Raw genomic sequence first — 83,554 nt, 5'->3', positions numbered from 1 at the left:
CCATCTGGGCAGTATCGACAACGTCTCCGTCGTCGATGGCGCGCACTATACGGACCACCTTTTGAGCTGTAAACCCCTGATCTTGAAAATATTGAAAAAAATTCGCCGACGGCTTTTGCAGGATGGTTCTGAAGCCTCTAAAGGACTTTTCGGAGCCTGTCTTAGCCTGAAATTTCCCGTTTCAATACGCGTATGCCAAACTAACCCTCATATAGACAAGGTGAAATTTATCTAATGGCCGATTGGCAGTCCCTCGATCCCGAGGCCGCTCGTGAAGCGGAAAAATATGAAAACCCTATCCCTAGCCGCGAACTGATCCTTCAGCACCTTGCTGATCGGGGTTCGCCTGCTAACCGCGAACAGTTGGTCGAAGAGTTTGGTCTGACCACAGAAGACCAGATCGAAGCCCTGCGTCGCCGTCTGCGCGCCATGGAGCGCGATGCCCAGCTGATCTACACCCGTCGCGGCACATATGCACCGGTGGACAAGCTCGACCTGATTCTTGGCCGCATCAGCGGTCACCGTGACGGTTTCGGCTTCCTGGTTCCCGATGACGGCAGCGACGACCTGTTCATGAGCCCGGCGCAGATGCGCCTGGTGTTCGATGGCGACCGTGCACTGGCCCGGGTTTCCGGTCTGGATCGTCGCGGTCGCCGCGAAGGCATGATCGTCGAAGTAGTGTCCCGTGCCCACGAGAGCATCGTCGGCCGTTATTTCGAAGAAGGCGGAATCGGTTTTGTGGTGGCGGACAACCCGAAGATCCAGCAGGAAGTGCTGGTGACCCCGGGTCGCAATGCCGGCGCCAAGATCGGCCAGTTCGTCGAGGTGAAGATCACCCACTGGCCGACTCCGCGCTTCCAGCCGCAAGGCGACGTGGTCGAGGTCGTGGGCAACTACATGGCCCCGGGCATGGAAATCGATGTTGCCTTGCGCACCTACGATATTCCTCACGTCTGGCCCGAGGCGGTGCTGAAGGAAGCCGGCAAGCTCAAGCCGGAAGTCGAAGAGAAGGACAAAGAGAAGCGCATCGACCTGCGTGATCTGCCGTTCGTCACCATCGACGGCGAAGATGCTCGCGACTTCGACGATGCGGTCTATTGCGAAGCCAAGCCCGGCAAGTTGCGCCTGTTCGGCGGTGGCTGGAAGCTGTACGTGGCGATCGCCGACGTTTCCAGTTACGTGAAGATCGGTTCGGCGCTGGATAACGAGGCTCAGGTGCGCGGCAACTCGGTGTATTTCCCCGAGCGCGTGGTACCGATGCTGCCGGAACAGCTGTCCAACGGTCTGTGCTCGCTGAACCCGAAAGTCGATCGTCTGGCCATGGTGTGCGAGATGACCATCTCCAAATCCGGCGAGATGACCGACTATCAGTTCTATGAGGCGGTGATCCACTCCAAGGCGCGCCTGACCTACAACAAGGTCAGCACTATCCTCGAACAGCCGAAAACCAGCGAGGCTAAGCAGCTGCGTGGCGAATACGCCGATGTCGTGCCGCACCTCAAGCAGCTTTATGCGCTGTACAAGGTTCTGCTCGGTGCCCGTCATACCCGTGGCGCCATCGACTTCGAGACCCAGGAAACCCGGATCATCTTCGGTTCCGAGCGCAAGATCGCCGAAATTCGTCCGACTACCCGTAACGATGCGCACAAGCTGATCGAGGAGTGCATGCTGGCGGCCAACGTGGCCACCGCCGAATTCCTCAAGAAGCACGAAATCCCCGCGCTCTATCGCGTTCACGACGGCCCGCCGCCAGAGCGCCTGGAAAAACTGCGCGCCTTCCTCGGCGAACTCGGCCTGTCCCTGCATAAAGGCAAGGACGGCCCGACGCCGAAGGACTACCAGGCCTTGCTGGAAAGCATCAAGGATCGTCCGGACTTCCATCTGATCCAGACCGTGATGCTGCGCTCCTTGAGCCAGGCGGTGTACAGCGCTGACAATCAGGGCCACTTCGGCCTGAACTACGAAGCCTATACCCACTTCACCTCGCCGATTCGCCGTTACCCGGACCTGCTGACGCACCGGGCGATTCGCAGTGTCATCCACTCCAAACAGAACACGCCTCACGTGCGTCGTGCCGGTGCGATGAGCATTCCGAAGGCGCGCATCTATCCCTACGACGAGGCGATTCTCGAGCAGCTTGGCGAGCAGTGCTCGATGAGCGAGCGGCGTGCCGACGAAGCGACTCGCGACGTGGTGAACTGGCTCAAGTGCGAATACATGAAAGATCGCGTGGGCGAGGCGTTCCCGGGCGTGATCACTGCGGTGACCGGTTTTGGCCTGTTCGTCGAACTGACCGATATCTATGTCGAAGGACTGGTGCATGTCACGGCGCTGCCGGGCGACTACTACCACTTCGATCCTGTGCATCACCGCCTCGCCGGTGAGCGCACCGGCCGCAGCTTCCGCCTGGGTGACAGCGTGGAAGTGCGGGTCATGCGCGTCGATCTGGACGAGCGCAAGATCGACTTCGAGATGGCGGAAAAAACCATCAGTGCGCCGATCGGTCGCAAAAAACGTGGCGCTGTCGATGTGCCTCCGGCCAAAACGGCTGCCGAGCCCGCCCCAGCCAAGGCCGGGCGTCGTGGTCCGGCCAAGGAGAAGCCGGTCGAGGCCTACCGCTCCAGCGATGCGGCGGCGAAAAACGCCGAAGTGCGCAAGAGCCGTGAAATGAAGCAGGCGCTGCTGGCCGAAGCCAAGAGCGGCGGTAAAGCGGCGTCTGGGGGAAAGTCCGGCAAGCCGGCGTCCAGCAAGCCGAGCAAACATCGTAAAGGTCCGCCGAAAGCGGGCGCAGGTCCTGCGGCGAAAAGCGGCGGGGCGCGTAAACCCAAGGCCAAGTCATGAGTCAGTTGGAAAAGATCTACGGCGTGCACGCTGTAGAAGCATTGCTGCGTCACCACCCCAAGCGCGTCAAGCAGATCTGGCTGGCCGAAGGCCGTAGCGATCCGCGTGTACAGGTGCTGGTGGACCTGGCCGGGCAGAATCGCGTGGCGGTCGGTCAGGCCGAGCGTCGCGAAATGGATGCCTGGGTCGAAGGCGTTCACCAGGGCGTCGTGGCTGAAGTGAGTCCAAGCCAGGTCTGGGGCGAAGCGATGCTCGATGAGTTGCTCGACCGTACCGAGGGCGCGCCGCTGCTTCTCGTGCTGGACGGCGTGACCGACCCGCATAACCTTGGCGCCTGCCTGCGCACTGCCGATGCGGCCGGTGCACTGGCGGTGCTGGTGCCGAAAGACAAATCGGCGACCCTGACCCCGACCGTACGTAAAGTGGCGTGCGGCGCCGCGGAAGTGATTCCGCTGGTGGCCGTGACCAACCTCGCGCGCACCTTGGAAAAGCTCCAGCAGCGCGGCCTGTGGGTCGTCGGCACGGCTGGCGAAGCCGAGCAGGAACTGTATGACCAGGACCTGACCGGGCCGACCATCCTGATCATGGGCGCCGAAGGCAAGGGTATGCGTCGCCTCACCCGCGAGCATTGCGATTTCCTGGTGCGCCTGCCGATGGCCGGTAGCGTCAGCAGTCTCAACGTTTCGGTGGCTACCGGCGTGTGCCTGTTCGAAGCCACGCGCCAGCGTGCGGCCAAAGCCAAGAGTGCAGCCAAGAAGGCCTGAGTTTCCTCCCCCTATGCAGGCGCGAGCTTGCTCGCGATAGCGGCCCGATCGAGGTGCCGCAGTCGTGAGCAGGCCTGTCTGGCAGGTTTGGCGCGCCCTGGCGCCCAGTTGTTCAAATAATCACCAATTGCCTTGCGCCGCTGTTCCCCCTTCTCTACAATTGCGCCCCTTGCCGTTGCGGCAGGCGCATATGTGCCTATCTCTGAGGCAAGACACACAAGTGTCATTCACTCCTTGTCTGACCGCTTTTGAGCGGCAGGCTACAACCCGTAAGGAGCATTCATGCGTCATTACGAAATCATCTTTCTGGTCCACCCTGACCAGAGCGAGCAAGTCGGCGGCATGGTTGAGCGTTACACCAAGCTGATCGAAGAAGACGGCGGCAAAATCCACCGTCTGGAAGACTGGGGCCGTCGTCAACTGGCCTACGCAATCAACAATGTTCACAAGGCTCACTACGTGATGCTGAACGTTGAGTGCACCGGTAAAGCCCTGGCTGAGCTGGAAGACAACTTCCGTTACAACGATGCTGTGATCCGTAACCTGGTCATCCGTCGCGAAGAAGCCATCACTGGCCAATCCGAGATGCTCAAGGCTGAAGAGAACCGCAGTGAGCGCCGTGAGCGTCGTGACCGTCCTGAGCATTCTGACAGCGCCGATGGCGATGACAGCGATAACAGCGACGCCAGCGATAACGCTGACGAGTAATCCACGGACCTTTTGAGGAGCCAATTACATGGCACGTTTCTTCCGTCGTCGTAAATTCTGCCGCTTCACCGCTGAAGACGTGAAAGAGATCGATTACAAAGATCTCAACACTCTGAAAGCCTACGTATCCGAGACCGGCAAAATCGTTCCAAGCCGTATCACCGGTACCAAAGCTCGTTATCAGCGTCAGCTGGCCACCGCTATCAAGCGCGCCCGCTTCCTGGCCCTGCTGGCCTACACCGACAGCCACGGCCGCTGAGACCGGGCAGTCGACAAGTAGTAAGGGATTGAATGCATGCGCGCCTTAGCTGAGTTCATCATGCGCGGCCGTATGCAGGCCACTCTGGTAGTGGCCGGATGTGCGGCATTGCCGTTGTTGTATTGGTTGGGTGCTGCTGCGGGAAGCCTGGTGCTCCTGCGGCGCGGTTTGAGCGACGCCCTTGGTGTCCTCGCCCTGGGATTGCTGCCGGCATTGTTCTGGTGGCTGTATTCCGACGATCCACGCGCACTCATGGTGTTGCTCGGGTCTTCGGGCCTTGCGTTGGTTTTGCGCGCAAGCGAATCCTGGAACCGTGTGCTGCTGGTCAGCATAGCGCTGGGCCTGGTGTTTGCTGGAGTGCTGGGTGTGGCTTACCGCCCCCAGATCGAGATGCTCTCGCAGGAGTTGGTAAAAATCCTGCCGTTGGCCCTCGGTGATCTCTACCAGCAGCTGTCGGTTGAAGAGCGGGCTCGTCTCGCCTCACTGATCGCACCGGTCCTGACCGGCCTGATTGCGGCTTTGTTGCAGGTCGTCAGTGTGCTGAGCCTGATTGTCGGGCGCTACTGGCAGGCGTTGTTGTACAACCCGGGTGGTTTTGGGCGCGAGTTTCGCGCTATCAAGCTCCCGCTGGGACTGGCGATGTTGCTGCTGGCCTGCATGCTGCTGGGACCGAACCTCGGTCCACAGATGGCGATGCTGACGCCGTTGTGCAGCGTACCGCTGGTGTTCGCCGGGCTGGCCCTGATTCACGGGCTGGTGGCGCAAGGGCGACTGGCCAGGTTCTGGCTGGTGGGGTTGTACGTAACGCTGTTGCTGTTTATGCAGCTGATCTATCCGTTGCTCGTGGTGTTGGCCATAGTCGACAGCCTGATTGATTTTCGCGGTCGTTCGGCGCCGAAAGACACCGATAACGGTCCTGCGAACGGTGAAGGTTAAAAGTTAAGAGGTTATTACCAAATGGAACTGATCCTGCTGGAAAAAATCGCCAACCTGGGCAACCTGGGCGATAAGGTAAACGTTAAGGCTGGTTACGGCCGTAACTACCTGCTGCCTTTCGGCAAAGCCACCGCTGCTACCGCTGCCAACCTGGCTGCGTTCGAAGCGCGTCGTGCCGAGCTGGAAAAACTGGCTGCAGAGAAAAAGGCTTCTGCCGAAACTCGCGCTGCCCAACTGGCTGAGCTGGAAGTGACTATCACTGCCACCGCTGGTGACGAAGGCAAGCTGTTCGGTTCGATCGGCACCCACGACATCGCTGATGCACTGACCGCCTCCGGCGTTGAAGTTGCAAAAAGCGAAGTTCGTCTGCCGAACGGCACCATCCGCAACGTAGGTGAATTCGACGTAGCCGTGCACCTGCACGCTGAAGTTGAAGCCACCGTACGCGTTGTCGTGGTAGCAGCTTAAGCAGTACTTGTCGGCTGGCACCCTCGGGAGCTAGCCGGTAACATCGGGCACGATCCTGTTTACAGGTCGTGCCCTTTGTCTTTCTGTACCCTCAGTTTTTCAAACCCCTGCTTTTCCTAAAAAACCAAGTGGCCATGAACGATATCTCCGCTCCCGAGCAATACGATCTGCAAACCGCTGCCCTGAAGGTGCCGCCACATTCCATCGAGGCCGAACAGGCCGTGCTCGGTGGTCTGATGCTGGACAACAACGCCTGGGAGCGGGTGCTCGATCAAGTCTCCGACGGCGATTTCTATCGACATGACCACCGCCTGATCTTCCGCGCGATCGCCAAGCTGGCCGATCAGAACATGCCGATCGACGTCGTGACCCTGTCCGAGCAGCTGGACAAGGAAGGCCAGACGTCCCAGGTCGGTGGCCTGGGTTACCTGGGCGAACTGGCGAAGAACACGCCGTCGGTGGCCAACATCAAGGCCTATGCGCAGATCGTTCGCCAGCGCGCCACCCTGCGCCAGCTGATCGGCATCAGCACCGAGATCGCCGACAGCGCCTTCAACCCCGAAGGCCGCACCGCCGAAGAGATTCTCGACGAAGCCGAACGGCAGATCTTCCAGATCGCCGAAGCGCGTCCGAAGACCGGCGGTCCGGTGGGCGTCAACGAGTTGCTGACCAAGGCCATCGACCGCATCGACACCCTGTTCAACACCGACAACGCCATCACCGGCCTGTCCACCGGCTACACCGACCTCGATGAGAAGACCAGCGGCCTGCAGCCCGCCGACCTGATCATCGTCGCCGGTCGTCCGTCCATGGGTAAGACTACCTTTGCCATGAACCTGGTGGAAAACGCCGTACTGCGCAGCGACAAGGCAGTGCTGGTGTACTCCCTCGAGATGCCAGGCGAATCGCTGATCATGCGTATGCTGTCGTCCCTCGGCCGTATCGACCAGACCAAGGTGCGTTCCGGCCAGCTGGAAGACGACGACTGGCCGCGCCTGACCTCGGCGGTCAACCTGCTCAACGACCGCAAGCTGTTCATCGACGACACCGCCGGTATCAGCCCTTCGGAAATGCGCGCGCGGACCCGCCGCCTGGTGCGTGAGCACGGCGACATCGCCCTGATCATGATCGACTACCTGCAACTGATGCAGATCCCGGGTTCCAGCGGCGACAACCGGACCAACGAGATTTCCGAGATCTCCCGTTCCCTCAAGGCCCTGGCCAAGGAATTCAACTGCCCGGTAGTGGCCCTGTCCCAGCTCAACCGCTCCCTCGAGCAGCGCCCGAACAAGCGCCCGGTGAACTCCGACTTGCGGGAATCCGGAGCGATCGAGCAGGACGCCGACGTCATCATGTTCGTGTACCGGGACGAGGTGTATCACCCCGAGACCGAGCACAAGGGCATTGCCGAGATCATTATCGGCAAGCAGCGGAACGGCCCCATCGGCTTTATCCGCCTGGCGTTCATCGGCAAGTACACCCGCTTCGAGAACCTCGCGCCGGGCAGCTACAACTTCGACGACGACGAATAAACAGCCGTAGCCGCTGCCGCAGGCTGCGACAAGGGCCGCAGTACCTTCGTTCGATGGGTGAGCGTTGCGTCTGCCGCGCAGCCGATCGCAGTCTGCGACAGCGGCCACAGGCCACCGATTTCCGACCATAGTCGTCGGAATTGGTTATTTTTTGTGCTATATTCCGCGCCCGCGAATTTCTCTGTAAATAAACGCGCCCTCATCTACACCTATACCGGTCATCGACATGCAAGCAGCCAAGCCGTTATTTGACTATCCCAAGTACTGGGCCGAATGTTTCGGACCGGCGCCGTTCCTGCCGATGAGCAGGGCGGAAATGGATCAGCTCGGCTGGGATTCCTGCGACATCATCATCGTCACCGGTGATGCCTACGTCGATCACCCGTCGTTCGGCATGGCGATCATCGGCCGGCTGCTGGAGTCCCAGGGCTTCCGCGTCGGGATCATCGCCCAGCCGAACTGGCAGTCCAAAGACGACTTCATGAAGCTCGGCGAGCCGAACCTGTTCTTCGGCGTCGCGGCCGGCAACATGGACTCGATGATCAACCGCTACACCGCGGACAAGAAAATCCGCTCCGACGACGCCTACACCCCGGGTGGCCTGGCGGGCAAGCGTCCGGACCGCGCCAGCCTGGTCTACAGCCAGCGCTGCAAGGAAGCCTACAAGCACGTGCCGATCGTCCTGGGCGGCATCGAAGCCTCCCTGCGCCGCATCGCCCACTACGACTACTGGCAGGACCGGGTGCGCAACTCGATCCTGATCGACGCCAGCGCCGACATCCTGCTCTACGGCAATGCCGAGCGGGCGATTGTCGAAGTCGCCCAGCGCCTGTCCTACGGGCACAAGATCGAAGACATCACCGACGTGCGCGGCACCGCGTTCATTCGCCGTGACACGCCGCAGGGTTGGTACGAAGTCGACTCCACGCGTATCGACCGTCCGGGCAAGATCGACAAGATCATCAACCCCTACGTCAACACCCAGGACACCCAAGCCTGCGCCATCGAGCAGGAAAAGGGGCCGGTTGAAGATCCCCAGGAAGCCAAGGTCGTGCAGATCCTGGCCAGCCCGAAGATGACCCGGGACAAGACCGTGATCCGCCTGCCGTCCATGGAAAAGGTGCGTAACGATCCGGTGCTCTACGCCCACGCCAACCGCGTGCTGCACCTGGAAACCAACCCGGGCAACGCCCGTGCGCTGGTGCAGAAACATGGCGAGATCGACGTCTGGTTCAACCCGCCACCCATCCCGATGACCACCGAAGAGATGGACTACGTGTTCGGCATGCCCTATCAGCGCATCCCGCACCCGGCGTACGGCAAGGAGAAGATCCCGGCCTACGACATGATCCGTTTCTCGGTGAACATCATGCGTGGCTGCTTCGGTGGTTGCACCTTCTGCTCGATCACCGAGCACGAAGGGCGGATCATCCAGAACCGTTCCGAAGAGTCGATCATTCGCGAGATCGAAGAGATTCGCGACAAGGTTCCCGGTTTTACCGGGGTCATTTCCGACCTCGGCGGCCCGACCGCGAACATGTACCGCATCGCCTGCAAGAGCCCGGAAATCGAATCCGCGTGCCGCAAGCCGTCCTGCGTGTTCCCTGGCATCTGCCCGAACCTGAACACCGACCACTCGTCGCTGATCCAGCTGTATCGCAGCGCCCGCGCCTTGCCGGGGGTGAAGAAGATCCTGATCGCTTCCGGCCTGCGCTACGACCTCGCGGTCGAGTCGCCGGAGTACGTCAAGGAACTGGTGACCCACCACGTCGGTGGCTACCTGAAGATCGCCCCGGAACACACCGAGGAAGGCCCGCTCAACCAGATGATGAAGCCGGGCATCGGTAGCTACGACCGGTTCAAGCGGATGTTCGAGAAGTACTCCAAGGAAGCGGGCAAGGAGCAGTACCTGATTCCGTACTTCATCGCCGCGCACCCGGGCACCACCGACGAAGACATGATGAACCTGGCCCTGTGGCTCAAGGGCAACGGTTTCCGCGCCGACCAGGTGCAGGCGTTCTACCCGTCGCCGATGGCCACCGCCACCGCGATGTACCACTCGGGCAAGAACCCGCTGCGCAAGGTCACCTACAAGAGTGACGGGGTGACCATCGTCAAGAGCGAGGAGCAGCGCCGCCTGCACAAGGCGTTCCTGCGTTACCACGACCCGAAAGGCTGGCCGATGCTGCGTGAAGCGCTGACCCGCATGGGCCGCGCCGACCTGATCGGGCCGGGCAAGAACCAGTTGATTCCTTTGCATCAGCCGTCGACCGACAGCTACCAGAGCGCCCGTCGCAAGAACTCGACGCCGGCTGGCAGCCACAAAGTGGCCAAGGAAACCACCAGGATCCTCACCCAGCACACCGGCCTGCCTCCACGCGGCAGCGACGGTAGCAACCCGTGGGACAAGCGCGAACAGGCCAAGGCCGCCGCGATGGCCCGCAACAAGCAGGCCGCCAAGGAGCGCACGGATGCGGCCAAGGGCAAAGGCAAGAAGCCGACCCGCAAACCGGTCGTGCCCCGCTAAGGCCACTGCTGTACGGACCCAACGCCACAGACACAACGCCAACCCCAGGGTTGGCGTTGTGCATTTCGGCGTTCGGGTTTGTTAAGGTGCGCCCCCAGGATGGGCATCAACTCAAGGAAGAGCCGCGTGTTACGTCGCCGGAAAACCCCGCAACAACGGCAGGTCGAAGACCGGCTGCTACGCCTCAAGACCGCCGAATGGCTCGCCTGGCAGCCCTATGTGCGGCGTTTCGGGATGATTCATATCGCGGTGATGATGACGACGGTCTTCAGCATCTCGCTGACCGCCGCGCAGGTGCCCCATCTGTATTTCCCCCGTGACTTCCAGGTCGCCAACTACGCCGCGATGGCCATGCTGGGCGCAGGCCTGCTGATGAGCCTGTGTTTCATGCTGGTGATCCGCGGCTACCCGCGTGGCGCCTGGGCCTTGTTCGGCGCGCTGGTGTTCTGCCTGGCATGCGCGCTGCTGGTCCTGCTGGACTCCCGCCAGCGACTGTTCCCGGCCTTTGTCCTGTGCATTCCCCTGGCCGGGCTGTACCTGATGAGCACCCGGCGCTACCAGCGCGGGCTCAAGGTGCTGCAAGTGGCGGCGCGCAAACGCCGGCGCCTGCAGCGACTGGAAGCCGGCCTGAAGCGGGTGCGCTGACCGCCGGTTACATCCTGTCGCCACATTTATGTGCAACCCTGCGCACGCCGAAGCACGCACCGCTCGCTTTTGGTGCTGTACTGCCCACAGCCGTTGGGGAAAGCCCCGGGACTGGTGCTCTGGCATAAGTCTTGCGCGCTTTCGTGTACGTTCAGGCCCGCAGGAGGCACGCCGTGTCGATCCATGTCGCATTGCACCATGTCACGCATTACCGCTACGACCGCGCGGTCGAACTCGGCCCACAGATCGTTCGCCTGCGTCCGGCGGCCCATAGCCGCACGCGGATTCTCTCCTATGCGCTGAAGGTTCAGCCCGAGCAGCACTTCATCAACTGGCAGCAGGACCCCCAGGGCAACTACCTGGCGCGCCTGGTCTTCCCGGAGAAGACCGACGAGCTGCGGATCGAAGTCGATCTGCTGGCGGAGATGGCGGTGTTCAATCCGTTCGATTTCTTCCTTGAGCCCTACGCCGAGAAAATCCCCTTCGCCTATGCCGCCGACGAGCAGCGCGAGCTGGCGCCTTACCTGGAAACCCTGCCGCTGACGCCGAAGTTCAAGGCCTACCTTGAGGGCATCGACCGCACGCCGATGCCGGCGGTGGATTTCCTGGTGGCCCTGAACCAGCGCCTGAGCGAAGACATCGGCTACCTGATCCGCATGGAGCCCGGCGTGCAGACGCCGGAGCAGACCCTGGACAAGGCTTCCGGCTCCTGCCGCGACTCCGCCTGGCTGCTGGTGCAACTGCTGCGCAACCTGGGGCTGGCCGCGCGCTTTGTTTCCGGCTACCTGATCCAGCTGACCGCCGACGTCAAATCCCTCGACGGCCCGTCCGGCACCGATGTCGACTTCACCGACCTGCACGCCTGGTGCGAGGTGTACTTGCCCGGCGCCGGCTGGATCGGCCTGGACGCCACTTCCGGGCTGTTTGCCGGGGAAGGGCATATCCCGTTGGCCTGCAGCCCCGATCCGTCCTCGGCGGCGCCGATCAGCGGCCTGGTAGAGCCTTGTGAATGCGAGTTCGGCCACGAGATGTCGGTGGAGCGGGTCTGGGAAGCGCCGCGGGTCACCAAGCCCTACACCGAGGAGCAATGGCTGGCGATCCAGGCCCTGGGCCGGCAGATCGATGCCGACCTGCTGGCAGGCGACGTGCGCCTGACCATGGGCGGCGAGCCGACCTTCGTCTCGATTGACGACCCGGATGGCGCCGAATGGAACACCGCGGCTCTCGGGCCGAACAAGCGCCGGTTGTCCGCCGAGCTGTTCCAGCGCCTGCGCAACCACTACGCGCCCAAGGGCCTGGTGCACTTTGGCCAGGGCAAGTGGTACCCGGGCGAGCAATTGCCGCGCTGGTCGCTGAACTGCTACTGGCGCCGCGACGGCGTGCCGATCTGGCACAACGCCGCGCTGATTGCCGACGAGCATGAAGACTATGGCGCCGACAGCGAGCTGGCCGGGCGTTTCCTCGCCAGTGTCGCCGAACGCTTGAAGCTGCCCGCGCGCTTTGTATTCCCGGCTTATGAAGACAACTTCTACTACCTGTGGCGCGAAGGCACCTTGCCGCAGAACGTCAGCGCCGAGGATTCGCGGCTGGCGGACGAGCTGGAGCGGGCGCGCCTGCGCAAGGTGTTCAGCCAGGGCCTGGACAAGGTCATCGGCCAGGTCCTGCCGCTGGCCCGTACCGCCAGGGGCGACCAGTGGCAGAGCGGCCGCTGGTACCTGCGCAATACCCACTGCCGGTTGATCCCGGGGGATTCGCCCCTGGGTTATCGCCTGCCGCTGGCGTCCCAGCCCTGGGTGACGGCGGCGGAGTACCCCTATGTGCACCCCACCGATCCGAACCAGGAGCTGCCCGAGCTTCCGGACAGCGCGCAGCTGCGTGAACACGGCGAAGCGGCCGAGGCCGATGAGCGGGTGCCGCAGATCGACCAGTCCGCCGACTGGCTGACCCGCACCGCGTTCTGCGCCGAGGCGCGGGGCGGGCGCTTGTACCTGTTCATGCCACCCCTGGAGCGCCTGGAGGATTATCTGGAGTTGGTCAGCGCCATCGAGGCCACCGCCGAGGAGCTGCATTGCCCGGTGCTGCTGGAGGGCTACGAGCCGCCGAGCGATCCGCGCCTGAGCAACTTCCGCGTCACCCCCGATCCGGGCGTGATCGAGGTCAACGTGCAGCCGTCCGCCAGTTGGGACGAGCTGGTGGAGCGCACCGAATTCCTCTACGAGGAAGCCCGGCAGACTCGCCTGACCACCGAGAAATTCATGATCGACGGGCGCCATACTGGCACCGGCGGCGGCAACCACTTGGTATTGGGTGGCGCGACGCCGGCGGATTCGCCGTTCCTGCGCCGGCCGGACCTGTTGCGCAGCCTGATCAGCTACTGGCACAACCACCCGTCGTTGTCCTATCTGTTCTCCGGGCTGTTCATCGGCCCCACCTCCCAGGCGCCGCGGGTCGACGAGGCGCGCAACGATGCGTTGTACGAGCTGGAAATCGCCTTCGCGCAGATGCCCGAACCGAGCGAGGAGTGCCCACCCTGGCTGGTCGACCGGCTGCTGCGCAACTTGCTGATCGATGTCACCGGCAACACCCATCGCGCCGAGTTCTGCATCGACAAGCTGTACTCGCCGGATGGCGCTACAGGGCGCTTGGGTCTGCTGGAACTGCGCGCCTTTGAAATGCCGCCCCATGCGCGCATGAGCCTGGCCCAGCAATTGTTGCTGCGGGCCTTGGTGGCGCGCTTCTGGCGCGAGCCCTACGCACCGGCCAAGCTGGCGCGCTGGGGCACCGAACTGCACGACCGCTTCCTGTTGCCGCACTTCATCGAGCAGGACTTCGCCGATGTCATTGTCGAGCTCAACGCCGCCGGCTACCCGCTGCGCGCCGAGTGGTTCGCCGCGCACCTGGAGTTCCGTTTCCCCAAGGTTGGCGATTATGCGGTCGGCGGTGTCGAACTGGAGCTGCGCCAGGCCCTGGAGCCTTGGCACGTGTTGGGGGAGGAGGGCTCCGCTGGCGGCACGGTGCGTTATGTCGACTCGTCGCTGGAGCGCTTGCAGGTCAAGCTCACCGGGCTGGCGCCGCAGCGCTACCTGTTGACCTGCAACGGTGTTGCGGTACCGCTGCAGCCTACCGGGCGAGTCGGGGAGTTCGTCGCCGGCGTGCGCTATCGGGCCTGGCAGCCGTTCAACTGCCTGCAGCCGACCATCCCGGTGCACGCACCGCTGGTGTTCGACCTGCTCGACACCTGGATGCAGCGTTCCCTGGGCGGTTGCCAATACCATGTGGCCCACCCGGGCGGGCGCAACTACGACAGCCTGCCGGTGAATGCCAACGAGGCCGAGAGCCGACGCATGGCGCGCTTCTTCCGACTGGGGCATAGCCCCGGCACCTTGTCTGTGCCGAGCCTGAGGATCAACGACGAGTTGCCGATGACACTCGATTTGCGACGTTTCTAAAGCAGACGCGACGCCCGGATGTTTCGCATATCCGGGCGTCATGTGTCTGCGTTAATCTGACTTACCTTGCCGTCTGCCGAGCTTTCCATGCCTGACCTGCTTGACCACTACCCGCTGACGGCGGGTACCTACCACGAACTGCTCGACGCCAGCGGCGCGGTGCGCCCGCACTGGCGCCGGCTGTTCGACCAGTTGCAGCGCAGCACACCGGCGCAGTTGATGCAGCGCCAGGCGCTGCTGACCCGGCAGATCCAGGAAAACGGCGTCACCTACAACGTCTATGCCGACCCCAAGGGCGCCGACCGGCCGTGGGAACTGGACCTGTTGCCCCATGTGATCGCCGCCGATGAATGGCAGCAGCTGTCCGCCGGGATCGCGCAGCGGGCGCGTTTGCTCAATGCGGTACTGGCCGATCTGTACGGCCCCCAGCGGCTGATCAGCGAGGGCCTGCTGCCGGCCGAGCTGGTCTTCGGCCATAACAACTTTCTCTGGCCGTGCCAGGGCATCCAGCCGCCGGAAGGCGCCTTCCTGCACCTGTACGCGGTCGACCTGGCGCGCACCCCGGACGGGCGCTGGTGGGTCACCGCCGACCGCACCCAGGCACCGTCCGGTGCCGGCTACGCCCTGGAAAACCGCATGATCGTGTCCCGGGCCTTTCCGGACCTGTACCGCGATCTGCAGGTGCAGCACCTGGCCGGGTTCTTCCGCACCCTGCAGGAAACCCTGGCCCGCCAGGCGCCCCGGGACGACGAAGCGCCACTGATCGTGCTGCTGACCCCGGGACGTTTCAACGAGAGCTATTTCGAACACCTGTACCTGGCGCGCCAGCTCGGTTATCCGCTGGTGGAAGGCGGCGACCTGACGGTGCGCGACGCCACGGTCTACCTCAAGACCCTGAGCGGCCTGCGGCGGGTGCACGCGATCATGCGCCGGCTCGACGACGACTTCTGCGACCCGCTGGAACTGCGCACCGACTCGGCCCTCGGCGTGCCGGGGCTGCTGGAGGCGGTGCGGCAGGGGCGGGTGCTGGTGGCCAATGCCCTGGGCAGCGGCGTGCTGGAGTCGCCAGGCCTGCTGGGTTTCCTGCCGAAGATCAGCGAGCACTTGTTCGGCGAAAAACTGATTCTGCCGTCTGTCGCCACCTGGTGGTGCGGCGAGGCACCGGTGCTGGCCCAGGCCCTGGAGAAACTCCCGGAACTGCTGATCAAGCCGGCGTTCCCGTCCCAGAGCTTTGCTCCATTGTTCGGTCGCGACCTCTGCGAGAAAGAGCGCCAGGCCCTGGCCGAGCGCATGCGGGCGCGGCCTTATGCCTATGTCGCCCAGGAACTGGCGCAGCTGTCCCAGGCGCCGGTCTGGCAGGCCGAGGACGGCCAGCTGCAACCGCGTGCCATCGGCATGCGGGTGTATGCCGTGGCCAGCCGCGATGGTTACCGGGTACTGCCGGGCGGCTTGACCCGGGTGGCCGCCGAGGCCGATGCCGAGGTGGTATCGATGCAGCGCGGCGGCGCCAGCAAGGACACCTGGGTGCTGGGCGAACGTGCGCCCAGCGGCGAACAGTGGAAAGGCCAGCGGACCATCGGCGTGCATGAGCTGGTGCGGCGCGATCCGTATCTGCCGTCGCGGGTGGTGGAAAACCTGTTCTGGTTCGGCCGTTACTGCGAGCGTTGCGATGGCAGTGCGCGGCTGTTGCGGATCATGCTGGCGCGCTATGTCGACGGCGATGACCCGCAAGCCTTGCAGGCGGCGGTCGAGCTCGGCGAAAGCCTGATGCTGCTGCCGGACGAAGGCGAACTGCCCGAGCGTTTGTTGGCGGCCCTGCAGGGGGACGACTGGTCCTTCAGCCTGCGCTCCAACCTGCAGCGCCTGCAGTGGGCGGCGTCCCAGGTGCGCGGCAAGCTTTCGCGGGAAAACTGGCAGGCGCTGGTGGAATTGCAGCGCGAAGCCCTGGCACTGGAAGCCCGCGAGCCGGACTTCGGCGAGCTGCTGGACTTCCTCAATCGCCTGGTGATGTCCCTGGCGGCGCTGTCGGGCTTCGCCCTGGACGACATGACCCGTGACGAAGGCTGGCGCTTTTTGATGATTGGCCGGCGCATCGAGCGCCTGCAGTTTCTCAGCAGCAGCCTGGCGGCCTTCCTGCGTAGCGCCACCGCGTTCGACCAGGCCGGGCTGGAGTGGCTGCTGGAACTGGGCAACAGCAGCATCACCTACCGTTCCCGCTACTTGGCGGTGGCGCAGTTGATTCCGGTGCTCGACCTGTTGCTGCTCGACGAACAGAACCCTCATGCGGTGCTGTTCCAGCTGAAGCTGGTGACCCGGACCCTCAATCGCTTGAACGACGAGTTCGGCGTACCGCGCGAGGCCGGTTTGCCCAAGCTGGTGGGGCGTCTGGGGCGCTTCGACCTGGGCTGCCTGGAAAACCCGCTGTTCGGCGAGGCCAGCGTGCGGGCGGCGCTTGAAGGCCTGGCCGACCTGTTGCAGGAAATCGCCGATGCCAGCGGGCAGGTCTCCGACCGCCTGGCGCTGCGGCATTTCGCCCATGTCGACGATGTCAGCCAACGAACGGTATCCGTCTGATGAGCGCTCATTACCAGATCTTCCACGATACCCATTACCACTACGACAGCCCGGTTTCCCTGGCCCAGCAGCTGGCGCACCTGTGGCCGCGAGCCTGCGCCTGGCAGCATTGCAGCCAGCAGGAACTGCTGATCAGCCCCGACCCCACCACCCGTCGCGACGAGCTGGATGTGTTCGGCAACCCACTGACCCGGCTGGCGTTCGAGCGGCCCCATGACGAGCTGCTGGTCAATGCGCAGCTGACGGTGGAGGTGCTGGCCAGGCCCACGCTGGATTTCACCCGTTCATTGCCCTGGGACGCCACCCGCAGTGCGCTGACCTACAGCAGCCGGCCGTTGTCCGCGGCCTTGATGGAGGCGTGCCGTTACCGCTTCGAGTCGCCTTATGTGCACTTGAAGAAAAGCTTCGTCGAGTTCTCCGAAAGCTGTTTCCCCGCCGGGCGTCCGTTGTTACTGGGGGTGCAAGCGTTGATGGAAAAGATCTTCAACGAGTTCACCTTCGATGCCGAAGCCACCCAGGTGGCGACGCCGCTGGTGGAAGTGCTGGAGCGGCGGCGCGGGGTCTGCCAGGACTTCGCCCACCTGATGCTGGCGTGTTTGCGTTCCCGTGGCTTGGCGGCGCGTTATGTCAGCGGCTACCTGCTGACCCAGCCGCCACCGGGGCAGCCACGCCTGATCGGCGCGGACGCTTCCCATGCCTGGGTCTCGGTGTTCTGCCCGGTGCTCGGCTGGGTGGATTTCGACCCGACCAACAACGTGCAGCCGGCGCTGGAGCACATCACCCTGGCCTGGGGCCGGGATTTTTCCGATGTCTCGCCGTTGCGCGGGGTGATTCTCGGCGGCGGCAGCCACGACCCGGAAGTGCGGGTGACGGTGATGCCGCTGAATGAACGGATCTCTCTGTAGCCGCTGCCGCAGGCTGCGCTCGGGCGCGTAGCGGCCGTGCTTTTGCGGCCACAGGAAGGTTCTTCGAACCTTATCGCAGCCTTCGGCAGCGGCTACAGGCTTTACAGGAGTTACTTATGTTCCCGGTATCGATCAAGGGCGTGCTGCAATCCCCCGAGGGGCTGGTGGTGCTGATGCTCAACGAGCGTGACGAGTGGGAGCTGCCCGGCGGGCGGATCGAGCTGGGGGAGACGGCGCCGCAATGCCTGGCGCGGGAGATCGAGGAGGAGCTGGACGTGCGGGTGGCGGTGGGCGAGCCGCTGGATTCGTACCTGTTCGAAGTCATCCCTGGCAAGCAGGTCTTTATCTCGACCTATCGCTGCCGGCTCGTGGGCGGTTTTGTACCAACCGTCAGCCACGAGCACAAGGAAATCGGCCTGTTCGCGCCGGACCGGCTACCGGCCAACTTGCCACAGGGTTATCGCGATTCGATTGTCAAAGCGTTGGGTATCCGAGGGTCGGCAACGGATGGCCGACCCCAGATCCCGAGGGCCTGATAGAGGTATCGGGCCTGGCGGGTCTCAGGCCTTGGGAGCCTGATCGTCTACTGCATCGGCGTCGTCGACGGCCACGTCGTCTTCTGTATCCGGGCTTGGTGCGCCGGCTTCTTCAGCGGCCGCTTTCTTGCGTTGCAGCTTTTCCTCTTTCTTCTGCTCCTTTGCCAGGTCTCGCTGACGTTTGGCGAAGGAGTAATTGGGTTTAGCCATGGGCGATCCTCTGGGGTCGAAGGTGAGGTTTGAGCGGCGCGTATTCTGCCCTGTATCGGAGCCCGGCGGTTAATCGGGTTTCTGCTCGGCCCATTTGGGGACTACCGTGGGTTGCCAGGCTTCCAGGGCTTGCAGCAGTTTGCGCGGCGATTCGCTCACTTGCAGCATGTCACGGTGCGGGGCGCGAACGAAGCCTTCGCCGACGATGTGATCGAGAAAACCCGTGAGCTTCTCGTAGAAGCCATTCACTTCCAGCAACCCCAGGGGCTTGGCGTGGTAACCCAACTGCCCCCAGGTCCAGACTTCGAACAATTCTTCCAGGGTACCCAGGCCGCCAGGCAGCGCGATAAAAGCGTCGCTCAACTCGGCCATGCGTGCCTTGCGGGCGTGCATGCCGTCGACCACCTCCAGGCGCGTCAGGCCCGGATGGCCGATTTCCTTGTCCTTGAGGCTCTGGGGAATGATGCCGATGACTTCGCCGCCAGCCGCCAGGGCCGCGTCGGCGACTATGCCCATCAGGCCGACGGCGCCACCGCCATAGACCAGGGTCAGCTTGCGCTCGGCCAGCTGGCGCCCGAGGGCTTCGGCGGCCTCGCGGTAGGCCGGGTTGGTGCCAGTGCTGGCACCGCAGAACACGCATACAGACGCTAAAGACATGCCTTACTCCATGGTCGGTGAGGGCCACAGAGTAATGGCTGGCCGGCCGCGCTCCAAGGGTCAATCCTCGCCGCGGGGGCTTTCATAGGTGCCGCTGGCGCCACAGGCATAGGCGGCGAGCAGGCTGCGGAACAGACTGTTGAGGTGCATGGCAGACACTCCGATAGTGATGTGCGCCGAGCATAGGTCCACGGCCGATGGCTGGCTGTTTGATTTTCTCGATCAGGCCGATAGCGCAAAGTTGTATACAATTTCTTGATGTAAATCATAGGAACTTGTGAAAAATTCAGGCAGTCTTCACCTTCATGGATTCAGATGGATTTTGTTAACCCTGCCTTGGAGATTCACCATGTTTGCCAAACTCGTTGCGGTATCCCTGCTGACACTGGCCAGCAGCCAGCTGATGGCCGCCGAATGTAAGGTCGATGTCGACTCCACCGACCAGATGTCCTTCAACACGAAGGAAATCACCATCGACAAGAGCTGCAAGACCTTCACCGTGAACCTGACCCACTCCGGCAGCCTGCCGAAGAACGTCATGGGCCATAACTGGGTATTGAGCAAAAGCGCGGACATGGCCGGTATCGCTACCGACGGCATGGCCGCCGGCATCGACAAGAACTACCTGAAAGAAGGCGACAGCCGCGTCATCGCCCACACCAAGATGATCGGCTCCGGCGAAAAAGACTCGGTGACCTTCGACGTGTCGAAGCTGACCGCTGGCGAAAGCTACGAGTTCTTCTGCTCGTTCCCGGGCCACAACTCGATGATGAAAGGCGCTGTGGTGCTGAAGTGATCGGTTGATTCCGTGTGATGAAAAAGCGCCCTGCGGGGCGCTTTTTTGTGGGCGGGCGGTTGCAGGCAAGCCTGACTCCCACACGCTTGTGTAGGAGCGAAGCTTGCTCGCGATAACGCCAGCCCGGCCAACACATAACAAAAAGCCCACCGAGGATTTCCCGCGGCGGGCTTTTGCGTCACCTCGTCACCTCAAGGCGCGAATGGCATCACGCGTTTGTGATGGGTCTTGTTGTAGGTGTTGCAGATGATCTTGAACGCCTCCTCGCGCACCGGCTGGCCATGGAGGAAGGCGTCGATCTCGGCGTAGGTCACGCCGTGGGACGCTTCGTCCGGCTTGCCGGGAGACAGGTCTTCCAGGTCGGCGGTAGGGATCTTTTCCACCAGCGACTCCGGCGCGCCGAAATGCCGGGCAATGGCCCGCACCTGATTCTTCACCAGCCCGCTCAGCGGGGCCAGGTCGCAGGCGCCGTCACCGAACTTGGTGAAGAAACCCATCACCGCTTCGGCGGCGTGGTCGGTGCCGATCACCAGGCCGTGGGCAGCGCCGGCGATGGTGTACTGCGCGACCATGCGCATGCGTGCCTTGGTGTTGCCAAGGACGAAGTCCCGGGTTACCGCCTGATGGCCTTCGAAGGCCGCCACTTCATTGGCCAGGGACTTGACCGCCGGCCCGATGTTCACGGTGTGGCGCTCGTCGGGTTCGATGAAGTCCACCGAGGCCTGGGCATCGTGCTCGTCGAACTGCACGTCGTACGGCAGGCGCACGGCGATGAAACGATAGCCCTGGTCGCCACTGCTGGCGCGCAGTTCGCGCATCGCCCGCTGGGCCAGCAGGCCCGCGGTCAGGGAGTCGACGCCACCGCTGATGCCCAGCACCAGGGCCTTGAGCCCGGAATTGAGCAGGCATTGCTGGATGAACGCGACCCGCCGGGCGACTTCTGCCTCGAGATCGGCCTGGTCCTTGAAAGGGGGTTGGACCTTGAGCTGTTCAGCAATCTCACGCTGTACGGCTTGCATGATTCACTCCTTGCTTGATGTGCCAGAAAGGGCGGCAGGTACTTGGAAAACGTGGCGCAAATAAGCGACGAAGTTGGGATCCTTGCAATGGGTCTTGCCCGCTTCGTCGGAGATCTTGGCGACGGGCTGGCCATTGCAGGCGGCCATTTTAAGCACGATGCTCATCGGCTCGACACCGGGAATATCGCACGTCAGGTTGGTGCCGATACCGAAGCTGACATTGATCCGACCGCGCAACGCACGAAAAATCTCCAGGGACTTGGGCAGCGTCAGGCTGTCGGAGAACACCAGGGTCTTGCTCATGGGCTCGATGCCCAGTTTCAGGTAATGGGCGATGGCTTTTTCCGCCCAGGCGATCGGGTCGCCCGAGTCGTGGCGCAAACCGTCGAACAGCTTGGCGAAGTACAGATCGAAATCGTTGAGGAAGGCGTCGGTGGTGATGCAGTCGGTCAGGGCGATCCCCAGCAGGCCGCGATACTCGCGGACCCAGCAGTCGAGGGCGGCGATCTGGCTGTCGATCAGCCGCGGCCCCAGTTGCTGGTGGGCCATGATCCATTCGTGGGCCATGGTGCCCAGGGGTTTCATGTCCAGCTCGCGGGACAGGTGCACGTTGCTGGTGCCGACGAAACGCCCGGGGAAGTCGTGCTTGAGCACGTTCACCACTTCTTCCTGGACCCGGTACGAGAAGCGCCGGCGGGTGCCGAAGTCGGCCACCTGCAGGTGCGACAGTTCATCGGCGCTGGCGTTGGCGCTCAGCCAGTCGAACTTGCGATACAGCTGTTCGCGCGCCTGTTCCAGGACGACTTCGCGGTAGCGATAGCGGTTACGCACCTCGCTGACGATCGCCAGCATCGGTACTTCGAACAGGATCACATGTAGCCAGGGCCCGCGCAGGCGGATGAACAGCTCGCCGTTCTCGATACCGGTATGCACATACCGCAGGTTGAAGCGAAACAGCCCGAGAAAACGCAGGAAGTCCGGTTTCAGGAAGCTGATGCGCTCGAGAAAACTCAACTGGTCGGCGCTCAGGCTCAGGTCGGCCAGGCGCTCGAACTGATAGCGGATTTCCGCCAGATAGGGGCGCAGGTCCTCGCTGTTGCGGCAGCGGAATTCCCATTCGACTTCCACATTGGGGTAGTTGTGCAGCACCGCCTGCATCATGGTCAGTTTGTAGAAGTCGGTGTCGAGCAGGTTCTGCACGATGCGATCGGCAAACACACTCTCGCTCATAACGGGAATCTCCATGCTGGCCGCGATCAAGGGCGCGGCTTTCCAGCTTGTTCAATGAAGGCAGTAGTGGCGCATATCCGCCGTGGGTTTTGCCAGTGTTTTTTGCTTGGGGACGATGTCGAGGCTGATGGCCCCATCGCGAGCAAGCTCGCTCCTACAGATTCTGCGCTGCTCTTGTAGGAGCGAGCTTGCTCGCGATGGCGTCCATTCGTCTGGCCTCTATCCCGGATCAGGCCGGCGTCGGGCTGTCGATCTGTTCCAGCATCCAGCGTACGAAGTCCCGTACCTTGGGCACTTCGGCCGCATGTTCGGGGTAGGCCAGGTAATAGGCATCGTGGCTGGGCATGGCGTAGTCCCATGCCAGCACCAGCTTGCCCTCGGCCAGTTCTTCTTCCACCAGGAACCGCGGCAGCAGAGCCACGCCGCAGCCGACCTGGGCGGCCCGGATGCACATGTAGAAGGTTTCGAAGCGCGGGCCGTGATAGCTGTGCTCGGTGTGGTAACCCTGGCTGTCGAACCAGTCATGCCAGGCCTGCGGCCGCGAGGCCAGTTGCAGCAGCACCAGCTCGGCCAGCTGCGTCGGGTCGGTGAACGGCTTGTCCGGCAGGCTGCCGGGGGCGCAGACCGCCACCAGCTCTTCGCCGAACAGCTTCAGGCACTCGGTGCCGGGGCGCGAACCCTGGCCGAAGTAGAACGCCATGTCGCTGCGGCCCTGCAGCAGGTCGTCGGCTTCCTGCTCGTTGCACAGGTCCAGGTGGATCTGCGGGTGGCGCAGGCGCCAGCCCTTGAGGCGCGGCACCAGCCAGCGCGCGCCGAAGGTCGATGGGGTGGACACCCGCAGGACTTCGGTTTCGCCACCGTAGGAGCGCAGGTAGTGGGTCGACATCTCGATCTGCGAGAGGATCTTGCGCACTTCCACCAAGTACAGGTCGCCGGCCGGAGTCAGTTGCAGGCGCCGGCGTACCCGGCGAAACAGCAGGTGTTGCAGGAGCTCTTCCAGCTGCGCGACCTGCTTGCTGACCGCGCTCTGGGTCAGGTTCAGCTCCTCGGCGGCGCGGGTGAAGCTCAGGTGCCGGGTGACGGCCTCGAAACACTGCAGGGCGGTGATCGAGGGCAGGTAGCGTTTGTTCAGCATCGAGGGTTCCTTGTTCTTGTCCCGGCTGCGCAGCATGAATAAACGGAATGATATCTCGCCTAATCGTCGTTTGTTGGCAAGTCTCGGGCCGGCTACAACTACAGTCCTGAATGGCTGTGTCAACGGCTACGACTTTTTGCTTTCCATTTGTAAGGAGTGACCCATGGTTGCCGCATTGCTTGATCGTCTTGGTGTGAACCCGGCCCTGTATCAGTCGGGCAAGCAGCCCGTGCATTCGCCGATCGACGGCAGCCACATCGCCTCGGTGAACTGGCAGGGCGCGGCCGAGGTGGAGCAGCAGGTCAGTCGCGCGGAGCATGCGTTCGAGTTGTGGCGCAAGGTGCCTGCACCGCGTCGCGGCGAGCTGGTGCGCCAGTTCGGCGAAGTGCTGCGCGAATACAAGGCCGACCTCGGTGAGCTGGTGTCCTGGGAAGCCGGCAAGATCACCCAGGAAGGCCTGGGCGAAGTGCAGGAAATGATCGACATCTGCGACTTCGCGGTCGGCCTGTCACGCCAGCTGTACGGCCTGACGATCGCCTCCGAGCGCCCGGGCCACCACATGCGCGAAACCTGGCACCCGCTGGGCATCGTCGGGGTGATCAGCGCGTTCAACTTCCCGGTCGCGGTCTGGGCCTGGAACACCACCCTGGCGCTGGTCTGCGGCAACCCGGTGATCTGGAAACCCTCGGAAAAGACCCCGTTGACCGCCCTGGCCTGCCAGGCGCTGTTCGAGCGCGTGCTGAAGAACTTCAGCGATGCCCCCGAGTACCTGAGCCAGGTGATCATCGGCGGGCGCGACGCCGGCGAAGCGCTGGTGGACGACCCGCGCGTGGCCCTGATCAGCGCCACCGGCAGCACCCGCATGGGCCGCGAAGTGGCGCCGAAAGTCGCCGCGCGTTTCGCCCGCAGCATCCTCGAGCTGGGCGGCAACAACGCGATGATCCTGGGGCCGAGCGCCGATCTGGACATGGCCGTGCGCGCCATCCTGTTCAGCGCCGTCGGTACCGCTGGCCAGCGCTGCACGACGTTGCGCCGGCTGATTGCCCATGAATCGGTGAAGGATGAAATCGTCACCCGCCTCAAGGCCGCCTATTCCAAGGTGCGCATCGGCCATCCGCTACAAGGCAACCTGGTCGGTCCGCTGATCGACAAGCACAGCTTTGACAACATGCAGGATGCGCTGGAGCAGGCCCTGAGCGAGGGAGGCCGGGTGTTCGGCGGCAAGCGCCAGCTGGAAGACCAGTTCCCCAACGCCTATTACGTGTCGCCGGCGATTGTCGAAATGCCGGAGCAGAGCGACGTGGTGTGCAGCGAGACCTTCGCACCGATTCTCTACGTGGTGGGCTACAGCGATTTCGCCGAAGCGCTGCGCCTGAACAACGCCGTGCCGCAAGGCCTGTCGTCCTGCATCTTCACCACCGATGTGCGTGAGGCCGAGCAGTTCATGTCGGCGGTGGGCAGCGACTGCGGCATCGCCAACGTCAACATCGGCCCGAGCGGAGCGGAGATCGGCGGCGCCTTCGGTGGCGAGAAAGAAACCGGCGGCGGCCGCGAATCCGGCTCCGATGCCTGGCGCGCCTATATGCGCCGGCAGACCAACACCGTGAATTACTCGCTGGAGTTGCCATTGGCGCAGGGTATTACCTTCGATTGATCGACCCGATCGCGCCCGCCTGCCGGGCGCTGTAGCCGCTGCCGAAGGAGCTTGGTTCCCGATCTCCTGTCGGGCCTATGGCGGTCTTCAGGTCGCCGCGACCGTGCCGGTCGATCGCAGCCTGCGGCAGCGGCTACAGGGGAGGTGCTGGTTCATGGTCTGTGGTTCGTTGATTTCGGAGTCTGGCAATGCCGTTACGCGAAGAATGCCTGTGGGAAAAACTGACGCCGCAAAGGCCTGACAATACCGCGCTCAAGGGCGAGGTCAGGGTGGATGTCTGCGTGATCGGCGCGGGTTTTACCGGCCTGTCGGCCGCCGTGCACCTGCTGGAGCAGGGCAAGAGGGTTTGTGTACTGGAAGCCCATCGCACCGGTCACGGTGGTTCGGGGCGCAACGTGGGGCTGGTGAATGCCGGGATGTGGATCCCGCCGGACGAGATCGAGGCCGGTTTCGGCGAGGCGGTCGGCAGCCAGCTCAACCGCATGCTGGGGGCGGCGCCGGCCCTGGTGTTCAGCCTGATCGACAAATACCGCATCGATTGCCAGCTGCGCCGCGAAGGCACCCTGCACATGGCGCACAACGCCCGGGGCGAAGCCGACCTGCGCAGCCGGGAAACCCAGTGGAAGCGCCGGGGCGCGCCGGTCGAGCTGTTGACCGGCGCGGCCTGTGAAACCGCCACCGGCACCAGGAAGATCGCCGCAGCCTTGCTCGATCGCCGGGCCGGTACGGTCAATCCGATGGCCTATGTCAGTGGCCTGGCCAAGGCCGCGGTCGACCTGGGTGGCCAACTGTTCGACCATTCGCCGGTGACCCGTCTCGAACGCCAGGGCCAGCGCTGGTCGGTGCAGACCGCCCAGGGCTCGGTGCTGGCCGAGCAGGTGGTGATTGCCTCCAATGCCTACACCGAGGGCGACTGGACCGAATTGCGGCGCAATTTTTTCCCCGGTTACTACTATCAGGTCGCCTCCAGGCCGCTGACCGAGGAAGCTGCGCAGCGGATCCTGCCGGGTGGCCAGGGTTCCTGGGATACCCGCCAGGTGCTCAGCAGCATTCGCCGGGACGCCGACGGCCGCCTGCTGCTGGGCAGCCTGGGCAATGGCAACCAGAAGCCGGCCTGGTTTCTCAAGGCCTGGGCCGACCGGGTACAACAGCACTATTTCCCTTACCTGAAAACGGTGGAGTGGGAGTGCACCTGGACCGGTTGCATCGCCTTTACCCCCGATCACCTGATGCGTCTGTTCGAGCCGGCGCCCGGTCTGGTGGCGGTCACCGGCTACAACGGCCGGGGCGTGACCACCGGCACCGTGGTCGGCAAGGCGTTCGCCGATTACCTGTGTAACGGAAATCCTCAGGCCTTGCCGATTCCCTTCGCCCCCATGCAGCCCCTGGCCGGCGTGGGCTTGCGCAGTTGCCTGTACGAGGCCGGGTTCTCCCTGTATCACGCGGGCCAGTGCCTGCGGATCGTTATCTGACGGAGGAAATATGTTGCCGGGTGCGGCGCTTTTCGGCGCAGCGACTAGCCTGTAGTGGTGCGGGGCGTAGCAGTCCTGCACCAGTAGTGTGCAGTTCGGTTACGCAGGCTGTTACAGGCTGGTTGCACGTTGATTTGCGCCGCGGTTGCAATGATGGCGCAGTCGGGTTGCGCCTGATGTTTTGTAAGGTTTCACCTTCCGCGGTTTAGACGGTTGCACGCCCAATAAAAAAGGGCTCGAAACAGTCGAAATAACAATAAAAGAGCGACTTTTTTCAGAATAAAAAACCAATGGCACGGCCCTTGCTCTGAGCATTCGGTGAAGTCGCAGTGCCAACTAAAAAAACCTTGGAGCACCACCTCATGTCCCAGACGTTTTACAAGAAAGGCTTTCTGGCCCTCGCAGTGGCAGCTGCGTTGGGTGTTTCTGCGTTTGCTCAGGCCGACCTCAAGATCGGCGTAGCGGGTCCCATGACAGGCGCCAACGCGGCATTTGGCGAGCAGTACATGAAGGGTGCACAGGCAGCGGCTGACGAGATCAACGCCAAGGGCGGCGTCAACGGCGAGAAGATCGTCCTGGTCAAAGGCGACGACGCCTGTGAACCGAAACAGGCCGTGGCCGTGGCCAACCGCCTGGTGGACCAGGACAAGGTGGCCGGTGTGGTCGGTCACTTCTGCTCGTCGTCGACCATTCCGGCTTCTGAGGTTTACAGCGATGCGGGCGTGATCGCCATCACCCCGGGCTCCACCAACCCACAGGTCACCGAGCGCGGCCTCTCCGCCATGTTCCGCATGTGCGGGCGTGACGACCAGCAGGGCATCGTCGCCGGCGACTACATCGTCGACGTGCTCAAGGGCAAGAAAGTCGTGGTCCTGCACGACAAGGACACCTACGGCCAGGGCCTGGCGGATGCCACCAAGGCCCAGTTGAGCAAGCGCGGCGTGACGCCTGTGCTGTACGAAGGCCTGACCCGCGGCGAGAAAGACTTCAGCGCCGTGGTCACCAAGATCCGCGCCGCCGGTGCCGATGTCGTCTACTTCGGCGGCCTGCACCCGGAAGCCGGTCCGCTGGTACGCCAGATGCGCGAGCAGGGCCTCAAAGACGTCAAGTTCATGTCCGACGACGGTATCGTCACCGACGAACTGGTGACCACCGCTGGCGGTCCGCAATACGTCGATGGAGTGTACATGACCTTCGGCGCCGACCCGCGCCTGCTGCCGGACAGCAAGACCGTGGTCGACGCTTTCCGCAAGGCCGGCACCGAGCCTGAAGGCTACACCCTGTACGCCTACGCGTCGGTCCAGGCACTGGCTGCCGGCTTCGGCGGGGCCAAGTCCAACAAGGGCGAGGACGCCGCCAAGTGGCTCAAGGCCAACCCGGTGAAAACCGTGATGGGCGAGAAGACCTGGGATGCCAAGGGCGACCTGAAAGTCTCCGACTACGTGGTTTACCAGTGGGACAAGGACGGCAAATACCACCAGCTGGAAAAACAGAAGTGACATGAGCGTCTGGGCAGGCCGGCCCTTCCTCCAGGGGAGGGCGCAGGCCTGCTGCATGCGTGTCCGTGCAGTACCTGTCTTTTCTCGTAGAGCTGCACAACTGTCGTGTTGCGCGGGTGGTTGAACCCCAGGCCGTCGTATCCGCTGTGTGCAGTCTCTCAAATGCGTGAGATTGCGTTATGGATGGTATTTTCCTGCAGCAACTGATCAATGGACTGACCCTCGGGTCCGTCTATGGTCTGATCGCCATCGGCTACACAATGGTCTATGGCATCATCGGCATGATCAACTTCTCCCACGGCGAGGTTTACATGATTTCCGCTTACCTCGCGGCAATCAGTCTGGCTCTGCTGGCCTACTTCGGCATCGAATCCTTCCCGCTACTCATTCTCGGTACCCTGGTCTTCACCGTCGTCGTGACGGGGATCTATGGCTGGGTCATCGAGCGCGTCGCCTACAAACCCCTGCGTAACTCCACCCGCCTGGCGCCGCTGATCAGCGCCATCGGTATCTCGCTGATCCTGCAGAACTACGCGCAGATCAGCCAGGGCGCCAAGCAACAAGGTGTACCGACGCTGCTGGCCGGCGCCTGGAAGGTCGATATCGGCACCGGTTTCGTCCAGCTCACCTACACCAAGATCTTCATCCTGGTGGCGGCATTCGCCGGCATGGCCGTGCTCACCTACATCATCAAGTACACCAAGCTCGGCCGCATGTGCCGCGCCACCCAGCAAGACCGCAAGATGGCCTCGATCCTCGGGATCAACACCGACCGGGTGATTTCCTACGTGTTCATCATCGGCGCCGCCATGGCGGCGCTGGCGGGCGTACTGATCACCATGAACTACGGCACGTTCGACTTCTATGCCGGCTTCATCATCGGCATCAAGGCGTTCACCGCGGCGGTACTCGGCGGCATCGGCTCGCTGCCGGGCGCGATGCTCGGCGGGATCATCCTCGGGATCTCCGAGTCGCTGTTCTCCGGTCTGATCAACTCCGACTACAAAGACGTGTTCAGTTTCTCGCTGCTGGTGCTGATTCTGATCTTCCGTCCCCAAGGCCTGCTGGGTCGCCCACTCGTGGCGAAGGTATAAGTATGTCTGCTGCCAATAAACCGATTGATATCAAAAAGAGCCTCATCGACGCCGTACTGGCCGGGCTGATCTCGCTGATCGTGTTCGGTCCTATCGTGGGCGTGGTACTCGAGGGCTACAGCTTCAACCTGCAACCGGCCCGCGTCGGCTGGCTGGTGGCGATCGTGATGGTCGGCCGTTTCGCCTTGAGCCTGTTCTTGCAGACGCCCAAGGGGTTGAAGATCCTCCAGGGTTTCGAAAGCACCGGTTCCGGTGTGCATGTGCGGGCGCCGGACTACAAGTCGCGGCTGCGCTGGATCATCCCGGCGCTGATCGTGATCGCCATCGTCTTCCCGTTCTTCGCCAACAAGTACCTGCTGACCGTGGTCATCCTCGGCCTGATCTACGTGCTGCTCGGCCTCGGGCTGAACATCGTGGTCGGCCTGGCCGGGCTGCTCGACCTGGGGTACGTGGCGTTCTACGCCATCGGTGCCTACGGCCTGGCGCTGGGTTATCAGTACCTCGGCCTGGGCTTCTGGACCGTGCTGCCCCTGGCGGCCCTCGCCGCGGCGCTGGCGGGATGCATACTCGGCTTCCCGGTGTTGCGCATGCACGGTGACTACCTGGCCATCGTGACCCTGGGCTTTGGCGAGATCATCCGCCTGATCCTCAACAACTGGCTGTCCTTCACCGGCGGCCCGAACGGCATGCCAGTGCCGTCGCCGACCATCTTCGGCCTGGAGTTCGGACGGCGGGCGAAGGATGGCGGGGTGCCGTTCCATGAGTTCTTCGGCCTGGAATACAACCCCAACCTGAAGTTCCTGTTCATCTACATCGTGCTGTTCATCGTGGTGCTGCTGGTGCTCTACATCAAGCACCGCCTGACCCGCATGCCGGTCGGACGGGCCTGGGAAGCCTTGCGCGAAGACGAGATCGCCTGCCGCGCCATGGGCCTGAACCATGTGCTGGTGAAACTCTCGGCCTTCACCATCGGTGCTTCCACCGCCGGCTTGGCCGGGGTGTTCTTCGCCAGCTACCAGGGCTTCGTCAACCCCTCGTCCTTCACCTTCTTCGAGTCGGCGCTGATCCTGGCCATCGTGGTCCTGGGCGGCATGGGGTCGACCGTGGGCGTGGTGATCGCGGCGTTCGTGCTCACCGTGGCGCCGGAGCTGCTGCGCAGCTTCTCCGAGTACCGGGTGCTGCTGTTTGGCATTCTCATGGTGTTAATGATGATCTGGCGGCCGCGAGGCCTGATTCGTATCAGCCGTACCGGGGTGACCCCGCGTAAAGGTGCCTTGGTCGAGAGGAGCGTGCCATGAGCGATGAAGTCATTCTCAAGGTAGAGAACCTGATGATGCACTTCGGTGGCATCAAGGCCCTGAGCGACGTCAGCCTGGAGGTCAAGCGCAACTCCATCTTCGCCCTGATCGGCCCCAACGGCGCCGGCAAGACCACGGTGTTCAACTGCCTGACCGGTTTCTACAAGGCCACGGGCGGGCACATCGCCCTCAATACCCGGGGCAAGCCGACCAACGTCATCAAGCTGCTGGGCGAGCCGTTCCGGGTGACCGACTTCGTGTCGCCCAAGCGCTTTGCCAGCCGGCTGTTCTACAAGATGTTCGGCGGTACCCACCTGGTGAACCGGGCGGGCCTGGCGCGGACCTTCCAGAACATTCGCCTGTTCAGGGAAATGTCGGTGCTGGAGAACCTGCTGGTGGCCCAGCACATGTGGGTCAACCGCAACCTGGTGGCCGGCATCCTCAATACCAAGGGTTACCAGAAGGCTGAAAGCGACGCCCTGGACCACGCCTTCTACTGGCTGGAGGTGGTGGACCTGGTGGACTGCGCCAACCGCCTGGCCGGCGAGTTGTCCTACGGCCAGCAACGCCGCCTGGAAATCGCCCGCGCCATGTGCACCCGGCCGCAGATCATCTGCCTCGACGAACCGGCCGCCGGCCTCAACCCCCAGGAAACCGAAGCGCTCAGCGCGATGATCCGGCTGCTGCGCGACGAGCACGACCTGACCGTGGTGCTGATCGAACATGACATGGGCATGGTGATGAGTATTTCCGACCATATCGTGGTGCTCGACCACGGCAACGTGATCGCCGAGGGCGGGCCCGAAGCGATCCGCAACGACCCGAAAGTGATTGCCGCCTACCTGGGTGCGGACGAAGAGGAACTGGTATGACGACTGCGCCTATCCTCGAACTCAAGGACCTGGACGTGTACTACGGGCCGATCCAGGCCCTGAAGAAAGTCTCGCTGCACATCAACGAAGGTGAAACCGTGAGCCTGATCGGCTCCAACGGTGCCGGCAAGTCCACGCTGCTGATGTCGATTTTCGGCCAGCCGCGGGCCGAGTCCGGGCAGATCATCTATCGCGGTGTGGACATCACCCACAAGTCCTCGCACTACATCGCCTCCAACGGCATCGCCCAGTCGCCGGAAGGGCGCCGGGTGTTTCCGGACATGACGGTGGAAGAGAACCTGCTGATGGGCACCATCCCCATCGGCGACAAGTACGCCAGCGAAGACATGCAGCGCATGTTCGAACTGTTCCCGCGGCTCAAGGAACGTCGGACCCAGCGGGCCATGACCATGTCCGGCGGCGAGCAGCAGATGCTCGCCATCGCCCGCGCGCTGATGAGCCGTCCCAAGCTGCTGTTGCTGGACGAACCGAGCCTGGGGCTGGCGCCGATCGTGGTGAAGCAGATCTTCGCCACCCTGCGCGAGCTGGCCTCCACCGGCATGACCATCTTCCTGGTCGAGCAGAACGCCAACCACGCGTTGAAGCTGTCGGACCGCGCTTATGTGATGGTCAACGGCGAGATCCGCCTGAGCGGCACCGGCCAGGAACTGCTGGTCAACGAGGAGGTGCGTAACGCGTATCTGGGCGGTCACTGAGCCTGAGTGCCGTGGATAAGACATGCCCCGCCGGTTCGCGCCGCCGGGGCATTTTTTATCCACATCCCGATGGTGCCTCGCTCCCGTAGGAGCAGCCGGTCGATGCTCGATTGCTCGCGATCAGCTCATCGCGTGAGTTCGGTATACCGCGTTATCGTTCATCGCGGGCAAGCCTTGCTCCTACAGAAGCCGGCGGCGGTGGATGACCTTGTCCACAGCAGAAAACGCAAATTGTGGAAAACATTCTGCGCAAGCTGGCAAAGCGCGGCATAAAGACGCTGCAAATAGTTGTTTTGCCAAGGTTTTGACTTGTCCCCGTTTGCTGTGGAACTGGCTGTGGGTAACGTGGGAGTAGCTGGCTGGACGCCTTGAATGGCGTGGCCTGCAGGCTGGCGATCGTTTTTTGATCAGGCGTTTTTGCCGGACCATGAGCGGCCGTTGTCAACCTTTTTATTGTCGCAGGCAAAGGGCGAAAATACCCTGGACAAGCCTGTGGATAAGTCTGTGATTAAACTCTGGAAAGACTCGCCGAGGCAGCGTCGTTACTGGCTTGAAGCCATCCCTTGCCTGACCGTTCGGCCGCCTATATCGGCCGGGGCTGCATGGACGCGATGCCCAGGTCAAGCAAAAAACTTTCTAAAACCGTCTGCAGCCCCTGTGGATAGCGGCTTGCGGACTTTTGCACTTGCCCCCAAAGACTGTGGAGCGTCCTGTGGATAAGGTGCGTGCATGTGGCTGCGGGCCAGGAAAACTGGGGCTTTGCTGGTGTTGGTTGTTTTTTGTACAGTTGCGTCTCTGTAGCCGCTGCCGAAGGCTGCGATAAGGCCCGGAGGGCCTTTCAACGATCTTGAAGAGCACGCCCTCTTCGAACGGAATGCCGCCCAGACCGATCGCAGCCTTCGGCAGCGGCTACAGGGGAGGCTGATAGCCGGGCTCGCACAACCTCCGGTTGCCGCTGCGATTCAGGCCGGGCATGCTGCGAAACGATTTTTCATTTCCACGGCGGTTCGACGCCCAGCAAGGAGAACACCATGACTTCCACCCTGTTTATTACCGGCGCGACCTCCGGTTTTGGCGAAGCCTGTGCCCGTCGTTTTGCCGAGGCCGGCTGGTCGCTGGTGCTGACCGGGCGCCGCGAAGAGCGTCTCGACGCCCTGTGCGCCGAGCTGTCGAAGCAGACCGAGGTGCATGGCCTGGTGCTCGATGTGCGGGACCGCAAGGCCATGGAAGAAGCGATCGCCAACCTGCCGCCGTCCTTCGCCAAGCTGCGCGGGCTGATCAACAATGCCGGCCTGGCCCTGGGGGTCGACCCGGCGCCCAAGTGCGACCTGGACGACTGGGACACCATGGTCGACACCAACATCAAGGGGCTGATGTACAGCACCCGCCTGCTGCTGCCACGGCTGATCGCCCATGGCCGTGGCGCCGGCATCGTCAACCTCGGCTCCATCGCCGGTAACTACCCGTATCCGGGCAGCCACGTGTATGGCGCGAGCAAGGCGTTCGTCAAACAGTTCTCCCTGAACCTGCGTTGCGACCTGCAAGGCACCGGTGTGCGGGTGACCAACATCGAGCCGGGCCTGTGCGAAAGCGAGTTCTCCCTGGTGCGCTTCAAGGGCGACCAGGAGCGCTACGACGCCACCTACGCCGGTGCCGAGCCGATCCAGCCGCAGGACATCGCCGACACCATCTTCTGGGTGCTCAACACCCCGGCCCACGTCAATATCAACAGCCTGGAACTGATGCCGGTGAGCCAGACCTGGGCCGGCTTCGCCATCGAGCGCAACGCCAAGGGCTGAATGCTCCGCCTGTAGCCGCTACCGTAGGCTGCGATGGTCCGGGCCACGTTGGTCGCAGGACCTTCAGCGATCTTGAGTCCTGCGACCGGTTTCCGGTCGATCGCAGCCTGCGGCAGCGGCTACACTCCGCGTGCCGATGCGTTTGGCAACACAGCCGTTCAGGCCTGAATCAGCCCGCACAAGGTAGACTCCCGCTCCGCAACCCACCGCAGCCTTGCATCAAGGCCGCGAATTCAAAGGTTCTCGAGGAGGAAATGTGAGTAACCGAGGTGAGCAGGTACTGCTCAAACAATCGACCGTCCTGATGTTCGCCGTGGCGATCGCCGCTATCGTCACGGGTTTTTTTTCCGGTTCCCAATCGATTCTGTTCGATGGTTTTTTTTCGCTGATCGCGACCGTCATCAAGGTCCTGATGCTGATCACCGCCAAGCTGATCGCCAAGGAAAGTAACCAGCGCTTTCAGTTCGGCTTCTGGCACCTGGAACCGATGGTGCTGCTGATTGAAGGCAGCTTTTTGTTGCTGATTGCGATCTACGCCTTCCTCAGCGGTATGTTCGGCATCATCAACGGTGGCCGCGAGATCGAACTGGGCCTGGTGATCCCTTTTGCGATGGTGCTTAGCGTCGTCTGTTTCGCCTATTTCTTCTACGTCCGTTATCGCAATCGCACGTTGAAATCCTCGTTGATCCAGTTCGACAACGTCAGCTGGTTGGTGGACGCGATGCTCTCGGTCGGCTTGCTGGTGAGCTTTCTCATCGCGTTGCTGCTCAAGACCCAGGGTTATGGCCAGTGGGCCGCTTACGTCGACCCGTCGATCCTGATCCTGCTGGCCCTGAGCATGCTCGCGCCGGCCTTCAATATTCTCAAGCCAGCGTTACGCGATGTACTGGGAATTGTCCCGGACCAACTGGATGACAAGGTTCGCCAAGTGATGGACGAGGCGAAAGTCGAGCACGGCTTTGCCGACTATGTCTCGTATGTGCAGAAGCACGGACGGGCGCGGTTCATCGAGATTCACATCGTGCTGCCGCAGGACTATCCATTGCAGGGCGTGGCGACGCTGGACACGCTGCGCGAGGAGATATCCACACAGCTCGGCAAGGCGGATGCGGCGCGCTGGCTGACCATCAGCTTTACCGGTGATCGCAAGTGGATTGCCTGAGGCCTTCCTGAACGCAGGCGCACAATCGCGGGCTTCGCTCCTACACAGGCATGCCCGTTTTTCTGTAGGAGCGAAGCTTGCTCGCGATAGCGATGTAAAGATCAGCCGAAGTATTCAGCCAGGCCGAGATAACAGGTCGCCAGGTGATAAGGCGTGGTCGACGGCATGTCCCGACGGCTGAGTACGCCATGGGCGTCCAGGCATTCGTTCCAGCCCTTGGCATGCAGGAAGTGTCGTTGCAGCGCCCGCAACTGGTGCTGCAGGCGTTCGGCGCGGTCCTGGCGCAAGGTCAGGGCGCGCAGGTATTCGGCCTGGGCCCAGATGCGTTGGGTGGGGTCGAGCACATCGCCATCGATGCTCAGCATCCCGCTCACCGCGCCGCTGGAGTTATCCACACCAACCTGCTCGGCATAGGCGAAGGCCCGCTCCAGCGAGGCGTGCAGCGGGCAGCCGTGCAGCAAGGCCGAGGATTGCAGCAGGAAGAACCATTCGAACTGGTGCCCCGGCTCGAACCAGTTATCCACAGCCCCCAGCGGTTTTTCCATCATCAGCCCATGCCGTGGCTCGATGAAGCGCTGCTGCATGGCCGTGCACAGGGCCAGCAGTGCGCCTTGCACGGCGGCGTCGTCACGCACGGCCAGGGTGGCGAGGAAGGCTTCGGCCAGGTGCATCAGCGGGTTCTGCAAGGGGCCGGAGGCCAGGGGCGACCAGTCTTCGGCGAGGACCGCTTCGTACAGGCCATCGCCGCTGGCAAAACGTTCGGCCACCACTTTCAGCGCGGCATTGAGCACCGATTCCACCAGCGGCTCGCGGACCCTGGCCCAGTAATGGGCGCAGGCAAAGACGATGAAGGCGTGGGTGTAGAGGTCCTTGCGCCTGTCCAGCGGCGCGCCCTGGGCATCGATGCTGTAGAACCAGCCACCGTGCTCGGCGTCGTGGAAGTGCCGTTGCAGGGAGCGGAACAGCGCCGCGGCGCGCTCTTCGGCAAGCGGTGTACGGCCATCGCCGATCAGGCTGGAAAACAGGTACAGCTGCCGGGCGCAGGCCATGGCCCGATAACGCTGAGGCGGCAGCGGGGCATGCTCGGCGTCCAGCGCCTCGAAGGGCAACGCCAGCTCCGGATTCCAGCCCGGCCCCTGCCAGAGCGGCACGATCACGCTGTGGAAATGCTGTTGCACGGCCGTAAACAGGGCGGTCGATTCAGACGGGGAAGTGGGGCTGGAAACATCGGGCATTGGCTGGCGTCGTCACGGCAGGGTGGAATGCGCGACATGGTAGCAGAGAAGGCCCCGGGGATCGTGGTTGGGCCGGAGCCCTTAATCGCGAGCAAGCTCGCTCCTACAGTGGCGGCGTTGTTCCTGTAGGAGCGAGCTTGCTCGCGAAAATAAGCCTCAAACGACGCGCATCAGCCGGCCAGCAACCACACGCCCGTCGCGGCGGACGCCGCGCCCGCCAGGCGCACCAGCGGCGCAGCGGCCTGTGGCAGGAGCCGGACCACGGCATAACCGGCCGCGTGCAGTGCCGCGGTGGCGGCGACGAAGCCTGCGGCATAGGTCCAGGGGCTGGACATGTCCGGCAGTTCCAGGCCGTGGGCCACGCCGTGGAACAGGGCGAACAGCGCGGTGGCGGCCACCGCCAGGCTCAACGGCGGCCGCACCGCCAGGGCCACAGCCAGGCCGAGGGCGAGGACCGAGGCGGCGATCCCGCTTTCCAGGGCCGGCAGGTTCAGCCCCGCAAAACCCAGCACGCCGCCGATCAGCATGGTGCCGACGAAGGTGCAGGGCAGTACCCAGCGCGCCGCGCCTTGCTGCTGCGCGGCCCACAGGCCGACCGCAACCATCGCCAGCAAGTGGTCGAGGCCACCGATCGGGTGGCTGATACCGGCCATCAGGCCGTTGTCGCCATGGCCCGGGTGAGCGAAGGCCAAAGCTGGAGTCAGCAGCAGGGCGAGGGTGCCGAGAATACGTTTGAGTGTCATGACAGGCTTCCTTGTTGAGCTTTTTTGAAAAGAGCGATCAGGCCGCGATCAGCAGTCCCTGGCGTTCGATAAAGGCGATGATTTCCTCCAGGCCCTGGCCGGTCTTCTGATTGCTGAAGACGAACGGTTTGCCGCCGCGCATGCGCTGGGTGTCGCCGTCCATCATCTCCAGCGAAGCGCCGACCAGGGGCGCCAGGTCGATCTTGTTGATCACCAGCAGGTCGGACTTGCAGATGCCCGGGCCACCCTTGCGCGGTAGCTTGTCGCCCGCCGACACGTCGATCACGTAGATGGTCAGGTCGGACAGCTCGGGGCTGAAGGTCGCCGACAGGTTGTCGCCGCCGGACTCCACCAGAATCAGGTCAAGGCCGGGAAAACGCCGGTTCAACTGATCCACCGCTTCGAGGTTGATCGAGGCGTCTTCGCGAATCGCCGTGTGCGGGCAGCCGCCGGTTTCCACGCCGATGATGCGCTCGGGTGCCAGGGCCTGATTGCGCACCAGGAAATCGGCGTCTTCGCGGGTGTAGATATCGTTGGTCACCACCGCCAGGTTGTAGCGTTCGCGCAGGGCCAGGCACAGGGCCAGGGTCAGGGCGGTCTTGCCGGAGCCCACCGGGCCGCCGATGCCGACGCGCAGAGGTTGTGCGTTCATGTGACTCTCCACAATAAAAGGCACCAAGTAAAAGGCGCCAAACTAAAAGCACCTAGGCTCTGTACGAAAAGTGGCTGCGCGCTGGGCGCCTTCGGCGCTACGCGGGCCATGCTGCGTTAAAAACAGGCTCGGAATGCTCATTTAGGCCCCTAAACTCCGCTTCCTCGCCTGTTTTTTTTTGCCTTGCCTGACCTTCGCTCGCCGACTTTTCGTACAGACCCTAGGAACGGAACAGGCGGCTGTACTGGCGCTCATGGGCCATGCACGCCAGGGACAGGCCGAAGGCGGCGCTGCCGTAATGTTCGGGGTCGAGGTTCGAGGCATTGCGCTGGGCCTCTTGCAGCAACGGCAACAGTTCGCTGGTCAGGCGCTGAGCAGCCTGCTGGCCCAGGGGCAGGGTTTTCATCAGCACCGCCAGCTGGTTTTCCAGCCAGCTCCACAGCCAGGCGGCCAGGGCGTCCTGCGGGCTGATCCGCCAGGCCCGCGCGGCCAGGGCCCAGCCCAGGGCCAGGTGCGGCTCGGCGATCTGCGCGAGAAAGGCGCGGGCCGGCGGATCCAGCTCCGGCAGGCCATTGAGCAACTGTTGCAGGGAATAGCCCATTTGCCGGCTTTCCTGGTGCAGCTCGCGGGTTTCGCGGCTGGCGCGATGTTCCTGGCACAGCTGCAGCAATTGCGCCCAGTCCTCGTCCGCGGCCGCCTGACAATGAGCCAGCAACAACGGTGCTTCGAAGCGCGCCAGGTTGAGCAGCAACTGGTCGCCGATCCAGCGTCGGGCGCTGTGCGGGTCGTTGACCCTGGCCTGTTCCACGGCCATTTCCAGGCCCTGGGAATAGCTGTAGCCGCCAATCGGCAGTTGTGGGCTGGCCAGGCGCAGCAGGGCCCAGGCCGGATTCATGGGCGCACGCCGAACTGGTGCAACCGCGGCGCGTAGTTGAAGTCCTCGTCGCCGTGGCGGGAATGATGATGGCCGCCGCCGTAGGCGCCGTGTTCCGGCTGGAACGGCGCCTCGATGGTTTCGGTATTGGCGCTGAGCTGTTCGAGCATGGCCTTGAGCACATAGTCGTCGAGCAGGCGCAGCCAGCCATCGCCGACTTGCAGGGCGACGTGGCGGTTGCCCAGGTGGTAGGCGGCGCGGGTCAGTTCGAAGGCATTGCGGCAGGTGACATGCAACAGGGTTTCCGGACGCGCGCAAACCCGCACGATCCGGCCGTCTTCGGCTTGCAGGCATTCGCCGTCGTGCAGCGGCGACTGGCCACGCTCCAGAAACAGCCCGACGTCCTCACCGTCGGCACTAAAACAGCGCAAGCGGCTTTTGCTGCGGGCTTCGAAGGTCAGGTGCAACTCGGCGGACCAGTCGGGTTGCGGCGCGATTCTGCGATGAATCACCAGCATTGGAAGGTTTCCAGCTATGAGCGATGCAGGGTGTAGAGCAAGTGCCTTGCCAATCGCCCGGTCTGATCGGAAACGGGTGGAAAGCGCCTGAAAATGGGGCAGGCTTCTGTTTTATTTTGTTACAAATTCAGGGTGTGCGCTGATTTATAGCACTGACTTGGTGCGCTGTGCTGTTTTTTGATGCGCGGCGAAGCGCCGCTCTGGCGCGAGCCATGGCGGGCAGATGAGGCGGTGGAGGAGGTTGTGCGGTTGAGCGCAGCGGCGGGGGTTATTCGGTGCTGCCCAGCCCTTGCCAATGCTTGAGGCCGATAAAGATGAAACGCAGCTGCTGGGTGATTTTCGCCTGGGGCGTGAGGTGCTCGGGCAGGGCTTGCGCAGGCGGATCGATGATGTCCGGCAAGGTGGCGAACACGCTTTTGACGATCAGGTCGGCCATCACCGTCAAGTCGGCGATGTTCAGGTGTTGCAGTTTGGGCATCAGGGTCAGGTCGGCCGCCAGGTCGGCGCTGATGTTTTCCCGCAGGTTGGCGATCGCCTGGCGCACCGGCAGCGAACCGCCGTACTGCTCGCGGGCGAGGAACAGGAACTGCGAGCGGTTGGCTGCCACTACATCGAGGAAGATCCGTACCGAGGCATCGATGATGCCGCCCATGACAAATTCGTTATGGCGCACCAGGCGGATGGTTTCGCGGAAGGTCTGGCCGACTTCGCTGACCAGTACCAGGCCGAGTTGGTCCATATCGTCGAAATGCCGGTAGAAACCGGTCGGCACTATGCCGGCGGTTTTCGCCACTTCGCGCAGGCTCAGGCTGCCGAATCCGCGGCCGCATTCCATCAGGTGGCGGGCAGCGTCCATCAGAGCGTTGCGAGTCTGTTGTTTCTGTTCGGCGCGGGGCAGCATCGGCGGGCTGGTTTTCTGATCAAGAGAGCGGCGCACTCTAGCAAATCAACTTTGCCGGCGTCGAACCTGGTGGGGGCGGTGGGTTGAAGGCGAGACCTGGATCGGAGCGGTGGACGCAGAAAAAAACGGCGCGGCTCAGGAAAAAACAAAGCCCGATCCAGGGACCGGGCTTTTCTGTAGAGGCATCATAGGCTTGACTCACAGCTGGGTTGCGTTAGGCCAAACGGTCGTTGCCGTCTTAAACCAGACCTTTCTCTTCCAGGCGATCACGGCCGCCTTCGGCTACAGCCTGGCCCAGGGGAGTGCGATCGAAGCCGTCTTCAGCCAGGGTCTGGCCTTGTGGGGTACGGTCGCTACCGTCGGAAGCCAGGGTTTGGCCTTGTGGAGTGCGGTCGCTGCCGTCAGAGGCCAGGGTCTGACCTTGTGGGGTTCGGTCGCTACCGTCGGAAGCCAGGGTCTGACCTTGTGGGGTTCGGTCGCTACCGTCGGAAGCCAGGGTTTGGCCTTGTGGGGTACGGTCGCTACCGTCGGAAGCCAGGGTCTGACCTTGTGGGGTACGGTCGCTGCCATCGGAAGCCAGGGTCTGGGTGAATACCGAGGTGCTGGCTTTGGCTTGTGGGGTAGCCTGTTCAGCGGCTGGCAGGGCGAAAGCATTGGCTGCCAGGATCGAGAGGGTCAGGCTAAGCAGTAATTGGCGTTTCATGATGGGTTGCTCCTTGGGAGGGCGATAAAGTGGGTACGGAGCCAATGTTACGCGCGCAAAATCGATATAAAAGTTCATAAAGACAATGGTAATAATCAACAGAATTGATTGTTCTGCCCGAGGGCTCTAGAACGGGCGTTTCCGAAGAAGGGTTTTGCACCGGGGTGGGTATTTTCGACCCATCTGCGCCTCGCAAAAGTGCGGCGGCGGTAACGCCAAGCTGGCGCTTCGGTCAGGAAAATCCGTGCTTTTGTGTCTGATTCGCGGCTTTGGGTTAAACCTGCGGGCCGTTTGTCAGTCCTAGTTTTCATGACCGGTGGATTTCAACCCCGGCAGTTCACAGGGGCGTCGTTATCCCGGCGCCCTTCAGTAGTCAGGAGCCCTGTGCATGACGCGCACTCGTAAAATTCTCGCCTGGACAGTCGGTAGCCTTTTCCTGCTGCTGGCCGTGCTGGTACTGATCATCGCGTTCTTCGATTGGAACCGGATCAAGCCGCCACTCAATGCCAAAGTCTCCGAAGAACTGCATCGCCCCTTCGCCATCAACGGCAACCTGGCGGTGATCTGGCAGCGCGAGCCCGACGAAGGCGGCTGGCGGGCCTGGGTGCCGTGGCCGCATGTGGTGGCCGAAGACCTGACCCTGGGCAACCCCGACTGGTCCAAGGCGCCGCAGATGGTCAGCCTCAAGCGCGTCGAGTTGCGCATTTCACCCCTGGCATTGCTGGCGCAGCGCGTACGCATTCCGCGTATCGACCTCACCGAGCCGAACGCGGCCCTCGAACGCCTGGCCGACGGCCGCGCCAACTGGACCTTTCAGTTCGACCCGAAAGACCCGAATGCCGAGCCCTCCAACTGGGTGGTGGACATCGGCGCCATCGGCTTCGACAAAGGCCATGTCACCCTCAATGACCAAAGCCTGAAAACCCGCCTCGACCTGCTGATCGACCCGTTGGGCAAGCCGATTCCGTTCAGCGACATCGTCGGCGACAAGGCAGCGAAGAAAGCCGAAGAGAAAGGCGCAGCTCCCCAGTCCTATGCCTTTGCCTTCAAGGCCAAGGGGCAATATCACGGCCAGGCGCTCGCCGGCTCCGGCAAGATCGGCGGCTTGCTGGCGCTGCAGGACGCGAGCAAGCCATTTCCGCTGCAGGTCCAGGCAACGATCGGCGATACCCGTGTCGAACTGGCCGGCACCCTGACCGACCCGCTCAACCTCGGCGCCCTGGATCTGCGCATGAAGCTCGCCGGCACCAGCCTGGGCAACCTGTACCCGCTGACTGGCGTGACCCTGCCGGACTCGCCGGCCTATGCCACCGATGGCCACCTGACCGCGCAGTTGCGCGACCCGGCCGGGGCGAAGTTCCAGTACCAGGATTTCAACGGCAAGATCGGCGACAGCGACATTCACGGCAACCTGACCTATGTCGCCAGCCAGCCGCGGCCCAAGCTGACCGGCGCGCTGGTGTCCAATCAGTTGCTGTTCAGCGATCTGGCGCCGCTGATCGGCGCCGACTCCAACGCCGAGCAGAAGGCCCGGGGCGGCGACAGCAAGCAGCCGGCGGACAAGGTGTTGCCGGTGGAAGAGTTCCGCACCGAGCGCTGGCGCGACATGGACGCCGATGTCGAGTTCACCGGCAAGCGCATCGTCCACAGCGCCGATTTGCCCTTCAGCGACCTGTACACCCACCTGGTGCTCGACGACGGGCGCCTGAGCCTGGAGCCGCTGCGTTTCGGCGTGGCCGGCGGCAAGCTGGATGCGCAGATTCGCCTCAACGGCCAGGCCACGCCGCTGGAAGGCCGGGCCAAGCTGACCGCGCGCAACTTCAAGCTCAAGCAGCTGTTCCCGACCTTCGAGCCGATGAAAACCAGCTTCGGCGAACTCAATGGCGATGCCGATATCGCCGGGCGCGGCAATTCGGTGGCGGCCCTGCTCGGCAGCGCCAATGGCGAGCTGAAGATGCTGATCAACGACGGCGCCATCAGCCGCAGCCTGATGGAGATCGCCGGGCTCAACGTCGGCAACTATGTGATCGGCAAGATGTTTGGCGACAAGGAAGTGAAGATCAATTGCGCCGCCGCCGACTTCGGCATCAAGACCGGCCTGGCCACCAGCCGCCTGTTCGTGTTCGATACCGAGAACGCGATCGTCTACATCGACGGCACCGCGAACATGGCCAGCGAGCAACTGGACCTGACCATCACCCCGGAATCCAAGGGCCTGCGTCTGTTCTCCCTGCGCTCGCCGCTCTATGTGCAAGGCAAGTTCATCAAGCCGGAGGCTGGGGTCAAGGCCGTGCCGCTGATGTTGCGCGGCGCGGGCATGGTGGCGCTGGGGGTGATCGCCGGGCCGGCGGCCGGGTTGCTGGCGCTGGTGGCACCGAGCGGCGGCGAGCCGAACCAGTGCGCGCCGCTACTCGAGCAGATGCGTTCGGGCAAGGCGCCGGTGGCGGTCAAGCCGACGCGTTAAGCTCACGCGCCTTTCGCGTCTGTAGGGGCGAAGCTTGTTCGCGAAGAATCCGACGCGGTGCATCTGCATAACCGCGGCGCGTCTTTCGCGGGCAAGCCTCGCTCCTACCCGTTCAAGGGCATTAGCCGGCGACGAGCATTGGATGCCCGGCTGCCTGGGCTTCTTCGCGCAACCACTGGAAAAACGCTCGCACCGGCGGATGCCGTTCGCGCCCGGGTACGCACAAGGCGCTGTAGCCCGCGCCGTCGACATGGAACTCCGGGCGATACGGCAGCAACAGGCCGCTGGCCACGCTTTCCGACACCAGGATATTGCTGGCCAGCACCAGGCCCTGGCCGGCAATGGCCGCCTGCAGGGCGTAGTGTTCCTCGTCGTATTCGCGAATCACCGGGCGGCCCTGCATCCAGCTTTCCTGCGCCTTGTCGCACCAGGCCTCCCAGCCATGGGCGTAGAGCTTGGAGTTGTGCCAGCGCACGCTGATCAGCGTCGGCGTCTGTTGGCGAGCCAGGGTTACCTGCTCCGGCGAGCCGTAGACCGCGAAGCATTCGTCGAACAGGCACAGCCCATAGAGATTCGGGTAGTCGTCCAGGCTGTAGCGGATCACCAGGTCGACGCTCGCATCCTGTTGCAGGTCGATGACCTCGCAGTTGGTGTCCAGGCGCAGGTTGATGTTCGGGTGCCGGGCATAAAAACGCCCCAGGCGCGGCACCAGCCACAGCGCGGCGAAGGCCGGCGTGGTGGAGATCATCAGGTTCGCGCCGCTGCGTTGCGGGCGCAGGCTGTCGACGCTCTGCGCCACTTCCAGCAAGGCGCCGTGCAGGCTGTGGAACAGCCGTTCGCCGCATTCGGTCAGGCGAACCTGGCGCGGCAGGCGCTGGAACAGCGGCACGCCCAGCCAGCTTTCCAGGGAGCGGATCTGGTGGGAAATCGCCGTGGGCGTAACCGACAGTTCCTCGGCGGCAGCCTTGAAGCTCAGGAGCCGGGACGCCGATTCGAAGGCGCGCAGGGCGGTCAGCGGCAGGTTGGCAAACATACTGGGTCACCTTATGGGTGAAATGGATTCATCCTGATCAACTATTGCTCATTTGTTCCATAGGGCCTGCATCAATAGCTTTATTCCTCGCCCAGGAAGGCTTTTTACGGTCTTCCAGAATGATCCAGGATGAGGAATGACAGATGAGCAGAATTCTAGCAGTACATGGCAGCCCCCGTGGCGAACGCTCCCATTCGCGGCGGCTGACGGAGCGCTTTCTCCAGGCCTGGCTCGAGGCCCATCCCCAGGGCAAATTGACCCGCCGGGAAGTCGGTCGCGCTTCGCTGCCCCACGTCAGCGAAGCCTTTGTCGCCGCGGCGTTTTATCCCGAACCCCAGGCACGACCCTTGTCGATGCAGGCCGACCTGGCCCTGAGCGACGAGCTGGTGACGGAGTTGCTGGAACATGAACTGCTGGTGATCTCGGCGCCGATGTACAACTTCAGCGTGCCCAGCGGCCTCAAGGCCTGGGTCGACCAGATCGTGCGCCTGGGCCTGACCTTCAATACCGTCCAGGACAACGGTGTCGCCCAGTACGAGCCGCTGGTGCGGGGCAAGAAAGCGCTGATCGTCACCAGTCGCGGCGGCTTCGGCTTCGGCCCGGGCGGCGAACTGGAGGCCATGAACCATGCCGACCCATGGTTGCGCACGGCGCTGGGCTTTATCGGTATCGACGACGTCACGGTGGTCGCGGCCGAAGGCGAGGAATCGGCCGAGCGCACGTTCCAGGTGTCCTGCGCCGAAGCCGAGCAGCGCCTGCTGGCACTGGCGCGAACCTTCTGAGGAGGCGACATGGCCTGGCTGTTCTTGCTGATCGCCGCCGCCTTCGAAGTCACCTTCGCCATGGGCATGAAGTACGCCGAGGGGTTCACCCGGTTGTGGCCGTCGCTGCTGACGGTGGTGGCCGCGCTGGGCGGCATCTACTTCCTGACCCTGGCGATGCGTGAACTGCCGGTGAGCATCGCCTACCCGATCTGGACCGCCATCGGCTCCCTGGGCACGGTGTTCCTCGGTTTCGCCTTGCTGGGGGAGAGCCTGACGCTGGTCAAGCTGCTGTCGGTGGGGCTGATCGTGGCCGGGGTGGTGGGGCTGAAGTAGAAGGGATGGAGCCCGGGGAATGTCATACAGTGGTCGTGAAGCTGTCATCTTGGCTGTCGATGCTCTTGGCTGCTGTCCTGCATCCAGCCTTGGGCGCCGCGGTCCCTGATACAAGTCCGATCACAAGGATGTTCCCATGTCCCAAGAGCTTGCCACGCGTTACCCGCTGGTCCTGGTCCCCGGCATGCTGGGGTTTATCCGGCTGGTGCTGTACTCCTACTGGTTCGGCATCGAGTCGGCGTTGCGCCGCGGCGGGGCCACGGTGATTGCCGTGCAGGTCTCGCCGCTGCACTCCACGGAGGTGCGCGGCGAGCAATTGCTGGCGCGGATCGAGGAGATCCGCCGCGAAACCGGCGCGGACAAGGTCAACCTGATCGGCCATAGCCAGGGCTCGCTCACCGCCCGCTATGCCGCGGCCAAACGGCCGGACTGGGTGGCCTCGGTAACCTCGGTGGCCGGGCCCAATCATGGCTCGGAGCTGGCCGACTACATCGAGCGCCACCATTCCATCGACACCCTGCGCGGGCGTGTGCTGAGTTTTATCCTGCGGGTGATTGCCGTGCTGATGAGCTGGCTCGACACCGGCTATCGCGGGCCGAAGCTGCCGGCGGATATCCATGCCTCGCACCGCTCGCTGACCAGCGAGGGCGTGGCGCTGTTCAACCGCCAGTATCCCCAGGGCCTGCCGGACACCTGGGGCGGGCAGGGGCCGGAAGAGGTCAACGGGGTGCGCTACTACTCCTGGTCCGGCACCTTGCAGCCGGGCAAGACCAATCGCGGGCGCAACCTGTTCGACGGCACCAACCGCACTTGCCGGCTGTTCGCCAGGACCTTTGTCCGCGAGGCCGGGCAATGCGATGGTATGGTCGGCCGCTACAGCTCGCACCTGGGCACGGTGATTGGCGACGATTACCCCCTGGACCACTTCGATATCGTCAACCAGTCGCTGGGGCTGGTGGGCAAGGGCGCCGAGCCGATCCGGCTGTTCGTCGAGCATGCGCAGCGGTTGAAGGCGGCGGGGGTATAGCCAGAGAGGGATGTGGTGGTCTTGAGATGTATCGCGAGCACGCTCGCGATGACGATCTGTCAGGCGGCGCTGGCCTTGCGCCCCAGCGCGGTGGTCCAGCGTTCCGACAGAATCACCCCGCCCAGGGTCAGCACCCCACCCACCAGGTGATACAACGCCAGCTGTTCATGCAGCACCACGGCGGCAATCAGCGCGGTGATCAGCGGCAGCAGGTTGAAGAACAGCGTGGTGCGGCTCGGTCCCAGGCGTACCACCGCCTGCATCCAGGCCAGCGGCGCGAGCATCGAGGCCAGCAGGCAGGCATAGAGCACCAGGGGAATGTTGTGCAGGGTCAGGCCGGTTTTCGGCGAGGCCAGAAACAGCGGGAACAGCACCACCACGGCCACCACCACCTGCAGGTACAGCAGCACCAGCGGTGGCAGGCGCAGCTGCCATTTTTTCAGCAGGGTGCTGTAGATCGCGTAGGCCAGGGTGGCGATCAGCATCATCGCGTCGCCCAGGTTCACCCCCTGTTCCAGCAGCACGTCGAGGCTGCCGGACGACACCACCACCAGCACCCCGGCAAACGACAACACGGCACCGGCCAGGGCGCCGGCCGTCAGGCGCTGGCCGAGGCTGGCGATGGCCATGGCCAGCGACATCAGCGGCATCAGCGAGAGGATGATGCCCATGTTGGTGGCCGAGGTCAGGGTCGCGGCGAAGTAGGCCAGGCTCTGATACACCGCCATGCCCAGCACGCCGAGGATGAAGATCTTGCCCAGGTTCGGGCGGATCACCGCCCAATGGGCGACCACTGCCTTGAGCATGAAGGGCGTGAACAACAGGCCGGCCAGCAGCCAGCGATAGAAACCGATCTCCGCGGGGAAGATCGCCCCGACCGCCAGTTTGTTGATGACGGTATTGCCGGCCCAGATAAAGACGGCCAGTAACGGATAAGCGTATTGCATGAGGAAAACCAGAACGTTGATGAAGGGTGATTATCCCTCTGTCTGGATCAAGGCCTATACTTCGATCCAGACAACCCGCCCCTGAATCCGGACAGCATGAGCAAAAAACACATCGACCTGCTGCCCTTCAGCGGTCTGCCGGCGCCGGTGTACTTCCGCTATGCCGATTTCGACGCCCACAGCCATGCGCTGGAACATCGCCACCCCTGGGGCTGCCTGGAATATTCGGCCCATGGCGTGATGCACATGGAGATCGCCGGCCAGCGCTTTATGTCGCCGCCACAGTACGCCATCTGGATTCCGCCGGGCACCGAGCATAGTTTCTACAGCCCGCAACCGATCGTGTACCGCGCCGTGTGCCTGGCCCCGCAGTTGTGCCAGGCGCTGCCGCAGCAGGCCTGTACCCTGGCCATCAGCGATATCCTCAAGGCGATCCTCAAGGACTTCGCCGCGCGCGATGTGCAGATCCCCGAGCAGGAAGCGGACAGCCGCCTGGCCCAAGTGATGCTCGATCAGTTACAGCAGGCGCCGGTGCATGACGGTTACCTGCCGTATGCCAGCAGCCCGGCCTTGCTCGGTGTGCTGGAAGCGTTGCAGGCCGCCCCGGGGGATAACCGCGCGCTGGCCGATTGGGCGCGGCAGATCCATGTCAGCGAACGCACCCTGGCCCGGCAATTCGTGCGCGAGCTGGGCATGAGTTTCGGCGAATGGCGCCAGCGCCTGCGCTTCCTGGCGTCCATCGAGGCGCTGGACAGCGCGCGCAGTGTCCAGGAGGTGGCGTTCGACATGGGCTACAGCAGCGCCTCGGCATTTATCGCGATGTTCCAGCGCCAGGCCGGTTGCACCCCCGAGCAGTACCGGCGCACCAGCCTACAGAACAGGTGAACCTGTAACAGGGTTTGTCTACACTGCGCTGGAGGCCGCGCCCGTCGGTGCGGTAACAAGGAGAAAACTCCATGAAGATGCTGCGTATCCCTTTGTTGATGGTCGGTCTGCTGCTCTGTTCCCAAGGCTTTGCCGCCACCGCCCAGCAGAACAAGATGACCACTTGCAACGCCGACGCCACCGCGAAAGCCCTCAAGGGCGATGAACGCAAAGCCTTTATGAGCACCTGCCTGAAAGCCACCCCGGCTGCCGCGGCAACCCCGCAGGAACGGATGAAGACCTGCAACGCCGACGCCACTGCCAAAGCCCTCAAGGGCGATGAGCGCAAGACCTTCATGAGCACGTGCCTGAAGAAGCAATAACCTTCTCCCTCGCAGGCGCGAGCTTGTTCACGGTCCGGTCGCGGCGGTTTGCCTGACACACCCTGTATCGTTGATCGCCAGCAAACCCGCGCCTGTCGGCCTCGCATCGCCAGTGCAACGCTGGCAGACTGCCAATCCTTTCACGCTGTTTGTTTGAGGCTGTATGCCAACGTTTTCTCAGCGTCATCTGTTGTTGTTCAGTTGGGTGATCATCTTCGGCGGCCTGTTGCTGGTAATCCCGTTGCGGCTATTACCGAGCTTGCTGGCGGGCCTGCTGGTGTTCGAACTGGTCAATATGCTCACCCCGCAACTGCAACGGCTGATCGAAGGTCGGCGGGCGCGCTGGTTGGCGGTGGCCCTGCTCGGCACCCTGGTGGTCAGCGTGCTGACGCTGCTGTTCGCCGGCGCCATCAGCTTCCTGCTGCACGAAGCGGAGAACCCGGGGGCTTCCCTGGACAAATTCATGACGGTGGTGGACAAGGCACGCGGCCAGCTGCCGCCGTTCCTCGACTCCTATCTGCCGGCCAGCGCGGCGGAGTTCCAGGTGGCCATCGGCGCCTGGGCCAGCAAGCACCTGAGCGAGCTGCAACTGGTGGGCAAGGACGCGGCGCACATGTTCGTGACCTTGCTGATCGGCATGGTGCTGGGGGCGATCATCGCCTTGCAGCGCGTGCCCGACCTGACCAAGCGCAAGCCACTGGCGGCCGCGCTGTTCGACCGCCTGCACCTGCTGGTCCAGGCCTTTCGCAACATCGTGTTCGCGCAGATCAAGATTTCCCTGCTCAACACCTTCTTCACCGGGATCTTCCTCGCGCTGATCCTGCCGATGTTCGGGGTCAAGCTGCCGCTGACCAAGACCCTGATCGTGCTGACCTTCCTGCTGGGGCTGTTGCCGGTGATCGGCAACCTGATCTCCAACACCCTGATCACCATCGTCGGCATGTCGCTGTCGATCTGGGTGGCCGCGGCGGCGCTGGGCTACCTGATCTTTATCCACAAGCTGGAATACTTCCTCAACGCGCGGATCGTCGGCGGGCAGATCAGTGCCAAGTCCTGGGAATTGCTGTTGGCGATGCTGGTGTTCGAGGCGGCGTTCGGCCTGCCGGGGGTGGTGGCCGGGCCGATCTACTACGCGTACCTGAAGAGTGAATTGAAGCAGGCGGGGTTGGTTTAAAAGCAGCTGCAAGCTTCAAGCTTCAAGCTTCAAGCTTCAAGCTGCAAGTTTGAGGCAGATAAGGCTTCTGCTTTTACTTGCGGCTTGTAGCTTGCAACTTGCCGCTGCTTTTATCCGTACCGTTTCTTCGCTTCGATCGCCAGGCCGCTGCCGATGCTGCCGAAGATGTTGCCTTCGACGTGGCGGGCGTTAGGCAGCATGTCCGCGACGCTCTGGCGCAGGGCCGGGATGCCGCTGGAACCGCCGGTGAAGAACACCGTATCGACCTGGCCGACGCCGACATTGGCATCGCCCAGCAGTTGCGTGACGCTGCCGCGGATGCGCTCCAGCAGGCTGTCGATGGACGACTCGAACAGCGCCCGGCTCAGGTCCACGCTCAGGCCGGCCTCGATACGGTCCAGGGGCACCACGCGGTTGTCGGCGTGGGTCAGCTGGATCTTGGTCTCTTCCACCTCCATGGCCAGCCAGTGCCCGGCGCGCTGCTCGATCAGCTTGAACAGGCGGTCGATGCCGCCGGTGTCTTCGATGTCGTAGCGCATGCTGCCCAGGGCCAGCTGGGACTTCTGCGAGTACACCGAGTTGATGGTGTGCCAGGTCGCCAGGTTCATGTGGGTGCTGGTGGGCATGTAGGCGCCGCTCTTCATCCGGCTGCCGTAGCCGAACAGCGGCATCAGGCCCTGCAAGCTCAACTGTTTGTCGAAGTCGGTGCCGCCGATGTGCACGCCGCCGGTGGCGAGGATGTCCTCGTGGCGGTTGTCCAGGCCACGGCGCTCGGGCGACAGGCGCACCAGGGAGAAGTCGGAGGTACCACCGCCGATGTCGACGATCAGCACCAGCTCTTCGCGCTCGATGGTCGACTCGTAGTCGAAGGCCGCGGCGATCGGTTCGTACTGGAAGGAGACTTCCTTGAAGCCCAGCTTGCGCGCCACTTCCACCAGGGTGTCCTGGGCCTCCTGGTCGGCGGCGGCATCGTCATCGACGAAAAACACCGGGCGGCCCAGCACCACTTCCTCGAACTCCCGGCCGGCAGCGGCTTCGGCGCGGCTCTTGAGCTGGCCGATGAACAGGCCCAGCAGGTCCTTGAACGGCATCGCCGTGCCCAGCACGCTGGTGTCGTGCTTGATCAGCTTGGAACCCAGCAGGCTTTTCAGCGAGCGCATCAGCCGGCCTTCGTAGCCTTCCAGGTATTCGTGCAGCGCCAGGCGGCCATACACCGGACGGCGTTCTTCGATGTTGAAGAAGACCACCGACGGTAGGGTGATCTTGTCGTCCTCCAGCGCAATCAGCGTTTCCATGCCGGGGCGCAGCCAGCCGACCGTGGAGTTGGACGTGCCGAAGTCGATACCGCAGGCACGGGCCGCAGATGCGTTTTTCATGTCTTTCGAGTTCCGGTTGGAAAAAACGGCCGCGCAGTGTATGCCAGTCGTTCGCAGAATCGAAGGCCGACTATCCGCTAAATCGAAACCCGCAAGCCTTGAAAGACTATTCTTCACCCCAAACTTGCAGGCATGGGCCGGGCAGCCATCGGGCGGTCGCAAGAACCGCCGCCAGCTGCCGATAAACTTCTGCTGCGCCGCGTGAGTCACAGTATTGAGATCGATCAGCCTTGACGCTGTTCAAGAGTGCATGCTGTACGTCCCGCCGCGCCACATTGATAACGGATGGTGATCCTTAGATGGACTTCAAAGACTATTACAAGATTCTCGGGGTGGAGCCGACGGCGGACGACAAGGCGATCAAGGCCGCCTACCGCAAGCTGGCGCGCAAATACCACCCGGATGTCAGCAAGGAAAAAGACGCCGAAGCCAAGTTCAAGGACGCGTCGGAAGCCTACGAAGCGCTGAAAAGCGCGGACAAGCGGGCCGAATACGACGACCTGCGGCGTTATGGCCAGCACGGCCAGCCGTTCCAGGGCCCACCGGGCTGGAAGGGCCGCGCGGATGCCGGCGGTTTCGGCGATGGCGGGGATTTTTCGGACTTCTTCAGTTCGATCTTCGGCAACCGCGGGCCGGGTTTCGGCGGTGGACAATCGCGCAGCGCCGGGCGCAGGGGGCAAGACGTGGAAATGGAATTACCGATCTTCCTGGAAGAGACCCTGTCGGCCGAGTCGAAGAAGGTCAGCTTCAAGGTGCCGCAGTACAACGCTGCCGGCCAGCACGTCAGCAACACCAGCAAGAGCCTGAACGTGAAGATCCCGGCCGGCGTCACCGACGGCGAGCGTATCCGCCTCAAGGGCCAGGGCGCGCCGGGTGTCGGTGGCGGGGCCAATGGCGACCTGTACCTGACCATTCGTTTCGCGCCCCATCCGAAGTTCGATATCGAGGGCGAGAACCTGATCATCACCTTGCCGCTGGCCCCTTGGGAGCTGGCGCTGGGGACCGAGGTCGCGGTGCCGACCCTGACCGGCAAGATCAACCTCAAGGTGCCGGCCGGCAGCCAGAACGGCCAACGCATGCGCGCCAAGGGCCATGGCCTGCTGAACAAGGCCGGGCATCGCGGTTATCTGTTCGTGCAGCTCAAGGCCGTGATGCCCAAGGCTTCCGGCGACGACGTCAAGGCGCTGTGGCAGGAGCTGGCGAAAAAGGCCGCCTTCAATCCGCGGGAGCATTTCTGATCTGCAACCCATTCTGATCTGAAACAAGGAGTCGCTAACCATGAGCACCCTGATCGTTCAGCTGGATATGGAAGAGTTCTGCGAGGTGGCCGATCTGCCGGCCGCCTATGTGATGGAAATCGTCGAGCACGGGATCCTCGATCCCCATGGCTCGGCGCCACGGGACTGGCGTTTCACTGATTACGAACTGGCGGTCGCCAAGCGCGCCGCCAAGTTGCGGCGTGATCTGGAGCTGGAGTGGGAAGGCGTCGCCCTGGCGCTGGAACTGCTCGACGAAGTCCGCGAATTGCGCACTGAAAACCAGATGCTCAAGCAGCGCCTGGGGCGTCTGCTCAGCGAGTGACGAGCGTCTGTAGGCGCTGCCGAGCTCGCGAGGCTGCGTTCGAGGACGGAGTCCTCGCAAAACCTGTATTAGCGGTTTACCTGAAGGAAAGCAGTGCCTGGTTCACGACCGCTTCGCGGTCGAGCGCAGCCTCGCAGGCTCGGCAGCGGCTACAGGGATGTCGGCCGTTTGCTCTCTACGACTACTCGGCGTGGGACACCCGCGGCAGGGTCACGGTGAAGGTGGTGCCATCGGCTTCGCTGGAGCTGACCTCGATGCTGCCCTGGTGGGCGGTGACCACTTCCTTGACGATGAACAGGCCCAGGCCGAGGCTGGTGGAGGAGCTGCCGAGTTCTTCGTTGGCGCTGCGTACCAGCGGATCGAAGAGGGTACTCAAGGCTTCCTTGGGGATCGGCGGGCCGTAGTTGTGGATGGTCAGCAGCACCTGCTCGGCGCCGCCGGTGAGGGTGACGGTCACGGTGTGGTTATTGCTGCCATGCTGCAGGGCGTTGCCGATCAGGTTCTGCAGCATCTGCTCGATGCGCCCGCGATCCCAGATGCCATGGCTGTCGCCATGGAAGTTCAGCGCCGGCGTGCAGTCCGGCCAGCCGGCGCAGGCTTCGTCCATGGCCGCCTTGGCGGCACTGGCCATGTCCATGGGCGCGGGCTCGATGGGCAGGCTGCTGCCCAGGCGGCTGCGGACGAACTCCAGCAGGTCGCCGACCATCGTCGCCATGTGCCGGGAGCTGCTCTTGATCCGCGACACGTAGGCCAGCGCATCGGCGTCCAGCGCGACTTTGCGCGCCAGCATCTCGGTGGACATGCTCACCGCCTGCAAGGGGGTACGCAGGTCGTGGCCGAGAATCGCCAGGAAGATGTCCCGCGAACGGTTGACCTGTTCGGCATAGGCCGCGGTGGACTCGGCCAACGCTTCGTCTATGGCCTCGTTGAAACGGATCATGTCCTGGAAATAGGCCAGTTCCGGCGACTCCAGGCTGGCGACCCAGAGGCGGATCACGCAGGCGCGCAGGTGGCGGAATTCCGAGGTCATCTGCACCAGGTCGAAGCCCACGTTGTGCCGCAATTCGCCATGGCTGGCGGCGGCTTCGTCGAGGCTCGGGGTCTTTTCCGGGCCTTCGCCCCGCGCCTTGGCGGCCTGTTCGCTGGCGGTCTGGGCAGTGCGCATGTCGCGAGCGGCGGCCAGCAGGATGGACTTGGCGTGGTCGCGCAATTGCAGGCGGGTCAGGGAGTCGGTATCGGGGGCAATGGATCGGGCGAACCGCTCCCACTCATCAACGATGCGATCAACCTGTTGCACGATGAAATCGGGTAGACGCATGGCCGGGAACCTTGTCAGGCAGCAGAGTGAGGACGGCCTGTCGAATTCTAGTCGCGATTGAGCCGTTCAACACGGTAAGACGTCCGGCTTTGCTGACCGTTGGGCGGCCCGGATGGGCGCCCGTTGGATCCAGGTTTCTAGAACAGCCAGCTTTCTAGAACAGGAAGTAGCGCTGCGCCATCGGCAACACCTCCGCCGGTTCGCACCAGAGCAGCACGCCGTCGGCCTTGACCTGATAGGTCTGCGGGTCGACCTCGATATCCGGCAGGTAGTCGTTGTGGATCAGGTCGCTCTTTTGCACGTCGCGGCAGCCCTTGACCACCGCGATCTGCTTTTTCAGCCCCAGTTGCTGCGGCACCCCGGCCGCCAGCGCGGCCTGGCTGATAAAGGTCAGGCTGGTGGCGTGCCGGCTGCCGCCGTAGCTTGCGAACATCGGCCGGTAATGCACCGGCTGCGGGGTCGGGATCGAGGCGTTGGCGTCGCCCATCAGGCTGGCGGCGATGGCCCCGCCCTTGAGGATCAATGTCGGCTTGACCCCGAAGAACGCCGGGCGCCAGAGCACCAGGTCGGCCCATTTGCCGATTTCGATGGAGCCCACTTCGTGGCTGATGCCGTGGGTGATCGCCGGGTTGATCGTGTATTTGGCGATGTAGCGCTTGACCCGGAAGTTGCTGTTACCGGCGCCGTCGCCCGGCAGCGGGCCGCGCTGGCGGTGCATCTTGTCGGCGGTCTGCCAGGTGCGGGTGATGACCTCGCCGACCCGGCCCATGGCCTGGCTGTCGGAGCTGATCATCGAGAAGGCGCCCAGGTCGTGGAGGATGTCTTCGGCGGCGATGGTCTCGCGGCGGATGCGGCTTTCGGCGAAGGCCACGTCCTCGGCGATGCTCGGGTCGAGGTGGTGGCAGACCATCAACATGTCCAGGTGTTCGTCGATGGTGTTGCGGGTGAACGGCCGGGTCGGGTTGGTCGAGCTCGGCAGCACGTTGGGCAAACCACAGGCCTTGATGATGTCCGGGGCGTGGCCGCCGCCGGCGCCTTCGGTGTGATAGGTGTGGATGGTGCGGCCCTTGAAGGCGCCGAGGGTGGTTTCGACGAAGCCCGACTCGTTGAGGGTGTCGGTGTGGATCGCCACCTGCACGTCGTACTGGTCGGCGACGCTCAGGCAGTTGTCGATGCTGGCCGGGGTGGTACCCCAGTCTTCGTGGAGCTTGAGGCCAATGGCCCCGGCCTTGACCTGTTCGATCAAGGGTTCCGGCAGGCTGGCGTTGCCCTTGCCGGTGAAGCCGATGTTCATCGGGAACGCGTCCGCCGCCTGGAGCATGCGCGCCATGTGCCACGGTCCCGAGGTGCAGGTGGTGGCGTTGGTGCCGGTGGCCGGCCCGGTGCCGCCGCCGATCATGGTAGTGACGCCGCTCATCAGCGCCTCTTCGATCTGCTGCGGGCAGATGAAGTGGATATGGGTGTCGATGCCGCCGGCGGTGAGGATCATGCCCTCGCCGGCAATGACTTCGGTGCTGGCGCCGACGGCGATGGTCACGTCGGGCTGGATGTCCGGGTTGCCGGCCTTGCCGATGGCGGCGATACGCCCATCCTTGAGGCCGACGTCGGCCTTGACGATGCCCCAGTGATCGATGATCAGCGCGTTGGTGATCAAGGTGTCGACCACCTCGGCCGCCAGCAGCTGACCCTGGCCCATGCCGTCGCGGATCACCTTGCCGCCGCCGAACTTCACTTCTTCGCCGTAGGTGGTGAAGTCCTTCTCGACTTCGATCCACAGCTCGGTGTCGGCCAGGCGCACCTTGTCACCGACGGTGGGGCCGAACATGTCGGCGTAGGCTTGGCGGGAAATCTTCATTGCACCTTCCTAAGAATTGAGTCGGGCACCTGTAGCCGCTGCCGAAGGCTGCGCTAAGGGCCGAAGGACCTTCGTTCGCTTTGAAATGCTGGGGCCGCTGCGCAGCCATCGCAGCCTGCGGCAGCGGCTACCGGGATTGCATCAGTCCAGGTCGCCCATGACCCGCCCGGCAAACCCGAACACCCGGCGATGCCCGGCCAGGTCCACCAGTTCCACCTCGCGGGTCTGCCCCGGCTCGAAGCGCACGGCGGTGCCGGCCGGGATGTTCAGGCGCATGCCACGGCTGGCGGCGCGGTCGAAGGTCAGGGCGTCGTTGGTTTCGAAAAAGTGATAGTGCGAGCCCACCTGGATCGGCCGGTCGCCGCTGTTGGCGACGCTCAGGCTGAGGGTGCGGCGGCCGGCGTTGAGTTCGATGTCGCCGGGCTGGATCTGGTATTGGCCTGGAATCATACGGGTTGCCCCAGAGTCTTGAAGTAAATGGCGGTCGGGCTGTAGGTGCCGTCCGGGCTTTGGCAGTAGTTCGGCAGTTCGCCGACGCGGGTGTAGCCCAGGGCGCTGTAGAAGGCTTCGGCGTCCGAGCCGGCCTGGGTGTCCAGGTACAGCAGGCCGCGCTTGTGCTGGCGCGCCGCCTGTTCCACGGCGTGCATCAACTGCTGGCCCATGCCACGGCGGCGGGCGTCGTGGCGCACCTGCAGCTTCTGTACCTCGGCGCGATTGAGGCCGTTGGGCTTCTGGCACAGCGCCAGTTGCACGCTGGCCAGGACCCGCTCGTCCTGCACCACCACCCACAGCAGCAGGCTGCCGTCGGCCACGCTGGCCTGGACGCTGTTGACGTAGGCGCGGGCCTGTTCCTCGTCGAGGTCGGCCATGAAACCGACCGAGGCGCCGTGGCCCACGGCGTCGAACAACAGATCAATCAACCCCTGGCGATAGTGGGCAAAGCTCTCCGCATGGACTCGACGCAGTTGGGCGGCGTTCATCGGGTATCACTCCTTGTGGATGGTGGGCGGTGGCGCCCCCGGATCGAGGGTCAGCTGCATGAACGTCAGGTCCAGCCAGCGCCCGAACTTGGTGCCCACTTGCGGCATCTGTCCGGTGGTGACGAAGCCCAGGCGTTCGTGCAGGCGGATCGAGGCAGCATTGCCGCTTTCGATGGCCGCGACCATCACGTGCTTGTCGCAGCTTTTGGCGCGTTCGATCAGCGCTTGCATCAGGCGCGGGCCGAGGCCGTTGCCGCGCTGGTCGTTGCGCACATAGACCGAGTGCTCGACGGTATGGCGGAAGCCGTCGAAGGGCCGCCAGTCGCCGAACGAGGCATAGCCGAGCACGCTTTCGTCGGCGCCGACCGCCACCAGGATCGGATAACCCTGGGCCTGGCGGGCGCTGAACCAGGCCTGGCGATTGCCCAGGTCCACGGCCTGTTCGTTCCAGATCGCCGTGGTGTTGAGTACGGCGTCGTTATAGATATCGCGGATCGCCGGCAGGTCGGCATGCACGGCATCGCGGATGGAGTACGTCATGGGCGGCCTCAGGCGATCGGTTGGTGGACGGTGACCAGCTTGGTGCCGTCGGGGAAAGTCGCTTCCACCTGGATTTCCGGAATCATCTCCGGGATGCCTTCCATTACTTGTTCGCGGGTCAGCAGGGTGGTGCCGTAGTGCATCAGCTCGGCCACGGTCTGGCCGTCGCGGGCGCCTTCAAGCAGCGCCGCGGAGATGTAGGCCATGGCTTCCGGGTAATTGAGCTTCACGCCACGGGCCAGGCGCCGTTCGGCCACCAGGCCGGCGGTGAAGATCAGCAGTTTGTCTTTTTCGCGTGGGGTCAGGTCCATCGTTCAAAATCCGTTGTTGTAGGAGCGAGCTTGCTCGCGAAAAGTCTTGACGATAATGCGTACTGCCTGAAGGAATGCGGTGACTTGGCGTTTTTCGCGAGCAAGCTCGCTCCTACAGGGGCGTGGATATTCATGTGTTCCAGATCCTCGGCGGCAGCGCCTCGCGCCCCAGCAGGGCCGGGCGCAACAGGCGCCACAGGTCGATCAGCCAGGCGCGGGCCAGCAGCGCTTCGCTGGCCAGGCAGCGGGCCACCAGCAGGCCGGGCAGTTGTGTCAGGTCGCCGCGCACGGCATGAGGCAGCGAACGGCAACGCTCCAGCAGCTGGCTGTCGATTTCGCCGGTGGCCAGCAAGGTGGCGAAGACCGGCTGGCCGTCCAGGCCGATCGGTGAGTCGAGCAAGCCGTCGCCGCCGACAATGCGCTGGCGTTCGTGCCACAGCAACTGGCCGTCGCGGCGGATGTCCAGGTGCGACTGGAAATGCCCGAGGTCGAAGCGCTCGTCGCTGGCCGGGCGGCCGAGGGCCACCACGTCCCAGTAGAACAGCCGGGCGTCGCCGTGCAGCTCGATACGGGTGCTCAGTTCGGCCTGGGCGGCGCTGAACACGATGGTTTCCTGGGGCAGCCATTCCAGGGTGGCGCCGGCGGCGACGTTCAATTCCAGGGTCTGATAGGCGGGCCCGTTGGCGCGATACCACTTGGCGGCGCCGGGGCTGGTCAGCTGCGCCCAGGCATCGCGGTCGACGCTGGCGCGGATCTGCAGGCGGTCGCCGCCGGCAATCCCGCCGGGCGGATGCACGATGATGTGCTGGCAGACCTCGGGGCCTTCGGCGTACAGGTGTTTCTGCACCCGCAGCGGGCCCTTGTGTCGGCGCTGCACCGGGCGCGTGCTGTCGCCAAAGCGGGCGTAGCCGAGTTCCAGCTCGGCATGCCAGCTGGGGGTGAACACGGCGGTGTGGGCTGGCAGGTTCATGGTTCGTGCTTAATGTCTGGACGTTACAGGCTAGATCGTAACTTAGATGGTAACCAGGCCGCGTACACCCTCGGCTTGCATATTTTCACCGCGGCCCTGCTGGACGATTTCGCCCCGGGACATCACCAGATACTGGTCGGCCAGTTCGGCGGCGAAGTCGTAGAACTGCTCCACCAACAGGATCGCCATATCGCCGCGGGCCGCGAGTTTCTTGATCACCGCGCCGATTTCCTTGATCACCGACGGCTGGATGCCCTCGGTGGGCTCGTCGAGGATCAACAGCCGTGGCCGGCTGGCCAGGGCCCGGCCGATGGCCAGCTGCTGTTGCTGGCCGCCGGACAGGTCGCCGCCGCGCCGCTGTTTCATTTGCAGCAGCACCGGGAACAGCTCGTAGATGAAGGCTGGCACTTCCTTGGCCTCTTTCGCGCCAAAACGGGAAAGCCCCATCAACAGGTTTTCTTCCACGGTCAGGCGGCCGAAGATCTCCCGGCCCTGGGGCACGTAGGCGATGCCGGCATGCACCCGTTGATGGGGCTTGTAGGCGGTGATGGCCTGGCCTTCCCAGTTCACGGTGCCTTCCTTGGCCGGCAGCAGGCCCATCAGGCACTTGAGCAGGGTGGTCTTGCCCACCCCGTTACGTCCGAGCAAGCAGGTGACTTCACCGACCTTCGCCTCGAAGCTCAGGCCGCGCAGGATGTGGCTACCGCCGTAGTACTGGTGCAGCTTGTCGACTTGCAGCATGTCTGGTTTTTCCTTCAATTCTGTTTGTAGGAGCGAGCTTGCTCGCGAAGAGCCTGAGAACGGCGCGCTCATCCAGGTAGCGCGCGTTATCGTTGACCTCCATCGCGAGCAAGCTCGCTCCTACAAGGAGCCGTCAGCGGCCGAGATAGACCTCGATCACCCGTTCGTTTTCCTGCACCTGTTCCAGCGACCCTTCGGCCAGCACGCTGCCCTGGTGCAGCACGGTGACGTGGTCGGCGATCGAGCCGACGAAGCCCATGTCGTGCTCCACCACCATCAGCGAATGCTTGCCCGCCAGGCGCTTGAACAGCTCGGCGGTGAATTCGGTCTCGGCATCGGTCATGCCCGCCACCGGTTCGTCGAGCAGCAGCAACTGCGGGTCCTGCATCAACAGCATGCCGATTTCCAGGAACTGCTTCTGGCCGTGGGACAGCAGACCGGCCTGGCGTTCCACCGAGGCGGTCAGGCGAATGGTTTCCAGCACTTCGTCGATGCGGTCTTTCTGCTCGCCGGAGAGTTTCGCCCGCAGGCTGGCCCATACCGACTTGTCGGTGTTCTGCGCCAGCTCCAGGTTTTCGAACACGCTCAGGGCTTCGAACACCGTGGGTTTCTGGAACTTGCGGCCGATGCCGGCCTGGGCGATCTGCACCTCGCTCATCTGCGTCAGGTCCAGGGTTTCGCCGAACCAGGCCTTGCCGTGGGTGGGCCGGGTCTTGCCGGTGATCACGTCCATCAGGGTGGTCTTGCCCGCGCCGTTGGGGCCGATGATGCAGCGCAGCTCGCCGACGCCGATGTACAGGTTGAGGTCGTTGAGCGCCTTGAAGCCATCGAAGCTGACGCTGATGTCTTCCAGGGTCAGGATGGTGCCGTGGCGGGTGTTCAGGCCCTTGCCGGCGGCCTGGCCGAGGCCGATGGCGTCGCGGCTGGCGCCTGCATCCTTGTTGGCATCGAGGATAGGTTCGAGCATGAATTCGGCCGTCGGTGTGATTCTCATGATTCGCCCCTTTTCTTCAGCAAGCCGATGATGCCTTTGGGCAAATACAGGGTGACGATGATGAAGAGCGCCCCAAGGAAGAACAGCCAGTATTCCGGGAAGGCCACGGTGAACCAGCTCTTCATGCCGTTGACCACGCCGGCGCCGAGCAGTGGGCCGATCAGCGTGCCGCGACCGCCCAGGGCGACCCACACGGCGGCCTCGATGGAGTTGGTCGGCGACATTTCACTGGGGTTGATGATGCCCACTTGCGGCACGTACAACGCCCCCGCCAGGCCGCAGAGCACCGCGCTCAGCACCCAGACGAACAGCTTGAAGCCGCGTGGGTCGTAGCCGCAGAACATCAGGCGGTTTTCCGCGTCCCGCAGCGCGGTCAGCACCCGGCCGAACTTGCTCCGGGCCAGGCGCCAGCCGATATACAGGCTGGCCACCAGCAACAGCACGGTGGCCAGGAACAGCACTGCGCGGGTCCCGGGCTCGGTGATGCCGAAGCCGAGGATGGTGCGGAAGTTGGTGAAGCCGTTGTTGCCGCCAAACCCGGTCTCGTTGCGAAAGAACAGGAGCATGCCGGCGAAGGTCAGGGCCTGGGTCATGATCGAGAAATACACGCCCTTGATCCGCGAGCGGAAGGCGAAGAAACCGAACACCAGCGCGAGCAAGCCCGGCGCCAGCACCACCAGGCACAGGGCCCAGAGGAAGCTGCCGGTGCCGCTCCAGTACCACGGCAGCTCGGTCCACGAGAGGAAGGTCATGAACGCCGGCAGGCTGTCCCCCGCGGCCTGGCGCATCAGGTACATGCCCATGGCGTAGCCGCCGAGGGCGAAGAACAGGCCATGACCCAGGGACAGCAGCCCGGCATAACCCCAGACCAGGTCCAGGGCCAGGGCGACGATGGCGTAGCAGAGGATCTTGCCCACCAGGGTCAAGGTGTAGGCCGAGACGTGCAGCGGGTTGTCCGGCGCCAGCAGCGAGAGCAGCGGCAGGGCCAGCAGCACCGCCAGGATCAGCGCGCCGACGGCGACGCAAACCTTGGGGCCGGCCTTCTGGCTGGCGGTAATGAGCAATGGTTGATTCATCAGTCGATCACCCGTCCTTTCAATGCGAAGAGGCCTTGCGGACGTTTCTGGATAAACAGAATGATCAGCGCGAGGATCAGGATCTTGCCGAGCACGGCGCCGATCTGGGGTTCGAGAATCTTGTTGGCTACCCCCAGGCCGAACGCGGCGAACACGCTACCGGCCAACTGGCCGACGCCGCCGAGCACCACCACCAGGAACGAGTCGATGATGTAGCTCTGGCCCAGGTCCGGGCCGACGTTGCCGATCTGGCTCAGGGCCACGCCACCGATGCCGGCGATGCCGGAGCCGAGGCCGAAGGCGAGCATGTCCACCCGTCCTGTCGGTACGCCGCAGCAGGCGGCCATGTTGCGGTTCTGGGTGACCGCGCGCACGTTCAGGCCCAGGCGGGTCTTGTTCAGCAGCAGCCAAGTGAGTACGACGACAAACAGCGCGAAGGCGATGATCACGATGCGGTTGTAGGGCAGCACCAGGTTGGGCAGCACCTGGATCCCGCCGGACAGCCAGGCCGGGTTCGACACCTCGACGTTCTGCGCGCCGAATACCAGGCGCACCAGCTGGATCAGCATCAGGCTGATGCCCCAGGTGGCGAGCAGGGTTTCCAGCGGCCGGCCGTAGAGATGGCGGATCACCGTGCGTTCCAGGGCCATGCCGATGCCGGCGGTGACAAAGAACGCCACCGGCAGGGCGATCAGCGGGTAGAACTCGATGGCCTGCGGGGCGTAGCGTTGGAACAGCAACTGCACCATGTAGGTGGAGTAGGCGCCGAGCATCAGCATCTCGCCGTGGGCCATGTTGATCACCCCGAGCAGGCCGAAGGTGATCGCCAGGCCCAGGGCCGCCAGCAGCAGGATCGAGCCCAGGGACATGCCGCTGAAGGCCTGGCCGAGCACCTCGCCCACCAGCAGCTTGCGCTTGACCTGGGCCAGGCTGGTTTCGGCGGCGGTGCGCACCCCGGCATCGGCTTCCACGCCGGGTTCGAGCAGGCCTTCGAGGCGGGTGCGGGCCAGCGGGTCGCCGGTTTCACCCAGCAGACGCACCGCGGCCAGGCGCACGGCCGGGTCGCTGTCCACCAGTTGCAGGTTGGCCAGGGCCAGGCTCAGGGCGTCATGTACGCCCTGGTCCTGTTCGGCGGCCAGGCTGGCATCGAGGAATTTCAGCTGCGCCGGCTTGGCGCTTTTCTGCAACTGCTGCGCGGCGGCCAGACGGACTTTTGCGTCGGCGGCGAGCAGTTGATGGCTGGCCATGGCGGTGTCGATCAGACCCCGCAGGCGATTGTTCAGGCGCAAGGTCTTGGCTTGCCCATCGACGGTCAGCTGGCCTTGTTGCAAGGCGCCGAGCAGTTCGAGGCGCGCCGGGTCGGGCTGCGCGGCCCAGCTTTCCAGCAGCCTGGCCTGTTGCGTGGCGTTGGCCGCGACGAAGTCTTCGGCGTCTCCTGCGTGGACGGTGATCGGCAACAGCAGGAGGCAGGCCAGGAGCAGGCGAAAAAGGGACATGGTGACGTCCTTGAATGCGACAGAGGACCCTGTAGGAGCGAAGCTTGCTCGCGATGGCGGCCGTCAGGACGCCAAAAGCTTCGCGGGCAAGCCTCGCTCCTACAGAAGAGTGGATGCGGCGATCAGTTGCTCTTCACCGCGTAGTCCGGCTTCTTGTCGTTGCCCGGGATGAACGGGCTCCACGGCTGGGCGCGGATCGGGCCTTCGGTCTGCCAGACCACGTTGAACTGACCGTCCGGCTGGATCTCGCCGATCATCACCGGCTTGTGCAGGTGGTGGTTGGTTTTGTCCATGGTCAGGGTGTAGCCCGACGGCGCGGCGAAGGTCTGGCCGGCCAGGGCTTCGCGGACCTTGTCGACGTCGGTGGACTTGGCTTTCTCCACCGCCTGGGCCCACATGTGGATGCCGACGTAGGTGGCTTCCATCGGGTCGTTGGTCACGGCTTTATCCGCGCCCGGCAGCTTCTTGGCCTTGGCGTAGGCTTTCCAGTCGGCGACGAACTTCTGGTTCACCGGGTTCTCCACGGACTCGAAGTAGTTCCAGGCCGCGAGGTTGCCCACCAGCGGCTTGGTGTCGATGCCGCGCAGTTCTTCCTCGCCCACGGAGAAGGCCACCACCGGTACGTCGGTGGCTTTCAGGCCCTGGTTGGCCAGCTCTTTGTAGAACGGCACGTTGGAGTCGCCGTTGACCGTGGAGATGACCGCGGTCTTGCCGCCGGCGGAGAACTTCTTGATGTTGGCGACGATGGTCTGGTAGTCGCTGTGGCCGAACGGGGTGTAGACCTCTTCGATGTCCTTGTCGGCCACGCCCTTGGAATGCAGGAACGAGCGCAGGATCTTGTTGGTGGTGCGCGGGTAGACATAGTCGGTGCCGAGCAGGAAGAAGCGCTTGGCGCTGCCGCCGTCTTCGCTCATCAGGTATTCCACCGCCGGGATTGCCTGCTGGTTAGGCGCTGCGCCGGTGTAGAACACGTTCGGCGACATCTCTTCGCCTTCGTACTGCACCGGGTAGAACAGAAGGCCGTTGAGCTCCTCGAACACCGGCAGCACCGACTTGCGCGACACCGAGGTCCAGCAGCCGAACACCACGGCGACCTTGTCCTGGGTCAGCAGCTGGCGGCCTTTCTCGGCGAACAGCGGCCAGTTCGACGCCGGGTCGACCACCACCGCCTCGAGCTTTTTACCGTTGACGCCGCCCTTGGCGTTGATCTCGTCAATGGTCATCAACGCCATGTCCTTGAGCGAGGTTTCGGAGATCGCCATGGTCCCCGACAGCGAATGCAGGATACCGACCTTGATGGTCTCGGCGGCCTGGACGGTCCAGGTCATGCCCATCGCGGCAATGCTTGCCGTGAGTGTGAAAGCCTTGATCAAGCTGCGACGCTTCATTGTGCGATCTCCATGAACTTATGAGTTTTCTTGGGTGGCAGATGCGGACTACTGAAGGGCTGTTTTGCAAGGGGTGTGCCTAGTCGGCACAGGGCATGAAAACGTCGCTTTCATGGCGTGGAGGGGAGGGCTGGCGCACCAATGCGGGGCCGCCAGGCGTCTTTGGTGCGCACGAATGCGCTTCGTTGGTGCTGGTGGCGACCGCCCTTGTAGCCGCTGCCGCAGGCTGCGATCGCGACCGAAGGGCGCGCACGGCTTCAAGATCGCCAAAGGCCTTCGGCCTTATCGCAGCCTGCGGCAGCGGCTACAGGGCATCGTTGGCCAAACCGTGCCGTAGGGGCGAGGGCTTGCCCGCGCAGGCGGTCACAAGGACGCCAAAAGCTTCGCGGGCAAGCCTCGCTCCTACGGGTTTGGGTTTTTAGCGGCGGCGCATCAGGCCGATGAAAAACAGCCCGCCAATGGCCGCCGTGGCCACGCCTATGGGCAGGTCTTCGGGGGCGATCAGGGTGCGGGCGGCGACATCGACCCAGACCAGGAACACGCTGCCCAGCAGCACGCACACCGGCAACAGCCGCCGATGCTCGGCGCCCACCAGACGCCGGGCAATGTGCGGCACCATCAGCCCGACGAAGCCGATGGAGCCGCTGATGGACACCAGCACCCCGGTCATCAAGGACGCGATCAGGAACACCCGCAGCCGCACGTTGCGGGCATTCAAACCGAGGGTCACCGCGGTCTGCTCGCCGGCCATCAGCGCGTTCAACGGCCGTGCCATGCCCAGCAGCAGGACCAGCCCCAGCAGCACGCTGGCCGCCGGCACCGCGAGCAGTTCCCAGCGCGCCAGGCCCAGCCCGCCGAGCATCCAGAACATCACCGCCGAGCTGGCGCGGTGGTCGCCCATGAACAGCAGCAGGTTGGCCACCGCCATCATCACGAAGGACACCGCCACCCCGCACAGCAGCAGGCGGTCGCTGTCGAGCCGGCCGTGGCGTGCGGCGATGCCGAGCACCAGCAGCATGCTCGTCAACGCGCCGATAAAGGCGGCGATGGGCAGGGTCAGCAGGCCGACGATTTCACCCACATGCAGCACCACGATCACCGCGCCCAGGGTGGCGCCGGAGGTCACGCCGAGCAGGTGCGGGTCGGCCAGTGGATTGCGCGTCACGGCTTGCAGCACCGCGCCGATCAAGGCCAGCCCGGCGCCGACCAGGGCCCCGAGCAACATGCGCGGCACGCGGATCAGCCAGACGATATGTTCCTGCCCGGCGCTCCAGTCCGCCTCGCCCAGGCCGAGGGTCTTGTGCAGCAGGATGCGCCAGACCACATCCACCGGCACCCGCGCCGAGCCGAAGCCCAGGGACAGCACGCAGGACGCCAGCAGTAACGCGCCGAGGGCAGTCAGCAACAAGGCATAACGACGATCGATCATGCGCCGTGGAAACCCTTGGCCAGGGTTTGCACCGCTTCGACGTTATCGATGCCCGGCGTGGCCTGCACGTAAGGGATCACGATGAAGCGCTGGTTACGGATCGCATCCACCGATTGCAGCGCCTTGTTGTTCAGCAGGAACTGCTGTTTCTGTTCGGCAGTGACTTCGCTGTAGTCGACGATCACGATCACCTGCGGGTTGCGTTCGACCACGGTTTCCCAGTTGACCCGGGTCCAGCTGGCCTCGACATCGTCGAGGATGTTGCGCCCACCGGCGGCATCGATCAGCGCCTGGGGCATGCCCAGGCGGCCGGAGGTCATGGCGCGGTCTTCGCCGCTGTCGTAGAGGAACACCCGCGGTTTTTCCGTGGGCAGGTCCTGTTGGATCGCGGCGACCTGCTGCTGCATGCCGGCGATCAACTGGTTGGCGCGGTCCTGCACGTCGAAGATCCGTCCCAGGTTGCGCAGGTCGTTGTAGGTGTCGTCGAGGCTGGCGGCCGGGCGCTTCATCACGAAGGCGCAGGACTCGGTCAGCTCCAGCACATTGATGCCCAGCGGCGTCAGGGTCTGTGGGGTCAGGTCGCCGCCGACGCGCATGCCGTAGTCCCAGCCGGCGAAGAAGAAATCGACATTGGCGTCGAGCAGGGTTTCCACCGACGGGTATTTGGCCGCCAGCTCCGGCAGGCCGTCGAGAATGGCCTGCATCTCGGGCGTCACCGCCTTCCAGCCGCTGATGCCGCTATAGCCGACCATGTGCGACTTGAGGCCCAGGGCGAGCATCATCTGGGTCATGTTGATGTCGTGGCTCAGGGCGTGTTTCGGTGCTTCCTTGAAGGTCACCTCGCGGTTGCAACTGTGGACGGTCAGCGGGTAGCGGGTGGCTTCGGCGCAGGCCTGGCCGGCGAGCAGCGACAGGGCCAGGCCGGCAGGGATCAGGCAGTTGAGGGAGACGCGCGGGGTCATGGTTGGGTTATCCAAGTGATTCGTGGGTAGCCGGACAGCGGGTGTTGGTCGACCAGGGCGTCGACGCCGAACACCTCGCGCAGCAGCGTGACCGTCAGCACTTGCTCGGGCGTGCCGCTGGCGACGATGCGTCCGTGATCGATCACGTACAGGCGATCGCAGAAGGCGGCGGCCAGGTTCAGGTCATGGATGCTGGCGAGGGTGCCGATGCCCAGGCGCTTGACCCGTTGCAGCAGCTCCAGCTGGTAGCGCGGGTCGAGGTGGTTGGTCGGCTCGTCGAGGATCAGCAGTTGCGGTTGCTGGGCCAGGGCGCGGGCCAGGATCACCCGCTGCTTTTCCCCGCCGGACAAGGTGGCGAAGGCATGCGCCTCGAAACCCAGCAGGCCCACCGACTCCAGCGCCTGGCGGGCGATGGCGCGGTCTGCGGCGCTGTCGCCGTCGAACAGGCCCTTGTGCGGGGTGCGGCCCATGGCGACCACTTCTGCGACGGTCAGGCCGAAGGCATCGGGGAACTCCTGCAACACCACGGCGATGCGTTGCGCGCACCAGCGCGGTGTCTGCTTCCAGACGTTGTAGTGATCGAGCCGGACTTCGCCCTGGTCCGGCCGGCTGAAGCGATAGCTGCAGCGCAGCAGGCTGGTCTTGCCGCTGCCGTTGGGCCCGATCAGCCCGACGAACTCCCCCGGCGCCACGCGCAGGCTGGCCTCACGCAGCTGGAACTGGTGATGACAGTGGCCCTGGCCCAGGGGTGTCCAGGCCAGGTTGGTGAGGTTCAGCGAGGTCATGCGGTGTCCGTGTGATGCCCTGTAGCCGCTGCCGAAGGCTGCGAAAATGTCCGCAGGACCTTCCGAGGACCTCAAGAGCGCGTGTGCTGCGTCGGAATGCCGCGCAGACCGATCGCAGCCTTCGGCGGCGGCTACAGGTATTGGTTAAAAGGCGTAATCGGCGGTCACGAAAAACGACCGTGGTTCGCCGAGGATCCATTGCTGGCCCTCATTGTATTGGCTTTGCGCGTATTGCCGGTCGAACAGATTGTTCAGTTGCAAACCGAAGGTGGTATCGCGCAGGGCTTTCCACGACAGCACCGCGTCGACCACGGTGTAGCTGGGCAGCTCGTTGCGGTTGGCCAGGTCGGCGTAGCGGGCATCGACATAACGCACCCCGGCACCGGCCCGCAGGTTATCGGTCACCGCCTTGTTCAGCCACAGGTTGGCGGTGCGCCGTGGCACGTCCACCGGGCGATTGCCGCTGCGCGAGACGAACTGGTTGCCGACCTGTTCTTGGAAGTCGTCGTACTCGGCCTTGACGATGGCGGCATTGGCTTGCAGTTGCCAGGCGTGGGGCAGTTGCAGCTCGAGGCTGGCTTCCAGGCCGCGGGACGATTGCTGGCCGACCTGCTGCTTGAGCGTCGGGTTGCCCGGGTCGTCGGTCAGCAGCTTCTTCTTGACGATGTGATAGGCCGCCAGGGTCCACTCGCCGCGCTGGTCCCAGAACATCTGCTTGACGCCGATCTCGCTCTGCCGGGCGCGGGCCAGGTCGTATTGCTGCTGGCTCGGGCTCAGGGAAATCAGGCCGCCGACGCCGTCGGTGCTGGTGGCGTACTGGCCGTAGAACGAGGTGTCCGGCGTCAGGGCGAACACCAGCCCGGCCTTCCAGTTGTTGCCGGTCAGGGTCTTGTCGCTCTGGCTGCCGTCCACCAGGTTGTCGCGATCCACCTGCACGTAGTCGCGGCGCACGCCGGTCACCAACGACCAGCGTTCGCTCAGCTGGGTACGGTTTTCGGCGAAGGCCGACATCTGTTTGGTGGTGCTCTGGAACTGTGGGCGATAGGCCGAGGCACTGTCGAAATGTCCCTTGTCCGGGTGTTGCAGATCCAGCGGCTGGCCATCCGGCAGCGCATCCTTGAACGGCGAGTTGCTGTTGAGCTGGAAGCGGATGCGGTTGTAATCGACTCCGGCCAGGGTCTGGCTGTCGAGGCCGAACAGGCCGTGCTTGAAGGTGAAGGTTTGGCGATCGCCGACCTGCTCCTGCTGGTGCTTGATGGCGAAGTTGCCGCTGCGCAGAAGCTGCTGGCCAGTGGTGTCCCAGCTGTAGTTTTCGGCGTTCTGCCAGCGGCGCTGGGCCTTGAGGTAATACAGCTCGTTGCTGGCGCTGACGGCGTCGGAGAGCTGCCACTCGCTGGTCAGGCGCGTCCACTGATCGTTGTAGTGCTGCTTGTCGTTGCCGATGTTGTAGTTCTTGTCCCGCAGGCCCTCATGGAAGCGGCCATTGACCAGCGGGGTGCCGAAATAATTCATCGGCTGCTGGTCGCCGTAGTCGTGGGCGAGGGTGAACGCCAAGTCGTCCGTGGCCTGCCAGCGCAGCGCCGCGCTGATGAAGTCGCTGGCGCTGTCGCCGCGATCGATCCAGCCGTTGCTGCGCAGGCGGTTGAGGTTCAGGCGATAGCTCAGGGTGTCGCTCAGCGAGCCGCCGCTGTCGAGGGCCTGCTGCTGGCTGTCGTAGGAACCGTAGCCGAGGCGCAGGTGGTTTTCGATCTCGCCGGTGAAGGGTTTCTTCGGGATCACATTGACCACCGCGCCGGTGGCGCCTTCGCCATACAGCACCGAGGCCGGGCCGCGCAGTACATCCACCCGTTCCACCGACCAGGTGTCCACCGGGAAGGTCACGGTGCCCATGCCGCTGTACAGGCGATTGCCGTCATACAACTGCATCACCGAACCCTGGCCGGTAAAGCCGCGCGCCGACAGCGAAGTGCCGCCGTCGCCGGGCGTGCCGGTGCGGCTGATCCCGGTGCCGCGCGACACCGCGTCCTGCACGCTGCGGTCGCCGCGCTGGCGAATGCGTTCGCCGCTCAGGCTCTCGGTGCTGGCCGGGGTTTGCAGGGCGCTCAGGCCCAGGCGCGAACCGGCGGTGGTCGGGGTGTGCAGGCTGATGTCCTGCGTATCGATGGCAGGCGCGCTGATGGTGCCGGTGGGCAGTATCAGGGGGGCGTCGTCGGCCTGGGCGGAGTGATTCAGGGCCAGCAGGCAGAGGCTGGACGCCAGGAGCTTAGTTGTCGGGCGGTTCATCGGGGCGGCTGAGTCGCTTCTTCGAGAGGGTTACCCGCAGCATGGGCGGCTGCGGGTAGGGGATCTTACACTTTAATGTTACAAGGTAACATTGTGCGTGTCGTAAATTGAACCGACAGCAGTCTACAGATCCCTCTAAACCGCGCATCTCGCCTGATTCATGATGAAGATGAGGCCGATTCAGTCGAGCGGTTCCAGCGCGACAACAGCACGCGATCCAGCAGCCACACGGCCACCAGCGAGGCCCCGACCAGGGGAAAGGCCACGGCCAGCGCCAGCATGATCGCCATCGCGGTTTTCCATTTCGGCAGGTCATGGCGCAGCGGCGGTACACCGAGGCGCCCCTGGGGGCGACGCTTCCACCAGATCACCAGGCCGCTGACGGCGCTCAGCAGAATCATCAGGCAGATCAGCAGCACCACGATCTGGTTGAACGGGCCGAACATCTTGCCTTCGTGCAGCATCACCCCGACTTCGGTGGCGCGGGCGACGTTGCTGTACTGCTGCCAGCGCACATCGGCCAGGACCTTGCCGGTGTACTGGTCGACATGCAGGGTGGCGTCATTGCGCGGGTCGTCGGCGAACACGGCAATGGTGAACACGCCGCTGGCGCTGGTCGGCAAGGTGATGCTGTAACCGGCTTCGACCTGGCGCTGGGTGGCGATGTCCTGCACCTGCTGCAGGCTGACCGCGGGCGCCGCCGGACCTTCGTGCGCGGCGCCATGGGCCATGTGTTCGGCATGGTCGCCGGACATCGGCAGCGGAGTGTTTTCCATGGCCCAGGGTACGGTCTGGCGGCTGGCGGTGTTGAGCTCGCCAGCCTGCTGGTCGGACTTGGGCACGTCATTCCACATCGCCGCCGGGAAGCGGTTCCACAGCTCGGCGTATTGCTTGCCCCAGAAGCCGGTCCAGGTCATGCCGCTGAGCAGCATCACCAGCAGGAACGCCGCGCCCCAGAAGCCGACCACGGCGTGCAGGTCGCGCCACAGCACACGGCCGCGACTGCTGAACCGCGGCCACAACACCCCGGCCGAAGACTTGCCGCGCGGCCACCACAGGTACAGCCCGGACACCACCAGGACGATGCCCCAGCCCGCCGCCAGCTCTACCAGGCGGTCGCCGAGGGTGCCGATCATCAGCTCGCCATGAATGGCCCGGGCGATGGCTTGCAGATTGTTCTTGGCGTCTTGCTCGCCAAGGATATTGCCGTGGTAAGGGTCGACGAACACATTGAGTTCGCCACCTTCCTTCTGCACCACGAACTGCGCGCTGCGTCCGGCTTCGAGCGGCGGCAGGTACTGTTTGACATGGCCCTGGGGATACGCGGCCCGGACCCGCTGGAGTTGTTCATCGGCGCTGAGCATGTGGTGCCCCGCCGGCACTTGCAGCAGGTGGTCGTACATCAGCGGGTCGAGCTGGGGTTTGAACAGGTAGATGATCCCGGTCAGGGACAGCATCACCATGAAAGGGGCCACGAACAGCCCGGCGTAGAAATGCCAGCGCCAGGCCAGGTTGTAGAAAGACACTTTCGGTTGGCTCATCAGGGAACGCTCCGCATGGGCAATTACTCTCTGTGGCCGCTGCCGATAGGCTGCGATCGGCCGGAACGGCCGCAACGTACTCAATAGCGCTGAAGGCCTTCGGCCTTATCGCAGCCCTTCGGCAGCGGTTCCATTTGTTGTTGTGTTTAGAAGCTCAGATCCACCTTGGTCCAGAGCGTGCGCCCCGGCTCGTTGATGGCTTGCGGGTCATTGGCCGGGTAGCCGAACCCGGCGTTGCCGGCCAGGTTCAGGTGCTCGGCGTAGGCCTTACCGAACAGGTTGTCGACGCCGGTGCTGACCTTCAGGTTCTTGTTGATCCGATAGGCGCCGTTGAGCGAGAACACGCCGAAGCCGCCGCTCTTGCCGAAGTCCTTGCCGACCACGTTGCCCTTGTTTTCATCGATGCGGTTCTGCGCCGCCACCACTCGCCACAGGGCGCCTGCGCTCCAGTTGTCCGCGCTGTAGGTCAGGCCGAAACGCGCGTCCAGCGGCGGCATCTGCGGTAGCGGCGAGCCGTCGCTGCTGTTCTTGCCCCAGGCGTAGGCGAGGGTGGCGTCGGCCTTCCAGTTGTCGGTCAGCTTGTAGGCCGCGCCGAGTTCGCCACCCATGATGCGGGCGTCGATGTTCTCGGCTTGCGAGGTCATGCCCATCATCCCGGGGCGGTAGTTGAACAGGATGTAGTCGCGTACCTGGCCGATGTAGCCCGAGGCCCAGGCTTCCAGTTCCGCGGTCTTGTATTGCAGGCCGAAGTCGAGCTGGGTGGTCTTTTCCGGCTTGATCGAATCGAAGGCGTTGACCGATCCGGCCGGGCCCATTTTCGGCGAGAACAGCTCCCAGTAATCCGGGAAGCGTTGCGCGTGGCCGAGGCCGGCATAGACCGTGGTCGGGCTGTCGGCCAGGTCATGCTCGTAGCGGATGAAACCGCTGGGCAGGGTGTCGGCGCGGGTATCGCCGGCGGTCGGGTTGGGCCGGGCCATCATTCCGGAACCGATGCTCTGGCGGTAGTCCTTGGCCGAGGCGCGGTCCACTCGGGCGCCGCTGATCAGCCGGTCGCGGTCGGCGGCGTACCAGGTCAGCTCGCCGAACGCGCCGTAGTTATGGAAGTCAGCGTCCTTGGTGCGCGGCTGGTCCTTGTAGGTGTCGATACCCATGGCGCTGCGTTGGCGATGCTCGTTGGTCTGCGCGTCGATACCGCTGATCAACTGCACATCGGCCCAGCGCCAGGTGGCCTTGATCCGCGCGCCGAGGGTGCGGCGGTCGACGTTGCTGGCCATGGGGCCGGCCATCATCCCGGTGCCGGACGGCGTGCGCAGGCTGTAGTTGTCCATTACGTGGTCGGCGTAGTTGTAGTAGACCTGCGCCTCGACCTTATCCAGCACCTCGCCGATATTGGAACGCTCGAAACGCAGGCCCAGGCTTTCCCGCTTGAACTGCGAACCGTCCATGCCGCGCCCGGCGTAACGCGCTTCGCCGTCGCCCTTGCCGGCGGTGAGTTCCAGCAGGGTGTCGGCGTCCGGGGTCCAGCCCAGGGCCACGTCACCGTTCCACTTGTCGTAGCGCGACGGCACGGTGTCGTTGTTGCCGTCCTTGTAGTCGTCGGAATGGGCCTGGTTGCCGATCACCCGCACGTAACCCAGCGGTCCGCCGGCGGCGGCATCCACCACCTTGTCGAAGCGGCCGTTGGAGCCGGCCAGGACGCTGGCGTTGACCCGGGTACCCAGCTCGCCGAAGTTTTCCGGCTCGCGGTCGAAGAGGATGGTCCCAGCCGAAGCGCCCGGCCCCCAGAGCACGGTTTGCGGACCCTTGATCACCGTCAGCTTGTCGTAGGTTTCCGGCGAGATATAGGAGGTCGGCGCGTCCATGCGGCCAGGGCAGGCGCCGAGCATCATGCCGCCGTTGGTGAGGATGTTCAGGCGCGAGCCGAACATGCCGCGCAGCACCGGGTCGCCGTTGGTGCCGCCGTTGCGCACCAGGGCGAAGCCGGGGATGGTCTTGAGGTAGTCGCCGCCATCGCTGGCCGGGACCGGCTGGCGCGGATCCTTGGGGTTGGTGACCACGGTCAGCGGTGAGCTGGGGGCGATGGCGGTGATCACCGTCGGGCTCAGTTCTTCGCCATGCTGGCTGTGATCCACCGGTTGCTCGGCCGCCAGGGCCAGCGGCGTGAGCAGGGCGCCGCAGAGCAGGGCGATGGCGTGGCTGAAACGTACGCGAGGTTCGTTCAGGGCAAAGGTAGCGGGGGCCTGGGCGGAGCACAGGCGAGTGTCAGCAGAAAACCTGGACATAAAGGTTCCATCAATCATTTCGTAAACAACACGGCCAGCAGCCTGCGGCTGTCTTTTCTACAGTCGGCCGGGTGAAGTGCGGTTGAGGGGTTTACGCAATGACAGGTGGCGCGCGGGTCCGGGCGCCGGGGAACACGGTCTGCCGGGCATGGCCCAGGCGCGGCGAGGGGGTGAGGAAGTGGCTGGACGGCGAACTGTCGAGCGCCGTGAACGACAGGCTGCCAGGCAGTGCCGGGCAGTTGAACAGCAGGCTGCAATAACCGCATTTTTCCCAGAGCGCATGGTGTTCGCCCTGGACCTTGCCGTGCTCCGTGCCGTGAGGGTTTTCACCGTGGCAGCCGGGCTCGCCCATGTTCATGTCCATCGACATGGACATGTTCATCGGCACAGCCTGATCCATCGGCATCGACTGGGAAATCAGCGGACCGATAAAGATCATCAGCATGGCGAACAGGCTGATCCAGCTGCCACGCCGTACTTTCAGGGGCGTGCGCACGGATCGCCGGGTGCCAGGCGAGCGCAAGGCGTTCACGGTAATGACGGCCGGGGCTTATTGGGCGTGCATGTGTTCCTGGCTGCCCGCGGGCGCCTGCTTCTGCACCGCCACCTCGACCGTGACGTCGCCGGATTTCTCGAAGTGCAGGGTCAGGGGGAAGCGCTTGCCGTCGCTGAGCAGGCTGCGATCTTTGAGCTCCAGCAGCATCACGTGATAGGCCATGGGCGCGAAGGTGACGGTCGCACCTGGGGCGATCGCCACGTTGGGCACCTGCTGCATTTTCATCAGGTCGCCCTGCTGCACGTGTTCATGCAGCTCGGCCTTGCCCGAGATCGGCGAGTCGACGCCGAGCAGGCGGTCGGCATTCTTGCCGGTGTTGTGAATGACAAAATAGGCCGCCACCGTCGGTGCGTTGGGCGGCAGCTCCTGTGACCAGGGATGGGCAATCTGCAACTCGCCAGCCTGGTATTCATGGGCGGCGGCAAAACCAGCGGGCAACAGCAGGGCGGCCAGCAGCAGGGCTTGCAGGGCCTGTACGGATTTCAACATGGCAGTTCTCCAGAACGATTCGACACGCAGATCAATTGCGAGGTGGAATCAGGCCAGAGGTGAAGCGCGGGGATTGAGGCTCGGCCATTGCTGGCGTGGCGTGGGCATGACCAGCGCGGGTGGCGCGACGCTGCGGTTGGACTCGAAACGGGCGAAATACAACTGCGGCGCATGGCCTGGCAGGGCGACCAGGGGCGCCGAGCCGGAACAGCACCAGCAGTGCTGCATGGTGGAGTGATCGTCGTTCTGCGGGGCTTGCTGTTCCAGCTTGCCCAGGGAGATCGCCACCAGCTTGGTGCCGTTGGAGGAACAGAAGCTGCCCCACAACAGTTGCTCGGCAGGTGCTCGATCGGTCTGCTGCATGGCTCCCGAAAGCGGCATGGCAAGCATGTTGAACAGCACTGCGAAGCAGGCGATCCAGGCAAATGCGAGCCGTTGTCGGGACATGGTGACGATCCGTCAGGTTGAGCGAACAGGGGGGTATTTAGCCTGATCGCTGTGGATAAGTAAAAAGGCGCCGTGCGGTGTGGTGTCGCAGCGCCACCTGGATTGGCCGTTCCTCAGTGAGCCGGTACCGCGCGGACCTCGATGGCCACGCCGAGCTTGGCGCGGATGGCGGCGAAGATCGCGGCCAGGTTGTCCATGCTCGGGTTGCCGCTGGCGGACAGCATGCGATGCAGGCTCTTGCTGGGCTTGGCGGTCTCGCGGGCCAGGGCTTCGAAGCCGACGGTGGCGTTGACCAGGTCGCGCAGAATGATCCGCGACATCTCCGGTTCGCCGTTGAGAAACAGCGTAGCAGCCTCGTCCAGCAGCGCCTGGGAAAACGCCGGATCGCGCTCGGCGCGTTCGGCAATGCTGTGCTTGAAGCTTCGAGTCAGTGCCATGGGTGTCACCTCGTTTTCAGTTCGGCCTTCTTGCGGTGATGGAATTCGGCGATCAGTTTCTTCGCCTGCCTGATGTCGGCCTGCTGGGTGGACTTGTCGCCACCGCCAAACAGGATCACCAGGTGCCGGCCTTCCTGGATCAGGTAGATCCTGTAGCCGGGGCCCCAATCGATGCGGTATTCGCCAAGCCCGTCGAACCACTTGATGTTGGATGTGTTGCCCATTTCCAGGCGCAGCAGCGCGGTGGAAACCCTGGGTATCCAGCGTTTCGAACCAGCGACCGAAGGGGCTGCGCTGGTTCTCTTGCTGGTATTCCTCGACTGTGATCATCGTCGGCCTTAAAGGTAACAAATAAGTTACTATATGGATAGGCCTTTGATCGTGCCGCAAAGCCTGTCCGTGGCCAACGCCGCAAGTGTTTCCTCTGTCTTCAATACGCGAAGCTCCCGTGGCGCGGCGGCCAGGGCTGCGTCCTACCGTTCAGCGGGGGACTTGGTAACTCGATGTATCGGCCGGGTTTTGCGCGGCCAGGCGGTCAGCGCAGGGCCTGGAGCAACTCGCCCAGGTCATGGAATTCCCGATCGACGGCTGGCAACGACGGCCGTTGTAGGATCAGCACCGGCACCCCACGCTCGCGCGCCACTTCCAGCTTGGGTTCGGTGGCGCTGCTGCCGCTGTTCTTGCTGATCAGCACGTCGATACGGCGGCGTTCGAACAGCTCGCGCTCGCTGTCGATCAGGAAGGGGCCGCGTGCGCCTATCACTTCGCACCGGTCATTGCCGGGGTACGGGTCGAGGGCGCGCAGGGTCCAGAACTGCCCGGAGGGGATCTCATGCAGATGCTGCAAGGGTTCGCGGCCCAGGGTGAACAGCGGGCGCTTGAAGGGTTCGAGTGCCTGGACCAGTTCGGCCCAGTCGCGGACTTCGCGCCAGTCGTCGCCGGCCTGTGCTTGCCAGGCCGGTCGGCGCAGGGCCCAGCAGGGGATGCCACACAGCTGCGCGGCCGTGGCGGCGTTCTGGCTGATTTGGGCGGCGTAGGGGTGGGTGGCGTCCAGCAGCAGCTCGATGCCTTGCTCGCGGATGAACCGGGCCAAGCCCTCGGCGCCGCCATAGCCGCCGACCCGCACCTGGCAGTCCAGGTCTGCGGGCACGCGCCCGATGCCCGCCAGGCTATAGATGTGCTCCGGTCCCAGGGTCCGGGCGATGGCCAGGGCCTCGGTCACGCCGCCCAGCAGCAGTATGGGTTTCATCGAAAAGCTCCGGCATGGCCGACGATGCCGCCCTGGCGATCGATGGCGAAGACTTCGACCTGGACCTGTGGCGGCACCACGCTCCGGGCGAAGTCCAGGGCGTGCTGGCACACCGCGTCGCCCAGGGCGATGCCGGCGGCGCTGGCCATGGCCAGTGCTTGCTGGCTGGTGTTGGCGCCACGTATGGCGTCTTGCAGCGCCGGGTCGGCGCCGACCGCCGCGGCCCATTCGGCCAGTTGTGGCAGGTCGATGCTGGAGTGGCGGCTGTGCAGGTCCATGTGCCCGGCCGCGAGCTTGCTGATCTTGCCGAAGCCGCCACACAGGCTGAGTTTGTCCACCGGCACTTTGCGCAGGTGCTTGAGCACGGCGCCGACAAAGTCGCCCATTTCGATCAGGGCGATTTCCGGCAGGTCGTAGACGCGGCGCATGGTGTCTTCGCTGGCATTGCCGGTACAGGCGGCGATGTGCAGGTAGCCGTTGGTCTTGGCGACATCGATGCCCTGGTGGATCGAGGCGATATAGGCCGCGCAGGAAAACGGCCGCACGATGCCGCTGGTGCCGAGGATCGACAGGCCGCCGAGAATGCCCAGGCGCGGGTTCATGGTTTTCAGCGCCAGGGCTTCGCCATCCTCGACGTTGACCGTGACCTCGAAGCCGCCCTGGTAACCCTGTTCCCGGGCCAGGGTTGCCAGGTGCTCGCTGATCATCCGGCGCGGCACTGGATTGATCGCCGGTTCGCCCACGCCCAGCACCAGCCCCGGGCGGGTCACGGTGCCCACGCCTTGGCCGGCGATGAAACGAATGCCGCTGTCCGGGCTCAGGCGCACCTGGGAGTAGAGCAGGGCGCCGTGGGTCACGTCGGGGTCGTCGCCGGCATCCTTGATCGTGCCGGCTTCGGCGCCGGTGTCGGTGAGGCGGCAGAATTCCAGGCGCATCTGCACCTGCTTGCCCTTGGGCAGGACGATCTCCACGGCGTCGCTGCTGGCGCCGCCGAGCAACAGGCGCGCCGCCGCCAGGCTGGTGGCGGTGGCGCAGCTGCCGGTGGTCAGGCCGCTGCGCAGCGGGGCCGGTTGTTCCGCCGTTTCTTCACGCATGCCGCGCGGCCTTGTGCAGGCGCGAGCTTGCTCGCGATAGCGTCCGCCAGACGGACCGCGTGGTCTGGATCGCGAGCACGCTCGCTCCTACAGGGGAGGGCAGGATGCTCATAGCGGTTTGACGAGGTCGAGCAAGGTAATGGGCAGGGCCTGGCGCCAGGTGTCGAAGTCCCCCAGCGGCAGGGCCTGGGCGACATGGATGCGGGTCAGCTCGCCGCCATGCCGTTCGCGCCAGGCCATCAGGGTCGTTTCGCTTTGCAGGGTCACGGCGTTAGCCACCAGCCGGCCACCGGGCTTGAGCCGGGCCCAGCAGGCGTCGAGCACGCCGGGGCGGGTCACGCCGCCGCCGATGAAGATCGCGTCCGGGGCTTCCAGGCCATCCAGCGCCTGGGGCGCGCTGCCGCGAACCAGTTGCAGGCCGGGCACGCCGAGGGCGTCGCGGTTGTGTTCGATCAGTTGCTGGCGGCCTGGGTCGGCCTCGATGGCCAGGGTCCGGCAGCTGGGGTGCGCGCGCATCCACTCGATGCCGATCGAGCCGCTGCCGGCGCCGACATCCCACAACAGTTCGCCGGGCACCGGGGCCAGGCGGGCCAGGGTAATGGCGCGGACGTCGCGCTTGGTCAGCTGGCCGTCATGCTGGAAGGCCGAGTCGGGCAAGCCGGCCAGGCGCGACAGGCGCGGCGTATCGGGTTCGGCCAGGCATTCGATGGCCACCAGGTTGAGATCGGCGATGGCCGGGTCGCTCCAGTCGTTGGCGGTGCCGTCGGTCCGTCGCTCGGCCTCGCCGCCCAGGTGCTCGAGCACACTGAGCCGGCTTGGGCCGAAGCCGCGTTCGCGCAGCAGCGCGGCGATGGCCGAGGGGCTGAGGCCGTCATTGCTCAGGACCAGCAGGCGCACGCCGCTGAACAGCTGGGCGCTGAGGGCGGCCACGGGGCGGGCGACCACCGAGAGCGTCACCACCTCTTGCAGCGGCCAGCCCAGGCGCGCGGCCGCCAGTGAATAAGAGGAAGGCGAGGGCAGGACGTGCATTTCTTCATGAGCCACCTGCCGCGCCAGGCTGGCGCCGACGCCGAACAACATCGGGTCGCCGCTGGCCAGCACGCACACCGGCTCGCCGCGCTTGGCCAGCACCGGCTCCAGCGAGAATGGGCTCGGCCACAGTTGCCGCTCGCCGCGGATGCACACCGGCAACAGGTCCAGTTGCCGCTGGCCGCCGACGATCCGCGAAGCGCCCATCAGGGCCCGCCGGGCGTTCTTGCCCAGGCCCTTGAAGCCGTCTTCACCGATTCCCACTACTGTCAGCCAGGGCGACATCGCTATTCCTCGAGGGTAAAACCTGTTCTTCCGACAGGCAGGCTTTTCATGCCTTCGGACAAAGCAGGCATAATACCGCGCCTTCGCCCGCGAAGCGCCTTTCCCACACAGCCGGTCACCCCCTTGAACGAACGCCCGATGTCCACCGCCTTACGCCCCTCGGCCTGTCCGGGGTTGCTGCGTATCGTCCCGGCACTGGACGGCGGTATCTGCCGGATCAAGCTGGCCGGCGGGGCGATCAGCGCCGCCCAGGCCCGCGCGGTGGCTGCTGCGGCCGAGCGTTATGCCGGAGGGGTGATCGAGGCGACCAACCGCGCCAACCTGCAGATTCGCGGGATCGGCGCCGAACATCAGGCGCTGATTGCCGAGCTGCTGGCCGCCGGCCTGGGGCCGACCACCGCGGCCGGCGATGACGTGCGCAACCTGATGCTCAGCCCCACGGCCGGGATCGACCGGCAGATGATCGTCGACACCCGTCCCCTGGCCGGGCAGATTCTCGCCACTGTGCAAAGCCATCCGCGCTTTCATGAGTTGTCGCCCAAGTTCGCCGTGCAACTCGACGGTGGCGAGGCCCTGGCCATGCTGGAACACCCCCATGACCTGTGGCTTTCGGCGTTCGAAGGCGCGGGCGAGCCCTGGCTGGCCTTTGGCCTGGCCGGCTGCCCAGGGGACCGGCCCCTGGCCAGCGTGGCGCTGGAGGATGGGCTGGCCCTGGTGGTGGCGGTGCTGGAGCTGTTCCTCGACCTGGCCCGCCCCGAACAGACCCGCATGCGCCAGCTGTTGGCGGAGTACTCGGCGGAGGAGCTGCTGGCGCAGGTGTCCGCGCGCTTGCCGGGGCCGGTGATCAGGGTGGGTGATTGGCAGCGCGTGGCCCCTTCCGAGCCGCTGCATATCGGCACTTATCCACAGCGGCAACCGGGCCAGGTCTATGTCGGTGCCGTCACGCCCCTGGGGCGGCTGGCCCCGTCGATGCTGCGCGGCGCGGCGCAGCTGGCCGAGCAATGGGGCGACGGCAGCCTGAGGTTCACCCCCTGGCAGAGCCTGTTGCTGCCAAACCTGCGGGCCGAAGACGCGCCTGAGGTCACGCGCTGCCTGCAACAGCTGGGGTTTCTCTGCTCGCCAGAGCAGCCCCTGGCCCACCTGATTGCCTGCACCGGTTCCAGCGGCTGCGGCAAGGCCCTGGCCGACACCAAGGGCGACGCGGTGAAGCTGGCTGCCTTGCTCCAGCGCCACAGCCATCAGCTGGACGTGCACCTGTCCGGCTGCTCGCGTTCCTGCGCCGCCGCCCATGTGGCACCGGCTACCTTGCTGGCTGTCGCCCCCGGTCGTTACGACCTCTATTTTCGCGATGCCGCGCAGCCGGGTTTCGGCACGCTGCACGCACGCAACCTTTCCCTTGAAGCGGCCGGCGCATTGCTCGATGCCCGCCCACGGAGCAACACCCATGATTGATTACATCCGCGACGGTCAGGAGATCTATCGCAACTCCTTCGCGATCATTCGCGAGGAGGCCAGGCTCGATCGCATCCCCTCGGACCTGGAAAAGCTCGCGGTGCGGGTGATCCACGCCTGCGGCATGGTCGATGCCATCGACGGCCTGCAGTTCTCCGAAGGCGCGGGTAAGGCCGGGCGCGCTGCCCTGGCCGCTGGCGCGCCGATTCTCTGCGATGCGCGCATGGTGGCCGAAGGCATTACCCGTGCGCGTCTGCCGGCGAACAATCAGGTGATCTGCACCCTGCGCGACGAAAGCGTGCCGGAGCTGGCCCGCGAGCTGGGCAACACCCGCTCGGCGGTGGCCCTGGAGCTGTGGCGGCCGTACCTGGAGGGCAGCGTGGTGGTGATCGGCAACGCCCCGACCGCGCTGTTCTACCTGCTGGAAATGCTCGACGCCGGTGCGCCGAAACCGGCGCTGATCCTCGGCTTCCCGGTAGGCTTCGTCGGCGCGGCCGAGTCCAAGGCGATGCTCGCCGCCGACAGCCGCGGCGTGCCTTTTGTGATCATGCAAGGTCGCCTGGGCGGCAGCGCCATGGCCGCCGCCGCCGTCAACGCCCTGGCCACGGAGATCGAATGATGCAGCAACCTGGACGTTTGATCGGCCTGGGCGTCGGCCCCGGTGATCCGGAACTGATTACCGTCAAGGCCCTGCGCCTGCTGCGCGAATCGCCGGTGGTGGCGTACTTCGTCGCCAAGGGTAAAAAGGGCAATGCCTTCGGCATCATCGAAGCGCACCTGCAAGGCGCGCAGACCCTGGTGCCGCTGGTCTACCCGGTGACCACCGAAGTGCTGCCGGCGCCGCTGTCCTACGAGCAAGTGATCAGCGACTTCTATGACAGCGCCGCCGAAGACTTGGCCAAGCATCTGGACGCCGGCCGCGACGTGGCGGTGATCTGTGAAGGCGACCCGTTCTTCTACGGCTCCTACATGTACCTGCACGACCGCCTGGCCGAGCGTTACCCGGCCGAAGTGGTGCCGGGGGTGTGCTCGATGCTCGGTGGCGCCTCGGTGCTGGGCGCGCCGCTGGTGTATCGCAACCAGAGCCTGTCGGTGCTCTCCGGCGTGTTGCCCCATGACGAACTCAAGCGCCGCCTGGCCGATGCCGACGCGGCGGTGGTGATGAAGCTGGGGCGCAACTTCCCCAAGGTGCGCCAGGTGCTCGAAGAGCTGGGCCTGGCCGAGCGCGCGCTGTATGTCGAGCGCGCGACCATGGCCAACCAGAAGATCGTGCCGCTGGATGAAGTGCAGCCGATGTCCTCGCCGTATTTCTCGTTGATCATCGTGCCCGGTGAAAGGTGGCAAGGTTGATGGCCCGTCCCGCACCGGCCATCGTCATCCTTGGCCAAGGCAGCCTGGCGACTGCGCGCAAACTTCAGCAGCTGTACCCGGACGCGCTGATCCACGGCCTGGCCGAACGGGTCGAGGGCGCCGACCGCCCGTACCAGGAGTTTGGTGCGACCCTGCGTCAGCTGTATCAACAGGACACGCCGATCATCGCCCTGTGCGCCGCGGGCATCGTCATCCGCACCCTGGCGCCGCTGCTGCTGGAGAAGGGCGTGGAGCCGCCGGTGCTGGCCGTGGCCGAAGACGGCAGCGCCGTGGTGCCGTTGCTCGGTGGCCTGGGCGGAGTGAACGTCATGGCCCGGGAAATCGCCGCCGGCCTGGGTGTGGCGGCGGCAATCACCACCAGCGGCGAGCTGCGCTTCGGCACCTGCCTGCTCAACCCACCGAGCGGCTATGCCCTGGGTGATCTGGAGCTGGGCAAGCGTTTTGTCTCCGATCTGCTGGGCGGTGAAAGCGTGCGCATCGAAGGCGCCGCGCCCTGGCTGGCCGAAGCCAAGTTGCCGGAAGACCAACAGGCCCGGCTGACCATTCGCGTCGGCTCCGCCGAGTGCGAGCCATCCGCCAATGAGCTGCTGATCTATCCGCGCAGCGTCCTCATCGCCCTCACCTGTAGGAGCGAGCTTGCTCGCGATAGCGGCCCCGAACTCGCCGCGCATCTGCGAGCCGCCCTGCACACCGCCAAAATCGCCGTGCAGTCCGTCGCTTGCCTGCTGGCCGCCGATACCGAGATGGCCGGCCCGGCCTTGCGCGAAGCCGCCGCCGAGCTGGGCGTACCTTTGCGTTTCGCCCCGGCCGCCAGCAGCGTGGCCGAACTGGCGCAACAGGCGGTTCCGCAATTGCTGCCGCCGCTCAGTGTCGGTGAAGACATCGCCATTGCCGTGGCCAGCCAGCCGCTGGACCCGCAGCAGATCGGCCGCCCCCGTGGCCGCCTGGCGGTGATCGGCCTGGGCCCTGGCGCCGCCGAGCTGATGGTGCCGGCGGTGAAAGCCGAACTGGCGCGGGCCAACGATATCCTCGGCTACGAAACTTATGTGCGCATGGCCGGCCCGTTCCGCGCCGACCAGGTCCTGCACTGCACCGACAACCGCGAAGAAATGCAGCGTGCCCGTCACGCCTTCGAGCTCGCCGCCCAAGGCCGTTCGGTGGTGGTGGTGTCCTCCGGCGACCCGGGGGTCTTCGCCATGGCCGCGGCGGTGCTGGAAGCGCTGCACGAATCCAGCGATCCGGGCTGGCATCAGGTCGAGCTGGAAATCCTTCCCGGGGTTTCCGCTTCCCTGGCCACCGCGGCCCAGGCTGGCGCGCCCCTGGGCCACGACTTCTGCGTGCTGTCGCTGTCGGACAACCTCAAGCCCTGGGCAATCATCGAGAAGCGCCTGGACCTGGCGTCCCAGGCCGACCTGGCGCTGGCGTTCTATAACCCCATCTCGCGTTCGCGTCCTTGGCAACTGGGGCGCGCGCTGGAGATCATGCGCCAGCACCGCACCGCGGATACGCCGGTGGTGCTGGGGCGGGATATCGGGCGTCCGGGGCAGACCTTGCGCGTTATCACCCTGGGCGAGCTGACACCGGAGCAGGTGGATATGCGCACCATGGTGTTGGTGGGGTCATCCACGACCTGTGTGTTTCCCAAGGCTGGAGGTGGGGAGTGGGTGTATACGCCGAGGTGGTACGGGCAGAAACCTTAGGCAACTTCGAACCGCTGTAGGGGCGAGGCTTGCCTGCGATTTCGGTGGTGGCCTCGATGGGGGTGTTGGGCGGTGTACATATCCGTTTCTGCGGTAACGGCCACTTAGGGTTCCGCCCTTACGGCGGGTCACTTTTGGCAAACGCCCCAAAAGTAACCAAAAGGT

The 83,554-nt window shown here is 64.2% G+C and carries 77 protein-coding genes and 1 pseudogene; 37 read left to right on the top strand and 41 right to left on the bottom strand.

Annotated elements, in window-relative coordinates; translation table 11 throughout:
- From AC07Y9_RS06655 to AC07Y9_RS06590, 14 genes are all read left to right on the top strand, one after another.
- Nucleotides 1–235: hypothetical protein (locus AC07Y9_RS06655; protein ID WP_494990491.1), on the top strand; the 235-nt coding region annotated here is incomplete at its 5' end.
- Entirely contained in the window at nt 235–2,841 is a 2,607-nt protein-coding gene (gene rnr, locus AC07Y9_RS06650; protein WP_053259428.1) for a ribonuclease R, read from the top strand. The genes AC07Y9_RS06655 and rnr, both read left to right, overlap by 1 nt.
- Nucleotides 2,838–3,605 (top strand): 23S rRNA (guanosine(2251)-2'-O)-methyltransferase RlmB, encoded by a 768-nt coding sequence (gene rlmB, locus AC07Y9_RS06645; protein ID WP_023970226.1) that lies wholly within the window; start codon nt 2,838–2,840, stop codon nt 3,603–3,605. The genes rnr and rlmB overlap by 4 nt, the downstream gene beginning before the upstream one ends.
- 282 nt (nt 3,606–3,887) lie before the next feature.
- Nucleotides 3,888–4,313: a 30S ribosomal protein S6 gene (gene rpsF / locus AC07Y9_RS06640; RefSeq protein ID WP_007921481.1), complete on the top strand. Its 426-nt coding sequence runs from the start codon at nt 3,888–3,890 to the stop codon at nt 4,311–4,313.
- A 28-nt stretch (nt 4,314–4,341) separates the two neighbouring features.
- A complete protein-coding gene (gene rpsR, locus AC07Y9_RS06635; protein WP_002551829.1) occupies nt 4,342–4,572 on the top strand; it encodes a 30S ribosomal protein S18 in 231 nt (76 codons plus the stop codon).
- 36 nt (nt 4,573–4,608) lie between these two features.
- Complete coding sequence (locus tag AC07Y9_RS06630; RefSeq protein WP_102678313.1) at nt 4,609–5,508, top strand: hypothetical protein; 900 nt, start codon at nt 4,609–4,611, stop codon at nt 5,506–5,508.
- A gap of 21 nt (nt 5,509–5,529) precedes the next feature.
- The gene (rplI, locus tag AC07Y9_RS06625; RefSeq protein WP_007921484.1) at nt 5,530–5,976 is read left to right on the top strand and encodes a 50S ribosomal protein L9; all 447 of its coding nucleotides are present in this window, start codon (nt 5,530–5,532) and stop codon (nt 5,974–5,976) included.
- A gap of 134 nt (nt 5,977–6,110) precedes the next feature.
- A complete protein-coding gene (dnaB, locus tag AC07Y9_RS06620) occupies nt 6,111–7,508 on the top strand; it encodes a replicative DNA helicase (protein ID WP_007921486.1) in 1,398 nt (465 codons plus the stop codon).
- Between the two features lie 226 nt (nt 7,509–7,734).
- Nucleotides 7,735–10,035 (top strand): YgiQ family radical SAM protein, encoded by a 2,301-nt coding sequence (locus tag AC07Y9_RS06615; protein ID WP_102678312.1) that lies wholly within the window; start codon nt 7,735–7,737, stop codon nt 10,033–10,035.
- Nucleotides 10,036–10,161: 126 nt separating this feature from the next.
- Nucleotides 10,162–10,680, top strand: coding sequence for a hypothetical protein (locus AC07Y9_RS06610; protein WP_102678311.1), 519 nt, complete (start codon nt 10,162–10,164; stop codon nt 10,678–10,680).
- Nucleotides 10,681–10,853: 173 nt separating this feature from the next.
- Nucleotides 10,854–14,129, top strand: a complete 3,276-nt coding sequence (locus AC07Y9_RS06605) for a transglutaminase family protein (RefSeq protein WP_102678310.1) — start codon at nt 10,854–10,856, stop codon at nt 14,127–14,129.
- Nucleotides 14,130–14,216: 87 nt separating this feature from the next.
- Nucleotides 14,217–16,703, top strand: coding sequence for a circularly permuted type 2 ATP-grasp protein (locus AC07Y9_RS06600; RefSeq protein WP_102678309.1), 2,487 nt, complete (start codon nt 14,217–14,219; stop codon nt 16,701–16,703).
- Nucleotides 16,703–17,608, top strand: a complete 906-nt coding sequence (locus tag AC07Y9_RS06595; RefSeq protein WP_102678308.1) for a transglutaminase family protein — start codon at nt 16,703–16,705, stop codon at nt 17,606–17,608. Before AC07Y9_RS06600 ends, AC07Y9_RS06595 begins: the two co-directional genes overlap by 1 nt.
- A gap of 116 nt (nt 17,609–17,724) precedes the next feature.
- Nucleotides 17,725–18,144 carry an NUDIX hydrolase gene (locus tag AC07Y9_RS06590; protein WP_102678307.1) on the top strand — a complete coding sequence of 140 codons (420 nt, stop codon included), beginning with the start codon at nt 17,725–17,727 and terminating at the stop codon, nt 18,142–18,144.
- A 24-nt stretch (nt 18,145–18,168) separates the two neighbouring features.
- Here the strand turns inward: AC07Y9_RS06590 and AC07Y9_RS06585 are convergent, their stop codons facing one another.
- Together AC07Y9_RS06585 and AC07Y9_RS06580 are read right to left on the bottom strand one after the other, a co-directional pair.
- Nucleotides 18,169–18,354: a hypothetical protein gene (locus AC07Y9_RS06585; protein WP_009041920.1), complete on the bottom strand. Its 186-nt coding sequence runs from the start codon at nt 18,352–18,354 to the stop codon at nt 18,169–18,171.
- A gap of 69 nt (nt 18,355–18,423) precedes the next feature.
- On the bottom strand, nt 18,424–19,011 hold the full coding sequence (locus AC07Y9_RS06580; RefSeq protein WP_102678306.1) for a cytokinin riboside 5'-monophosphate phosphoribohydrolase: 588 nt from the start codon (nt 19,009–19,011) through the stop codon (nt 18,424–18,426).
- 349 nt (nt 19,012–19,360) lie between these two features.
- Here AC07Y9_RS06580 and azu point away from each other — a divergent pair, with 349 nt between their 5' ends.
- The gene (gene azu / locus AC07Y9_RS06575; RefSeq protein ID WP_102678305.1) at nt 19,361–19,807 is read left to right on the top strand and encodes an azurin; all 447 of its coding nucleotides are present in this window, start codon (nt 19,361–19,363) and stop codon (nt 19,805–19,807) included.
- Between the two features lie 191 nt (nt 19,808–19,998).
- Here the strand turns inward: azu and nadE are convergent, their stop codons facing one another.
- From nadE to AC07Y9_RS06560, 3 genes are all read right to left on the bottom strand, one after another.
- Nucleotides 19,999–20,826: an NAD(+) synthase gene (gene nadE, locus AC07Y9_RS06570; RefSeq protein WP_007925206.1), complete on the bottom strand. Its 828-nt coding sequence runs from the start codon at nt 20,824–20,826 to the stop codon at nt 19,999–20,001.
- A gap of 3 nt (nt 20,827–20,829) precedes the next feature.
- Nucleotides 20,830–22,056 (bottom strand): nicotinate phosphoribosyltransferase, encoded by a 1,227-nt coding sequence (gene pncB / locus AC07Y9_RS06565; protein ID WP_007925207.1) that lies wholly within the window; start codon nt 22,054–22,056, stop codon nt 20,830–20,832.
- A 229-nt stretch (nt 22,057–22,285) separates the two neighbouring features.
- A complete protein-coding gene (locus AC07Y9_RS06560; protein WP_025808040.1) occupies nt 22,286–23,191 on the bottom strand; it encodes a LysR family transcriptional regulator in 906 nt (301 codons plus the stop codon).
- A 163-nt stretch (nt 23,192–23,354) separates the two neighbouring features.
- On the opposite strand from AC07Y9_RS06560, the gene amaB reads away from it, so the two are divergent.
- From amaB to AC07Y9_RS06515, 9 genes are all read left to right on the top strand, one after another.
- Nucleotides 23,355–24,845 carry an L-piperidine-6-carboxylate dehydrogenase gene (gene amaB, locus AC07Y9_RS06555; RefSeq protein ID WP_102678304.1) on the top strand — a complete coding sequence of 497 codons (1,491 nt, stop codon included), beginning with the start codon at nt 23,355–23,357 and terminating at the stop codon, nt 24,843–24,845.
- 188 nt (nt 24,846–25,033) lie between these two features.
- Complete coding sequence (gene amaA / locus AC07Y9_RS06550) at nt 25,034–26,317, top strand: L-pipecolate oxidase (protein WP_102678303.1); 1,284 nt, start codon at nt 25,034–25,036, stop codon at nt 26,315–26,317.
- Nucleotides 26,318–26,679: 362 nt separating this feature from the next.
- Nucleotides 26,680–27,816: a branched-chain amino acid ABC transporter substrate-binding protein gene (locus AC07Y9_RS06545; protein WP_007925216.1), complete on the top strand. Its 1,137-nt coding sequence runs from the start codon at nt 26,680–26,682 to the stop codon at nt 27,814–27,816.
- Between the two features lie 179 nt (nt 27,817–27,995).
- Complete coding sequence (locus AC07Y9_RS06540) at nt 27,996–28,910, top strand: ABC transporter permease subunit (RefSeq protein WP_102678302.1); 915 nt, start codon at nt 27,996–27,998, stop codon at nt 28,908–28,910.
- A 2-nt stretch (nt 28,911–28,912) separates the two neighbouring features.
- A complete protein-coding gene (gene livM, locus AC07Y9_RS06535; protein ID WP_102678301.1) occupies nt 28,913–30,208 on the top strand; it encodes a high-affinity branched-chain amino acid ABC transporter permease LivM in 1,296 nt (431 codons plus the stop codon).
- Nucleotides 30,205–31,080 carry an ATP-binding cassette domain-containing protein gene (locus AC07Y9_RS06530; protein WP_102678300.1) on the top strand — a complete coding sequence of 292 codons (876 nt, stop codon included), beginning with the start codon at nt 30,205–30,207 and terminating at the stop codon, nt 31,078–31,080. Before livM ends, AC07Y9_RS06530 begins: the two co-directional genes overlap by 4 nt.
- On the top strand, nt 31,077–31,796 hold the full coding sequence (locus tag AC07Y9_RS06525; protein ID WP_007925221.1) for an ABC transporter ATP-binding protein: 720 nt from the start codon (nt 31,077–31,079) through the stop codon (nt 31,794–31,796). Before AC07Y9_RS06530 ends, AC07Y9_RS06525 begins: the two co-directional genes overlap by 4 nt.
- A 1,031-nt stretch (nt 31,797–32,827) precedes the next feature.
- On the top strand, nt 32,828–33,595 hold the full coding sequence (locus tag AC07Y9_RS06520) for an SDR family oxidoreductase (protein WP_007925222.1): 768 nt from the start codon (nt 32,828–32,830) through the stop codon (nt 33,593–33,595).
- A 256-nt stretch (nt 33,596–33,851) separates the two neighbouring features.
- Nucleotides 33,852–34,757, top strand: a complete 906-nt coding sequence (locus tag AC07Y9_RS06515; protein ID WP_102678299.1) for a cation diffusion facilitator family transporter — start codon at nt 33,852–33,854, stop codon at nt 34,755–34,757.
- A gap of 101 nt (nt 34,758–34,858) precedes the next feature.
- On the opposite strand, the gene AC07Y9_RS06510 is transcribed toward AC07Y9_RS06515, so the two are convergent.
- The 7 genes from AC07Y9_RS06510 to AC07Y9_RS06480 form a co-directional block, all read right to left on the bottom strand.
- Nucleotides 34,859–35,992, bottom strand: coding sequence for an AGE family epimerase/isomerase (locus AC07Y9_RS06510; protein WP_102678298.1), 1,134 nt, complete (start codon nt 35,990–35,992; stop codon nt 34,859–34,861).
- Nucleotides 35,993–36,162: 170 nt separating this feature from the next.
- Nucleotides 36,163–36,735, bottom strand: coding sequence for a HupE/UreJ family protein (locus AC07Y9_RS06505; protein WP_087089935.1), 573 nt, complete (start codon nt 36,733–36,735; stop codon nt 36,163–36,165).
- Nucleotides 36,736–36,772: 37 nt separating this feature from the next.
- Entirely contained in the window at nt 36,773–37,387 is a 615-nt protein-coding gene (gene ureG, locus AC07Y9_RS06500) for an urease accessory protein UreG (RefSeq protein WP_007925234.1), read from the bottom strand.
- A 220-nt stretch (nt 37,388–37,607) separates the two neighbouring features.
- Entirely contained in the window at nt 37,608–38,282 is a 675-nt protein-coding gene (locus tag AC07Y9_RS06495) for an urease accessory protein UreF (protein WP_102678297.1), read from the bottom strand.
- Nucleotides 38,279–38,779 carry an urease accessory protein UreE gene (gene ureE / locus AC07Y9_RS06490; RefSeq protein ID WP_102678296.1) on the bottom strand — a complete coding sequence of 167 codons (501 nt, stop codon included), beginning with the start codon at nt 38,777–38,779 and terminating at the stop codon, nt 38,279–38,281. The genes AC07Y9_RS06495 and ureE overlap by 4 nt, the downstream gene beginning before the upstream one ends.
- A 268-nt stretch (nt 38,780–39,047) precedes the next feature.
- Entirely contained in the window at nt 39,048–39,680 is a 633-nt protein-coding gene (locus tag AC07Y9_RS06485; protein ID WP_007925240.1) for a TetR family transcriptional regulator, read from the bottom strand.
- A gap of 238 nt (nt 39,681–39,918) precedes the next feature.
- Complete coding sequence (locus tag AC07Y9_RS06480; protein WP_102690441.1) at nt 39,919–40,383, bottom strand: hypothetical protein; 465 nt, start codon at nt 40,381–40,383, stop codon at nt 39,919–39,921.
- Between the two features lie 388 nt (nt 40,384–40,771).
- Between AC07Y9_RS06480 and AC07Y9_RS06475 the strand changes: the two genes are divergently transcribed.
- Nucleotides 40,772–42,847: an AsmA family protein gene (locus AC07Y9_RS06475; protein ID WP_102678294.1), complete on the top strand. Its 2,076-nt coding sequence runs from the start codon at nt 40,772–40,774 to the stop codon at nt 42,845–42,847.
- Between the two features lie 121 nt (nt 42,848–42,968).
- On the opposite strand, the gene AC07Y9_RS06470 is transcribed toward AC07Y9_RS06475, so the two are convergent.
- Nucleotides 42,969–43,880, bottom strand: a complete 912-nt coding sequence (locus AC07Y9_RS06470) for a LysR substrate-binding domain-containing protein (protein ID WP_102678293.1) — start codon at nt 43,878–43,880, stop codon at nt 42,969–42,971.
- A 143-nt stretch (nt 43,881–44,023) separates the two neighbouring features.
- Here AC07Y9_RS06470 and AC07Y9_RS06465 point away from each other — a divergent pair, with 143 nt between their 5' ends.
- The 3 genes from AC07Y9_RS06465 (at nt 44,024) to AC07Y9_RS06455 (ending at nt 46,004) form a co-directional block, all read left to right on the top strand.
- The gene (locus AC07Y9_RS06465) at nt 44,024–44,662 is read left to right on the top strand and encodes an FMN-dependent NADH-azoreductase (protein ID WP_087089947.1); all 639 of its coding nucleotides are present in this window, start codon (nt 44,024–44,026) and stop codon (nt 44,660–44,662) included.
- Nucleotides 44,663–44,671: 9 nt separating this feature from the next.
- A complete protein-coding gene (locus AC07Y9_RS06460) occupies nt 44,672–44,977 on the top strand; it encodes a DMT family transporter (RefSeq protein ID WP_007932767.1) in 306 nt (101 codons plus the stop codon).
- Nucleotides 44,978–45,113: 136 nt separating this feature from the next.
- On the top strand, nt 45,114–46,004 hold the full coding sequence (locus AC07Y9_RS06455; RefSeq protein ID WP_053259454.1) for an esterase/lipase family protein: 891 nt from the start codon (nt 45,114–45,116) through the stop codon (nt 46,002–46,004).
- Nucleotides 46,005–46,063: 59 nt separating this feature from the next.
- Here the strand turns inward: AC07Y9_RS06455 and AC07Y9_RS06450 are convergent, their stop codons facing one another.
- Nucleotides 46,064–46,951 (bottom strand): DMT family transporter, encoded by an 888-nt coding sequence (locus tag AC07Y9_RS06450; protein ID WP_102678292.1) that lies wholly within the window; start codon nt 46,949–46,951, stop codon nt 46,064–46,066.
- Between the two features lie 96 nt (nt 46,952–47,047).
- On the opposite strand from AC07Y9_RS06450, the gene AC07Y9_RS06445 reads away from it, so the two are divergent.
- The 3 genes from AC07Y9_RS06445 (at nt 47,048) to AC07Y9_RS06435 (ending at nt 49,372) form a co-directional block, all read left to right on the top strand.
- Nucleotides 47,048–47,836: an AraC family transcriptional regulator gene (locus AC07Y9_RS06445; RefSeq protein ID WP_085533667.1), complete on the top strand. Its 789-nt coding sequence runs from the start codon at nt 47,048–47,050 to the stop codon at nt 47,834–47,836.
- A gap of 71 nt (nt 47,837–47,907) precedes the next feature.
- Entirely contained in the window at nt 47,908–48,198 is a 291-nt protein-coding gene (locus AC07Y9_RS06440) for a PsiF family protein (protein WP_007932771.1), read from the top strand.
- A gap of 163 nt (nt 48,199–48,361) precedes the next feature.
- Complete coding sequence (locus AC07Y9_RS06435; RefSeq protein WP_009041944.1) at nt 48,362–49,372, top strand: AI-2E family transporter; 1,011 nt, start codon at nt 48,362–48,364, stop codon at nt 49,370–49,372.
- A 110-nt stretch (nt 49,373–49,482) separates the two neighbouring features.
- On the opposite strand, the gene AC07Y9_RS06430 is transcribed toward AC07Y9_RS06435, so the two are convergent.
- The gene (locus tag AC07Y9_RS06430) at nt 49,483–50,748 is read right to left on the bottom strand and encodes an Hsp70 family protein (protein ID WP_009041945.1); all 1,266 of its coding nucleotides are present in this window, start codon (nt 50,746–50,748) and stop codon (nt 49,483–49,485) included.
- A 299-nt stretch (nt 50,749–51,047) separates the two neighbouring features.
- Here AC07Y9_RS06430 and AC07Y9_RS06425 point away from each other — a divergent pair, with 299 nt between their 5' ends.
- Both AC07Y9_RS06425 and AC07Y9_RS06420 read left to right on the top strand, forming a co-directional pair.
- The gene (locus AC07Y9_RS06425) at nt 51,048–51,986 is read left to right on the top strand and encodes a DnaJ C-terminal domain-containing protein (RefSeq protein WP_053259456.1); all 939 of its coding nucleotides are present in this window, start codon (nt 51,048–51,050) and stop codon (nt 51,984–51,986) included.
- Nucleotides 51,987–52,026: 40 nt separating this feature from the next.
- A complete protein-coding gene (locus tag AC07Y9_RS06420) occupies nt 52,027–52,329 on the top strand; it encodes a chaperone modulator CbpM (protein WP_007923674.1) in 303 nt (100 codons plus the stop codon).
- Nucleotides 52,330–52,510: 181 nt separating this feature from the next.
- Here AC07Y9_RS06420 and AC07Y9_RS06415 read toward each other — a convergent pair whose 3' ends face one another.
- The 26 genes and pseudogenes from AC07Y9_RS06415 to cbiE all read right to left on the bottom strand — a co-directional run bounded on the left by AC07Y9_RS06415 (nt 52,511) and on the right by cbiE (nt 78,866).
- Nucleotides 52,511–53,647, bottom strand: coding sequence for a sensor histidine kinase (locus AC07Y9_RS06415; protein WP_102678291.1), 1,137 nt, complete (start codon nt 53,645–53,647; stop codon nt 52,511–52,513).
- Nucleotides 53,648–53,801: 154 nt separating this feature from the next.
- Nucleotides 53,802–55,502 carry an urease subunit alpha gene (gene ureC, locus AC07Y9_RS06410; RefSeq protein WP_101336702.1) on the bottom strand — a complete coding sequence of 567 codons (1,701 nt, stop codon included), beginning with the start codon at nt 55,500–55,502 and terminating at the stop codon, nt 53,802–53,804.
- A gap of 141 nt (nt 55,503–55,643) precedes the next feature.
- Nucleotides 55,644–55,952, bottom strand: coding sequence for an urease subunit beta (locus AC07Y9_RS06405; protein WP_009041950.1), 309 nt, complete (start codon nt 55,950–55,952; stop codon nt 55,644–55,646).
- The gene (locus tag AC07Y9_RS06400; protein WP_009041951.1) at nt 55,949–56,482 is read right to left on the bottom strand and encodes a GNAT family N-acetyltransferase; all 534 of its coding nucleotides are present in this window, start codon (nt 56,480–56,482) and stop codon (nt 55,949–55,951) included. The genes AC07Y9_RS06405 and AC07Y9_RS06400 overlap by 4 nt, the downstream gene beginning before the upstream one ends.
- 6 nt (nt 56,483–56,488) lie before the next feature.
- On the bottom strand, nt 56,489–57,022 hold the full coding sequence (locus tag AC07Y9_RS06395; RefSeq protein WP_102678290.1) for a GNAT family N-acetyltransferase: 534 nt from the start codon (nt 57,020–57,022) through the stop codon (nt 56,489–56,491).
- A gap of 8 nt (nt 57,023–57,030) precedes the next feature.
- A complete protein-coding gene (gene ureA / locus AC07Y9_RS06390; protein ID WP_007927275.1) occupies nt 57,031–57,333 on the bottom strand; it encodes an urease subunit gamma in 303 nt (100 codons plus the stop codon).
- A 130-nt stretch (nt 57,334–57,463) separates the two neighbouring features.
- Nucleotides 57,464–58,303 carry an urease accessory protein UreD gene (locus AC07Y9_RS06385; RefSeq protein ID WP_102678289.1) on the bottom strand — a complete coding sequence of 280 codons (840 nt, stop codon included), beginning with the start codon at nt 58,301–58,303 and terminating at the stop codon, nt 57,464–57,466.
- Between the two features lie 42 nt (nt 58,304–58,345).
- On the bottom strand, nt 58,346–59,044 hold the full coding sequence (gene urtE / locus AC07Y9_RS06380) for an urea ABC transporter ATP-binding subunit UrtE (RefSeq protein ID WP_007932913.1): 699 nt from the start codon (nt 59,042–59,044) through the stop codon (nt 58,346–58,348).
- Between the two features lie 133 nt (nt 59,045–59,177).
- On the bottom strand, nt 59,178–60,038 hold the full coding sequence (urtD, locus tag AC07Y9_RS06375; protein ID WP_007932912.1) for an urea ABC transporter ATP-binding protein UrtD: 861 nt from the start codon (nt 60,036–60,038) through the stop codon (nt 59,178–59,180).
- Entirely contained in the window at nt 60,035–61,114 is a 1,080-nt protein-coding gene (gene urtC / locus AC07Y9_RS06370) for an urea ABC transporter permease subunit UrtC (RefSeq protein WP_102678288.1), read from the bottom strand. Before urtC ends, urtD begins: the two co-directional genes overlap by 4 nt.
- Nucleotides 61,114–62,610 (bottom strand): urea ABC transporter permease subunit UrtB, encoded by a 1,497-nt coding sequence (urtB, locus tag AC07Y9_RS06365; protein ID WP_102678287.1) that lies wholly within the window; start codon nt 62,608–62,610, stop codon nt 61,114–61,116. The genes urtC and urtB overlap by 1 nt, the downstream gene beginning before the upstream one ends.
- A 122-nt stretch (nt 62,611–62,732) precedes the next feature.
- On the bottom strand, nt 62,733–63,998 hold the full coding sequence (gene urtA / locus AC07Y9_RS06360) for an urea ABC transporter substrate-binding protein (protein ID WP_009046748.1): 1,266 nt from the start codon (nt 63,996–63,998) through the stop codon (nt 62,733–62,735).
- 418 nt (nt 63,999–64,416) lie between these two features.
- The gene (locus tag AC07Y9_RS06355) at nt 64,417–65,427 is read right to left on the bottom strand and encodes a FecCD family ABC transporter permease (protein WP_102678286.1); all 1,011 of its coding nucleotides are present in this window, start codon (nt 65,425–65,427) and stop codon (nt 64,417–64,419) included.
- On the bottom strand, nt 65,424–66,389 hold the full coding sequence (locus AC07Y9_RS06350; RefSeq protein ID WP_102678285.1) for an ABC transporter substrate-binding protein: 966 nt from the start codon (nt 66,387–66,389) through the stop codon (nt 65,424–65,426). Before AC07Y9_RS06350 ends, AC07Y9_RS06355 begins: the two co-directional genes overlap by 4 nt.
- Nucleotides 66,386–67,174 (bottom strand): ABC transporter ATP-binding protein, encoded by a 789-nt coding sequence (locus AC07Y9_RS06345; RefSeq protein WP_102678284.1) that lies wholly within the window; start codon nt 67,172–67,174, stop codon nt 66,386–66,388. The genes AC07Y9_RS06350 and AC07Y9_RS06345 overlap by 4 nt, the downstream gene beginning before the upstream one ends.
- A gap of 144 nt (nt 67,175–67,318) precedes the next feature.
- Complete coding sequence (locus AC07Y9_RS06340) at nt 67,319–69,457, bottom strand: TonB-dependent receptor (RefSeq protein ID WP_102678283.1); 2,139 nt, start codon at nt 69,455–69,457, stop codon at nt 67,319–67,321.
- A 158-nt stretch (nt 69,458–69,615) separates the two neighbouring features.
- Nucleotides 69,616–70,998 (bottom strand): PepSY-associated TM helix domain-containing protein, encoded by a 1,383-nt coding sequence (locus tag AC07Y9_RS06335; protein ID WP_102678282.1) that lies wholly within the window; start codon nt 70,996–70,998, stop codon nt 69,616–69,618.
- Nucleotides 70,999–71,144: 146 nt separating this feature from the next.
- Entirely contained in the window at nt 71,145–73,280 is a 2,136-nt protein-coding gene (locus AC07Y9_RS06330; RefSeq protein WP_087089973.1) for a TonB-dependent copper receptor, read from the bottom strand.
- A 91-nt stretch (nt 73,281–73,371) separates the two neighbouring features.
- Complete coding sequence (locus AC07Y9_RS06325) at nt 73,372–73,776, bottom strand: DUF2946 domain-containing protein (RefSeq protein ID WP_087089976.1); 405 nt, start codon at nt 73,774–73,776, stop codon at nt 73,372–73,374.
- Nucleotides 73,777–73,830: 54 nt separating this feature from the next.
- The gene (locus AC07Y9_RS06320; RefSeq protein WP_053259471.1) at nt 73,831–74,325 is read right to left on the bottom strand and encodes a copper chaperone PCu(A)C; all 495 of its coding nucleotides are present in this window, start codon (nt 74,323–74,325) and stop codon (nt 73,831–73,833) included.
- 48 nt (nt 74,326–74,373) lie between these two features.
- Entirely contained in the window at nt 74,374–74,772 is a 399-nt protein-coding gene (locus tag AC07Y9_RS06315; RefSeq protein ID WP_102678281.1) for a DUF2946 domain-containing protein, read from the bottom strand.
- A gap of 113 nt (nt 74,773–74,885) precedes the next feature.
- Nucleotides 74,886–75,209, bottom strand: a complete 324-nt coding sequence (locus tag AC07Y9_RS06310) for a helix-turn-helix domain-containing transcriptional regulator (protein ID WP_007932872.1) — start codon at nt 75,207–75,209, stop codon at nt 74,886–74,888.
- A gap of 5 nt (nt 75,210–75,214) precedes the next feature.
- Nucleotides 75,215–75,539, bottom strand: a pseudogene (locus tag AC07Y9_RS06305) (type II toxin-antitoxin system RelE/ParE family toxin).
- 205 nt (nt 75,540–75,744) lie between these two features.
- Nucleotides 75,745–76,458, bottom strand: a complete 714-nt coding sequence (locus tag AC07Y9_RS06300; protein WP_087089982.1) for a cobalt-precorrin-6A reductase — start codon at nt 76,456–76,458, stop codon at nt 75,745–75,747.
- A complete protein-coding gene (locus tag AC07Y9_RS06295; protein WP_102678280.1) occupies nt 76,455–77,552 on the bottom strand; it encodes a cobalt-precorrin-5B (C(1))-methyltransferase in 1,098 nt (365 codons plus the stop codon). Before AC07Y9_RS06295 ends, AC07Y9_RS06300 begins: the two co-directional genes overlap by 4 nt.
- Nucleotides 77,553–77,660: 108 nt before the next feature.
- The gene (gene cbiE, locus AC07Y9_RS06290) at nt 77,661–78,866 is read right to left on the bottom strand and encodes a precorrin-6y C5,15-methyltransferase (decarboxylating) subunit CbiE (protein WP_102678279.1); all 1,206 of its coding nucleotides are present in this window, start codon (nt 78,864–78,866) and stop codon (nt 77,661–77,663) included.
- A 138-nt stretch (nt 78,867–79,004) separates the two neighbouring features.
- On the opposite strand from cbiE, the gene cobG reads away from it, so the two are divergent.
- The 4 genes from cobG to cobJ are packed head-to-tail and all read left to right on the top strand — an operon-like array spanning nt 79,005 to nt 83,389.
- On the top strand, nt 79,005–80,318 hold the full coding sequence (cobG, locus tag AC07Y9_RS06285) for a precorrin-3B synthase (RefSeq protein ID WP_305886813.1): 1,314 nt from the start codon (nt 79,005–79,007) through the stop codon (nt 80,316–80,318).
- The gene (locus tag AC07Y9_RS06280; protein WP_102678277.1) at nt 80,311–80,937 is read left to right on the top strand and encodes a precorrin-8X methylmutase; all 627 of its coding nucleotides are present in this window, start codon (nt 80,311–80,313) and stop codon (nt 80,935–80,937) included. The genes cobG and AC07Y9_RS06280 overlap by 8 nt, the downstream gene beginning before the upstream one ends.
- Nucleotides 80,937–81,668, top strand: a complete 732-nt coding sequence (locus AC07Y9_RS06275) for a precorrin-2 C(20)-methyltransferase (RefSeq protein WP_053259478.1) — start codon at nt 80,937–80,939, stop codon at nt 81,666–81,668. The genes AC07Y9_RS06280 and AC07Y9_RS06275 overlap by 1 nt, the downstream gene beginning before the upstream one ends.
- Entirely contained in the window at nt 81,668–83,389 is a 1,722-nt protein-coding gene (cobJ, locus tag AC07Y9_RS06270; protein WP_102678276.1) for a precorrin-3B C(17)-methyltransferase, read from the top strand. Before AC07Y9_RS06275 ends, cobJ begins: the two co-directional genes overlap by 1 nt.
- Nucleotides 83,390–83,554: the final 165 nt, after the last annotated feature.

Source organism: Pseudomonas sp. GW456-L12, from assembly GCF_059424045.1.
The sequence above is the reverse complement of the archived record's forward strand: the minus strand, read 5'-3'. Positions and strand labels throughout refer to the sequence as shown.

Coding starts and splice junctions, on each gene's coding strand:
- AC07Y9_RS06415 (WP_102678291.1), bottom strand. CDS start 53,647: ATGCGTCTACCCGATTTCATCGTGCAACAGGTTGATCGCATCGTTGAT.
- AC07Y9_RS06345 (WP_102678284.1), bottom strand. CDS start 67,174: ATGACCTCGCTGAACCTCACCAACCTGGCCTGGACACCCCTGGGCCAG.
- livM (WP_102678301.1), top strand. CDS start 28,913: ATGTCTGCTGCCAATAAACCGATTGATATCAAAAAGAGCCTCATCGAC.
- amaB (WP_102678304.1), top strand. CDS start 23,355: ATGGTTGCCGCATTGCTTGATCGTCTTGGTGTGAACCCGGCCCTGTAT.
- AC07Y9_RS06485 (WP_007925240.1), bottom strand. CDS start 39,680: ATGCTGCCCCGCGCCGAACAGAAACAACAGACTCGCAACGCTCTGATG.
- AC07Y9_RS06530 (WP_102678300.1), top strand. CDS start 30,205: ATGAGCGATGAAGTCATTCTCAAGGTAGAGAACCTGATGATGCACTTC.
- AC07Y9_RS06430 (WP_009041945.1), bottom strand. CDS start 50,748: ATGAAAAACGCATCTGCGGCCCGTGCCTGCGGTATCGACTTCGGCACG.
- AC07Y9_RS06580 (WP_102678306.1), bottom strand. CDS start 19,011: ATGTCTTTAGCGTCTGTATGCGTGTTCTGCGGTGCCAGCACTGGCACC.
- AC07Y9_RS06440 (WP_007932771.1), top strand. CDS start 47,908: ATGAAGATGCTGCGTATCCCTTTGTTGATGGTCGGTCTGCTGCTCTGT.
- ureA (WP_007927275.1), bottom strand. CDS start 57,333: ATGGACCTGACCCCACGCGAAAAAGACAAACTGCTGATCTTCACCGCC.
- AC07Y9_RS06615 (WP_102678312.1), top strand. CDS start 7,735: ATGCAAGCAGCCAAGCCGTTATTTGACTATCCCAAGTACTGGGCCGAA.
- AC07Y9_RS06505 (WP_087089935.1), bottom strand. CDS start 36,735: ATGACACTCAAACGTATTCTCGGCACCCTCGCCCTGCTGCTGACTCCA.
- AC07Y9_RS06455 (WP_053259454.1), top strand. CDS start 45,114: ATGTCCCAAGAGCTTGCCACGCGTTACCCGCTGGTCCTGGTCCCCGGC.
- AC07Y9_RS06300 (WP_087089982.1), bottom strand. CDS start 76,458: ATGAAACCCATACTGCTGCTGGGCGGCGTGACCGAGGCCCTGGCCATC.
- AC07Y9_RS06520 (WP_007925222.1), top strand. CDS start 32,828: ATGACTTCCACCCTGTTTATTACCGGCGCGACCTCCGGTTTTGGCGAA.
- AC07Y9_RS06460 (WP_007932767.1), top strand. CDS start 44,672: ATGGCCTGGCTGTTCTTGCTGATCGCCGCCGCCTTCGAAGTCACCTTC.
- AC07Y9_RS06435 (WP_009041944.1), top strand. CDS start 48,362: ATGCCAACGTTTTCTCAGCGTCATCTGTTGTTGTTCAGTTGGGTGATC.
- AC07Y9_RS06355 (WP_102678286.1), bottom strand. CDS start 65,427: ATGATCGATCGTCGTTATGCCTTGTTGCTGACTGCCCTCGGCGCGTTA.
- AC07Y9_RS06405 (WP_009041950.1), bottom strand. CDS start 55,952: ATGATTCCAGGCCAATACCAGATCCAGCCCGGCGACATCGAACTCAAC.
- AC07Y9_RS06465 (WP_087089947.1), top strand. CDS start 44,024: ATGAGCAGAATTCTAGCAGTACATGGCAGCCCCCGTGGCGAACGCTCC.
- rpsF (WP_007921481.1), top strand. CDS start 3,888: ATGCGTCATTACGAAATCATCTTTCTGGTCCACCCTGACCAGAGCGAG.
- cobG (WP_305886813.1), top strand. CDS start 79,005: ATGTCCACCGCCTTACGCCCCTCGGCCTGTCCGGGGTTGCTGCGTATC.
- AC07Y9_RS06350 (WP_102678285.1), bottom strand. CDS start 66,389: ATGACCCCGCGCGTCTCCCTCAACTGCCTGATCCCTGCCGGCCTGGCC.
- ureG (WP_007925234.1), bottom strand. CDS start 37,387: ATGAACGCACAACCTCTGCGCGTCGGCATCGGCGGCCCGGTGGGCTCC.
- AC07Y9_RS06315 (WP_102678281.1), bottom strand. CDS start 74,772: ATGTCCCGACAACGGCTCGCATTTGCCTGGATCGCCTGCTTCGCAGTG.
- amaA (WP_102678303.1), top strand. CDS start 25,034: ATGCCGTTACGCGAAGAATGCCTGTGGGAAAAACTGACGCCGCAAAGG.
- nadE (WP_007925206.1), bottom strand. CDS start 20,826: ATGCAAGCCGTACAGCGTGAGATTGCTGAACAGCTCAAGGTCCAACCC.
- AC07Y9_RS06590 (WP_102678307.1), top strand. CDS start 17,725: ATGTTCCCGGTATCGATCAAGGGCGTGCTGCAATCCCCCGAGGGGCTG.
- rlmB (WP_023970226.1), top strand. CDS start 2,838: ATGAGTCAGTTGGAAAAGATCTACGGCGTGCACGCTGTAGAAGCATTG.
- AC07Y9_RS06340 (WP_102678283.1), bottom strand. CDS start 69,457: ATGAACCGCCCGACAACTAAGCTCCTGGCGTCCAGCCTCTGCCTGCTG.
- cbiE (WP_102678279.1), bottom strand. CDS start 78,866: ATGTCGCCCTGGCTGACAGTAGTGGGAATCGGTGAAGACGGCTTCAAG.
- AC07Y9_RS06540 (WP_102678302.1), top strand. CDS start 27,996: ATGGATGGTATTTTCCTGCAGCAACTGATCAATGGACTGACCCTCGGG.
- dnaB (WP_007921486.1), top strand. CDS start 6,111: ATGAACGATATCTCCGCTCCCGAGCAATACGATCTGCAAACCGCTGCC.
- AC07Y9_RS06385 (WP_102678289.1), bottom strand. CDS start 58,303: ATGAACCTGCCAGCCCACACCGCCGTGTTCACCCCCAGCTGGCATGCC.
- urtC (WP_102678288.1), bottom strand. CDS start 61,114: ATGAATCAACCATTGCTCATTACCGCCAGCCAGAAGGCCGGCCCCAAG.
- AC07Y9_RS06275 (WP_053259478.1), top strand. CDS start 80,937: ATGCAGCAACCTGGACGTTTGATCGGCCTGGGCGTCGGCCCCGGTGAT.
- AC07Y9_RS06545 (WP_007925216.1), top strand. CDS start 26,680: ATGTCCCAGACGTTTTACAAGAAAGGCTTTCTGGCCCTCGCAGTGGCA.
- AC07Y9_RS06310 (WP_007932872.1), bottom strand. CDS start 75,209: ATGGCACTGACTCGAAGCTTCAAGCACAGCATTGCCGAACGCGCCGAG.
- AC07Y9_RS06280 (WP_102678277.1), top strand. CDS start 80,311: ATGATTGATTACATCCGCGACGGTCAGGAGATCTATCGCAACTCCTTC.
- urtE (WP_007932913.1), bottom strand. CDS start 59,044: ATGCTGCAAGTCGACAAGCTGCACCAGTACTACGGCGGTAGCCACATC.
- cobJ (WP_102678276.1), top strand. CDS start 81,668: ATGGCCCGTCCCGCACCGGCCATCGTCATCCTTGGCCAAGGCAGCCTG.
- AC07Y9_RS06335 (WP_102678282.1), bottom strand. CDS start 70,998: ATGAGCCAACCGAAAGTGTCTTTCTACAACCTGGCCTGGCGCTGGCAT.
- urtB (WP_102678287.1), bottom strand. CDS start 62,610: ATGTCCCTTTTTCGCCTGCTCCTGGCCTGCCTCCTGCTGTTGCCGATC.
- pncB (WP_007925207.1), bottom strand. CDS start 22,056: ATGAGCGAGAGTGTGTTTGCCGATCGCATCGTGCAGAACCTGCTCGAC.
- AC07Y9_RS06330 (WP_087089973.1), bottom strand. CDS start 73,280: ATGTCCAGGTTTTCTGCTGACACTCGCCTGTGCTCCGCCCAGGCCCCC.
- azu (WP_102678305.1), top strand. CDS start 19,361: ATGTTTGCCAAACTCGTTGCGGTATCCCTGCTGACACTGGCCAGCAGC.
- AC07Y9_RS06425 (WP_053259456.1), top strand. CDS start 51,048: ATGGACTTCAAAGACTATTACAAGATTCTCGGGGTGGAGCCGACGGCG.
- AC07Y9_RS06585 (WP_009041920.1), bottom strand. CDS start 18,354: ATGGCTAAACCCAATTACTCCTTCGCCAAACGTCAGCGAGACCTGGCA.
- ureC (WP_101336702.1), bottom strand. CDS start 55,502: ATGAAGATTTCCCGCCAAGCCTACGCCGACATGTTCGGCCCCACCGTC.
- urtD (WP_007932912.1), bottom strand. CDS start 60,038: ATGAGAATCACACCGACGGCCGAATTCATGCTCGAACCTATCCTCGAT.
- AC07Y9_RS06395 (WP_102678290.1), bottom strand. CDS start 57,022: ATGACGTACTCCATCCGCGATGCCGTGCATGCCGACCTGCCGGCGATC.
- AC07Y9_RS06420 (WP_007923674.1), top strand. CDS start 52,027: ATGAGCACCCTGATCGTTCAGCTGGATATGGAAGAGTTCTGCGAGGTG.
- urtA (WP_009046748.1), bottom strand. CDS start 63,998: ATGAAGCGTCGCAGCTTGATCAAGGCTTTCACACTCACGGCAAGCATT.
- AC07Y9_RS06295 (WP_102678280.1), bottom strand. CDS start 77,552: ATGCGTGAAGAAACGGCGGAACAACCGGCCCCGCTGCGCAGCGGCCTG.
- AC07Y9_RS06495 (WP_102678297.1), bottom strand. CDS start 38,282: ATGAATCCGGCCTGGGCCCTGCTGCGCCTGGCCAGCCCACAACTGCCG.
- rplI (WP_007921484.1), top strand. CDS start 5,530: ATGGAACTGATCCTGCTGGAAAAAATCGCCAACCTGGGCAACCTGGGC.
- AC07Y9_RS06475 (WP_102678294.1), top strand. CDS start 40,772: ATGACGCGCACTCGTAAAATTCTCGCCTGGACAGTCGGTAGCCTTTTC.
- rnr (WP_053259428.1), top strand. CDS start 235: ATGGCCGATTGGCAGTCCCTCGATCCCGAGGCCGCTCGTGAAGCGGAA.
- AC07Y9_RS06595 (WP_102678308.1), top strand. CDS start 16,703: ATGAGCGCTCATTACCAGATCTTCCACGATACCCATTACCACTACGAC.
- AC07Y9_RS06320 (WP_053259471.1), bottom strand. CDS start 74,325: ATGTTGAAATCCGTACAGGCCCTGCAAGCCCTGCTGCTGGCCGCCCTG.
- AC07Y9_RS06630 (WP_102678313.1), top strand. CDS start 4,609: ATGCGCGCCTTAGCTGAGTTCATCATGCGCGGCCGTATGCAGGCCACT.
- AC07Y9_RS06525 (WP_007925221.1), top strand. CDS start 31,077: ATGACGACTGCGCCTATCCTCGAACTCAAGGACCTGGACGTGTACTAC.
- AC07Y9_RS06400 (WP_009041951.1), bottom strand. CDS start 56,482: ATGAACGCCGCCCAACTGCGTCGAGTCCATGCGGAGAGCTTTGCCCAC.
- AC07Y9_RS06470 (WP_102678293.1), bottom strand. CDS start 43,880: ATGTTTGCCAACCTGCCGCTGACCGCCCTGCGCGCCTTCGAATCGGCG.
- AC07Y9_RS06560 (WP_025808040.1), bottom strand. CDS start 23,191: ATGCTGAACAAACGCTACCTGCCCTCGATCACCGCCCTGCAGTGTTTC.
- rpsR (WP_002551829.1), top strand. CDS start 4,342: ATGGCACGTTTCTTCCGTCGTCGTAAATTCTGCCGCTTCACCGCTGAA.
- AC07Y9_RS06450 (WP_102678292.1), bottom strand. CDS start 46,951: ATGCAATACGCTTATCCGTTACTGGCCGTCTTTATCTGGGCCGGCAAT.
- AC07Y9_RS06600 (WP_102678309.1), top strand. CDS start 14,217: ATGCCTGACCTGCTTGACCACTACCCGCTGACGGCGGGTACCTACCAC.
- AC07Y9_RS06445 (WP_085533667.1), top strand. CDS start 47,048: ATGAGCAAAAAACACATCGACCTGCTGCCCTTCAGCGGTCTGCCGGCG.
- ureE (WP_102678296.1), bottom strand. CDS start 38,779: ATGCTGGTGATTCATCGCAGAATCGCGCCGCAACCCGACTGGTCCGCC.
- AC07Y9_RS06510 (WP_102678298.1), bottom strand. CDS start 35,992: ATGCCCGATGTTTCCAGCCCCACTTCCCCGTCTGAATCGACCGCCCTG.
- AC07Y9_RS06480 (WP_102690441.1), bottom strand. CDS start 40,383: ATGAAACGCCAATTACTGCTTAGCCTGACCCTCTCGATCCTGGCAGCC.